Source organism: Streptomyces sp. NPDC001663, from assembly GCF_042893105.1.
GTDB lineage: Bacteria > Actinomycetota > Actinomycetes > Streptomycetales > Streptomycetaceae > Streptomyces.
This window is the reverse complement of sequence record NZ_JBIAUR010000020.1, coordinates 111,821-201,050: the sequence shown is the minus strand read 5'-3', so window position 1 is coordinate 201,050 and position 89,230 is coordinate 111,821. Positions and strand designations below refer to the sequence as shown.

Here is an 89,230-nt window from a genome sequence, read left to right as displayed (position 1 = left end):
AGCGCGTCGCTGTGCACCTTGCCGTGCTCGGCGGTGATCAGCTCGGCGATCGCGTCGCGGTTCGCCTCGAGCAGCGCCCGGAACTTGAACAGGATCGTGGTCCGCTTGGCGAGCGAAGAGGTGCCCCAGGTCGCGAAGGCGTCCTTGGCGGCGGCGACCGCGGCGTCCACCTCGTCGACCGAGGCGAACGCGACCTTCGTCGTCACGGCGCCGGTCGCCGGGTCGGTGACCGGGCCGTAGTTACCCGACGTGCCCTCGGCGGTCTTGCCGCCGATCCAGTGGTTGACGATCTTCGTCATGCCCAGTTACTCCTTCACAGATGGCGGCGTCGGGTCGAGACGTGCCGTTCGTACAGCTCACGGGCCTTCACCGCCGACGGTCGGGTCGCGGTCTCGGCCACGGGTACATCCCACCAGGCCTGCGCCGGCGGCGGGCCCGACACAGTGTCGGCCGTTTCGGTCTCGACGTAGACACATGTGGGTGTGTCGGCGGCGCGGGCCTCGGCGAGAGCGTCCCGCAGGTCGCTCACGGTCTTCGCGCGCAACACGCGCATGCCCAGGCTGGCGGCGTTCGCGGCGAGATCCACGGGCAGCGGCGCCCCCGTGTACGTGCCGTCGTCCGACTGGAAGCGGTAGGCCGTGCCGAACCGCTCGCCGCCCACCGACTCCGACAGACCGCCGATGGACGCGTACCCGTGGTTCTGCACGAGCAGCACCTTGATCGCGATGCCCTCCTGCACGGCGGTCACGATCTCCGTCGGCATCATCAGATACGTGCCGTCGCCGACCAGCGCCCAGACCGGCCGCTCGGGGGCGGCCATCTTCACGCCGATCGCGGCCGGGATCTCGTAGCCCATGCAGGAGTAGCCGTACTCCAGGTGGTACTGGTCCCGCGAGCGCGCCCGCCACATCTTGTGCAGGTCGCCCGGGAGGGAGCCGGCCGCGTTGATGATCACGTCCGACTCGTCCACCAGAGCGTCGAGCGCGCCCAGGACCTGCGGCTGCGTCGGCCGTACGTCCGGCTCGTCGGCCTCGTAGCAGGCGTCGACGCGCTGCTCCCAGCGCTCCTTGTCCTCGGTGTACTCGGTGACGTACGAAGCCCCGACCCGGAACGCGTGCGTGTCCAGCGCCGCCGTCAGCTCCTGCAGACCGCTGCGGGCGTCCGCGATCAGCGGCATCCCGGCGAGCTTGTGGCCGTCGAAGGACGCGATGTTGAGGTTGAGGAAGCGGACGCCCCGGCCGGTGAAGAGGGTGCCGGAAGCGGTGGTGAAGTCGGTGTACCGCGTGCCGACACCGATCACCAGGTCGGCGGTGCGGGCGAGTTCGTCGGCGGTCGCCGTGCCGGTGTGGCCCACTCCCCCGACGTCCTGGGGATGGTCGTACCGCAGAGAGCCCTTGCCGGCCTGGGTGGAGGCGACCGGTATCCCGGTGCTCTCCGCGAACTCGGCGAGGGCCTCCTCGGCCCGGCTGTGGTGGACGCCGCCGCCCGCGATCACCAGCGGCCTGCGTGCGTCCCGGATCGCCCTAACGGCCTCGGCGAGTTCGGTCGGGTCGGCACCCGGGCGTCGTACGACCCAGGTGCGCTCGGCGAAGAACTCGTCCGGCCAGTCGTGGGCCTCGGCCTGAACATCCTGCGGGAGAGCCAGAGTCACGGCGCCGGTCTCGACGGGGTCGGTGAGCACGCGCATGGCGTTCAGCGCCGACGGGACGAGTGCCTCGGGGCGCGTGATGCGGTCGAAGTACTTCGACACCGGGCGCAGGCTGTCGTTGACGGACACATCGCCGGCGTACGGGACTTCGAGCTGCTGGAGGACCGGGTCGGCGGGGCGGGTGGCGAACACGTCGCCGGGGAGGAGCAGGACCGGGAGGTGGTTGACCGTGGCCAGTGCGGCACCGGTGACGAGGTTGGTCGCGCCCGGGCCGATGGAGGTCGTCACGGCGTGCGTGGACAGCCGGTTGGACTGCCTCGCATAGCCGACCGCCGCGTGCACCATGGCCTGTTCATTACGACCTTGGTGGTACGGCATCTCGTCCGCGTACTCGATGAGCGCCTGGCCGACACCCGCCACGTTGCCGTGGCCGAAGATGCCCCAGGTCGCGCCGATCAGTCGCTGCCGTACGCCGTCGCGCTCCGTGTACTGGGCGGCGAGGAAGCGTACGAGGGCCTGCGCGACCGTGAGCCTCGTCGTCGAGGTCATCGACATCCCTCCTTCATCGATGGACACGGGTACGCAACGGCTGCCACCGGCGTTCACGCGTGGGGACCTCCGGCGCGGGGCCGTAGCGGGCGGGGAGTCTTCGCTCGCACTTCGCTCCTGCCAGGGCGAAGCGGCTTCCCGCGCCGGAGGCGATCTGGACCCGGGCGTCCCGGGATGCATGTGCGAAGTCGGTGGCCGACGCGAACACGCTTTCCCTGCCCAGGAGTTGGAACTCGGCTGTGGTGGTTTCGGTGCCTGTTTGCACGGTACATCCGCCCCTCACAGCAGTCCTACCGCGGTGTCCACGGCGGCGGCCACATCGCCGTCCGCCGGGTACAGCAGCGAACGGCCGACCACCAGGCCGCGCACGGTGGGGAGTTGGAGGGCGCCGCGCCACTTCTCGTACGCGCCGTCCTGGTCGTCGCCGACCTCGCCGCCGAGGAGGACCGCCGGGAGCGTGGAGGTCTCCATGACCTCGGCCATGTCGTCGGGGTTCTCGGTGACCGGCAGCTTCAGCCAGGTGTAGGCCGACGTGCCGCCCAGTCCGGAGGCGATGGCTATGGACTTGGTGACGGCCTCGGCGGACAGGTCGTTCTTCAGCCTGCCCTCTTCGGTACGGCGGCTGATGAACGGCTCGACGAAGAGCGGGAGCCTGCGGGCCGCCATGTCGTCGATGGCGCGGGCGGTGGACTCCAGTGTGGTGAGGGAGCCCGGGTCGTCGTAGTCGATGCGCAGCAGCAGCTTGCCCGCGTCGAAGCCGAGACGCTCGATGTCCTCGGCGCGGTGGCCGGTGAAGCGGTCGTCGAGTTCGAAGCTGGCGCCCTGCAGACCGCCGCGGTTCATGGACCCCATGACGACCTTGCCGTCGAGGGCGCCGAGCAGCAGCAGGTCGTCGAGGATGTCGGCGGTGGCGAGGACGCCGTCGACGCCGGGGCGGGACAGGGCCAGGCAGAGGCGTTCGAGCAGGTCGGCGCGGTTGGCCATGGCGAACTTGCGGTCGCCGACACCGAGGGCGCCGCGGGCCGGGTGGTCGGCGGCGACGATCATCAGCCGGCCGGAGTCGTTCAGCAGCGGCCTGCGGGTGCGACGGGCGGCCGCCTCCGCTATCGCCTCGGGGCGGTGGGCGCGCAGGCGGACGAGTTCGGAGACGTCGACGGTCGGGGACACCGGTGGAGCCTCGTTTCTCGGAACCACGGTCATGCCCAGGCAGCCCGTGTCGTCCGTCTCGTCCGTGCCCTTGCGGCGCCTGCGCGTGCTCACAGCACCGCTCCGGCCTTGAGGGCGGCCTCGATCTCGTCGATGGTCGGCATCGCGGAGGAGCACTCCAGACGGGAGGCGACGATCGCACCGGCCGCATTGCCGTGCCGCATGATCGTCTCCAGGTCCCAGCCCTCCAGCAGACCGTTGCAGAGGGAGCCGCCGAAGGCGTCGCCTGCTCCGAGGCCGTTCAGGACGTTCACCGGGAGCGGGGGGACCTCGGCGGAATCGCCCTTGCTGCTGACGGCGAGGACGCCCTTGGGGCCCTGCTTGACGACGGCGATCTCGACACCGGCGTCCAGCAACGCCTGCGCGGCGGCCTGCGGTTCGCGCACCCCGGTGGCGACCTCCACCTCGTCGAGGTTGCCGACCGCGACGGTGGTGTGGCGCAGGGCCTCCTTGTAGAAGGGGCGGGCCGCCTCCGGATCGCTCCAGAACATGGGGCGCCAGTCGAGGTCGAAGACCGTCGCACCGGACTTGGCGCGGTGGGCGAGGGCCGCCAGCGTCGCCGTACGGCTGGGCTCCTCGCTCAGGCCGGTGCCGGTGACCCAGAAGACCCGGGCGTCCCGGATGGCGTCGAGGTCGAGCTCGTGGGCGTCTATCTCCAGGTCGGGGGCCTTGGGCTGCCGGTAGAAGTACAGCGGGAAGTCGTCCGGCGGGAAGACCTCGCAGAACGTGACCGGGGTGGGCAGGCCCGGGACCGGGGTGACCCAGCGGTCGTCCACGCCGAAGCCCCGCAGGGCCTCGTGGAGGTAGGCGCCGAAGGGGTCGTCGCCGGTGCGCGTGATCACGGCCGTGCGGCGTCCGAGGCGGGCCGCGGCGACCGCGACGTTCGTCGCCGAGCCGCCGAGGAACTTGCCGAAGGACGTCACCTGCGGCAGCGGGACGCCGGTCTGGAGCGGATACAGGTCCACTCCGATCCGCCCCATGGTGATCAGGTCGTACGCCATCGGCATCCCTTCGTCACGGCTCTCCCCGCGTTTGTAGTCCCGGGTGCTCGGCCCTGTCAATGTTTTGTCCAGACATTCGGACGAGACCTTGACAGCGCTTGCTGCTCGCGCTGAAGCTGACCGCCATGACGTCGTTGTCTCCTCAGTCCTCACTCTCCCGCATCCGGATCGGGTCGGCTCCCGACTCGTGGGGTGTGTGGTTCCCCGACGATCCGCAGCAGGTCCCCTGGCAGCGGTTCCTCGACGAGGTCGCGCAGTCCGGCTACGAGTGGATCGAGCTGGGTCCTTACGGGTATCTGCCGACCGATCCGGCGGTGCTCACCGAGGAGGTGGACCGGCGGGGGCTGAAGGTGTCCGCGGGGACCGTCTTCACGGGGCTGCATCACGGTGAGGCCGTCTGGGAGAAGACCTGGGCGCACGTCGCCGACAACGCGGTGCTTGCGCAGGCCATGGGCGCCCGGCACCTGGTCGTTATTCCGTCGTTCTGGCGGGACGACAAGACCGGCGAGGTGCTGGAGCCGGACACGCTGACGCCGGAGCAGTGGCGGAATCTGACCTCGCTGACCGAGCGGCTGGGGCGGGAGGTGCGGGAGCGGTACGGGCTGCAGATCGTGGTCCACCCGCACGCCGACACCCACATCGACAGCGAGGAGAACGTCGTACGGTTCCTCGACGGGACCGACTCCGATCTGGTGTCGCTGTGTCTGGACACGGGGCACTACGCGTACTGCGGTGGGGACAGCGTCAAGCTCATCGAGACGTACGGGGAGCGGATCGGGTACCTGCATCTCAAGCAGGTGGATCCGGAGATCCTGGCGGACGTGCGGGCGAACCAGGTGCCGTTCGGGCCGGCTGTCGCGCGCGGTGTGATGTGCGAGCCGCCGGCGGGTGTGCCTGCGCTCGGCCCCGTCCTGGAGGCCGCGGGGAAGTTGGACGTGGATCTGTTCGCGATTGTCGAGCAGGACATGTATCCGTGCGCGCCGGACAAGCCGTTGCCCATTGCTCAGCGGACCCGGGCGTTTTTGAGGTCTTGCGGGGCGTAGCAGCGCCTGCTGGGACGTTGCAGCATGGGTGGATGACAAGTGCCGTGCATGTCCGGTCGGGGCAGGGGCCCTTGGGGTCGTGGGAGACCGTTCTTGCTCGGCCCCATCCTCGGCTGCGGCCCGGGGTGATCAGTTATCGCGGGATACGGCTCAACCTCGACCGGCCTCGGCGCCGGCTCGAGGCGCCCATCGGGGCCGCGACCCTGCTCCTCGGGTTTGAGCAGCCCGTACGTGTCTCCCGTGCCGGTCGGGATCCGGTCACCCTCGTGTCCGTGTACGCCGGGCCGACGACCACGCCGGCCGTCGGGGAGCACAGTGGGCGGTTGTCGGGGATCGAGGTGTTGATGGCGCCGTGGGCGTCGTTCACTCTCTTCGGGACTCCGCTGTACGAACTCATCGACCACACCGTCGATCCCGACGATCTTCCGCACGCCCTGGCCACGCGGCGGGTGGGCGACCGTAGGAACACCGTTCGCGAACTCTCCGCCGCGCTGGCCTCGTTGCCCACCTGGGAGGAGCGGTTCGGGTTTCTCGACGACGTGTTGGTGCGCTGGTCGGCCGCCGGGACGCCGAGTTCGGCGCGGGTCGTACGGGCCTGGTCGGAGCTGGTGCGGACGTGGGGTGCGGTGCCGGTGCGGTCGCTCGCCGATGAAGTGGGTTGGAGCGTACGGCACCTGGAGAACCGCTTCCGGGAGCAGATCGGGCTCGGCCCGAAGGTCGCGGCGCGGGTGCTGCGGCTGCAGCGGGCCCGGCGGCTGCTCGCGGAGGGCCGCGGCCAGGCGGAGACCGCCGCGATCTGCGGGTTCTACGACCAGGCCCATCTGAGCGGCGAGTTCAGGGCGATGACGGGGTGCACTCCGCGGGAGTTCACGATGGCCCGCGTCATTCCGCCGGTGTCACAGCCGGGTGTGCCGACCGCCGACCGGATGACCGGGGAGGCGACGAGCCTCTTGCTCACGTCCGCACGAAGTGCGGTTTTTTCCAAGACCGGCAGGGTCCACTGAATGCACGCTAATCGTCCGGCCGGTTGATCCCGGGGGGAGATCTCCGACCGCGCCCGCCATGGGGGAAGCGGGGGAGCCGGTGGGCCGGGCCCGGCGCAGCGGGTCCGGCCCACCTCGCCGGCGCCCGTGTGCCAGAACCGCTTCGGTGATGTCAACGCGCCGCGCCTGCGGGTCGCCCACGCCATTGCAGCACTCCTGTCACAAACGCCCCCTGTGTGTCACACATGTAGCGCGTTCGCGGGTGTTGCGTCACACCCGGCTCACAGGCCCTGTCCTGCCCTCGCTCCCCTCGTTTCACGAGGCACAGGCTTTGTGATCGCCAGCGCAGCGCCCGGCTCCCCCGACGGCCGCCTCCGGCCGCCCCCGCGGTGCGCGCAGGGAGGTGCAACCCATGACCGACCGACGCCTCTGGTCGTACAAGGAGATCGCTGCGCACATCAAGGTGCAGCCGGACACCGTGCGGTCCTATCGCAAGCACGGGCTGCTGCCCGCGCCCGACCACGTCGAGGGCGGCAAACCCTATTGGTACGCCGACACGGTCCGGGCCTGGGTGGCTTCCAGACCCGGCAATCGCGGTCGTAGAGACGACTGATCTCCTGCGTCCGACCTCCTGAAAAACCACCTGTGCCCCACCTGCCCCGTGGGGCACAGTCGTCCGATGAGCAACTTTTCCGTGAAACCCCTCCTCACCGGCGAGAAGACCGTCCTACGGCCGTTCACCGAGACGGACGCCGACGCCATGTGGGAGATCATCGAGGACCCCGAGGTCCGCCGCTTCACCGGCGATCCCTCCACCGAGCTCACCCCGGAGCGGCTGCGCACCTGGTACGGCTCCCGGGCCGATCAGCCCGACCGCCTCGACCTGGCCGTCACCGACCGCGCCACCGGCGAACTCGTCGGCGAAGTCGTCCTGTACGAGTGGGATCCGGATGCCCGCAGCTGTACCTTCCGCACCCTGATGGGCCCGCGCGGCCGGAACCGCGGGCTCGGCACCGAGGCCACCCGGCTCATCGTCGGCCACGGCTTCGAACAACTCGGCCTCCACCGGATCCAGTTGGAGGCCTACGGCCACAACCATCGCGCCCTACGCGTCTACGAGAAGGTCGGGTTCGTGGTGGAAGGGGTCCGCAGAGAGGTCGAGTCGAGGGACGGCGAGTGGGCGGACGAGGTGATCATGGCCATCCTCGACCATGAGTGGGCCGCCCTCAGCTCCACGGCTCGATGACCGTCACCCCCGCCCCCGGGGCCGTCCCCATCGCAGCCAGCGCGGTGGGTGCCGCGTCCAGGGTGATCGTGGACGTGACGAGCAGGTCGGGGCGCAGTACCCCCGCCCGCACCAGCTCCAGCACCGGCGGGTAGGTGTGCGCGGCCATACCGTGGCTGCCGAGGAGTTCGAGCTCCAGGGCGATCGCGCGGGCCATCGGGACGGGGGTCGTACCGGTGGGTGAGGGGAGCAGGCCCACCTGGACGTGCCGGCCGCGGCGGCGCAGGCCGTTCACGGAGGCGGCGCAGGTGACGGGCGAACCGAGGGCGTCGAGGGACAGATGGGCGCCGCCGCGGGTCAGGTCGAGGACCGCCGCCGCCGTGTCCGGCGTCCGCGCCGCGTCCACGCACTCCACCGCGCCGAACTTCCGCGCCAGGTCCAGGGCCTGGGGCGACACGTCGACGGCCACCACTCTCGCCCCCGACGCCGCCGCGATCATCACCGCGGACAGGCCCACCCCGCCGCACCCGTGCACCGCGACCCACTCCCCCGCCGCCACCCGGCCCTGCTGCACCACCGCGCGGTACGCCGTCGCGAACCGGCAGCCGAGGGAGGCGGCCGTGGCGTAGGACAGGTCGTCCGGGACCGCGACCAGGTTCACGTCGGCATGGTCCAGCGCCACGTACTGCGCGAACGAGCCCCAGTGCGTGAAGCCGGGCTGCGTCTGCCGCTCGCACACCTGCTGGTCACCGGCCGCGCATGCTCCGCAGGTTCCGCAGGCGCACACGAAGGGCACGGTGACGCGGTCGCCGGGGCGCCAGGCGGTCACTCCGTCGCCGACCGCCTCCACGACACCGGCCAGCTCGTGGCCCGGTACGTGGGGCAGGGTGATGTCGGGGTCGTGCCCCTGCCAACCGTGCCAGTCGCTGCGGCACAGGCCGGTGGCTTCGACGCGGACCACCACTCCGTGGCGGGCCGGTCGGGGGTCGGGGAGCTCACGTACCTCAGCGGGTTCGCTGTACTGCTCGAAGACCACCGCTCGCATCTGTGCTCCCATCGCCGTTTTCGTCTGCGGGTACATCGTGGCTGGTCGCGCCCCGCGGCGGAGCCGCAAATCGATTCAGCCCCGCGCCCCTGAAGGGGCGCTGCCCCTCCCCCGCCGCCGCGACTCGCGCCGCCCAGCCCCTCGACCTCCTTGGATGGGTACCCCCTAGGGGTATAGTGAGAGAAGTGGAGGGCCCCAGTGGGCCCCCGCAGCCCCACACGCCTCGACGAGGAGAACCACATGACCGCCCAGACCGGCACCCCGGGTACCGTCACCGCCGTCTACAAGGTGAGCGGCATGAGCTGCGGACACTGCGAGGGCTCCGTCTCCGGCGAGATCTCCGAGATCCCCGGTGTCAGCTCGGTCAAGGCGGTCGCCGCGACCGGCGAGGTCACCGTCGTCTCCGACGTCCCGCTCGACGAGGCCGCGGTGCGCGCCGCGGTGGACGAGGCGGGCTTCGAGCTCGTCGCCCAGGACTGACCGGTACCCGGGTGCCCGCCATGACCAGCACATCCACCCAGATTCCGATAGCCGACCCGGACACGTCGGACGTCGAGCTGCTCATCGGCGGGATGACCTGCGCCTCCTGCGCGGCCCGCGTCGAGAAGAAGCTCAACCGCATGGACGGCGTGACCGCCACGGTGAACTACGCGACGGGGAAGGCGAAGGTCGCCTACCCCGCCGGCATCCAGGTCGCCGACCTGATCACCACCGTGGTGAAGACGGGGTACACCGCCGAGCAGCCCCCGCCGCCGCAGCCCGTCGAGGACGAGACGCCGGCCGCCGAGGAGGATCCCGAACTCGCCGCCCCCCGCGAGCGGTTCACCGTCTCCGCCCTGCTCGCTCTCCCCGTAGTACTGCTGTCGATGGTCCCGGCCCTGCAGTTCGACAACTGGCAGTGGCTCGCGCTCACCCTCGCCGCGCCGGCGGTCGTCTGGGGCGGACTGCCCTTCCACAAGGCCGCCTGGACGAACGCCCGGCACGGCGCGGCCACCATGGACACGCTGGTGTCGGTCGGCACGCTGGCCGCGTTCGGCTGGTCGCTGTGGGCGCTGTTCTTCGGCGACGCGGGCATGCCGGGCATGCACGACGAGTTCCGGTTCACCGTCTCCCGTACGGACGGCGCGTCGACGATCTACCTCGAAGTGGCCGCCGGTGTCGTCGCGCTCATCCTGCTGGGCCGCTATCTGGAGGCCCGCTCCAAGCGGCGCGCGGGAGCGGCGCTCAGGGCGCTGATGGAGCTGGGCGCGAAGGACGTGTCCGTGCTGCGGGACGGCCGTGAGGTCCGTGTACCCGTGTCCCGACTGGCCGTGGGGGATCGTTTCGTCGTACGACCCGGGGAGAAGGTCGCGACCGACGGCACCGTCGTCGAAGGCGCGTCGGCGGTGGACGCCTCGATGCTGACCGGCGAGTCGGTGCCGGTGGACGTGAGCGCCGGCGATGCGGTCACCGGGGCCACGGTCAACGCCGGCGGGCGGCTGGTCGTGGAGGCCACCCGGATCGGCGCCGACACCCAGCTCGCGCGGATGGCGAAGCTGGTGGAGGACGCGCAGAACGGCAAGGCACAGGTGCAGCGGCTGGCCGACCGGATCTCGGCGGTCTTCGTACCGGCCGTCATCGCGATCGCGCTCGGCACGTTCGGGGCGTGGCTCGGCGTCACGGGCGACACCAGCGCCGCGTTCACCGCGGCCGTCGCGGTCCTGATCATCGCCTGCCCGTGCGCGCTGGGGCTGGCCACGCCGACCGCGCTGATGGTCGGCACGGGACGCGGCGCGCAGCTCGGCATCCTCATCAAGGGCCCCGAGGTCCTCGAATCCACGCGCCGCGTCGACACCGTCGTACTCGACAAGACCGGAACGGTCACCACCGGACGCATGGCCCTCCAGGAGGTGTACGTCGCCGACGGCGCCGACGAGGAGGAGGTGCTGCGGCTCGCGGGCGCGGTCGAGCACGCCTCCGAGCACCCCGTCGCCCGGGCGGTAGCCGTGGGGGCCGAGGAGCGGGTCGGACGGCTCCCGGAGGTCGAGGGCTTCGAGAACGTGCCCGGGCGGGGCGTACGCGGGCGGGTGGAGGGCCGCGAAGTGGCCGTCGGGCGGCTCGCCGAGCACGCCGCCGAGCTGCCGCCGGAGCTGGCCCGCGCCAAGGAGGAGGCCGAGCGGGGCGGTCGTACGGCCGTCGTGGTCGGCTGGGACGGGGTGGCACGCGGTGTCGTCACCGTCGCCGACGCGGTCAAGGAGACCAGCGCTCAGGCCGTGCGCGAACTGCGCGCACTGGGGCTCACGCCCGTACTGCTGACCGGGGACAACCGGGCGGTGGCCGAGGCGGTGGCGCACTCCGTCGGCATCGAGCAGGTGATCGCGGAGGTCCTGCCCGAGGACAAGGTCGACGCCGTACGGCGGCTGCAGGGCGAGGGCCGGAGCGTCGCGATGGTCGGCGACGGGGTCAACGACGCGGCTGCGCTGGCCGCGGCCGACCTGGGACTGGCGATGGGGACCGGCACCGACGCGGCGATCGAGGCGAGCGATCTGACACTGGTGCGCGGGGATCTGCGGGTGGCCGCGGACGCGATCCGGCTGTCCCGGCGGACGCTGTCGACCATCAAGGGCAACCTCGTGTGGGCCTTCGGGTACAACGTGGCCGCGCTGCCGCTGGCCGCCGCCGGACTGCTGAACCCGATGATCGCCGGGGCGGCGATGGCCTTCTCGTCCGTCTTCGTGGTCACGAACAGCCTTCGGCTGCGGACATTCCGCTGAACTGCGGCGAAGTTACCGGCGGTTAGGCGAAGTAGAGGTGAAAGCACCTCTGGAGTCCGGCGCCAGCCTCACATAAGCTCTTCACAAGGCTCGCGCATCATCCTTACGCTTGAGCCTCGATCGACGTATCGGGGCTCTTGCGCATCTAACGGACATATGCAAGAGACGCAGATCACAGTGATGTGAACGTAACCATCGAAGGGGTTCGAAGGTCTAAGTTGACGATGTCAGGCAGCGTCTTGGGGGGCGTCACCTGGCATCTGAGGATGTCTTGGGGGACTTCCTCAGAGTTGCGTTGCCGGGGCACGTACTTCGGGAAGCTTTGAGCGGCCCTCTCGAGCGTGCGTTGTCCCGGCAGACCGCACACAGGAGTAGTACGGCGACTTTTGCTCCTTCTGCTCAAACGGCAGTACAACAGCAACACCGAAAGACAGCGATTCAGGCGCTGCTCTCTCAAACGCCCGGCCGGATCCCGTGGGGGGAATCCGCACCGGGACATGGGAAGGCGCCCTGGACGTCGGCCCGTGGGGGGACCGGCGCCAGGGCGCCTTCTGTTTGTGCTCCACGGCCCACTGCGGGGCCTTACGGCCGCAGCGTCGCTACGGCCGTACGTCCACGACGCTCAGCGCTCTTCGACCGGCACGAAGTCGCGCTCGACCACGCCCGTGTAGATCTGGCGGGGGCGGCCGATGCGGGAGCCGGGCTCCTTGATCATCTCGTGCCACTGGGCGATCCAGCCCGGGAGGCGGCCGAGGGCGAACAGGACCGTGAACATCTCGGTCGGGAAGCCCATGGCGCGGTAGATCAGGCCGGTGTAGAAGTCGACGTTCGGGTAGAGGTTGCGCGAGACGAAGTAGTCGTCGGAGAGCGCGTGCTCCTCCAGCTTGAGCGCGATGTCCAGCAGCTCGTCGGACTTGCCGAGGGCCGAGAGGACGTCGTGCGCCGCCGCCTTGATGATCTTGGCGCGCGGGTCGAAGGACTTGTACACCCGGTGGCCGAAGCCCATCAGGCGGACGCCGTCCTCCTTGTTCTTCACCTTGCTGATGAAGGAGTCGACGTCGCCGCCGTTGGCCTGGATGCCCTCGAGCATCTCCAGGACGGACTGGTTGGCACCGCCGTGCAGCGGGCCCCAGAGCGCGTTGATGCCGGCCGAGATCGACGCGAACATGTTCGCCTGCGACGAGCCCACCAGGCGGACCGTCGACGTCGAACAGTTCTGCTCGTGGTCGGCGTGCAGGATGAGGAGCTTGTCCAGGGCCGAGACGACGACCGGGTCGAGGTCGTACTCCTGCGCCGGGACCGAGAAGGTCATGCGGAGGAAGTTCTCGACGTAGCCGAGGTCGTTGCGCGGGTAGACGAACGGGTGACCGATCGACTTCTTGTACGCGTACGCCGCGATCGTCGGAAGCTTGGCGAGCAGACGGATCGTCGAGAGGTTGCGCTGCTTCTCGTCGAAGGGGTTGTGGCTGTCCTGGTAGAACGTGGACAGCGCGGAGACGACCGACGACAGCATGGCCATCGGGTGGGCGTCGCGCGGGAAGCCCTTGTAGAAGTTCTTGACGTCCTCGTGCAGCAGGGTGTGCTGCGTGATGTCGTTCTTGAACACGGAGAGCTCGTCGACGGTCGGAAGCTCGCCGTTGATCAGCAGGTAGGCGACCTCCAGGAACGTCGAGCGCTCGGCGAGCTGCTCGATCGGGTAGCCGCGGTACCGGAGGATCCCCGCCTCGCCGTCGAGGTAGGTGACGGCGGATTTATAGGCGGCGGTGTTGCCGTAACCGCTGTCCAGGGTCACCAGCCCGGTCTGGGCGCGGAGCTTCCCGATGTCGAAGCCCTTGTCGCCGACGGTGCTGTCGATCACCGGGTAGGTGTACTCGCCGTCGCCGTACCGCAGTACTACAGAGTTGTCGCTCACGTCTTCCCTCACCGACGTAGTGCCTCATCTTCGAGGTTGCCCTGACTGTCTCTACCTTCCCCCAATTGGCTCAGGAGAGTGCACTCGGGGCCGACCATCGGGTCTATCGGCGGCACTGAGTGCCGCCAACTTGCTCATCCTGCCCCCTTGATTCCCCATCCGGAAGTGCTCTGTGACCTTCGCGACTCATTTGATCGATCATTTTTTGTGATCCCTGCCTCAACCCTCCGCCTCACGCCTCCAGGGGGCGCGGTGAGAGTCGGAAGTCGAGTGCAGTGCAACGCCGTCCGGCCGACACCGTGCGCACCGCCTGGCCGATCGCCTTGCGCGAACCGACGAGGACGACCAGCTTCTTGGCGCGGGTGACCGCCGTGTAGAGCAGGTTCCGCTGGAGCATCATCCAGGCGCCGGTGGTGACCGGGATGACCACTGCCGGATATTCACTCCCCTGGGAGCGGTGAATGGTCACCGCGTAGGCGTGCGCCAGCTCGTCGAGTTCGTCGAATTCGTAGGGCACCTCCTCGTCCTCATCGGTCAGCACCGTGAGGCGCTGGTCGACCGGGTCGAGTGAGGTGACAACGCCCACGGTGCCGTTGAAGACACCGTTCTTTCCCTTCTCGTAATTGTTGCGAATCTGCGTGACCTTGTCGCCGACGCGGAAGACCCGGCCGCCGAACCGCTTCTCCGGCAGGTCCGGGCGGCCGGGCGTGATGGCCTGCTGGAGCAGGCCGTTGAGGTTGCCGGCGCCGGCGGGGCCCCTGTGCATGGGCGCGAGCACCTGGACGTCCCGGCGTGGATCGAGGCCGAATTTGGCCGGAATACGACGGGCGGCCACGTCCACGGTGAGCCGGCCCGCCTCCTCGGTGTCGTCCTCGACGAAGAGGAAGAAGTCCTTCATGCCGTCGGTGACCGGGTGCTGCCCGGCGTTGATCCGGTGCGCGTTGGTGACCACCCCCGACTGCTGGGCCTGGCGGAACACGCGCGTGAGGCGCACGGCGGGGATCGGGCTGCCGTCGGCGAGCAGGTCACGCAGCACCTCACCCGCGCCCACGCTGGGCAACTGGTCGACATCCCCCACGAACAACAGATGCGCCCCCGGCGGGACCGCCTTCACCAGCTTGTTGGCGAGCAGCAGATCCAGCATGGAGGCCTCGTCCACGACCACCAGGTCCGCGTCCAGCGGGCGGTCCTTGTCGTACGCCGCGTCGCCGCCGGGCTTCAGCTCCAGCAGACGGTGGACGGTGGAGGCCTCGGCGCCGGTGAGCTCGGCGAGGCGCTTGGCGGCGCGACCGGTGGGGGCGGCCAGCACGACCCTGGCCTTCTTGGCGCGGGCCAGCTCCACGATCGACCGGACCGTGAAGGACTTGCCGCAGCCGGGGCCGCCGGTCAGGACAGCCACCTTCTTGGTCAGCGCCAGCTTGACGGCGGCCTCCTGCTCCGGCGCGAGGTCGGCACCCGTGCGGTCCTTCAGCCAGGCCAGCGCCTTGTCCCAGGCCACGTCGCGGAAGCCGGGCATGCGGTCCTCGTCGGTGCGCAGGAGGCGCAACAGCTGGGCGGCGAGGGAGAGTTCGGCGCGGTGGAAGGGGACCAGGTAGACGGCGGTGACAGGTGCGCCGCCCTCCGGGCCGGGCACCTTCTCCCGTACGACACCGGGGTCCTCGCCGTCCTCGGGAGGTGCGGCCAGCTCGGCGAGGCACTCGATGACGAGCCCGGTGTCGACCTGCAGCAGCTTCACCGCGTCCGCGATCAGCCGCTCCTCGGGGAGGTAGCAGTTGCCCTGGTCGGTGGCCTGCGACAGGGCGTACTGCAGGCCGGCCTTCACGCGCTCCGGGCTGTCGTGCGGGATGCCGACGGACTGGGCGATCTTGTCGGCGGTGAGGAAGCCGATGCCCCAGACGTCGGACGCGAGGCGGTACGGCTGGTTCTTGACGACGGAGATCGAGGCGTCGCCGTACTTCTTGTAGATGCGCACGGCGATGGACGTGGACACCTCCACCGTCTGGAGGAAGAGCATGACCTCCTTGATCGCCTTCTGCTCCTCCCAAGCGTCGGCGATCTTCTTCGTGCGCTTCGGGCCGAGGCCGGGGACCTCGATGAGGCGCTTCGGCTCCTCCTCGATGATCTGGAGGGTGTCCAGGCCGAAGTGCTGGGTGATGCGGTCGGCGAAGACGGGTCCGATGCCCTTGACGAGGCCCGAGCCGAGGTAGCGCCGGATGCCCTGGACGGTGGCCGGGAGCAGTGTCGTGTAGTTCTCGACGGTGAACTGCTTGCCGTACTGCGGATGCGAGCCCCAACGGCCCTCCATCCGCAGGGACTCCCCCACCTGGGCGCCGAGCAGCGCGCCGACGACCGTGAGGAGATCGCCGGCTCCTCTGCCGGTGTCGACACGGGCGACCGTGTAGCCGTTTTCCTCGTTGGCGTACGTGATCCGCTCCAGGACGCCTTCGAGGACGGCCAGTCGCCGCTCCCCCGACTGCGCAGAGTTCCCCGCCTGATTGGACATGATCCGACGGTACCGGCCGGGACTGACAGCACCGGTGGGGCCGCGAACACCCGCCTTGCTAGCCTCATTGCGGGCCCGACGCCTGCCTGACGGCCGGGCCCGGCACCCAGAAGCCCCGCCCCTCCGCGGTGGCCTCCGCGGACCTTCAGGGACGAGGCTCCTGGTTCGGTGTTCGCGGGCCCTGGCTGACTCGTCAGCTGGGGCCCGCGTCCGTCAGGACCAGAGCTTCCACACCAGGGCGACCAGAACGATCACATCGCAGGCCGCCGAGACCCTCTCCGAGGAGAGGTGTGGTCGCACTCGCTCCTTCCACCGATCTCGTAACCAGTCCATCAGTTTCAAGATCGGCTCCCTCCAGCCGTAAGGCCGTCGATGCGGGATGGCGTCCCGCGCCGCTGAGGTCACGTTCGCTCCCTCACGTGTTGGGTACGAACTTGCTTCTACCATCCCCCACTTGGCGAAATAGAGTGCACTCGGGGTCGACCACCGGGCCCTGTGGCGGCACTGAGTGCCGCCAATGCCGCCTCCATCACGATCCGGTTTCGGGATGTGGTTGAGGGGTTGATTAACCGCCGTGTAATCGATTCCAATCCTTGCGACGTATCGATGTAATCGATTCCAGAAGCTGCCACAAGGAGGTGGAGCGGCGATGGCGAGCATCAAGGACGTCGCTGCCGAGGCGGGGGTCTCCGTCGCCACGGTCTCGCGTGTCCTGAACGACCATCCGTCGGTCAGTGCCGACGCACGCGCACGCGTGCTGGCCGCCGTCGAGGCGCTGGGCTACCGCCCGAACGCCGTCGCCCGTTCCCTGCGGACCGACCAGACCCACACCCTCGGCCTGGTCATCAGCGACGTGATGAACCCCTACTTCACCGAACTGGCCCGCTCCGTCGAGGAGGAGGCCCGCGCGCTCGGCTACAGCGTCATCATCGGCAACGCCGACGAGCGGCCCGACCTGCAGGACCACCACGTACGGAACCTGCTGGACCGTCGTATCGACGGGCTGCTGGTCTCCCCCACGGACGGCGGCTCCCCGCTGATGCTGGACGCCGTGCGGGCCGGGACGCCCATGGTGTTCGTCGACCGGTGGATCCCGGGTGTCGACGTGCCGGTGGTGCGGGCGGACGGAGAGGCCGCCGTACGGGATCTCGTCGCGCATCTGCACGGGCTGGGGCACCGGCGGCTCGCGATCATCGCGGGGCCGGCGGCCACCACGACCGGGCGGGAGCGTGTCGAGACCTTCCGGGAGGCGCTCGCCGCGTACGGCCTCGAACTCCCCGACGCCTACATAGGACAGGGCGACTTCCAGGCCGAGAGCGGACGGCGGGTCACCGAGGGGTTCCTCGACCTGCCCGAGCCGCCCGAGGTCGTCTTCGCCGCCGACAACCTGATGGCGCTCGGCGCGCTGGACGCGGTACGCGCGCGTGGACTGCGCGTTCCGGACGACATCGCGCTGGCCGCGTTCGACGACATCCCGTGGTTCGTGCACACCGATCCGCCGATCACCGCGATCGCCCAGCCCACGGGCGAGCTGGGCCGGGCCGCCGTACGGGCCCTGGTCGACCGCATCGAGGGCCGGCCCCCCAAGTCCGTCACCCTCCCCGCCCGGCTCGTCGTACGCCGCTCGTGCGGTGAGAACCCCGAACAGAACAGGAGCCTGTCGTGAGCAACGCGGACGAGTTGCTGCGCATCGAGGGCATACGGAAGACCTTCCCCGGCGTGGTCGCGCTCGACGGCGTCGACTTCGACCTGCGCCGGGGCGAGGTCCATGTGCTGCTCGGTGAGAACGGCGCGGGCAAGAGCACCCTCATCAAGATGCTCTCCGGCGCCTACACCCCCGACGCCGGGCGGATCCTGGTGGGCGGCGAGGAGGTGCGCATCCATGGTGCGCAGGACTCCGAGCGCCTCGGGATCGCCACCATCTACCAGGAGTTCAACCTCGTACCCGACCTCACGGTCGCCGAGAACATCTTCCTGGGGCGGCAGCCGCGCCGCTTCGGGATGATCGACCGGAAGACGATGGAGGCCGACGCCGAGGTCCTGCTTAAGCGCGTCGGCGTCAACGTGTCGCCACGCGCGCGCGTGCGTGAACTCGGTATCGCGCGGCTGCAGATGGTCGAGATCGCCAAGGCGCTGAGCCTGAACGCGCGCGTGCTGATCATGGATGAGCCGACCGCCGTGCTCACCTCGGAGGAGGTGGAGAAGCTCTTCGCGATCGTGCGTTCGCTGCGCGAGGACGGCGTCGGGATCGTCTTCATCACGCATCACCTGGAGGAGATCGCCGCCCTGGGAGACCGGGTCACCGTGATCCGCGACGGCAAGAGCGTCGGACAGGTGCCCGCTTCCACGCCCGAGGACGAGCTCGTACGGCTCATGGTGGGGCGGTCGATCGAGCAGCAGTACCCGCGTGAACAGCCCGAGAAGGGCGCCGCGTTGCTCACCGTCGAGGGGCTGACCCGCGACGGTCTCTTCCACGACGTGAGCTTCGAGGTGCATGCCGGCGAGGTCGTCGGGATCGCGGGGCTGGTCGGTGCCGGGCGTACGGAGGTCGTGCGGGCCGTGTTCGGGGCCGATCCGTACGACAAGGGGGCCGTGAAGGTCTCCGGGGCGTCTCTGAAAGGGCACGACGTGGGCGCCGCGATGGCGGCCGGCATCGGGCTGATCCCCGAGGACCGCAAGGGTCAGGGTCTGGTCCTGGACGCGTCCGTCGAGGAGAACCTGGGTCTGGTGACGCTGCGTTCGGCCACGCGCGCGGGGGTCGTCGACCTCAAGGGACAGCGGGAGGCCGCCGCCCGGATCGCCGAGCAGCTCGGCGTGCGGATGGCCGGACTCGGCCAGCACGTACGGACGTTGTCCGGCGGCAACCAGCAGAAGGTCGTCATCGGCAAGTGGCTGCTCGCCGAGACCAAGGTGCTGATCCTCGACGAGCCGACGCGCGGAATCGACGTCGGCGCCAAGGTCGAGATCTACCAGCTGATCAACGAACTCACGGCCGCCGGGGCCGCCGTGCTGATGATCTCCAGCGATCTGCCCGAGGTGCTCGGGATGAGCGACCGGGTGCTGGTGATGGCCCAGGGCCGGATCGCGGGCGAACTCTCCGCCGACGAGGCCACCCAGGACGCCGTCATGTCCCTCGCCGTGAGCACCCCTACTACCGAACTGGAGGCCACCCGTGGCCGCTGACACGCTCAAGAGCACGACGGGCGCGAGTGGCGCCTCGGGGCTTCGCCGCCTCCTGCTCGACAACGGTGCGCTGACCGCGCTGATCGTCCTCGTCATCGCGATGTCGGCGCTGTCCGGCGACTTCATGACGACGGACAACCTCCTCAACGTCGGCGTCCAGGCGGCCGTGACCGCCATCCTCGCCTTCGGTGTGACCTTCGTGATCGTCTCGGCGGGCATCGACCTGTCGGTCGGCTCGGTGGCCGCCCTGTCGGCCACCGTCCTTGCCTGGAGCGCCACTTCGCAGGGCATGCCGGTCGTCCTGGCGGTCGTGCTCGCCATTGCGACCGGCATAGTGTGCGGCCTGGTCAACGGCTTCCTGATCTCGTACGGGAAACTGCCGCCGTTCATCGCCACGCTCGCCATGCTGTCGGTGGCCCGCGGTCTGTCCCTGGTGATCTCGCAGGGCTCCCCCATCGCCTTCCCCGGCTCGGTCTCGCATCTCGGCGACACCCTCGGCGGCTGGCTGCCGGTGCCGGTGCTCGTGATGGTCGGCATGGGTCTGATCACGGCGTTCGTGCTCGGCCGGACGTACATCGGCCGCTCGATGTACGCGATCGGCGGCAACGAGGAAGCGGCCCGGCTGTCGGGTCTGCGGGTGAAGAAGCAGAAGCTCGCGATCTACGCGTTCTCCGGCCTGTTCGCCGCCGCCGCGGGCATCGTGCTCGCCGCCCGGCTGTCCTCCGCGCAGCCGCAGGCCGCGCAGGGCTACGAACTCGACGCGATCGCCGCGGTCGTCATCGGCGGTGCCTCGCTCGCCGGTGGTACGGGCAAGGCCTCCGGCACACTGATCGGCGCGCTGATCCTGGCGGTGCTGCGCAACGGGCTCAACCTCCTGTCGGTGTCCGCCTTCTGGCAGCAGGTCGTCATCGGTGTCGTGATCGCGCTGGCGGTGCTCCTGGACACCGTCCGCCGCAAGGCCGGGGCAACTCCGGTGACCACCGGTAGCGGCGGCAACAAGGGCCGGCAGGCGGCGACGTACGTCCTCGCGGCCGTGGTCGCGGCGGCGCTCGTCGGCGCCATGTCCTTCCTGCACACGGGCACGTCCGCGGCCAAGAGCGAGAAGATCGGCCTGTCGCTGTCGACCCTCAACAACCCGTTCTTCGTGCAGATCCGCGCCGGTGCCCAGGCCGAGGCGAAGAAGCTGGGCGTGGACCTGACCGTCACCGACGCCCAGAACGACGCCTCCCAGCAGGCCAACCAGTTGCAGAACTTCACCAGCGAGGGTCTCGGCACGATCATCGTCAACCCGGTGGACTCCGACGCGGTGACTCCGGCGGCGAAGGCCGTGAACAAGTCCGGCATCCCGCTCGTCGCCGTCGACCGCGCGGTCAACAACGCCGACACGGCCGCGCTCGTCGCCTCCGACAACATCACCGGCGGCAGGCTCGCCGCCAAGGCGCTCGCCGAGAAGCTGGGCGGCACCGGCAGGATCGTGATCCTGCAGGGCCAGGCCGGGACCTCCGCCGCCCGTGAGCGCGGGGCTGGTTTCGCCGAGGGGCTGAAGGCCTACCCGGGTATCAAGGTCATCGCCCAGCAGCCCGCCGACTGGGACCGCACCAAGGGCCTGGACGTGATGACCAACCTGCTCCAGGCACACCCCGACGTGAACGGCGTCTTCGCCCAGAACGACGAGATGGCCCTCGGCGCGATCAAGGCGCTCGGCTCCAAGGCCGGCACGTCCGTGACGGTCCTCGGTTTCGACGGAACCGCCGACGGCCTGAAGGCCGTCGAGTCGGGCAAGCTGTACGCCTCGGTCGCCCAACAACCCAGCCTGCTGGGCAGGATCGCGGTGGACAACGCACTCAGGGCGATCCAGGGCAAGAAGGTCGAATCGGCGGTGAAGGTGCCGGTGAAGGTGATCACGAAGGACAACGTGGCCGGCTTCACGGGCTGAGGTACCAAGGAGGCGGCCGAGCGGCCCATCGGGCCCCGGCCGCCCCGATTCCTCCGTATCTTGTTCACATCGCGCTCACAAAGGGAGTCAATTGATGTACGACGGGGAGTCCTTCTGATGTTCGACTACGACCTACTGGTCGTGGGTTCGGCCAACGCCGACCTGGTCATCGGCGTCGAGCGGCGGCCGGGCGCCGGCGAGACCGTGCTCGGCTCCGATCTCGCCGTCCACCCGGGCGGCAAGGGCGCGAACCAGGCGGTCGCCGCCGCCCGCCTCGGGGCCGCTACGGCCCTGCTGGCCCGGGTCGGCGACGACGCGTACGGCAGGCTGCTGCTCGACTCGCAGCGGGCGGCCGGGGTCGACACGGTGGGTGTGCTGGTGGGCGGGGCGCCGACGGGCGTCGCGCTCATCACCGTCGACCCGTCCGGGGACAACAGCATCGTGGTGTCGCCGGGTGCGAACGGGAAGCTGGTGCCGGGGGACATCAAGGCCGCCGCATGCCTCTTCCAGGCCTCGCGCGTGGTCTCGACGCAGCTGGAGATCCCGCTGGAGACGGTCGTGGAGGTCGTACGCAGTCTGACCCCGGACAGCCGCTTCGTGCTGAACCCGTCGCCGCCGCGGCCGTTGCCGGCCGAGGTGCTGGCGGCCTGCGACCCGCTGATCGTCAACGAGCACGAGGCGAAGGTCGTGCTGGGCGACGCGTGCGTGTCCGACCGGCCGGAGGACTGGGCCCGGCTGCTGCTCGCCAAGGGCCCGCGCTCGGTCGTGGTCACCCTCGGGGCGGAGGGCGCGCTGGTGGCCTCCTCGGGCGGGGTCGCGCGGGTGCCTTCGGTGAAGGTGGACGCGGTGGACACGACGGGTGCGGGCGACGCGTTCACGGCGGCGCTGGCGTTCCGGCTGGGGAGCGGGGCATCTCTGGCCGAGGCCGCGGCGTATGCGGCCCGCGTCGGTGCGGCCGCCGTCACCAAGGAGGGCGCGCAGGTGTCCTTCCCGACCGCCGAGGAGGTCGACGCACTGTGAAGAAGGCGGGAATCCTGAACCGCCATCTCTCCGGCGCGCTGGCCGAGTTGGGCCACGGGGACGGGGTGCTGGTGTGCGACGCGGGCATGCCGATACCGGAGGGTCCGCGCGTGGTGGACCTGGCGTTCCGCGCCGGGGTGCCGTCCTTCGCGGAGGTGCTGGACGGGCTGCTGGCCGAGCTGGTGGTGGAGGGGGCGACTGCGGCGACGGAGGTCCGCGACGCCAATCCGCCGGCATCGACGCTGCTGGACGACCACTTCCCCAAGCTGGAGCTGGTCTCCCACGAGCGGCTGAAGGAGCTGTCGGCGGGGGCGCGGCTGGTGGTGCGGACGGGGGAGGCACGGCCGTACGCGAATGTGCTGCTGAGGTGCGGCGTCTTCTTCTAGACGCGGACGCTTCCGGACACGGACGCCTCTGGACGCGGGCACTTCCGGATGTGGCCACTTCGGACAAATTCGAGAGGGCCCGATCCGTCGACCGGGCCCCCTCGGGTTTTCCCCTCCAACATCAGAACCCCCGCGATCCCCCCAGATCCCCCTCCAAGAGTCCTGATGCCAAGTACGACCCGCGAGGTGGGGGAAGGGTTGCACGGGTTCTTCAGAATTTTTTCGCCCGCGGAGCACCACCGCGGCGATCTCGGTGAACAAGGCATATATCCGAGCCCTGATCGGCACAATGCAAGAGTGTCGGACTTCAGTGAACTCCAGCTCACCGACGGGACGTTGGTGCGATTCCAGCTCGCTCCCGGCGATGCCCCGGCGCCCTCGGGCGAGCCGGTCGCGGATCTGCCCGAAGGTATGGGGCACACCGTTCCGGTGTCCCGCGGCGGGCAGGCGGCCGCTTCCTTCGCCATGGACACGTTGCGCAGCACGCTGCGGCCCCTCGGGCCGTTCCTCCAGGAGGTGCACGACTCCGTGGTGACGTCGCAACGACCGCCGCAGGAGATCAACGTCACCTTCGGGGTGCAGGTGGGACACGATCTCAAGCTCGGCATCGTCGGGGGCAACGGCCAGGCGCATCTGACCGTGTCGGCCACCTGGCAGCCCGCACCCGCCGCGGACTGATGCATGGGGTGGTTTCTCAAGGCCGGACGGTCGGACTCGGCGGACCCGCGGCACACTGTGGTCTCCGTGCTGCAGGCCGCCGACGGCACCAGCGTGGGGGCCGGCGTGCTGCTGGCCCCGGACCAGTTGCTGACATGCGCCCACGTCGTGAACGACGCGCTGGGCAGGCAGCTGTTCGACCCTCGGCCTCCGGTCGACGACAAGGTGCGCATCGCCCTGCACGGCCCGGCCACCACCACCCGGTACGACACCCGGGTCGCCTACTGGGTGGCGCCGCGCCGCAGGGACGGGTCGGCCGGCGTGCGGGAACGGGAGGACCGCGAGTGGCTGGGCGACCTGGCCGTGCTGCGGCTGGAGACGATGCCCGGACGGGTCGTGGCACCTCCGCGCTGGCTGCCGATGGAGCCCGGCCAGTTCCTGCGCGCCTGGCACAGCACAGGAATGAGCAGCTCCTTCGCCGACGTACGGGTGAAGACCTGCGACGAGGTGATCGGATACGTCGACGGTGAGGCCACGGGGATGGCCATCGGACCCTCCTACAGCGGCGGTCCGCTGTGGTCGGTCGATGCCAACGCGGTGGTCGGCATCGTGGCCGCGGCTGTCATGCCGCCCGCCGACCCGGTCACCGGGCGGCCGCTGCCGCACCACTCTCAGAACGTCGCCCGCCGCAGCTGGAGCATCCCGTGGCAGCGCATCGAGGCCGAACTGCGGGCCGTGGGCGCGGGCGAGCTGTTCGAGACACCGGAGCCCGACCCGGACGATCCGGCACTGCCCCTCCTGATCGACCTTCTGGAACGGGGCTTCCCCTCTCCCTCGCTGCTGGGCGACAACGCACGCGCCGTCGCCGAGCTGTGCGGATACGGCCATCAGCGTGACGTGACCGCGCCCACCCCGGAGGAGTTCGCGGGCCTGCTCGTCACCGAACCGCGGGCGCTGCCGGTCCTGATCGGAGTGCTGCGCCGGCACGACCCGGCCGTCATCCCGGACCTCGTCGCGGCCGGACGGCTGTCCCGGGTGCCCAAACTGCTGTCGCCTCGTGAGCACCGCAGGCTGACCCGAATACTGGACGGCCTGCCCGAATCGCTGCGAGCCCGGTTGCCCGAGGTGGTGCGGGCGGCGCTGCCGCTGGCCGCCGCCTTTGCGGGCGGCGACACCGTGGCCGGTCTGCTCGACCATCTGGAGGACCTGCCCGGCGACAGCCGTACCGACGCGGACGGGTTGCGGGTGCCGGGGCTGCTGCGGGCGGTCGAGTACCTCGCCGCGCTGTGCCCGGACGGGCCCCAGGGCGAGCTGCGGCTGTGGGCCAACGCCGTCGTGGACCGGCTGGGCATTCCCGCTACCTCGCTCGCGGAACGCCGTACGGACGCCGAGGAGTGGGCGCGGGCACGGCGCGAACGGACCGCCTCGGCACGAGTGCTGGCGCAGCTGGAGCGGGTCGACGCGGACCACTACCGGCTGCGCCTGTGGTGCGACGAGGGCGCGGGACCGCGGCAGACGTCCACGGACGGCGCGACCGCGCGCACCGCCGAGCAGGTCGCGGGCGAACTGCTGCAGATCCTCCAGTCCCTGCAGCTGTCCGCCCCCGATCGCGTGCGCCCGGTGCTGGAGGTGCACGTCGAACGCGACGGACTGAACCTGCCCGTCGACGAGTGGCTCGGATCCAGCGCCGACGACCCCTGCGGTCTGCCCGGCGTGCTGGGCGCCGAGTATCCGGTGGTCGTCACCTGCCCGGAACTCCTGCACCGTCACGAGCGTTTCCATCCCGACTGGCGCCACCGCTGGAGACTTCTCGACACGGACCTGTCCCTGACGTTCGACCACCCCGCCCAGGGCAGGACCGAGGTCTACGGCGCCCTGTTGGGAGACAAGAACGCCGTCCGCGTCTCCGTGGACGTACCCCCGCGCTCGCGTGAAGTGATCGTGCAGACCTGTCTGATGATGGGGGTGCCCGTGGTGGTCTGGGACCGGGGGTGGCAGGAGCCTTCACACGCGGTGCAACGCCTGTCCCTCGTGCCCGTGCGTGAACTGCCGGAGGGCGTACGGGCCTATCGCGCCAAGAGCATGGGCCGTCCCGAGGAGTACTCCGGCCGACCTGTCGTGGCCTGGTCGGACGCGGACCGCGCAGTGCCCCGGCTGCATCTGGCGGAACCGTAGGAGAAGACATGAGCGGTGTGCGGGTACAGGCCGTGGGTACGTCTCGGAGGTGCGCATGACCACGCCGGAGAACGGCAGTTGGCGAATATTCCGCGGGGACGGTGTACCGCGGTCGGTGACCATGCCGGCCGCACCGCCCTGGCGCCGCTTCCGGACACCGGGCATGACGCCCGCGCCGTTGCCGTATCTGATCGCGCCGGAACACGCGGACATCGTCAACGCCGCGCTGCACCTGCGCCGGCCGCTGCTGGTGACGGGCCCCGCGGGCACCGGCAAGTCGTCGCTGGCGCGTGCCGTCGCCCATGAGCTCAGCCTCGGGGAGGTGCTGCGCTGGCCGGTCAACAGCCGTTCCAGCGTGCAGGAGGCGCTCTACCGGTACGACGCCATCGGCAGGCTCCGGGAGACCACCCTGAGCCGGGACCGGGGCGAGGACGAGCCGTCCATCGGCACATTCGTCCGGCTCGGACCGCTGGGCACTGCCCTCGCGCCGTACGACACACCGCGGGCCCTGCTGGTCGACGAGATGGACAAGGGCGACGTGGACCTGCCCAACGACCTGCTGACAGTGTTCGAGGAAGGAGTCTTCGAGATCGCCGAACTGGCGCGGCTGCCCGAGGAGATGGCGGACGTCGAGGTGCTCACCGCCGACCACCGGGACACGGTGACCGTGCACCGGGGGCAGGTGCAGTGCACGGAGTTCCCCGTGGTCGTCATCACCAGCAACGGCGAACGCGACTTCCCACCCGCCTTCCTGCGCCGCTGCATCCGCCTGGACCTGCCGATGCCCGACGAGGACCGGCTGCGCGCCATCGTCGCGGCCCACCTCGGCCCCGAGATCATCCCCGAGGTCGACGACCTCCTGCAGGCCTTCCTGCGCCGCCGCGCCCCCGGCGAACTCGCCACCGACCAACTCCTCAACGCCGTCTTCCTCCGCTCCGGCGGCATAGACCTCGACGCGGACGGCCTGCTGGACGCCGTACTGCACCAGCTGACGGGCACGGTGTGAGCGGTGCGGACGGGGGAGGACACGGACCCGGGTGATCCGCTCGGGACTGTGCTGAAGGTGCTCAAGGGCGCGCTGAACGGGGGTGATCTCGATCCCCACGAGGTGCTGGACATGTTGTGGCTGGCCAGTCGGCTGCCGGAGGGCGCGGACGACCTGCCGCTGCGGCGCCGCACCTTACGTCGTACGTCACCCGAGGCGCCGGCGACCGAACCGCGGCAACCGGTCGTGGACGACGAGGTGGAGACCGACGAGCCGAACGCCCGGTCCTCCGGCACCGACCTGCCCGGCCTGACCACCTCCGAACTGCACGCCGCCCCGCTGCCACCGCCCCTGCCCGACCTGCCGCAGCACCTGCCACCGGTGGACCCCGGGAAGCCCGCCCTCCCCCTGCTGGTCCCGGAGGAGAAGGCGCTGCGCGACGAGCTGGTGATCGGGCGCGCCCTGCGTCCCTTGAAGCGCAAGCGGCCCAGCCCCCGGCTGCGCGAGCTCGACGAGGCGGCCACGGCGGCCCAACTGGCAGAGACCCGGCTCCCCGACGTCGTCATGCGTCCCACCAGGGAACGCTGGCTGAACCTCGTCGTGGTCGTCGACGACGGCGTGTCCATGCTGCTGTGGCACCGGCTCACCAGCGAACTGCTGACCACCCTGCATCGGCTCGGCGCCTTCCGCTCGATCCAGGTCCGCGGGATCGAGACCCGCAGCACCGGGGCCCCGGTGCTGCGCGGCCACGCTTTCGACCCGCACAGCACCGCCCTGTCCCCCTCGACACTGCTCGATCCCTCCGGCCAGACCCTGATCCTGGTCGTCAGCGACGGCATGGGCGCCGGTTGGCGCACCGGCACCGTCCACGACGTCCTGCTGCAGTGGGCAGCCAGCGGCCCGGTGGCCGTACTGCACACCCTTCCGCCCGCCCTGTGGGACGGCTCCGGCATCCAGGCCGGCCACTGGCAGGCCACCACCCGCCATCCGGGCGGCGCCAACACCTCCTGGGTGATCACCGACCCCGTACTGCCCAGGGCCCTGGCCGCCTTCACCGGCGTGCCGGTACCGGTCCTCGAACCGACCGCCGCCTCGCTGCGCGCCTGGGCGGAGCTACTGACCTCGCCGGGCACGACAGTCGAACTCCCCCTGCTGGCCCGCCCCCGGCACCACGCGCTGGTCGCCCCACCCCGCCAGACGGGCAGCCTGCAGCACTTCCGAGACGCGGCGTCCCCGGAGGCGTACCGCCTCGCCGCGCACCTGGCCGCGGTGTCACCGGTCTCCGTTCCGGTGATGCGCCTGGTGCAGTCGGCAGTGCCCTGGGAGGCCCGCACCACGCACCTGGCTGAGGTCTTCCTCGGCGGACTCGTCCACCCTCACCCGGCTCCGGTGCCCGGCCCGCTGCCGGCCAAGCACCGCGTCTTCGACTTCACCGAGGAGTGCAAGACCGCGCTTCTGGATGCCGTGCCTAGCGGCGAACTGCTACGCACCAGCCGCCGTATCGGCCGCCGGCTGGAACAACTGGCCGGACGCTCCCCGGACTTCCCCGCCTGGCTCGCCCACCCGGAGGGCGCGGACACCCTCCCGGCCGCGTTCCCGTCCTTCACCGCCCTCGAACGGCGGCTGATGGCCCGGTTCGGTGTGAGCGTCCCCGGCCCGGCCGCCACCCCGCCGCGCCGGATCGTCCGGCCCCCGGTGTGGAACCCACTCGGCCCCCAGGACCCCACCCATCTCGGTCCGTACGCGCTGCGCGGCCGGCGCACCGGCGGCCGCACCCTCGTCTACCTCGGCCTGGACGAGCGGGGACAGGAGCTGGCGGTCCGCACGGTACGCCCCGAACTCCCCCCCTCCGCAGCGCAGTTGCTGGCCACTGAAGGGGAGGCACTGCGCCGGATGAACGGCCGCTATGCCCCCGCCCTGCTCGCCACCGGCCTGAACGACACGCCCCCGTGGATCGCCGTCCGGCTGTTCCCGTCGGCCGGCGGCTCGAACGCCCAGCCACCGCGCCTGAGCGACCTGCTCGCCTACTCGGGCCCCGAACAGGTCGGCGCCTTCGATCTGATCAGCAGCCTTCAACTGGGCTGGCACCTGGCCAGTGCGGTGAGCATCTGCCATCTGAACGGCCTGGTGCCCGCCGACCTGTCGCCGGACGCCGTGGTGGTCCTGGAGCGTACGGTGCTGCTCACCGGTCTCTCGGACTGCGCCATCGCCGGTGAGTTCCACGGCACAGGTGCCCCGCCCACCCGCGAGGACAACATCCGGGCGCTGGGCGACCTGCTCCGGCTGGTCAGCAGCCGCCCGCGCACACCGCTGCCCGGACTGCCGCAGGGCATGCACCTGTGGTCGGGCGACACCTGGCAGCCGCTGCGGGACCTCGTGCTCCGGTGTCTCGACCCGGATCCGGCGGCGCGGCCGGCCGCGACTGAGGTGGCGGACAGGCTGGGGCAGTACGTGGCCATCGCCCAGGCGATGCAGGGCGGGCGAACGTCGGCCACCGAGGATCCGGCCGTCGAACGCCGGGCGGCCGAGGGACCGCCTCTGTGGCCCAGTTCTGCTCCGCCCGCGCGCCGGGTGCGCGTGGGAGCGAGGCCTCCAGCCGGTCCTGGCATGGAGGTCGCAGTCTCCCGACGGCCCTCCTTCGGCCTGCTGAGCAGGCGTTCCCTCGCCCCCCAACTGGCCGCCGTCCAGCGCCCGCTCACCCACAGCAGGCGCATCACCGTGGTCGGCGCCCAACCGAACTCCGGCCGGGTCACCACCACCGTGGTGCTCGGCGCGTTCTTCGTGGCCCTGCGCGGGCACGCGACACTGGCCCTCGACGGGGCCCCGGCCACCGGCGACCTGCATGTCCACCTGCCGCCGAAGGCATCGGCATCACCGCGCATGCTCACGCGCTTGCCGTTGGACGCCCCCTACGAGGAGATCAGCCGTCACACGCACCATCTCTTTTCGGGCCTGGAGGTGCTCGCCCACCGCGCCCTGCTCGCCACTCCGAGCCCCGGCTACGCCGACGAATACCGGCATGTCATGGCGCTGGCGACCCGCCACTACCCCGTGGTGTTGACCGACTGGGCCGCGGCCCGTCTCGACGCATCGGCGGACGTGGTGCTGGAACAGACGGACCAGCTGATCGTGTGCTGCGCCACCCGCCACGAGGAGGGCCAGGCCGTGGAGGCGGTCCTCGACAACCTCCGGGGCCGGGGGTGGGGGCGTCTCGCCGACCAGGCCGTGGTCGCCGCGAGCCTCGGCGGCAACCAGTCCCCGGCCTCGGCAGTCCGCTTCAGCAGGCTCGAGCGGTACACCGACCTCGTCTTCATTCCCTACGACCCGCGCCTGGCCGACCACAGGACCGTCGACCTGCCCGAACTCCGACCCCGTACCGCCCGTGCGTTTCTGGACCTCGCGGCCCTCACCATGACCGACCTGGAGGACGACTGAGCCGCCGACGGCGCGGTCAGACCCGTACGGCATCCCCCTCTCGCACCCATCCGCCCCGCACCACCTGCGCATACACCCCCGCACACGGCTCCGCCGCGCGTCCGGGCAGCGCGGGAACCCGGTTGTGACGGGCGAGGACTCGGAGGGCGTCCGGGTCGCGGGGGAGGAACCCGTGGACGAGGGTGGGGACGGCGCAGCGGGGGGTCGAGGCGATCACTTGGAGGACGAGGTGGTCGCCGATGTGCAGTTCTTCGCCCAACCAGTGATGCTCCACGAAACCGGGCGGGTTGTCGCCCGTGTCGATGACGAGGTTGGGGCGGTAGCGCTGCGCCTCCGCCGTGCCCCGGGGACTCAGTTCGGCGATCCTCGCCAGCGTCGACGTCGTGATCAGGTGGACCGGCGCGAAGTCGAAGAACGTGCCGGGCGGGGACGCCGAGCCGAACCGGACGACGTCCGCGTCCACTTCGGCCTCCTGGCCCGCCGCCAGGACCTGCTCCGGACGGGAGCGGTCCAGCGTGCCGTCGGACGGAGGTACGTCGCTCAGGGTGACCGGGCGGCCGAGCAGCGCCGAGAGGGCGTCGTCGATGCCGGGGTCGGTGCTGTGGAGGAGTTCGCCGGCCGGTGTCGTGATGGCCGTGCCGGCCTCCGTCAGGGCTGCCGTGCAGGTCGGCAACGCCCGCCACAGGCGCGGGGTCTTGGCGCTGGCCACCTTGCCGGTCTCGCGGTCCAGCAGGGCGAAGCGACGGTCGCCGGTGAGTCCGCGGGCGGTGATCTCCGCGGTCTTCAGCCGCTCACCGAGCATCGACTTGACCGGGTGCCGGTACAGGGCGGCGACCGTGGCCCGTGTCATTTCGGCCCGGCTCCGGGAGTCGGCGACCCAGCCGACTCCACGGCCTCCGCCGCCACCCGGCGCAGTGCCCGATTCGTGGCCCAGCCGTCGAACGTCGACAGGTGGGCGACGGCGCGGGCCGTCCAGTCGGCGTCGCCGAGCCGGTGCACCTCGCCGTCGGCGACCAGCTGCGACATCACCGCCCGCAGGGTCAGGATGTCCTTCGTCCGGTACCAGCGGGGGTGACGGTCGAAGAACAGCAGGTGGTCCTCGTACGGATGGCGCAACGTCATGTGCAGATAGCCGCCACCGCGTCCCCTGAAGGGGCCGGGCATGCCGCCGAGAACGCCCATCTGGCTGTAGGTCTCGCTCCGGTTCGGGTAGCGGCCACCCAGGGTGATGCCGAAGCCCAGCATGATCCTGCCCCAGGGGATCACCTCCACCCCGGAGTCCCGCGCGATCGCGTGCAGGCCGTCCGGGCGGAACTCAACGCACGCGCGGCCCGGTCGCCCGCAGTCCCCCAACACCCAGCGGCCGTCGACGAGTTCCAGCGGCCCCAGCGAACTCTCCCCGTGATTCACGGCTCCAGTGGATCACGTGTTCCCCACGCGCGGACATGGATTCGCCCCGCACGAACAGTGCGCCGATGCGGGGCGAATCCCTCAGAGTGTCCCTGACCGCTTGACGGTCACGTGTGCTCCACGAAGCGTCGTGCCGTCTCCGCCAGCACCTCGCGGCCGTCCCGGGCCCACAGGCCGTCGTTGAACAGTTCGACCTCGATGGGGCCGGTGTAGCCGGCGGCCTCCACGTAGCCCTTCCACTCCCGCATGTCGATCGCGCCGTCGCCGATCTGCCCGCGGCCGTTGAGCACGCCCTCCGGCAACGGCGTGGTCCAGTCGGCGAGTTGGAAGGTGTGGATACGGCCGCCCGCGCCCGCCCGGGCGATCTGCGCGGGCGCGTTGTCGTCCCACCAGATGTGGTACGTGTCGACGGTGACCCCGACCTGGTGGGCCGGGAAGCGTTCCGCGAGGTCCAGGGCCTGGGTGAGCGTCGAGACCACGCAGCGGTCGGAGGCGTACATCGGGTGGAGCGGCTCGATGGCCAGGCGGACGCCGTGCTGCTCCGCGTACGGGCCCAACTCGCCCAGGGCGTCCGCGATCCGCTCGCGGGCGCCGTGCAGGTCCTTGGAGCCGACGGGCAGACCGCCGGAGACCAGGACCAGGGTGTCGGTGCCGAGCGTCGCCGCCTCGTCGATCGCGCGCCGGTTGTCGTCCAGGGCCTTGGCACGCTCCCCCGGGTCGATCGCCGTGAAGAAGCCGCCGCGGCACAGCGTCGTGACCGTCAGGCCCGCGTCGCGGATCAGCTTGGCGGTCGCGTCGAGGCCGTAGGACTGGACGGGCTCGCGCCAGAGGCCGACGTTGCCGATGCCCAACTCCCGGCAGGCGTCGACCAGTTCCGGCATCGACAACTGCTTCACCGTCATCTGGTTGATGGAGAAGCGGGAGAGATCTCCGAGAGCACTCACTGGGCCACCCCGTACAGCGACAACAGGTTCTTCATCCGCTCCTCCGCCAGCTTCGGGTCCGGGAACAGGCCCAGGCCGTCGGCGAGTTCGTAGGCGCGGGCGAAGTGCGGGAGGGAGCGGGCCGACTGGAGGCCGCCGACCATCGTGAAGTGCGACTGGTGGCCCGCGAGCCAGGCGAGGAAGACGACGCCCGTCTTGTAGAAGCGGGTCGGGGCCTGGAACAGGTGGCGGGACAACTCGACGGTGGGGTCGAGGAGTTCACGGAAGCCGGCCACGTTCCCCGTGTCCAGCACCCGTACCGCCTCAGCCGCCAGCGGGCCCAGCGGGTCGAAGATGCCGAGCAGGGCGTGGCTGAAGCCCTTCTCGTCACCGGCGATCAGCTCGGGGTAGTTGAAGTCGTCGCCCGTGTAGCAGCGGACGCCCTGCGGGAGCCGGCGGCGGATGTCGATCTCGCGCTGGGCGTCCAGGAGCGAGACCTTGATGCCCTCCACCTTGTCGGGGTGGGCTGCGATGACGTCCAGGAAGGTGTCGGTGGCCGCGTCGAGGTCGGACGACCCCCAGTAGCCCTCCAGCGCCGGGTCGAACATCGGGCCGAGCCAGTGCAGGACCACCGGCTCGGACGCCTGGCGGAGGAGGTGGCCGTAGACCTCCAGGTAGTCCTCGGGGCCGGAAGCGGCTGCCGCGAGGGCTCGGGAGGCCATCAGGATCGCCTGCGCACCGGACTCCTCCACGAGGGCGAGCTGCTCCTCGTAGGCCGCCCGGACCTCCACGAGAGACCCGGCGGTGATCTGGTCGGTGCCGACCCCGCAGGCGATACGGCCGCCGACCGACTTGGCCTCGGCGGCGCTGCGGCGGATCAGCTCGGCCGCGCCCGCCCAGTCCAGGCCCATGCCGCGCTGGGCGGTGTCCATGGCCTCCGCGACACCGAGTCCGTGGGACCACAGGTGGCGGCGGAAGGCGAGGGTGGCGTCCCAGTCGACGGCGGCGGGCGCGTCGGGCGACACGTCCGCGTACGGATCGGCCACGACGTGCGCCGCCGAGAAGACCGTACGAGAGGTGAAGGGCGCGCCGGGAGTCAGGGCAAGAGGCTCGGGGCGGGGGTCGTACGCCCTCAGTCCGCCCTTGAAGTCCGGGAGTTGGATGGTCACAGCGCGATCTCCGGTACGTCGATGCGGACGCCCTCCGCCGAGGACTTCAGGCCCAGCTCGGCGAGCTGGACGCCGCGGGCGCCGGCGAGGAGGTCCCAGTGGTAGGGGGCGTCGGCGTAGACGTGCTTGAGGAAGAGCTCCCACTGGGCCTTGAAGCCGTTGTCGAACTCGTCGTTGTCCGGGACCTCCTGCCACTGGTCGCGGAAGGAGTAGGTGGCCGGGATGTCGGGGTTCCAGACCGGCTTGGGGGTCAGGGAGCGGTGCTGGACTCGGCAGTTGCGCAGACCGGCGACGGCCGATCCCTCGGTGCCGTCGACCTGGAACTCCACCAGCTCGTCGCGGTTGACGCGGACGGTCCAGCTGGAGTTGATCTGGGCGATCGCGCCGCCGTCGAGCTCGAAGATGCCGTAGGCGGCGTCGTCGGCGGTGGCGTCGTAGGGCTTGTCGTTCTCGTCCCAGCGCTGCGGGATGTGGGTGGTGGCGATGGCCTGGACGGACTTCACGCGGCCGAACAGCTCGTGCAGGACGTACTCCCAGTGCGGGAACATGTCGACGACGATGCCGCCGCCGTCCTCCGAGCGGTAGTTCCAGGAGGGGCGCTGGGCGGTCTGCCAGTCGCCCTCGAAGACCCAGTAGCCGAACTCGCCGCGGATCGAGAGGATGCGGCCGAAGAAGCCGCCGTCGATGAGGCGCTTGAGCTTGAGCAGGCCCGGGAGGAAGAGCTTGTCCTGGACCACGCCGTGCTTGATGCCGGCGTCGTTCGCCAGGCGGGCGAGCTCCAGGGCGCCTTCCAGGCCGGTGGCGGTCGGCTTCTCGGTGTAGATGTGCTTGCCCGCCGCGATCGCCTTCTTGATCGCCTCCTCGCGGGCCGAGGTCACCTGGGCGTCGAAGTAGATCTCGACGGTCGGGTCGGCGAGGACCGCGTCGACGTCGGTCGAGATGTTCTCCGGGTCCAGACCGTGCTGCTCGGCGAGCGCGCGCAGGGCGTGCTCGCGGCGGCCGACCAGGATCGGCTCCGGCCACAACACGGTGCCGTCACCGAGGTCGAGGCCGCCCTGTTCGCGGATGGCGAGGATGGAGCGGACCAGGTGCTGGCGGTAGCCCATGCGTCCGGTCACGCCGTTCATGGCGATACGCACCGTCTTGCGTGTCACGTCATTCCCTTCGCTGGCGTCGTACACAGCGTCGTACGCGGGTGGTGTGCGCCGCGTCGGCCCTACCTCATGAGCGTCACAGCAAGCGCTTTCTATACAAGGAGAAGCTAGCCTCTGACCAGTGGTCCGGACAAGACCGTGACCGCTTCGAGTTGTTCGAGGGGACGAACAGCAGGGGGTTGTGGCCGTAAGGTCTGCTCGATGTCTGCTCAGCAAGTCCGCTTCGCACGCTCGGAACCGTGGTGGTGGGGCGGCCTGTCTAGGTGGGCGGGCGTACGACGAGGTACGACGATGATGCGCGACCGGAGGACGACGAGATGACGGTGACCCTGGCGGACGTGGCGGCCCGCGCGCAGGTCTCGCCCGCGACGGTGTCGCGCGTGCTGAACGGGAACTATCCCGTGGCCGCCTCCACCCGTGAGCGGGTGCTGAAGGCGGTCGACGAGCTGGACTACGTACTGAACGGGCCGGCGAGCGCGCTGGCCGCGGCCACGTCGGACCTGGTCGGGATTCTGGTGAACGACATCGCCGACCCGTTCTTCGGGATCATGGCGAGTGCGATCCAGTCGGAGATCGGCGGGCCCGGGGGCCGGGCGGGCGGCGAGCGGCTGGCGGTGGTCTGCAACACGGGGGGTTCGCCGGAGCGCGAACTGACGTATCTGACCCTGCTGCAGCGGCAGCGGGCGGCGGCCGTGGTGCTGACCGGTGGGGCCATGGAGAACGAGCCGCATGCGGCGGCGGTCGCGGCGAAGTTGCGGAAGCTGGCGGATGCGGGGACGAGGGTAGTGCTCTGCGGGCGGCCGCCGGCGGCGGACACCGGGGCGATCGCGCTGACCTTCGACAACCGCGGGGGCGGGCAGCGGCTGACCGAGCACCTGATCGGGCTGGGTCACCGGCGGCTTGGCTACATCGCGGGGCCGGAGGAGCGGACGACGACGCGGCACCGGCTGGAGGGGCACCGGGCGGCGCTGGCGGCGGCGGGGATCTCCGAGGATCCGCGGTGGACCGTGTACGGGCGCTACGACCGGACGTCGGGCTATGAGGCGACGCTGGAGCTGCTGCGGCGCGACCCGTCGCTCACGGCGGTGGTCGCGGCGAACGACTCCGTCGCGCTGGGGGCGTGTGCCGCGCTGCGGGAGTCGGGGCTGCGGATTCCGGAGGACGTCTCGGTCGCCGGGTTCGACGATCTGCCGTTCAGTGTGGACGCGGTGCCTGCGCTGACGACTGTGCGGTTGCCGTTGGCGGAGGCGGGGGCCCGGGCCGGGCGGATCGCGATGGGGCGGGAGGAGCCGCCGCCGGGTGGGATTGCGACGGTTCGTGGGGAGTTGATGGTGCGGGGGTCCTCCGGGGTTCCGCGGTCTTGAGGGTGCCGTTGCCCGGGGCGGCACCCGGCGTTGTCGTGGCCGTCGGCTGGGGGTTTGCAGCCCCCAGACCGGCTGAAATGCAGTGACCGGTGGCCTTCAGGACGCCAGGTCAGTCCTTCACCGCCCGGAACCCGAACAGCTCCGGCACCTCGCCCCGCCCCGCCTCCGCCGTCCGTACGAGGCGCAGGCCCGCTCCCGTCGCCGCGTTCAGCAGGTCGGCCAGCGGGACGTGCCAGGCGCCGACCCGGGCTCGCACGCCTGCGGGGCTCCAGCCGTCGAAGCGGCGGGAGCGGTCGGCGTAGCCGGTGTCCAGCACGACCCTCGTTTCGTCGCTCCGGTCGGCGAAGGCGCCCACGAAGCAGGGGTGCACCCCGAGGTGCACGAACCGTCCGCCGGGCTTCAGCACGCGCGCGATCTCGCGCAGTACGGCGGCGTAGTCCGGCACGTCCGTGCTGGCCAGCACGCACACCGCGGCCCGTACGGAGCCGTCGGCCACGGGAAGCGCCGTGGCGTCGGCGGCCGCCACCGGCAAGCGCCTTGCCGCATGGCGCAGTTGGCCGAGTGAGAGGTCGAGGCCCACCGGGTTCCAGCCCAGTCGGGTCAGCCAGGATGCGTGGGCGCCGGTGCCGCAGCAGACGTCCAGGCAGGTTCCGGTGCCGGGGCCGAGCAGGTCGCCCAGGGTGGCGTGGACCTGCTGGACGTAGTCGCCGACGCCCTCGGCCGACATATGCGCGTCGTACCAGTCCGCGTGGTCGTCGTACGCCGCGATCGTGCTTCCCGTTGTGTTCCCCGTGCTCCCCGATGGCTCCATGGACGTGAGGTTAGGGAGGGAGCGCAGTGCTGTGCGACGGCTTTCGCTGACGGCTGCACGGCCCGGGATCCGGGCCTACGCTCGACCCACCGATGATTTCCGCGCTGCGCCCCGGTCTTCATTGCCGTAATCGCCGTGATCATCCGAGCGAACGACAGGAGAGAGTTCCATGCGCATCGTCATCAGCGAGTTCATCAGCCTCGACGGGGTCGTGCAGGCACCCGGCGGCCCCGAGGAGGACACCGACGGCGGCTTCGCGCACGGCGGCTGGTCGCATCCGTACTTCGACCCGGAGGTGGTCGGCAGTGCCTTCGCCGCCGGCCTGGAGAGGGCCGAGGCGCTGCTGTACGGGCGGCGGACCTATCTGACCATGGCGGGCGCCTGGCCCGAGCGGGCCGGGGATCCGTTCGCCGACCGGCTCAACGCGCTGAAGAAGTACGTCGTGACCGACACCCTGAGCGACGACGAGCTGACCTGGAACAACACCGAGCGGATCGCGGGGAGCGAGGCCGTCGAGCGGATTCGTGCGCTGCGCGCCGCCCCCGGCGGCGACCTGGCGATGATGGGCAGCCCCACCCTCGTCCGGACGCTGATCAAGGAGGGGCTGGTCGACGAACTGCAGCTCATCCAGATGCCGGTCATCCTCGGCGGCGGCAAGTCGATCTTCCCGGAGGACGGGGCCAAGCGGCCGTTCGAGCTGGTCTCGACGGCGCAGGGCAAGACGGGTGTGCAGGTGAGCGTCTACCGGCCCGCAACCGAGGGATAGCCGAGGGGTAGTCGCGCGGGTGCGTGGTGTCCTAGGCTCGGACCGACGGTATCTCTGACTGAGTCAACTATCGGGACAATCATCGAGTCAGCCATCGGGGGTCGACGATCATGACCGTCCAGGACATCCGCACCTTCAACCGCTTCTACACGAACGTCATCGGCGCCCTCGACTACAGCCGCCAGCTGTACGCCCCGTACACCCTCACCGAGTCCCGCGTCATCTACGAGCTCGCACACTCCCCGCGTACGGACGCGGCCGATCTGCGGGCCGAACTCTCCCTGGACGCCGGGTACTTGAGCCGGATCCTCAACAAGTTCGAGGACGCCGGGCTGATCGAGCGGGCACCGTCCGCGACCGATCCCCGGCGTCGGCACATCACCCTCACCACGCGCGGCCGCGAGACCGCCGACCTGCTCGCCGAGCGCGCGAACGAGTCCGTCGGTGCGCTGCTGTCCACCGTCCCGTCCGCCGACCGGTCGCGCCTGGCGGAGGCGATGCTCGCCGTCCGCGAGATCCTCTCCGACGGCCGCCCGCCGCGCCGCGAGGACGTCGTGCTGCGCGAGCCGGCCCCCGGTGACCTCGGCTGGATCGTCCAGCGCAACGCCGCCCTGTACGCCTCCGAGTTCGGCTGGAACACCGACTACGAGGGACTGGTGGCCCGTATCGTCGCCGACTTCGCGGAGGACCACGACCCGCATCTGGAGCGGGTGTGGATCGCCGAGCTCGACGGTCGGCCGGTGGGGTGCGTGATGTGCGTACGGGACGAGGCCCCGGCCACCGCCCGGCTGCGGCTGCTGCTCGTCGAGCCGGACGCGCGCGGACTCGGTGTCGGCGACCGGCTCGTCACCGCGGTCATCGACTTCGCGCGCGGCGTCGGCTACCGCGAACTCGTCCTGTGGACCAACGACGTCCTCGCCGCCGCCCGCCGCATCTACCAGCGCCACGGCTTCGTCCTCGTCGCCGAGAAACCGCACCGCTCCTTCGGAAAGGACCTGAACGGCCAGGACTGGCGGCTGGACCTGCACAGCACACAAGAGTGACAGTAGGGACCATGAGACTGGCCTTCTCCACCCTCGGCGTCCCCGGTCTGCCCATCCCGGACGTGGTCCGGCTGGCGGCCACCCACGGCTACCACGGCGTCGAGCTGCGCGCACACCCCGAGGAGCCGGTCCACCCCGGCATCGACCTCGCCGAACGGGCCGACGTGGCCTCCGAGTTCAAGGCGGGAGGCATCGAGATCCTGGGCCTCGCCGGGTACACGCGCGTGGCGGCACCCGGCGACGACGGCCCGGTCATCGACGAGGTCAAGAGCCTCCTCGACCTCGCCCGCGACCTGGGCGCCCCGTACGTCCGGGTCTTCCCCGGCGGCGGCCACGAGCAGAGCCGCGAGCGCGCCGACGCGACGGCCGCCCGGCGCCTCGGCACGGCTGCGGAGTACGCCGCCGACCTCGGCGTACGCATCCTGCTGGAGACCCACGACTCGCACCGCACCGGGGCCGACGCGATCCGTGTGCTCGGTCTGGTCGGCCACCGCCAGGTCGGCGCCCTCTGGGACGTCATGCACACCTGGCTGGGCGGCGAGCAGCCCTCGGAGTCGTACGCCGCGCTCTCGCCGTTCCTCGGCTACGTCCAGGTCAAGGACATCGCCTCCGCCGACGACACGACCCCGCTGCCGCTCGGCGCCGGGGTGCTGCCGCTCACCGACTGCGTGGAGGTCCTCTCCCGGCACGGCTGGGACGGCTGGCTGTGCTGGGAGTACGAGAAGCGGTGGTACGAGGAGGCGGCACCGCTGCCGGGCCTGCTGGCGGCGGGGCGGGAGCATCTGGGGCGGCTGCTCAACGAGTGCGCCTAGCCGAACCGGCGGTAATTGGGTCGCCGGGTGCGCGGGCCGCCGTATAGCGTCCCCGTCATGCCTGCGCAGCCCGCTCCGTACTCCGTCATGCCCTCATGAGCCTCGACCTCGGCCGGGCGCTCGTCGACGTGCGACCGCTGCGCACCTCCCCGCTCTTCCGGCGGCTGCTGATCGGGCGGACCGTGTCCGTGCTCGGCTCGTTCATGACCATGGTGACCGTCATGTACCAGGTCTGGGACATGACGCACAGCACGGTCTGGACCGGTGCGGTGGGTCTGGCGGGTGCGCTGCCGACCGTCGTCGTGGGACTCTTCGCCGGTGCGTGGGTGGACCGTGGGGACCGGCGCCGTATCTACCTGTTCAACACCGTTGCCCAGGCGGTCTGTTCGCTGCTGCTCGCGGTGCAGGGGTTCACCGGTCATGTGCCGGTGGCCGTCGTGCTGGCGCTGGTGGCCGCGCAGTACGGCTTCGGTGCGGTGGGCGGTCCGGCAGCGGGGGTGTTCGTGCCGCGGCTGCTGCCGAAGGAGCAGGTGCCGGCCGGGCTGGCGCTGAACATGATGTCGTTCACGACGATGATGCTCGTCGGCCCGGCCCTGGGCGGTCTGCTGATCGGCTGGGCGGGCATCGGTTTCTGCTACCTGGTGGACGCCCTGAGCTTCGCGCTCGGTTTCTACGGCGCCTTCGGGCTGCCCGCGCTGCCGCCGGAGGGCGAGCCGTCGCGGGCCGGACTGCACGGCGTGCTGGACGGGTTGCGCTTCCTGTACGGGCACCGGGTGGTGCGCGGCGCCCTGATCACCGACCTGGCGGCCACCGTCCTGTCGATGCCGGTCAGTCTGTTCCCGCTGGTGAACGCGGAGCGTTTCGGCGGAAATCCGCGCACGCTCGGCCTGTTCCTGTCCGCGATCTCCGTCGGCGGCATCGTGTCGTCGGTGTTCTCCGGGGCGGTCACCCGGCTGGGCCGCCCCGGTCTGGTGATGCTGTGCGGCGCCGGGACGTGGGGCGTCGCGCTGGCCGCGTTCGGCCTGATGAGCAGCCCCTGGACGGGACTTGCCTGTCTGGTCGTCGCCGGTGCCGCCGACAACGCCTCGGTGGTCGCGCGCAGCACGATCGTGCAGACGTGTACCCCGGACTCCCTGCTGGGCCGGGTGACGTCGGCCGAGCAGATCGTCGGCCAGGCCGGGCCCAACATCGGCAATCTCCGCGGCGGCCTGGTCGCCGGCTGGACCTCGGGCGCGACGGCCCTGGTCACCGGAGGTCTGCTCTGCCTGCTGGCGGTGCTGTCGGTGGGCGCGAGCACTCCGGAGCTGCGGGCCGGAAAGGCGGCTACGCCGGAGCCGGACGCACCGTGAGCTTCGCCGTCTCGTCCAGGCACCAGTCCAGTACGGCGGGCCAGGAGCCGTAACCGGCGTCGAGGTCGAGGTGGGCGGCGCCGGGGAGGAGGTCGGTGGGGATGCGCAGGGGGTCGCCGAAGACCTCCCGCGCGCCCTCCGGGCAGTACGGGTCGTCGTCGCCGGCGACCAGACGGGTGGGGGCGGGGAACGTGAAGTCGAGGGCGGGCGGGGCGAATTCGGCGACTTCCGGATGCCGTACGAGGACGGAGGCGGACGGCGGCGCGACGAGCAGCACCCGGTCCACGTCCCCTTCCTTCACGAGCCCGCGCGAGACGGCGTGCAGCCAGAGCAGGGCGGAGGCGCTGTGGGCGAGGACGACACGCTCGCCCTCGCCGCCGTGCAGACCGTCCAGGTGCCGGGTCAGCTCGGACAGCCAGACCTCGAGGCTCGGGTCGTCGGGGTCGGGGAGCTGGGGGTAGGTGACGTGATGGCCGAGCTCGCTCAGGCGGTCGGCGAGCCAGTGCTGCCAGTGGGCCTCGGGGCGGTGGTTCTGCCAGCCGTGGAGGATGAGGAAGTGCGAGGTCATGGGTCCGATGGTTTCCGAACAGCGGGGCTTGGGTCCAGTTAATCTTTCGCGGTGGAACAGGTAAGCGAGACCTTCACGGTCGGCGGGAGCTTCACGGTCGATCTGCGCCGGCTGACCGTCCTGCGCGAGCTGCAGCGCCGGGGCAGCCTGGCGAGGACGGCCGAGGCCCTGCATCTGACCCCCTCCGCCGTCTCCCAGCAGCTCGCGGCCCTGGCCCGCGAGGTGGGCGTACCGCTGACGGAGCGGGAGGGCAGGGGCGTACGGCTCACCGGACAGGCGCGTGTACTGCTGGCGCACGCCGACCTGATCGCGGCCCAACTGGAGCGCGCGCGGGCCGACTTGGCGGCGTACGGGGCGGGCGGGCGCGGTTCGGTGACGGTCGGCTGCTTCTCCAGCGGCGTCCTGGGCCTGCTGCCGGGGGTGATGCGGGCCCTGGCCGAGCGCCTCCCGCACCTCAGGGTGGACGTCGTGGAGGCGGAACCGCCGGACCTGTTCACCGCGCTCGACGCGGGCCAGGTCGACGTGGCGGTGGCGGTGGACTTCGCGAAGGCGCCGCCGCACACGGACGACCGGTACAGCAGGGTGGATCTGTTCGCCGACGTCCTGGACCTGGTCGTACCGGCCGACCACCGCCTGGCCGGACAGGGGCGGGTGGAACTACGGGAGTTGGCCCGTGACGCGTGGATCGTGGGGGCGGCGGACAGCTGCTGCGGCGCGGTGGCGCGCTCGGTGTGCGCGGCGGCCGGTTTCACCCCGGACATCCGCCACGCGGTGAACGACTGGGCCGCGCTGGCGGCCCTCGTCGAGGCGGGCCAGGGCGTGGCGCTGATCCCACGGCTGGTGCGGCCGCTGTACGAGCATCGCCGGGTTGCGCTGCTGCCGACCGAGGGGCAGCCGGCGTCGCGGAACGTGTTCGCGGCGGTGCGGGCGGGGGCGGAGAGGGATGCGGTGCTGGCGGCAGTGGTGGATCAACTGCGGGTCGGCGCAGACAGGTTGACCGCCGACGTCAACCGACGCGACGGCCTCTCGCCCCCGGACACCGAGGCACCTACACCCGCGCCACGAACCCCGCCACCCGCGCCTCCAACCGCTCCCGGCACTCCGGCCACTCCCCCGCCGTGACCGAGAAGATCGCCGAGTCGCGCAGCTGCCCCTCCTCGCCCGGGGCCCAGGAGCGCGACCAGTTTCTCAGTACGCCCTCGAAGCGTGCCCCCACGCTCTGGATCGCCGCGCGTGAACGGCTGTTGCGGGCGTCCGTCTTGAGGTCGACCCTCGCCACATCCCACACCTCGAAGGCGTGCCGGAACAGCAGGAGCTTGGCCTCGGCGTTCACGCCCGTGCCCTGTGCCGAGGCGCCGAGCCAGGTGAAACCGACCTCCACGGCGTCGAGTCGGTCCTCGTCGCGCCAGCACCGCGGCTCCCAGTACGACGTCGCGCCCACCGCCCGCCCGGTCGCGACCGACACCTGGGCGTACGGAGCCAGCCGTCCCGTCGCCGCGCGGGCCAGCTGCGCGTCGACGTAGGCGCCGATCTCGGCGGCTCTGGGCACCCAGGTGAACTCGTACGTCCCCCGGTTCTCCTCGACCGCCACCGCCAGGTCGGCCGCGTGCCGGTGCTCCAGCGGCTCCAGGCGCACCAACTCGCCCTCCAGCACCGGTCCTTCGAGCACGTATCCCATGCAGAACTCCCCCTCAGAACAGGTCGATGATCTCGGTCAGTGCGGTGATCGACGCAACCCCGGGCGGCTCGACCGCCCCGTCCCGGCACAGCGCCCGCCCCACGTAGCCGAGTTCGATCGCGGCCGCCACCAACTCCGGGTCGTCGTCCACGAACACGCACTCCTGCGCCCGCAGTTCCAGCGCATCGCTCGCATGCCGGTACATGCGCGGATCGGGCTTGCGGCAGCCGAGGACCGCCGAGATCGCATACGCCTCGAAGTAGCCGCCGAGGCCGAGTTCGGCGTGCGCCTCCGGCAGCCCGGGCCACGCGTCCGACACCACCGCCATCCGCACGCCCCGGCGCCTCAGTTCCTCCAGGGTCTCCACCACGTCCGGGAAGACTTCGAGAACCGAGGTCGCCGGGACCTCCCGGCCCAGGTCGGCCAGCAACGCGGGCGTCGGCTGCAGGCCCAGGTGGCGCAGGAGGACCCGGTGATAGTCGTCGTAGTCCGGCGTCGTCTCCGACGTGGCGAAGAAGGCCTCCCCCGCCGCAATCGCGCCCGCGAACCGCTCCGGCGTGATCGTCGGGTCGTACCCGAGGACCGTCTCCTCGAAGTCGGCCCGCGGATTCCAGCGCCCGCCGATCGGGCGGATCAGTACGCCGCCGGAGTCGAAGAGAACGGCTCGCAGCTCACCGGTCATCCCCCAGCCCGCTCCTCAGCTCCGCGAACGCCTCATGAAAGCCCGGGAAAGTCTTCCGTACGCACCCCGGGTCGTCGAACGAAATTCCCGGCACCCGAAGGCCGGCGACCGCGAAGGACATCACGATGCGGTGGTCGCCGTACGACTTGATCTCCGTGCCCCGCGGGACAGGCGCGCCCGGCCGGATCTCGATCCGGTCCGGGCCCGTCGACACCTCGACGCCCAGCCGCCGCAGGTTCTCCGCGCAGGCCTCCAGGCGGTCGCACTCCTTCACGCGCGTGTTCGCCACGTCCTCGATCCGCACCGGCCCGGACGCGAACGGCGCGATCGCCGCCAGCGTCGGCATGGTGTCCGAGATGTCCCGCATGTTGACGGTCAGGCCGCGGAGTTCGCCCGTGCCCCGGACCGTCGTGGCGTCCGCGCCGACGGACACCTCCGCGCCCATCCGCCGCAGTACGTCGACGAAGCCCAGGTCTCCCTGCAAGGCCCCCGCGCCCAGCCCGGGCACCGTCACCTCGGCGCCCGGTGTCACCGCGGCCGCCGCGAAGAAGTAGCTCGACGTGGAAGCGTCCGGCTCGATCGCGTAGGTCGTGGCGCGGTAGCCACCCGGCGGCACCACGAACACGTCGCCGTCCCGCTCCACCTCCACCCCGAACGCCCGCATCATCGCGATCGTGATCTCCACATACGGCACGGACACGAGGTCGGTGACCCGGATCCGCAGACCCTTCCGCGTCAGCGGGCCCAGCAGCAGCAAGGCCGTCAGGTACTGCGAGGACTGTCCCGCGTCCAGGACCACCTCCCCGCCCTCGACGCCCGCCGCCCGCACCGTCAGCGGATGGTGGCCCTCGGCCCCCTCGTGCCGCAGGTCCACGCCCAGGTCGCGCAGGGCGCGGGACAGCGGCAGGAGGGGACGGCGGCGCATCTGGGGAGAGGCGTCGAAGCGGTACGTGCCGTGGCCCGCCGCCGCCAGCGTCGGCAGGAAGCGGGCCGTGGTCGCGCCGTCGCGGCAGTAGACGTCCGCCTCGGTCACCGCCGGGCCCTGCGGGCGGCCGTCCACCTGCCAGGCGTCGGGGGTGCGGCCGACGCGGTACCCGAGCCGCACCAGGCCCTCGGCGAAGCCCTCCGTGTCGTCCGAGCGGAGCGGCCGTACGAGGGTGGTGACACCGTCGGCCGCGGCCGCCAGGAAGAGGGCGCGGGCGGTGATGGACTTGGAACCGGGGATGGCTACTGCGGACATGTCCTCATGATCGGCCGAGCACGGGTTCGGGCGCTCCCTCGTCCACGGGATGGACCACTTCCGGTCGCCTCCGCGTCACCGAAGCCAGCCCCACCCCGCCCACCAGCAGCACCGCGGCGCACCACTTCAGCGGGCTCACCGACTCCCCGAGGAAGACCGCCGCCGACGACATCCCGAACACCGGGACCAGCAGCGAGAACGGCGCCACCGTCGACGCCGGGTGACGGCGCAGCAGCCAGCCCCACGCCCCGAAGCCGAAGACCGTGGTGACCCAGGCGACGTAGACGACCGTGCCGGCGCCCTGCCAGTCCAGGGCCCGCAGGGCGGCGTAGTCCCGGCTCGGGCCCTCCAGGAGCAGGGACAGGCCGAGCAGCGGCAGGACCGGGACGGTGCTCACCCACACCATGAAGTTCAGCGCGTCCGGCGGGGCCGCCTTGCGGGTCAGGACGTTCGAGACGCCCCAGCAGGCCGCCGCCGCGATCACCAGGGCGAAGGCGCCGAGCGGGCCGGACGTGCCCTCGTCGACGGCCGCGACGCCGATGCCCGAGAGGGCGACCAGCATGCCCAGCACCCGTATGCGGGAAGGCCGTTCGCCGAGCACCACGAAGGCCACGCCCGCCGTGAACACCGCCTGGATCTGCACGACCAACGACGACAGGCCCGCCGGCATCCCCGCGTCCATGCCGATGAACAGCAGGCCGAACTTGGCCACGCCGAGCACCAGCCCCACCGCCAGGATCCATTTCCACGCCACCTTCGGGCGGCCCACGAAGAAGACGGCGGGCAGTGCGGCCGCGAGGAAGCGGAGGGCGGAGAAGAGCAGGGGCGGGAAGTGGCCGAGGCCGATCTCGATGACCGTGAAGTTCACGCCCCATACGGCGGCCACGACGAGGGCAAGAGCAAGGTGTGCTGGTCGCATGCGTCGAGCATCATGTCCGGCGACCGTGCAGCACCAGCGATGATTGCTGCACTGTTGGATGAAGCGCTGCTAATGAATGGGACTCCGCATGCTCGACCTCCAACGCCTTCGCGCGCTGCACGCCGTCTCCGTCCACGGCACCGTCGGCGCCGCTGCCGCCGCGCTCGGGTACACCCCGTCCGCCGTGTCCCAGCAGATCGCCAAGCTGGAGCGGGAGACCAGGACCGTGCTGCTCGAGCGGGACGGACGCGGCGTGCGGCTCACCCCCGAGGCCCATCAACTCGTCGACACCGCCCAGGAGTTGCTGGCGATAGTCGAACGCGCGGAGACCGAGCTGGAGGAGCGGCGCGGGATGCCGGCGGGACGGCTGACGATCGCCGCGTTCGCCTCGGCCGCGCGCGGACTGATGCCGGCCGTGCTCACCGACCTGGCCGCCCGGCACCCCGCCCTCGACGCCCGGCTCAGCGAGATCGACCCGCACCTCTCCGTCGACCTGGTCACCAAGGGCGCCCTCGACCTGGCCGTGGTGCACGACTGGGACATCGCGCCGCTGCCGGTGCCACCGGGCGTCGAGCACGCGGTGATCGGCGACGACCGCAGCACGCTGCTCGTGCCGGTCGGCCATCCCTTGGCCGGGCGGGCCTCCGTACGGCGCGAGGAGCTGGGCGCGGAGCGCTGGGTGTGCCAGCCGCCGGGGCGGGTCTGCCACGACTGGCTGTTGCGGACGATGCGTGCCGCCGGGCACGAGCCGGAGATCGTGCACCAGGCCGACGAGAACCCGACCCTCGTCGCGCTGGTCGCCGGCGGCCTCGGTATCTGCCTCGTCCCGCGCCTGGGCCGCGGCCCACTGCCGGCCGGGGTCGTCGAGGTGCATCTGGACCCGACCCCCGTAAGGCGGCTGTACGCGCTGTGGCGCAAAGGAGCCGCTCGTCGTCCGGCGATCGCAGAGACCGTACGCACTCTGCAGGAGCAGTGGCCCGTGGTTACGGCTCACCCGTCCCGTTGACCCCACCAGCAACGACTTCCCGGATTCGCCGGGAACGCGGGAACCCACCCCTAATACGGTTCGTCCAACCCGCAAGCTGTCGGATGAGTCTCCGCTGTGCGGTGTCGGCCCTCGCTGCTGGCTGCGATCGCTGACCTACCCTCTCCGCCGTACTGCGGCCGGCAGCACAGCCGCCATCGGCGCGCCCCCCTCCAACAGCGCCGATGGCGGCCCCTCCCCAAGGCCCCTCCCCCGGCCCCGCCGTCAACGCCCTGCCGTGCGCGCTCCCTTGACTGGCAGAAACTTCCCGGATATTGCTTCCCTCACGGAAGTTTCCTTCAGCGGATCACCTCCGGAAGGAGCGCACGTGCCCTCCAGACGTACCGTCCTCGCCGCCGGTGCAGGCGTCACCGCGGCCCTGGCACTCGGCACCACCGCCTACGCGGACATCCCCGACGACAAGAAGCTCCGCTCGCTCATCTCCCGTATGACCTTGGAGGAGAAGGTCGGCCAGCTCTTCGTCATGCGGGTCTACGGCCACTCCGCGACCGCCCCGGACCAGGCCGACATCGACGCCAACCTCAAGGAGATCGGCGTCCGCACGGCCGCCGAGCTGATCGCCAAGTACCGCGTGGGCGGCATCATCTACTTCACCTGGGCGCACAACACCAAGGACCCGCACCAGATCGCGGACCTCTCCAACGGGATCCAGCGCGCCTCCCTCACCCAGCCCCGCGGTCTGCCCGTCCTGGTCACCACCGACCAGGAGCACGGCATCGTCTGCCGGGTCGGCAAACCGGCCACCCTCTTCCCGGGCGCCATGGCCATCGGCGCGGGCGGCTCCCGCAAGGACGCCCACACCCTCGGCCGGATCTCCGGCGCCGAGCTGCGCGCGATCGGCATCAACCAGGACTACTCCCCGGACGCCGACGTGAACGTCAACCCGGCCAACCCGGTCATCGGCGTACGGTCCTTCGGCGCCGACCCGGACGCGGTGGCCGGCCTGGTCGCCGCCGAGGTCGCCGGATACCAGCGGTCGCACGTCGCCGCAACGGCCAAGCACTTCCCGGGGCATGGGGACACGGCGGTCGACAGCCACTACGGCTTCCCGATCATCACCCACACCCGCGAGGTCTGGGAGAAGCTGGACGCCGTCCCCTTCCGGGCGGCGGTCAAGGCCGGCATCGACTCGATCATGACCGCGCACATCCAGTTCCCGGCCCTCGACGACTCCGGCGACCCGGCCACCCTCTCCCACCCGATCCTCACCGGCATCCTGCGCGGGGAGCTCGGCTACGACGGGGTGGTGGTGACCGACTCGCTGGGCATGGAGGGCGTACGCACGAAGTACGGCGACGACCGCGTCCCGGTCCTCGCCCTCAAGGCCGGTGTCGACCAGCTCCTCAACCCGCCCGACCTCGCGGTCGCCTGGAACGCCGTCCTCAAGGCCGTCCAGGGCGGGGAGCTCACCGAGTCCCGGCTCGACGAGTCGATCCTGCGCATCCTGCGGCTGAAGTCGAGGCTCCGGCTGTTCGACGACCCGTACGTCGGACAGGGCGACGTGGACCGTGTGGTCGGCATCAAGGAGCACCTCAGGACCGCCGACCGCATCGCCGAGCGGACGACGACGCTGCTGGTCAACAAGGGCGGCCTGCTGCCGCTGTCCCGCCGTACACACAAGAAGCTCCTCGTCGTCGGCGCCGATCCGGCCTCCCCGTCCGGCACGACGGGACCGCCGACGGGTGTCCTCGCGACGGCCCTCACCGAACTGGGCTTCACGGCCACCGCCCTGTCCACGGGCACGGCCCCGTCCGCCGCGACCATCGCGAAGGCGGTCGCGGCGGCGCAGGACGCTGACGCGGTGGTCGTCGGCACCTACAACGTCACGGCGGGCAGCTCGCAGAAGATGCTCGTCGAACAGCTGGTGGCCACCGGGAGGCCGGTCGTCGCGATCGCGATCCGCAACCCGTACGACGTGGCCCAACTCCCCTCCGCCCCGGCTCACTTGGCGTCCTACTCCTGGACCGACGTCGAGCTGCGCGCGGCCGCGCGGGTGATCGCCGGGAAGGCGGCGCCGCGCGGGAAACTGCCGGTGCCGGTGCAGCGGGCGGACGATCCGGCGCAGGTGCTGTACCCCATCGGGTACGGGCTGTCGTACTAGGGGCGATCGGGCGTAGGGCGTAGGCCGGGTACGTCACGCACCCGGCGTACGACCCCCAACGGACGCAAAGCCTCCCGCGCGTCTGGCGTGCGCCCGCTGCGGCGGGTCACGCTGATGCGGGGGTAGCCGGGGGGGTTGCGATGCGCGAGAGATGTTCCGTGGGGATGGTCTGCGCACTGCTGGTACTGGTCGCTGCCCTGCTGACCGGTTGCCAGGCCCTGTCGCCGTCCGGTTCGGGCGGGGACGAGCCGAGCAGGGCGCCCGAGGGAAGTGGCAGGGCGACCTCGACACAGCCGTCCGGATACGGGGCGGTGTTCCTCGCGGTCGACGAGTGCAGTTCGTTCGGTACGACGAGCTTCACCGAGGTGCCGTGCACCAGTGAACGCGCGGCGGCGCGGGTTATCGCCCGTTACGACGGCAAGGTGGGCGACGGTCCGCTGTGCCCGTCGACCACCGACTTCGTGCTGCACATCAGCCGGCAGAGCGCCTCGTCCGACGAGGACGGCGACGGCTCGGTGCCGCAGGGCTACGCCTGCATGCGCAACCTGGAGCCGCCGCATCCCGGCGACCCGGGCGGCGGGGGCGGTCCGCGCACCATCGTCGGCGACTGCGTCTACGGCTCCGGCAGCGGGCAGGTCCGCGAGACCGCGTGCGACGGCAGTGGCAGGAACAGGCCGCAGTACAAGGTGGTCAAGGCGGTGGCGAAGCGGGCGGCGTGCCCGGCGGACACCGCGCTGTACGTGCGGCTGGAGGGCGGGAGGAAGGTGGGCTGCGCCCGGCCGGTGTGAGCAACGGCCGGGCGCAGCAAGGGAGTTCCCCGGGGGTTACGGGCGCAGAGCCGGCTCGCGCTCCACGTCCCGTACGTCCAGCTTCTTGTCGAACTTGGCCAGCGGCTTCGCCTGGGCCGCGGTGGCGGCCGGGACGCCGGCCCACTCCAGGATCCGGGCGGTGGCCAGCGCCTTCTGGTCCGCGACCAGGCCGGCCACGTTCGCGCCGTGGTTCAGACCCGGTGCCGTGAAGACGTAGGAGTCCTTCGAGCCCTTGCCGACACGGAAGCGCTCCGCGCCCCACGGGTCGTTCTGGCCGTAGACGAAGAGCATGTGGTGGGCGTTGTGCCGCACCCAGGTGTCGACGTCGCGCATCGCCCACGGCTGGAACTTCATCGGGATCGAGCGCGGCACGAAGTTCCGCGGCGGCTGGTAGCCGTAGCGGACGTACTTCTTCTCGATGTACGGGAAGTGGATGGTGGGGGCGCCGAGTTGGGTGCCCGCCTGGTAGTAGTACGGCGTGTAGGGCTCGAGCCCCTGGTCCGTGTAGAACGAGAAGCCGGAGATCGTGTCGACGGAGTTCCAGATGTCGTCGTCGGTGGCGGTCGCCGCGTTCGCCGGGATCGAGTCGCAGTCGGAGAGCAGGCTGTACTGCCAGAAGCCCCAGACGTAGTCGAGGACGACGGCCTCGTACGCACGGTCCAGGCTGCCGATGGTGTTGAAGGTGTAGCCGTTGTCGGCCGCGTACGCCGTGTACTTCTTCTCCAGCGGCTCCCGGCGCACCAGCGCCTCGCGCTGCACGGCGTTCAGCCGGTCACGGCACTCCTTGGTGCCGACCTGCGTGAAGAAGCGGTCGTAGGCGGAGTCCTCGTCATTGACCACGTCGTTCGGGGCGACGTACGCGACGACCCCGTCCATGTCCTTGGGATAGAAGCGCTCGTAGTAGGTGGCGGTCATGCCGCCCTTCGAACCGCCCGTGGAAATCCAGTTCTTGGTGTAGATGGACTTGAGCGCCTTGAAGATACGGTGCTGGTCGCTGGCCGCCTGCCAGATGTCCAGCTTGGACCACTCGGCCGGGTCGGGCCGGGACGGCGTGAAGAAGCGGTACTCCATGGAGACCTGGTTGCCGTCCACGATCTGCGTGGGCTCGCGGCGGCTGGGGTTCGTGGAGACGTTGTAGCCGCCGGTGTAGAAGACCGTCGGGCGGCTGACGTCCTTGTGCAGCACGGTGATGCGCTGCTGGAAGGTGCCCTTGGACGGGTGGCGGTGGTCGATCGGCTGGGTGTAGTTGAGGACGAAGAAGCGGTAGCCGGTGTAGGGCTTCTCCTCGATCAGGCTCATCCCCGGTATGGCGAGCAGCTGATCCTTGATGTCGGTCGTGGCGTTGGTGCCGGTGGCCTCCGGCTGGGCGGCGGTGGCCGCCCCCGCCGTGCTCAGCGTGCCTATGAGCACGGCGAGCGCCAGCAGCCATCTGAGCGCCTTGCGCATGCACCCTCCCCTGTGAGTCAGATGTGCGTGCGGAAGCTATCGGAGCAACTCCCTTACGCACCAGGGGAGGTAAAGAAATCGTTGGGTTGCCGGCGGGTTCAGTACCGCTTCCAGCCACCGGAGTCGTACGACCCGCCGCCCACCGAGCCCTTGAGCCACACCTTGCGGTGCCCGACGTACGCGCGCACCGGGCCGGCGTACTTCGTGTACATCCCCTTGTCCTCGACGGGCTTGAAGCCGCGCACCCGCAGGCTGACCGTCATCCGGCGCTCGGCGCCGGGGTTCTTGGGAACGGTGACGGCACAGAGGTAGGCACCGCTCTTGTAGAGCTTCAGGGCGCCGGTGGAGAAGGTGAACGTCTTGATCTTGCGCCCCGCGCAGGGCGCCGAGGCGGCCTGGGCGTCCCCCGGCGCGGCGAGTGCGAGCAGTCCGGATGCGGTGAGCACAGCCATACCGAGCGCGAACCGCCGCCGTATCGCACCAGTGTCCACTGTCGTCCCTCCCGTACTGCCATCGAAGAGCGTACGGGTGTACGGACGCACGACGTATGTCTGATGGTTGCACGACCGTCAGCGAGGCACTCCGACCGGCTCCTCGGCGTCCGGCTCCCCGATGAAGGTCCCGCCACAGCTCGGCGTACCGCCCGTCCAGGGCGAGCAGTTCGTCGCGCGTGCCGTCCTCCACCACACGCCCGTGAGCTGACTCCGTCCGGCGCCGCAGGCCACGATGCCCCCCGAACCGCGGCAACAGCCGGTCAGGCCGCCAAAGGCGCGTCCTCCCCCACGAACGTCCGCCACAGCTCGGCGTAATAACCGCCCAGCCGGAGCAGCTCGTCGTGCGTGCCGTCCTCCACCACACGCCCGTGGGCTGAATCCCCCGATGCCGCCCTCGCACCGCTCGGCCCTGGCGGGCCTCCCGGGCGTCGAGACGACTGGCCGGACTCCGTCCGGCGCCCGACGTGGACGCAGGCCACGATGCCCCCCGAACCGCGGCGACAGCCGGTCAGGCCGCCAAAGGCGCGTCCTCCCCCACGAACGTCCGCCACAGCTCGGCGTAATAACCGCCGAGCCGGAGCAGCTCGTCGTGCGTGCCGTCCTCCACCACACGCCCGTGATCCATGACCACGACCCGGTCCGCGCGGGCGGCCGTGGTCAGGCGGTGGGCGACCACCAGGGTCGTGCGGCGGCCTGCCAGGCGGTCCGTGGCCTGGTTGACCTGGGCCTCCGTGGCCAGGTCGAGGGCGGCCGTGGCCTCGTCGAGGAGGAGGATGTCGGGGTCGACGAGTTCCGCGCGGGCCAGGGCGATCAACTGCCGCTGCCCGGCGGAGAGGTTGCGGCCGCGCTCGGCGACCTCGTGGAGGTAGCCGCCGTCGAGCGTGGCGATCATCTCGTGCGCGCCGACCGCGCGAGCCGCCGCCTCGACCTCGGCGTCGGTGGCGTCCGGGCGGCCGTAGGCGATGGCGTCGCGGACGGTGCCCTGGAAGAGGTACGCCTCCTGCGGGACGACGCCGAGACGGTGCCGGTACGAGGTGATGTCGAGGGCGCGCAGGTCCTGGCCGTCGACGGTGACGCGACCGCCCGTGGGGTCGTAGAAGCGCGCCACCAGCTTCACGAGGGTCGACTTGCCGGCGCCGGTCTCGCCGACGAAGGCCACCGTCTGGCCCGCCGGAATGCTCAACTCGACGCCGCCGAGCGCCTCTTCGTCGTCCCCGTACGCGAAGTGCACGTCCTCGAAGGCGACTTCGCCGCGGAGGGACAGGACGTCGAGGGGTTCGTCGGCGGCCTTGGTGGAGGTCGGCTCCTGGAGGAGTTCCTGGATGCGGCCGAGGGAGACGGTGGCCTGCTGGTAGCCGTCGAAGACCTGGGAGAGCTGCTGGACGGGCGCGAAGAACAGGTCGATGTAGAGGAGGTACGCGACCAGGGCGCCGGTGGTCAGCGTGGCGTCGTCCACCCGTCCCGCCCCCGCGATCAGCACGGCGGCGGCCGCGACGGACGACAGCAGCTGCACGAACGGGAAGTAGATCGAGATCAGCCACTGCCCCCGGATACGGGCCTGACGGTAGCTGTTGCTGCGCTCCGCGAACCGCCGGCCACCATCGCCCTCGCGCCGGAAGGCCTGCACGATCCGCAGCCCGGAGACGGACTCCTGGAGATCGGCGTTCACCACCGACACACGCTCACGGGCGAGTTCGTACGCCTTCACGCTCGCCCGGCGGAAGAAGAACGTGGCGACGATCAGCGGCGGCAGGGTCGCGAACACGACCAGCGCCAACTGCACGTCGATCACCAGCAGGGCGCCCATGATGCCGAAGAAGGTGACGACGGAGACGAAGGCCGTGACCAGCCCGGTCTGGAGGAAGGTGGACAGCGCGTCGACGTCCGTCGTCATCCGCGTCATGATCCGGCCGGTCAACTCCCGCTCGTAGTAGTCGAGCCCGAGCCGCTGGAGCTGGGCGAAGATCTTCAGGCGGAGCGAGTACAGGACCCGCTCCCCCGTGCGCCCGGTCATCCGGGTCTCGCCGATCTGCGCCACCCACTGCACGGCCACCGCGAGCAGCCCGAGCAGCGAGGCCGTCCAGACCGCGCCGACCGCCATCGCGGTGACGCCCTGGTCGATGCCGTGCCGGATCAGCACGGGCAGCAGCAGGCTCATGCCGGCGTCCACGGCGACGAGGGCGAGGCTGACGAGGAGGGGCAGCCCGAAGCCTCGCAGCAGCCGCTTCAGCCCGTACGACTCCTCGGGCTGCACCGCGCGGCCCTCGTCGATGTCCGGGGTGTCGGTCGCCGGAGGCAACGCGTCCACCTGGGCGAGGAGCTCGGGGGTGGCCGGTGCCCCGGCCAGCGCGGTGTCCTTCGGCTCGCGGTCGCCGGTCCACAGACGTGGTGTCACACCGCGCTCGGCGTCGAACTCGGCGTCCAGCTCGTCCCGTACGGAGGTGTCCTCCTGCGGGCACTCGGGCTGGGTGTGGCCGGGTGAGACGCCGCCGAGCTCGTCGGGGTCGGTGAGGAGGCGGCGGTAGAGGGCGGACCGTTCCTGCAGTTCCTCGTGGGTGCCGAGGTCGGCGAGGCGGCCGGCGTCGAGGACCGCGATGCGGTCGGCGAGGTTGAGGGTGGAGCGGCGGTGCGCGATGAGCAGCGTGGTGCGGCCCTGCATGACCTGCTTCAGGGCCTCGTGGATCTCGTGCTCGACGCGGGCGTCCACGGCGGAGGTGGCGTCGTCGAGGACGAGGAGGCGCGGGTCGGTGAGGATCGCGCGGGCGAGGGCGACGCGCTGGCGCTGGCCGCCGGAGAGGGTGAGGCCGTGCTCGCCGACCTTGGTGTCGTAGCCGTCCGGGAGCTCTGCGATGAAACGGTCCGCCTGGGCGGCACGGGCGGCGGTCAGGATCTGTTCCTCGGTCGCGTCGGGGCGGCCGTAGGCGATGTTGTTGCGGACCGAGTCCGAGAAGAGGAAGGAGTCCTCGGGGACCAGGCCGATCGCGGACCGCAGCGAGTCGAGGGTGAGCTCGCGGACGTCGTGGCCGCCGATGAGGACGGCGCCGTGGGTGACGTCGTAGAAGCGCGGCAGGAGGAGGGAGACCGTGGACTTGCCGGAGCCGGAGGAGCCGACGACGGCGAGGGTCTCGCCGGGGCGGATCTCGAAGCTGAGCCCGTCGAGGACCGGCCGCTCGTGGTCGTAGCCGAAGGACACGTCGTCGAATTCGACGGTGGCGGGCGCGTCGGCCGGGAGCTGCTTCGTCCCGTCCGTCATCGACGGCTCGGTGTCGATGAGCTCGAGGACGCGCTCGGTGCCCGCCCGGGCCTGCTGCCCGACCGTGAGGACCATGGCGAGCATGCGGACCGGGCCGACCAGCTGGGCGAGGTAGGTGGAGAAGGCGACGAAGGTGCCGAGGGTGATGTGCCCGCGGACGGCGAGCCAGCCGCCGAGCGCCAGCATGGCGACCTGGCCGAGGGCGGGGACGGCCTGGAGGGCCGGGGTGTACTTGGAGTTGAACCGGATGGTGCGCAGGCGCCCCGCGAAGAGCCGCCGCCCGACCTCCCTGAGCTTGCCGGTCTCCTGGTCCTCCTGCCCGAAGCCCTTCACCACGCGTACGCCGCTGACGGCGCCGTCGACCACGCCCGCGACGGCGGCGGCCTGGGCCTGGGCGTACCAGGTGGCGGGGTGCAGCTTGGAGCGGCTGCGCTTGGCGATGAGGACGAGGGCGGGGGCCACGGCGAGGGCGGCCAGGGTCAGCGGCAGCGACAGCCAGGCCATGATCACGAGGGAGATCAGGAAGAGCAGAACGTTCCCGATGGTCATCGGGAGCATGAACAGCAGGCCCTGGATCAGCTGGAGGTCGCTGGTGGCGCGGCCGACGACCTGGCCGGTGGACAGCTCGTCCTGGCGGCGGCCGTCGAGCCGGGTGATCGTCTCGAACATCTCGGTCCGCAGGTCGTGCTGGACGTCGAGGGCGAGACGGCCGCCGTAGTAGCGGCGTACGTAGGTGAGCGCGTAGACGAGGACGGCGGCACCGAGCAGGGCACCGGCCCAGGGAGCCATGTCCCGGCTGTGATCACCGATCACATCGTCGATGATCACCTTCGTGACCAGCGGCACCAGCGCCATCACGGCCATACCGCCCAGGGATGACCCGAGGGCGAGCACGACGTCCTTCGGATATCGCCAGGCGTATCCGGCCAGCCGCCGTGCCCATCCCCGTTGCCCGCTCACGCCGGTGCCCTCCGTCTGTCAGAAGCCCTGATCTACCGGAAGGCACCAACACAGAACGAAGCGGATTTCATCCCGCCGCAACAAAACCGGGGCGGGGCTCAGATCCGTACCCGCAGGTAGTAGAAGCGGGTCGTCTGTGCCGCGTTCTGGTTGTCGTCGCTGACCAGGAGCACCTTCAGGCGGCCCTTGGAGTACCCGGTGATCGCCATTCCCTCGATGTTGTCGAGGAGGGGGTTCGGCTGGGGCTGCTTGGCGGTCGCTCCCAGTGACGGGCAGTTCACGATGTCCGTGAGGAGGGTTTTCCTGATCAGCCGTACGCCGTCCTGGCCCGTGAGGTTCTCGATGCCGCTGGTGTCCGTCGCGTGGCGCGGGTCGGCCAGGTAGAGGCGGACCGTGTTGCCGACGCCGGAGGTGAAGCCGCGCTCCAGGACGAGCAGGCGGCCGTCGGGGGTCGCCTGCACCTCCGGGACACCGAGCCCGGAGTCGAGCGGGTACGCGTACTGGGCGGCGAGGCGGAAGTGGTCGCCCTTGGTCCGGGTCCAGGTCTGGAAGCGGACGATGGTCGTGGAGTCGCCGGAGATCGCGTTCTCCATCGACGCCAGCAGGGTGTGACCGCCGGGCAGAAGGGTCAGGCCCTCGAAGGTCTGGTTGGACGTGGCGCGTCCGGCGGGGGCGACCAGGAGCGAGGACGGGACCGGGAGGCGGTCCAGGATCCTGCCGTCCACGCTGTAGCGGCGGATCGACGGCTCGGTCTCCGAGGTGATGAGGCGGGTCCCGTCGCGGTCGATGACCAGACCCTCGCTGTCCAGCGCGGCGCCCTTCTCGTCGGCGAGCCGGACGACGGACTTCGGCTGCAGGGTCTTCGCGTCCAGGCCGAAGAGGGACGAGCGGTCCTCCAGGGCGGCGATGGAGCCGTCCCGGTCCACGGCGAGCGCGGAGAAGTTGCCGACGAAGGTCCCGTCGTACGTCGTCTTGTCGAGCGCGTCGGAGAAGCGGTCGATGGAGACGGACGGGGAACAGGCGTTGGCCGCCCCGGAGTCGGGGGTGGCCGCGGCGGGCCCGGCGGCGGTGAGGCTGGTGGCCGCCGCCAGGGCCGCGGTGGCGGTCGCTATTACGGTTCTCAGGCGCATGGGCGTCACCGTAGGACGGGACGGTGACGCACGGGAGACCGACGCGTGAAGCGTCAACTCGCGGCGAGATCCTTGTGAATGACCTTTGCGACGCCCTGAATGGTCGTGATGCCGTAGTTCATGGTGCTGTTGCCCCAGGTGAGCACCGTGATCATGTAGTCATGGCCGCCGCCGTTGAAGGTGCCGACGCTGTGCACCCGCCAGCCGTGCGTGGAGCGCTGCAGCCAGCCGTTCTTGACGTGCCAGGAGACCCCGGACGGGACACCGTACGGCGTGCCCCAGCGCTGGGAGGAGATGACCTGGCCCATCAACTTCAGGATGTACGCACGGGAGTTGTCGCTCAGCACCGAGTTCTTGGCGGTGATCAGCTTGAGCAGCTTCTGCTCGTCGGTGACGTTGATCTGGGTCAGGCCCCAGTAGCCGTTCGCGCCGGGGACGGTCTTCGTCATGCCGGCGGCGCTCAGGAAACCCTTGATCTTCGTCAGGCCCAGCTGCTTCCAGAGCTTGCTGGTCGCGGTGTTGTCCGACTTGGTGATCATGGCCTTGGCGAGCGAGGCCTCGGTGTCGGTCAGGTAGCGGTTGTGCTTCTTCGCGTCCCACAGGAGCGTGGCGAGCACGGTGACCTTCACGACGCTCGCCGAGTCGTACGAGGACGAGGCCCGCAGCGAGCAGGTGGTGTTCGTGGAGCGGTCGTAGAGGCCGACCGCGATGGTGCCCTTGCGGTTCACGAGGGCGGCGGTGATGTCCTTCTGGAGCTTGGTGGCCAGGGCGGCCTTGGACGACGTACAGCTGACCGTCGGTGTCGTGGCGGCCGCGGCGGGCGCGGCGGCGGCCACGGCGGGTATGAGCACGCCGAGTCCGACGGCTCCTGTGACGAGCGCTCTGGCACGTCTGGTCGATATTCCGGAATTCCCGTGAGTCATGCCCCTGTTGACTCACAGGTTCGACCGAAAGGTTGTACGCCACTCCGGACCCGTTGGGCAAAGGCTGTACAAGGCGTTACCGCACCCTTTGCCAATTCACAGGCAGGAGCCAGGTTCGCCACAGCGCGCACTCACTCCCCGTTTGCACGATGCGCTCGTGACATCTGCCACCGATCCACTCCCCCACACCCAGACCGTGTCCGCCGACTGGCCGCCGCCGGCTCCCCCCGCGGCGCCCCCGGACAAGGCACCGCGCTGGTCGCTGCCCGCCCTGATCGCGATCCTGGTCCTGGCGGCGGTCCTGTACGGCTGGAACCTGTCCGGCAACAGCCTCAACAGCTTCTACAGCGCGGCCGTCTACAGCGGCACGAAGAGCTGGAAGGCGTGGTTCTTCGGCTCGCTGGACGCCGGGAACTTCATCACCGTCGACAAGCCGCCGTTCGCGCTCATGATCATGGGCCTGTCCTGCCGGGTCTTCGGCTTCGGCACCTGGCAGATGATGCTGCCCGAGATCGGGGCCGCGCTCGGCACCATCTGGATCCTGCACTCCTCCGTGAAGCGGTACTTCGGGCATGTGGCGGCCGCCGTCGCGGCGCTGGTCCTCGCGCTGACGCCGATCACGGTCGCCATCAACCGCGACAACAACCCCGACACGATCCTGGTGCTGCTGATGGTCGCCGGTGCGGCCCTCGCGCTCCGGTCCGTGCGCAACGACAAGCTGCTGCCGCTGATCGGCTCCGCTGTCTGCTTCGGGCTCGCCTTCAACACCAAGATGCTGCAGGGGTACATCGCCCTGCCGGCCGTGTTCGCCGTGTACGTGTACGCGTCGAAGCTGGGCTGGAAGAAGAAGGTCGTCAACCTGGCCCTGGCGGCCGTGGCGTTGGCGGTCTCCAGCTTCTGGTGGGCGACGGCGGTGTCCCTGGTCCCTGCCGACGACCGGCCGTACATCGGCGGTTCGACGGACGGGTCGGCCTGGAACCTGATCATGGGCTACAACGGCCTGGGCCGGGTCCTCGGCGGCGAGGGCAACGGCGGAGGCGGCGGTGGCGGGGGCGGCACCTTCGCCGGTACGGCGGGCATCGGCCGTATGTTCAACGACATCCTCGGCGGCCAGATCTCCTGGCTGATCCCGTTCGCGTTCGTCGCGCTCGTCGCCGGCCTGGTGCTGTGCGGCCGCGCCCCGCGCACCGACGCCACGCGCGCCGCTCTCGTGCTGTGGGGCGGCTGGCTGGTGCTGCACTACCTGACCTTCGCGATGGCCGAGGGCACGATGCACCCGTACTACACGACCGCGCTCGCCCCCGGCATCGCGGCGCTGACCGGTGCGGGCGGCGTCATGATGTGGCGCGCCTTCCGCAGCGGTGACGCGCGCTGGTCGTGGGTGCTGCCGGCGGGTCTGGCCGTCACCGGCATCTGGGCGATCGTGCTGCTGCGGCGGGCGACCGGCTGGAACACCTGGCTGTGGCCGGTCGTCGGCGTGGTGATGGTCGCGGCGATCGTGGGCCTGTTCGTCTTCCGGTCCGCGGGCTCCGGTACGCGACTGAGGCTTCTCGGCGCGTCCGTAGTCGCGGCGATCGTGGCGGCCCTCGCCGGTCCCACGGCGTACGCGGCCTCGCCGGCCTTCTCCTCCTCCGGCGGCGGCATGATGGGCGGCACCAATCCGACCGCGGGCCCGTCCACCGGCGGCGGCATGGGCGGTCCCGGTGGCGGCCGGGGCGGCATGGGCGGCGGCAACGGCGGTCCCGGTGGGCAGATGCCCGGCGGTACGCAGCAGGGCGGCCAGGCGAACGGGGAGCTGCCGGGCGGCGGGCAGGGCCAGATGACGCCGGGCGGCGGCAACGGTGAGCTTCCGCAGGGCGGTGGCGCGCCGAGCGGTGCGCCCAGCGGCCAACAGGGCGGCGCGAACGGGGAGTTCCCCGGTGGCGGCGCTTCGTCCGGCGGCGAGATGGGCGGCACGGCTCCGGATGGCAACGGCGGCGGTCGCGGCGGCTTCGGTGGCGGTGGCATGGGCGGCGGTGGCGGCATGGGCGGTGCCGACAGCCAGCTCATCTCCTACCTGGAGAAGCACCAGGACGGCGCCAAGTGGCTGATCGCGGTGTCCAACTCGCAGAGCGCCGGCCAGCTGATCCTCAGCAGCGGCAAGCCCGTCATCTCCATGTGGGGCTTCACCAGCTCCGACAAGGCGATGACCCTCGCCAAGCTCAAGGAACTGGTGAAGAAGGGCGAGTTGCACTACATCCAGCTCGGCGGCGGCATGGGCGGCGGGATGGGTGGGGGCAACAGCCTCAACTCGGAGATCACCGCCTGGGTGCAGAAGCACGGTACGGCGGTGAAGGAGAGCGCGTACAACAAGAACGCGACGTCGGAGTCGAACTCCTCGAACTCCTCGGGGTCGTCGGGGTCGTCGAGCACCTCGACGATCTACCGCCTGGACGCGTCGGACGTCAGCTGACGCACACCGGCACCGAGCGGCCCCCGACCACGTGGTCGGGGGCCGCTTTTAACATCCCGTTAACTGACATGACCTCATGTCCATGTCACCCTCCCTGTTGCCGCCTTCATTCAACCCGCGTAGATGGGACCCCCACATGCCGGCGACACGTATACGCCGTTGGAAGTCCGTGGCCCTGGCCACCTCCGCCGTCCTGGTCGGCCTCACCGCCCCGGCGCTGACCGCGGCTCCGGCCGCCGCCACGACGACCGACTACGACTCGACGTACTACAAGAACGCGATCGGCAAGACGGGCTCGAGCCTGAAGTCGTCCCTCCACACGATCATCAGCAGCCAGACCAAGATCTCGTACTCCGCGGTCTGGAACGCGCTGAAGGTCACCGACCAGGACCCGAACAACAGCAGCAACGTGATCCTGCTGTACAGCGGTGTCTCGCGCAGCAAGTCCCTCAACGGCGGCGACACCGGCGACTGGAACCGCGAGCACGTGTGGGCCAAGTCCCACGGCGACTTCGGCGAGGTGACCGGTCCCGGCACCGACCTGCACCACCTGCGTCCCGCCGACGTGACGGTCAACAGCATCCGCGGCAACAAGGACTTCGACAACGGCGGCAGCACCGTCAGCAGCGGGGGCGGCAGCCTCACCGACTCCGACTCCTTCGAGCCGCGCGACGCGGACAAGGGCGACGTGGCCCGCATGATCCTCTACATGGCCGTGCGCTACGAGGGCGACGACGGCTTCGCCGACCTGGAGCCCAACGAGAAGGTCAACAACGGCAGCAACCCGTACATCGGCAAGCTCTCGGTCCTCAAGGAGTGGAACGACGAGGACCCGCCGAGCGCCTTCGAGGAAAACCGCAACGACGTCATCTACAACACGTACCAGCACAACCGGAACCCGTTCATCGACCACCCGGAGTGGGTGGACGCGATCTGGTAGACCGAGTCCGCTGAGCCGCGTACCGCTCGCCTGCGGCATGCCACCAGGCGGGCGGTACCGGGTCGCGCACGGCGGAGGTCGGCTGGTCGGGATGCAGACCGAGCTGCCACAGGGCGGCAGCCCTCACCCGGACGGAGAACCACCCCCGCCAACGCCCGGTGTCCGCATCCGGGCCGCAGGCGAGTCCGAAGCACAGGTCGTCCTGCTCGAACGGCATCCAGTCGATGCCGCGCTCCCGCAGCCAACCGAGCAGCTCCCGCGTCGGGTTCCGGCGCCCTGGCAGGTTCTCGACACTCAGTACCTGCACCCACTCGGCCTGTTCCGCCCGCTCCGTCGCCCTCAGTCGATCCACGAGGCGGGCAAACCGGTCGGAATCGCTGGGCCGGGTCACTGAATCACCTTCTCTCAGCCGGTGTTTCGGGCGTCTGACGTGCCCCCGGCCGGGTCAGGAGGAGAGATCCCGCTGCTCCCTGATCCTGCGCAGGCGTTCCGCGAGAGGTACCTGTCCCGGGGGCCTCAGGATGAACTTGCGCTTCCGCTCGTCGAAGGCGTCCAGGTAGCAGGACACGCGGTCGCCCACCTGGTAGTTGTCGTCATCCTCGATGTAGAGGACGTCGATGAGGCCCACGTACGACAGCCCCAGGTCCACGATGACGCCCCAGCGGAAGACCGCCACTGCCTCGCCTTCGACGAGGTGGCCCATGAGACGCAGGTCGGCCTCGTTCACTTCGGCGTCGGTCATTCGCCCAGCGTCCTCCCGCGTCTCGAACCGGGGGCCGGCCGGTTGCTCCGGCACCCCGGCTCCGGACTCCTCAGGCTCTCAGCCCTCGTCGTCCTCCATATACCAACCGCGCTCGACCATGCGCCGGTTCAGTTGCTCCACCTGCTGAGCAGACGGTTTCCGGATGGACAGGGCCGCTGCCGCCTGGTTGCGCACCACGTGCCGGTCGAGGCCGAAAGCCGCCTCCACCACCACGCCGAGGTTCCGCTCGGACAACAGGGCGGAGAGGATCACGAGCAACGGCCCGTAGTCCGCGTCGTCCTGTCGGATGCCGGAGGGGAACACCAGCCGGAGCCGGTCGACGACTTCCGCGAGATACGGCGGGAGCTCCATCAGTCCCCCCGGCCTATGTCCGCCAGTCCCACTCCGGTTCGCCCTCCATACGGCGCACGAACTCGGAGAACTCGATGAGTTCTCCGTAGTTCGTGTCCACCACTCCCGTCCGGTCGCGGATGAGCATGCCGAGAAGGACTTTCGCCGCCTCGGCGTTCTCGTACTCCACGAGGACCGCGTACGGATCCGACGCCACTCGTGCGACCTCCTCGAGTTCCTCCGGCTCGAAGTCCTCGATCACGCGCCCGGACAGCGCGAAACCGTAGGTGTTCCCACCGAGTTCGAGAAGGTCGAAGAACGGATCCGGTCGTTCCACCAGGCCCAGTGCCCGGATGTCCGACAGGAACCGCTCGCGTTCGGAACCGGGCACCAGCAGGACGAGGGTGGGGCGGCTCAAGGTGGGATCCCTTCGAGGCGTCGGATGGTGGACACAGCCCTCGTGGGGCCGAGGCCCTCCCTCATTCCTGGAAGGGCCTCGGTCTTCATCGGCACTACTCGAGGCGCACGATGTCCTCGGGCAGCGCGTAGCGGTAGCCGCCGGTCAGCACGTCGTGCTCGAAGACGAGGACGTATTCCCGGTCCTCGTCCAGCCCGCATCGGTCGCACGGCTCCTGGTAACCGATGACCTCCACCAGCTCCTGGCCCGGGGTTCCCTTGTCGTTGCCTCCCCACCTCATGCGCTCACCGATGCCGTAGGTGTCCAACTCGGCGTTGCCGAAGTGGAACTGAAGCGTCATGGCCCCCTCGTTGCCGCACTGGGGACACGGATGCAGCCGCGGCACGACGGCCAGGTTGTACAGACCCACTAGTACCTCTCGTTCGGATAGCCGAGACGCTCGATCTTCTTGTAGAACTGCTGGTCGTTGGTCATCAGTGGTATCCCGTCCTGCATGGCCGAGTCGAGAACCTCCGCGTCACCCGGTTTGACCTTCATCGGATTCTTCTTGGTTCCGAAGGAAGCCACCGTGTCCTGGATGTTCTTCACGCCTTCCGAGGTGTGAGCCGGTCCGATACGGCCGCCCCGCTCGCCCAGCCACTGCATCACCTCGGCGTGCGGGATCGACTTGATCTCGGAAAGGGCCATCGGCGAGATCACCGGAGCCCGGCCGGCGAGTGCCGCATCGACGCCGGCCTTCTGACCCTGCTTCAGCGCACTGATCACGACGTTGGTGTCCACGGCCACCTCCGCCTTCTTGATCTTCTTCGTGCCCGCGCCGGTGTCCGCCTTGGTGGCGTCACCCGAGTCGGACTTCTTCTCCGCGCCGTCACCCTTCTTGCCCCCGGACTCCCCCTTCTTGGCGCCGGGAGCGTCCTTGGCCTTGGCCGGGGGCGCGGGCTCCGGCTTCGGCTTGGGCTTCGGGGTGGCCGGCGGTGTGACGTTGTCGACGGTCTTGGTGGCGTCCTTGACCTTGTCCGCGGCCTTCACGGTGTCAGTGGCGGTGTCGACCGCGTCGACCGCCTTGTTGACGTACTTCGCGCCCTTGGCCGCGCTCGCGCCATAGCCCACGATCGGAATCGCGGAGGCGTAGGACAGACCCGCGTCGATGTAGTTGCCCTCGGCCGTGTACCACAGGCCGTTGAGCAGGTCGGCGGGCTCTCCGAAGCCGGGCACCAGGCCCGCGACGTCCAGCACGCCGTGGCCGATCGGGCTGATCCACGACTCGCCCCACCACAGACCGGTCGGGTCGGGGAAGGACAACGGGTTGTTACGGCCGTAGGCGTAGGCGTTCAGATGCTGCGGATCGGAGATATCGAGGAGCGGGTCCACCGACACGAAGCGGCCACCCACCGGGTCGTACTCACGGGCGCCGAGATGGATCAGGCCCGTCGTCGCATCCGCGGTGCCACCGACGAACGCCTTGTCGCCCGGCCATGCACCCGCAGCCGGCTTGGTACCGCGCACCTCCCCGAAGGGCAGCGTGCGTCGCTGGGTCATTGCCGAGTCGGAGGCTCTGACGGCCAGTTCGGCGGTGCCGTTCTGACCGCCGATCAGCCAGGTGACACCCGCCGCCGTACGCACCGCGACACGCTGGCCGCCATGGGAGTAGTAGCGGGTCCCCGCGAGTGCGTTCTTCGCGGTGTCGAGCCGGATCTCCTGAGCGCCGAGGTAGAGGGTGACGGCGCCCTTCTCCCTGCGGAGGAGCCGGTCGCCGTTCGCGTCGTAGACGAATGACGTCCGGTCGGCTTCGGCGAGCGCGCCGTTGACGTACGGCGTGACTGCCGTGAGGCGGTCCTCGTCGTCCCAGTCGAGCTTCTGGTCGATACCGGGCGAGAACGCCGTCGCCTGTTTGGTGCGACGCGTGGTGTTTCCCACCTCGTCGTACTCGTAGGACTGGGTGGCCTTGTCCTGAGAACCGGAGGCAACCGTCTCGGCGGACTTCAGGGCATGGGAGTGTGTCCCGCCCGTGCCGCCCGGGGTGTACGACGTGGTCTGCGTGACGGCGGCCGCGCCCGTGGTGCCCGTCGCATGACGGGTCTCACCAGTCCGGTTGCCCGCATCGTCGTAGTCGTAGGAGTGCCAGTACGGTGCCGGACCGCCGACCGTCGCCTCCCCGGCGCTCGCGGCGCAGGTGGTCGCAGTCTGCGTCCACGCCTCGGTCATCCGGCGCAGGTAGTCGTACGTGAAACACTGGACGTCCGCCGTCTTTCCTTCCGGCGTGTCCGCGATCTTCTTGATGTTGCCAGCAGCGTCGTACCCGTAGGCGATGTCCGAGTCCGGGGTCTTGACGACCTCCCGGTCGATGCGAGCACGCTCCAGGCGCCGTGTGCCCTCTTCGTAGGTGTTGGTCAGCCAGGTGTACTTGTCGGAGCTGGCGGTTCCGAGAGTGAGCTGGAGGACTTCGCCGTAGTTGGAGTAGCGGGTCTCGCGGGCATAGTCGGTTGTATCGCCGAGGGTGAAGGACGGCAGGCCGGTGGCTGAGTAGCCGGTGGTGACGGTCTCCGCGGGCAGGTCACCGGCGGCCGGCAGGTCGACGTCGGCGATCGAGCCGTCCGGCTTGTAGGAGCCGGTGGTGGTGTAGGTACCGGCCAGCTTTCCCTCGGCTGCAGGAATGGTCACCGACGTCTTGGTCGGCCGCCCTGCCGCGTCGTATGCGTCGACCGACGAGGTGTAGCCGTTGCCGCCCACCCACTTGGTGGCGGAGGCCAGTCGCCCCTTGCCGTTGGGGACGGTGGCGCTGTCGTACTCCCAGGTCGTCAGCTTGGTGTCCCCGCTGTAGAGCGAGCGCTGGCGGCCGAGCTTGTCGTAGTTGTAGGAGAGGGTGATACCCCGGTCGTTCCCGACCGTCTTGAGCTGGTCGAGGTCGTTGTACGTCAGGTGGGAGGTGCCGGAGTCCGGGTCCACGGCCAGGGTCTGGCGACCGCGCACGTCGTACTCGTACGACCAGACGTTGCCCGCCTCGTCCTTCACCTCCGTCATGCGGCCGGCCCGGTCGTACGCGTAGCGCGTGGCGTCCGCGTCACCGCTGGGTGAGTCCGCTTTGAACTGCAGGAACCTGGTGGTCTGTCCCTGGGCGTTGGTGTACGTCGCGGTCGCTGTGTCGCCGGCCGGCGGATCGACCGTGGTGTGGTCGCCGTGGTAGGTGACCTTCGTGCGTGACTTCTCGGCACCGGCCACCCTGAGGATCGCGTCCGTGGGCCGCCCCGCCCCGTCATACACCGTCTCCGTCTCCCGAGGCGTCCCCTCAGAAGCATCCGCCACACCCACGAAGGTCGTACCGACCGCGGCCGAGTTGTAGAACGGCCCGATCTCCTTGACGGCGAGGCCGCGGGAGTCGTACTCGGTGGTGGTGACGACGCGGCCTGAGTTGGCGGCCGGGGTCTGGGTCTGGCGTTGGCGCAGCAGGCCGTCGCTCAGCTGGTGGCTGGTGGCCACCGAGCCGTTCGGGAGGAGGGACTTGGTGGTGGTGACGACCGGCCCGTTGTTGCGGACCAGGTAGCCGTACTCCAGGCTCGGCGTGTCCGAGGCCTTCGCGCGGCCCGGGAGCCAGACCTTCAGCAGGCGGCCGAGGGCGTCGTACTCCAGGTCGGTGCGCTGCTTGTTGGCGTCGACGGTGGCGGTGACCAGGCCCCAGCGGGGGTCCACCGTGGAGGTGGTGGAATTGCCCGCCGGGTCCGTGACCTTCATGCCCGTCACCGGGCCGCCGGTCGTCGGCGAGTACGTCGTCCTCGTCGCGTTGCCCTGCTGGTCGGCGGACTCGGTCACCCGGCCGTGGGTGTCGTACTTCGCGGTCGAGGTGGTGACGTACTGGGGTGTGCCGTCCGCCGCGTAGCCCTTGACCTTCTCGCTGCGGACCACGTCGCCCTTGGTGGGTGTGGTGCCGTAGGTGTCGGGGTCGTCGTACCAGGTGCGGACGTCGGAGATCGCCTCGCCCTTGTAACTCGGCGCCCCTTCATCGCAGTTGACCGGCACGACCGTCACGCGCTTCAGCAGCGTCAGCAGGTTCGCGCCCGTGTTGCGGTTGTACGTGTTCGTGGTGCAGGTGTCGTCGTCCGGGTCGGACAGGTCGCCCGAGTCCGAGGAGCGCTCCAGCATGCCGTGCGAGTCGTAGAAGTGCTCGATCGCGGCCCGGCGGACCTTGCCGTCGTCCAGGGCGGTGCGGGTCTTCGTCGACTTGACCGCCGCGTACGTCGCCTCGTCCGCACCCTCCGTCGCCGTCGCGGCCGACTTCCAGGGGGTGCTGACCGTCCCGGAGATCTCCGCGCCGCCCTCGAAGGTGCGCTGCTCCAGCTGGAAGCCCTGGTGGCGGGCGTCGTCGCGGACCTTGGTGCCGTCCGAGGCGGTGACCGTCACGTCCTTGGTGCCGCCGGACTCCTTCTCGCGGTCGCCGTCCACGCCCTGGAGGAAGGTGGTCTCCGTGCGCAGCTGCCTGCTGTCCGCGTCACCCGTGCGCACGGTCACCTTGCGGAAGCCGCGCCACTGGTTCCAGGTCTTCTTCTTCGTCTTGACGAGCTCGCTGTCGTCGAAGGCCCAGGCCGCGCCCGAATAGTCGTACGACGTCACCTTGTTGGGGCCGGTGATCGTGACCTCGTCCTCGATCACCGTGTCGACGACGAACTTGTGGAACCAGTCCTCCTTCTCCCCGACCGTCCCCTCCTTCGACCAGAAGGACGGCATGCAGCGCTTGGTGTTGGTCTCCGGGGTGGGGAGGCTCGACGGAGTGCACTCGGTCGGCTTGTAGTTGACCGAGATCGTGCCGCCCGTCTCCGACTGGATCGCGCGGATGCGCCACTTGTACATGGGCAGGCGGTCGTCGGCGCCCGTGTCCACGCGGTTGGCGTCCTGGCGCTCGTAGAAGGTGACCTTCGGGAGCTTGCCCGCACCGTCCTTGCCGGAGTGCGTGACCGACTCCAGCCACATGGCCGGGGAGTGGGTGGTGTCGGCGCTCTGGTACTTGTGCGCCAGGTCCCACACGTCGACGTCCGTGTACGTCTTGCCGTCGGAGCCCAGGACCTGGGTGGTGACCTTCGACAGGCGCTTGCGGCTGAAGAAGGTCGGGGACCACTGGTCCTTGCACTCGGTGTCCGAGGTGCAGATCTGCTCGAACGGCACGTCCGGCCAGCGGGTGGCGGTGGACTCCTTCAGGTCGCCGGGCTCGCAGTCGGCGGCCGCGCCGGTGCAGCGCTCGGCGGTGGTGAAGACGACCTGCGAGGGGGCGGCGGTGGAGTTCTCCTTGCCCTCCTGCTCGCCGTACTCGACCCGCTTGAGGTAGCCGCCGCGGTCGTAGGAGACCACCTTGTCGCCGCGGACGGTGTCGTACTTGTTGGTCTCGGTGCCGTAGTAGTACGTCATCGAGTTGCCGTGCACGTCGACGACGTAGTCGAGGTTCCAGCGCCAGGTCTGCTGGCAGCGGGACTCCTTGAAGGTGTCCTTGTGGCAGGGCTCGTCCTTGTCGTCGCCGAAGACCGGGACCTCCCAGGAGGAGCCGGTGTTCTCGGTGTCGGCGGCCTCGGACTCCCGCTTGCCCTTGCCGAAGTAGTAGCGGGTGCCGTCGGTGGTGGTGACGACCCAGTACTCCTTGTTGTCGTCCGAGTTGAAGCCGCCGGTCTTCCGCTCGATCGTCGTGCCGTCGTCCTGCTTCAGACGCCACTCGTTCGCCGACTTCTTGACCAACTCCCCTGCCCGGCCACCGAAGTTCATGGTGGCGTTGTCGGAGTGCCAGCACAGGTCGTACTTCTGCGAACCGGCCTCGTCGTGGCCGTCGTCCGTGCAGGAGCGGTACGCGCGCTCGATGTAGCCGGCGCTGAGGTCGAAGCCCTCGCCGGCCCAGGAGGTCTGGTTGTTGCTGGAGGCCGTACGGCCGTCCGTGGACGCCGAGTTGTAGGCCAGGCCCAGCTGCGGCGACGGGCCGGCGATCGCGGGCGGCACCCGCAACGGATACTGCCAGGTGAACGCGCCGGTCTGGGCCGCCACTTGCCACGACGCCGACGGGGCGAGGGAGGTGGCGGTGTAGGAGCCGGAGCCGCCGGAGGGGGCCGCGGAGACGGCGAGCAGCGGGGCCTTGGCACCGACGGCCGCGGGCACGTCCGCGGTGAGCCTCTGCGCCCGGACGTCGTTGTCCGTGGCGAGCGGGGTGACCGTCTGGCAGGCGGCCGCCTTCGGCGTGGTCAGCGCGCAGGCGGGCAGCTGGACCAGCCGCAGGCGCTGCGCCCAGTCGCCGCCGTAGGCCTGGGCGAAGGAGGCGTAGTCGACCTGAAGGGAGACCTTGCCGGACGCGGTCGACTTGGTGTTACGGCCGTCCGCGCGCGTGACCTTCAGGAGGAGGCCGTCGATGCCGGCCTTGCGGGCGGCTGCGTGACCGAGGAGGTCGACCTTGGCGCGGGACGGCGAAGTGTCCTTGGCCGAGCGGGACTTGGGGGCGGCGAGGCGGACGGGCAGGCCGCCCGCGCGGATGCCGCTGCGCGCTCCGGTGCCGTCCAGGTCGACGGTGGCGCTGCCCGGCTTCGGCCAGGTTGCCTTCAGGACGCGTGAACTGCCGTATCCCGCAAGGTGCTTCAACGGGGTGGCCTGGCCGCCCTCCTCCACCACGGGGGTGGAGGGCACGTCCTGGGTCTTGGGTCGGCGCTGCTCGCGGGCGTCGTCGTCGCCGAGTGCGGGGGCCGCCTGGAGCAGGGTCAGGGTCAGGGCCGCGGACACCGCCGCGGCCAGATGTTTCGCCCACTTATGGGCGTGATGTCTCCGTGTCGAGCGCATGCGCGCTCCCCTCCCGTGTGATGTGGGGTGCCCGGGCGCCGGAGGATTTCCGGCGCCCGGACGAAGCGGCTGTGGTCAGGAGCCCCTAGTCGTTCGCCAGCCGGTAGATCTCCGTACCGGAGAGCAGGCCGGGTACGAGGCGTACGTCGTCGATGTCGCCGGCGAAGAAGTCGCGCCATGTGCCGTCGTACTGGGCGCGGCCGATGTTCAGGCCCTTGGCGGCGTTCCAGACGCCGGTGACGGGCGCGCTGCCCTGCTCCTCGCCGTCGACGTAGAGCGTGAACTTCCGGGCCGCCGGGTCGTACGTGCCCGCCAGGTGGGTCCACTTGCCGACGGTCGCCGGCCGCTCGCTGGTCGCCATGGCGCGGACGATGTCGGAGCCGTCCTTGTCGGCGATGTGGCGGCCGAAGATCCAGCGCTTGTAGGCGGTCGAGTAGTAGAGGTTGAGGCCGTTGCCGTTGGTGCCGGCCTGGCTGATCACCGAGATGTTGTCGGCGAGCGAGGTCGGCCGCACCCACGCCGACACCGTGAACGCCTGCCCGGTGTGGACGGCGGACGCGGCCGTGGCGTAGTCGCTCGTGCCGTTGAAGCGCAGGGCCTTGTCGGTGGCCTCGGTGGCGTAGTGGTTGCCCGCGACCCAGTCGGCGCCCTTGACCGTCAGGTCGCGGTCGTGGCCGGAGGTGTCGGGGGCGGTGGTGCCGGTGGTCTGGTCGAGGCCGTAGACGGCGGCGGCGCAGGTGTCGGCGAGGGCGTCGGGGCAGGCGCGGTCGGCGGTGAAGATGTACTTCTCCAGCGGGCCGCGGTTGCCGGCCTGGTCGACGCTGCGGACGTAGAGCACGTTCGGGCCGAAGGTCGAGGTCGGCACCTCGATGGTGGCGTCACCGCCCAGGCTCGCCGGGGTGGCCTTGCGGCCGGGGGTGTCGCTGCCGAGGTCCCACTCGTAGAACTCGACGTCGTTCTTGAAGACCGGGTCGGAGTTGCCGTTCGCGGAGACAGTGAAGTGCCGCTTCGCGCCCACCGGGAGGTCGGCCTCGCCGTCCGCCGGTTTCACCAGCGGCTTGGTGTCGGGCGCCTTCACGTCCACCACGAACTCGCACCAGTCGGACCAGTCCGAGAAGCCGGAGTCCTTCAGCTTGCCGGTGGAGCCGTCGTAGAGCTGGGCGTGCCACTTGTAGCCGTGGCCGTGGGCGAGTTCCTTGATGGGGATGTTCTTCTCGAAGACGCCCTCGTTCTGCGGACCGTCCTTGCCCTCGTAGACCATGGGCCGGCCGTCGACCTGGTCCCAGACCCGGAAGGTGGCGGTGAGGTTCTGGCCGGTGCCGTCGCTGTAGGAGTCGGCGTCGGTGCCGTTGACCGCCATGGTCGGGGTGTCGTCACGGATCCACGGGCGCTTGGTGTTGTCCGTGGTGCAGGTCTTCTCCTCCGGGTTGGTCAGCCGCTCGCTGTACGGCTTGCCCGGGGTGGTGTTGTACGTGACGACGAGCTTGGCGTTGTCGCCGCGGAACCGCTTCCAGGAGTTGGCGTCGTCCTCGTCGGCGGCCCGCAGCGAGAAGGCGATCGGGTCCTCGGCCCTGGCCTTCTTGCGGACGGTGGCGGTGAGGTTCTCGTTGCTCTCGTCGGCGTTGTCCTGGAAGTCGACCCAGCTGGCCGGGGCGTCGGGGCTGCAGCTGTCGCCGCGGCCGTAGGCCACCGTGCGGTCGACCATCAGGTCGCCGTCCTTGGGCTTGTTGTTCCAGTTGGTGGCGGAGTCGACACCGCCCTCGCTCACCGCGTGCAGGTTGACGGTGCTCTTCTGGCAGGAGAAGGAGAAGGTCTCGTAGACCTCGAAGACCGCCTTGGAGATGGTGCGGTTCTTCCAGCCGCCGGTGGAGAACTGGAAGTACATCCGGTTGGTGTACGGCGACGAGCTGCACACGTAGTACGTGCCGCCGATCGACTTGTACGAGCAGTGGCCGACGCCCTCGTCCTTCTTGAACTTGTGGAACTCCGTGCCCGGGTGGGCGCTGGAGACGTACAGCCACTCGCTCTTGGACATGCCGGCCTCCGGGTCGAGGTAGACCGGGAAGTCGGTGTCGACGGCGGTCAGCACGGTGCGGTCGGGCTCGACGGTGACGGCGGACGCGGAGACGTCCAGGCCCATGTCGGCGACCTTGGCCGCGGCGTCGGGTGCGGCCTCCGCGGGGGCGCCGGAGCCGGTGGCCGGCACGGCGTCGGCCGGGACCTCCTCGGCGGTGGTGGCGGAGTCCCACATCTTGGGCGCCTGGCCGCCGAAGAGCCGCTCGCCGGAGGCGTCCACGGCCAGCAGTCCGCCGGTCGGCCCGGTGGTCAGGTCGAGGCCCTCGGACCGTACGGGCAGGCTCAGTTGGGCCAGGTCCGGGTTGCGGGCGGCCTCGGGTGTCTTCACCTTCAGGACGTACGAGTATCCGGTGACCGAGGCGCTCGCCAGCAGGTCGACCCCGGGCAGCACCTCGCGGTACTCGGCGGTGTCGCCGTCCAGGACGGGCTCGGGCAGCGGCTTCGGCCAGCGCAGGGTGAAGGACTTGCCGTCCTCGCCCAGGGTGATCAGGTCGGACGAGCCGCCCCCGGCGAAGGCCAGGTCGACGACCGCGGCCTTCGGGCCGACGGTGCCGTCGGGCCGCCGTTCGAGCGTGGCGTCGGCCTTGTCCCAGCTGCCGTCGGGGCGTTGCACCCGCTGCGGCTGGACGCTGGTCTCGCTGGTGAAACTGCCGTCCGGGTTGGCGTAGACGAGTTCGTCCTCGGTACGGCGCTGAACGATCTCCACCGGTTCCCCGGTGTCGGCGGCCAGCGCGAACGCGGCCGCTTCGGTCGAGGCCGGCGCGCTGTCCGCGGCGCCGGCCGGACTGGTGACGGCGGGCAGTGCACCCAGGACGACGGCGCCGCCGAGCAGCACGCCGAGCGTCCGGGCAGCACGAAGCCGCCGGAACCAAGGGTTGGTCATGCCCTTGTCTCCCCCCGAGCTCTCCCCAGAGCCCGCTATGAAATTGATGTGGCCATGCTGTAAAGCAGTGGCAGGGGGAAACCTATGGGACTTTCTTTACCGATTCAAGAGAGTTACTGATGGGTCGGCGCGAACATCCGCAGTACGGCGGGGAGTACGACGACCGACGGGCCCGGCGTCGCGAGGGCCTTCGCGAGGTCCGCCTCCAGCGTCTCCGGCGCCGTCCGCATGCCCGGCACCCCGAACGACTCCGCCAGCGCCACGTAGTCCGGCCGGGTCAGCTCCGTCGCCGTGGCCTGGCCGAACGCGTCGTTCATGTACTCGCGCAGGATGCCGTAGCCGCCGTCGTCGACGATGAGCCAGGTGACGTTCAGGTCGTACTGGCGGGCCGTCGCCAACTCGGCGATGGAGTACAGCGCTCCGCCGTCGCCCGACACCGCCAGCACCGGGGTCGAAGGGTCGGCGGCCGCCGCGCCCAGGGCCGCCGGGAAGCCGTAGCCGAGGCCGCCGGCACCTTGGGCGGAGTGCATGGTGTTGGTGCCCCGGGGGTCGAATGCGGACCAGGCCCAGTAGGCGAGGATCGTCATGTCCCAGAAGGACGGGGAGTCGGCCGGCAGGGCTCGGCGGACCGATGCCAACACGTCCTGTTCCAGGGTGAGTTCCTGGGAGGCGATGCGCTCGGTGACCTTCGTGAGCACCTCGCGCACCCGCTCCGGGGCAGCCCGGTCGGTGCGCTCCTCCACCGTCTCCAGCAGCGCTTGCAGCGCGAGCCGCGCGTCCGCGTGGATGCCCAGCGCCGGGTGGTTGGACTCCAGCTTGCCGAGGTCGGCCTCGATCTGGACGACCCGGCCCCGGGGCTTGAACGTGTGGTAGTTCGAGGAGAGTTCGCCCAGGCCCGAGCCCACCACCAGCAGTACGTCCGCGTCCTCCAGGAAGTCCGTGGTGTGCCGGTCCTCCAGCCAGGACTGGAGGGACAGTCTGTGGTTCCAGGGGAAGGCGCCCTTGCCGCCGAACGTCGTCACCACGGGGGCGTCCAGCCGCTCGGCCAGCTGACGCAGCTTCCCCGAGGCGTCCGCCCGTACCACTCCCCCGCCCGCGATGATCGCCGGGCGCTCGGCGCCCGACAGCAAGTCGGCCGCCACCGCCGTCAGTTCGGGGCGCGGCGGCAGGTCCTCCGGTGTCGCGTCGACGCCGGTCACCACCGGGAGGATCGTCTCCGCGAGCAGTACGTCCTGCGGGATCTCCACCCACACCGGGCCGTGCGGAGCCGTCAGCGCCGACTTCCAGGCCTCCGCGAGCGCGGACGGGATCTGGGACTGGGTGCGGACGGTGTGGACCGACTTGACCACACCCCTGAACGAGGCCGCCTGGTCGGGGAGTTCGTGCAGATAGCCGTGGCGGCCGCCGCCCAGCCCCGGCGTCGGGACCTGGCTGCTGATCGCCACCACGGGCGCGGAGGCGGCGCGCGCCTCCTGCAGTGCGGCGAGCGAGGTGAGCGCGCCCGGGCCGGTCGAGAGCAGCAGCGGGGCGGCCTCTCCGGTCATCCGGCCGTAGGCGTCCGCCGCGAACCCCGCGTTGTTCTCCACCCGCAGGCCGATGTACCGCAGCGAGGAGCGACGCAGCGCGTCGAACATGCCGAGCGCGTGCTGGCCGGGCAGACCGAAGACCGTCGTCGCGCCGAGCCCGGCCAGCGTCTCCACGACCAGGTCCCCGCCGACCCGGCCGGGAGGAGGGTTCAGAGCGGCGGAAATCTGCGCCTGAGTCGGGCGGAGTTCCAGGTCGTGGTCGTGGGTCACTTCGAACGAGCCTCGGCAATCTGGCGGGTCATGATCGTGGTCAGTTCGTACGCCGTGTGGGACGCGGCCACCGACGTGATCTCCGCGTGATCGTACGCGGGCGCCACCTCGACGACGTCGGCCGAAACGAGGTTGCAGGACGCCAGGCCGCGCAGGATCTCCAGGAGCTCGCGCGAGGTCATGCCGCCCGCCTCCGGCGTACCCGTGCCGGGCGCGTGCGCCGGGTCCAGGCAGTCGATGTCGATGGAGATGTAGAGCGGGCGGTCGCCGATGCGCTGGCGCAGCTGGTCGGCCACCTCGTCGGCGCCGCGGCGGTAGATGTCCGCCGATGTGACGATGCCGAAGCCCATCTTCTCGTCGTCGGTGAGGTCCTGCTTGCCGTAGAGCGGGCCACGGGTGCCGACGTGGGACAGGGCCGACGTGTCGAGGATGCCCTCCTCCACCGCCCGCCGGAACGGCGTCCCGTGCGTGTACTCCGCGCCGAAGTACGTGTCCCAGGTGTCGAGGTGCGCGTCGAAGTGCAGCAGCGCCACCGGGCCGTGCTTCTTCGCGACGGACCTGAGCAGCGGCAGCGCGATGGTGTGGTCGCCGCCCAGGGTCATCAACCGCGCGCCCGTGCCGAGCAGTTCGTCCGCCGCGGCCTCGACGGTCTCCACGGCCTCGTTGATGTTGAACGGGTTCACGGCGATGTCCCCGCCGTCCGCCACCTGCGCCAGCGCGAAGGGGGACGCGTCCTGCGCCGGGTTGTACGGCCGCAGCAGCCGGGACGCCTCGCGGATCGCGTTGCCGCCGAAGCGGGCGCCCGGCCGGTACGAGACGCCCGAGTCGAACGGCACGCCCACGACGGCGACGTCGGCGCGTCCGACCTCGTCGAGACGGGGCAGCCGGGCGAAGGTCGCGGGTCCGGCGTACCGCGGGATGCGGGAGGAGTCGACAGGGCCGCGGGGCGTCTCGTTGCTGCTCATGGGGTAATGCCTTCTTTCCTACGCTTCATCGCGTACGGAGCGAATATGGAGCGAACCTAGGGCGAGTATGGGGAGAGTATGAGTCGATAAGTACTACTTCTTGTACGACTCTACTGGGGCGCCGGGACGGGTTCCGACGCGAGTTCGGGGCTCCGTCCGGCGAGCCGCTCGCGCCAGGCGGCGAGTACGGCCGCGTCGGTCGGCTTCGTCGCGAGGGACACGGCGACGTAGGCGGCGAGGGAGGCGAGCAGGCCGTAGTAGACGGGCTCGTTGGCGAGGATGCCGTAGCCCGCCATCAGGCCGATGACCGCGAGGCCGCCGACGATCACCGAGGCGAGCGCGCCCTGCACGGTGCCGCGCTTCCACAGCAGCCCGCCGAGAATGGGCACGAGGAGCCCGCCGACCAGCAGGTTGTACGCCACCGTCAGCGCCTCTACGACGTTGTTGAGCGCGATCGCCGTGCCGATCACCGCGAGGCCCATGACGAGGATGAAGGCGCGGTTGCCCTTGACCTCGTCGTGCTCGTCCTCGGACCCGCGCACGGCTCCCCGCAGCCGCGACCAGATGTCGTTGTTGGCGACGGTCGCGCAGGCGATCAGCGCGCCGGACGACGTCGACATCACGGCGGCCAGGGCGGCGGCCAGCACCAACCCCCTTACGCCGACCGGCAGTTCGTCCTTGACGATGGTCGCGAAGGCGTCGTCCGGGCTGCCGAGCTTGGGGTACAGCACCCTGGCCGCCGTACCGATGACGGCACCGGCGAGGGCGTAGGCGAGACAGTAGGTGCCCGCGACCGTGCCGCCCCACTTGGCCGTCTTGTCGCTGCGGGCGGTGAACACGCGCTGCCAGATGTCCTGCCCGATGAGCATGCCGAACGTGTAGATCAGGACATAGGTGAAGATCGTCTCGCCGCCGATGCCCAGCGGGTCGAAGTACTCAGTCGGCAGCTTGGCCTTCATCTCGGAGAAACCGCCCGCCTTGACGACCGCGATGGGCAGCAGGAGCAGCAGCACGCCGATCGTCTTCACCACGAACTGCACCATGTCGGTGAGGGTGATGGACCACATGCCGCCGAGCGTCGAGTACGCGACGACGATCGAGCCGCCGAGGATGATCGCGACGGTGCGGTTCATGTCGAAGAGGACGTCGAAGATGGTGGCGTACGCGATGGTCGAGGTGACCGCGAGCATCAGCGTGTACGCCCACATGACCACGCCCGAGATGACGCCGGCCCGGCCGCCGTAGCGCAGGTCCAGCATCTCGGAGACGGTGTAGACCTTGAGGCGGGCGATGCGCGCGGAGAAGAAGACGGACAGGGCGAGCAGGCCGAGGCCGATGGTGAAGACCATCCAGGCGCCGGAGAGGCCGTACTGGTAGCCGAGGCCGACGCCACCGATGGTGGACGCGCCGCCGAGAACGATCGCGGCCATGGTGCCGGAGTACATGGCGGGCCCGAGGCGGCGCCCAGCGACCAGGAACTCGCTCTTCGACCTGGCACGGCGCATGCCCCACCAGCCCATGGCCAGCATGCCGACGAGATAGACGACGATCACTGTGTAGTCGACGGCCATGAGGGCCTCCTTCGCGCAGTCGCTGCCGGGCCGATCCGGTTCGACAGTAGGTGGCCGGAAAGCGACTGCGAAGTGTACGTTTCATCCATTCGAGCCGCTTCGGATGGAGGGAACGCACACCATGCCGGATCCCGCTGTTCCCCCCACTCCACCGGTGCCTCTGGCGGCGCTCCTGGCCCGTGAGGACCTCGCCCTGCAGCAGATCGCGGGCCCCTCCGATCCGGACATCGTCATCCACTGGGCACACACCTCGGAGATGGCCGACCCGTACCCGTATCTGCTGGGCGGCGAGCTGCTGCTGACCGCGGGTGTGCACATTCCGGAGGCGGCGGGTTCGGGCACCTACTTCGACGACTACGTGTCGCGGATCGTCGCGGCGGGCGGCGCGGCCCTCGGCTTCGGTCTGGCGCCCGTGCACGACACGGTGCCGCGCGCCCTGGTGGCGGCTTGCGACGCGCACGAACTGCCGCTGATCGAGGTCCCGCCGCAGACCACCTTCTCCGGTGTGGCCCGCGCGGTCTGGCAGCTGATGGCCCAGGCCCGTCTCGCCGAACTCCGCCGCGTCACGGAGGCCCAGCAGAGCCTGGCCTCCGCCGCTTCCCGCCCGGATCCGGTGCCCTCGGTGCTGCGGCAGCTGGGGCAGCGGGTCGCGGGCCGGGCCGCGCTGTACGGGCCGGAAGGGGTGGAGATCGCGTCCGCGGGACGCGCGGTGACGGCCCACGTCAGCGAGGCGCTGGCCGAGCTCGCGGAGGTCGTACGCCCCTCGGGTCCCGGGACGCCCACCTCCGCCACCGACACCGCCGCCGGCACCCATCTCGCCGCCTACGCCCTCGGCACCGGAAAGGGCTTCGTCCTGGGCGTCGCCGCCCCGCGGCGCGAACCGGGCGACCACACCATCGCCTCCGTCGCCGCCGTGCTGCTGTCCCTGCTCACCGGCGAGCACCAGAGCGGCAGCGGTGCGGCGCGGTCGTCGGCGCTCGTACGGCTGCTGCTGGGGGCGCCGCCCGCGGACGTCGCCGCCCTCCTCGGCGCCGAGCGGTGGCTCGTGGTGCATGCACGCCCGGACACACAGGACCCTGGCCCGATGGCCGCCTCCGCGCTGGGCGCCGCCCTCGGGTCGCCGCTGGTCGACCTGGCGGACGATGTCGTACGGGTCCTGGTGCCCGCCGATCGTGAACCGGCCGCACAGCCCGGCTGGACGCTGGGCGTCAGCGCCGCCGTGGCCCCGTCCGGCTGGCCGTCCGCCGACACGCAGGCGGCGCGTGCGCTGGCCCGCGCCCGCGCCACCCGCTCCGCCCTGGTCCGGCACGGCGAACGGGCCGGGCTCGCCGACCTGCTGTCCGCGGACGAGGCCGCCGCGCACGCCCGCACGCTCCTCGCCCCGATCGCCGACACCCCGGCCCTCACCGAGACGCTGCGCACCTGGCTGTCCCTGCACGGCAGTTGGGACCGCACGGCGGTGGCGATGTCCGTCCACCGCAACACCGTCCGCGGGCGCATCGCCCGTTGCGCGACACTCCTCGACACGGACCTCGACGACCCGGACGTACGCATGGAGCTGTGGTTCGCGCTGCGACAGCCCTAGGTGCACGGCAATAGGTACGGCGTACCAGAACTCTGAGTACGTGACCCGCGTCCCAGCGTGCGGGACGCCAGGGACTCGCGCAGTCCGCTGCCCCACAATGGGATTCATGCCGATACCCGGGACCCCCAGCCGCGCCGAGCTCGTCGACCACCTTGTACGGACCCGTATCGCGGGCGATGTCGCGACGCCCCGCGAGAACAATCTCAGCCACTACCGTCAGCTCGCGAACGGCGTCCGCAACTTCTGGCTGGGCCTGGAGCTCGGCGACCGCTGGACCGACGAGCAGGACGTGCTCGCGGTGATGGCCGAGCGGGTGGGCGTGAACGACGACCCCGAGTACCGGTACGGCCAGGACACCATCGACCCCGACCTGACCGTCGACGGCCTGGAGCGCATGGCCGCGCGGCTGCGCAAGGCGGCCGAGGGGCAGCAGCGGGTGCTGCTCGCGACCGGCCACCCGGGCGGCCTGCTCGACGTGCACCGCGCCACGGCCGCCGCGCTGCGCGCCGCCGGCTGCGAGATCGTCGTCATCCCGGAGGGGCTGCAGACCGACGAGGGCTACGTCTGGCAGCTCGCGGACGTGGCGGTGCTGGAGCACGGCGCCACCCTGTGGCACACGCACTCCGGAGAGCCGATGAAGGCCATCCTCACCGCCCTGGAGCAGGAGGGCCGCCCGCTGCCCGACCTGGTCGTCGCCGACCACGGCTGGGCGGGCTACGCAGGGCAGCACGGCATCGACTCCGTGGGCTACGCCGACTGCAACGACCCGGCGCTCTTCCTCGCCGAGTCGGAGGGCACCGTCCAGGTCGTGGTCCCGCTGGACGACCATGTGGTCAGCCCGCGGCACTACGACCCGATGACGGCGTATCTGCTGGCGGAGGCCGGGCTCTCCTAGATACCCGCGATCGATGCGGGGGCGCGCTCGGCGCGGGCGAGCCCCCGTACGACGTCCACGACGCCGTGGCGGCGCACCGCGAGGCGGGCCAGCAGTTCGACGACCGGCGCGCTCACGTGTTCCGGGAACTGCGGGGTCGGCAGGCCCACGCTGAACGCCAAGTCGTCGGCGTGGACGACGAGTTCCATGAGGCGGGTGAGCAGGAAGTCGTCGAGTTCGAGGGACCAGTCGCCCCAGGAGGGCATCCGGATCGGCCGCCGTGGGGGTGCGGCCGTCAGTTCCGGCCGCAGCCTGCCGACGGTGTCCCGCACGCGCGCGAGGAGCGCCTCGTGACCCTCCGCGCCGGTGGCCTCACCGCCCTTGCGGATACGGATGTTGACGGCTCCGTCGACACCGGCGTCCAGCCAGGTCACCCGCTCCAGGTAGTACTCCCGCAGGGACACCACCGGCTGCCCGGGCTCCGGCTCCCGGAGCAGCTCCGGCAGCGCGAGTTCCTGCCAGGCGGTGTGCCCCGCGAGGCCGCCGACGCTGAAGTCCCGCAGTGCGCTGGGCTTTTCCCAGGCGGCGGCGACGGCCGGCTCCGCGATCAGCTCGGCGACTATCCCGGACGCGTCCAGGAACGCCTCCCGGATCCGCCCGCCCCGCCAGTTCCACGACTCTCCAGTCACAGTCATGGGCCCATCCCAGCGCTGCGGCGGGTCCGGATCAACCGAGTTTGCGCCGCGGGGCGCGGACCACGCCTTCCTGGATGACCGAGATGGCCAGCTGGCCGTCCTGCGTGTAGATACGGGCCTGTCCGAGCCCGCGGCCACCGTGTGCCGACGGCGACTCCTGGTCGTAGAGGAGCCATTCGTCGGCGCGGAACGGGCGGTGGAACCACATCGCGTGGTCCAGCGAGGCGCCGACGACATCGCCGACCGCCCAGCCGCCGCGGCCGTGCGCGAGGAGGATCGAGTCGAGCAGGGTCATGTCGGAGACGTACGTGGCGAGGACGACGTGCAGCAGCGGGTCGTCCGCAAGCTTGCCGTTGGTGCGGAACCACACCTGGGAGTGCGGCTCGCGCGGCTCGCCGAACTTGCCGTACGGCGGTTCGTCGACGTAGCGCAGGTCGATCGACTCGCGCGCCTCCAGGAACCTCTCGACGACCTCGGGGGCGAGGTGGTCGTAGCCGCGCAGCCGCTCCTCGGAGGTGGGCAGCGTGGCGGGGTCGGGCGCGGACGGCATGGGCGCCTGGTGCTCGAAGCCCTCCTCGAACCGCTGGAAGGAGGCGGAGAGGGCGAAGATCGGCTGCCCGTGCTGGACAGCGATGACGCGGCGCGCGGTGAAGGAGCGGCCGTCGTTCATGCGCTCGACGGTGTAGACGATGGGCGCGCCCGGGTCACCGGTGCGCAGGAAGTACGCGTGGAGGGAGTGGGCGTGCCGGTCCTCGGGGACGGTACGCCCGGCGGCGACGAGCGCCTGGGCCGCGACCTGTCCGCCGAAGACGCGTGGGACGACGGCGGACCGGGACTGGCCGCGGAAGATGTTCTCCTCGATCTGCTCGAGGTCGAGCAGATCGAGGAGACCCTGTAGTGCCTGGCTCATGGGAGACAGTTGTACCCGCCAGTCATTTCCTGGGGTTTCGTGGGCCTTACAGGCCCATGTCCTTGGCGATGATCGTCTTCATGATCTCGCTGGTGCCGCCGTAGATGCGGTTGACGCGGTTGTCCGCGTACAGGCGGGCGATCGGGTACTCGTTCATGAAGCCGTAGCCGCCGTGCAGCTGGAGGCAGCGGTCGATCACGCGGTGCGCGACCTCGGTGCAGAACAGCTTGGCGGAGGCGGCCTCGGCCGGGGTGAGCTCACCGGCGTCGAGGGCCTCGAGCGCGCGGTCGGCGACGGCCTCGGCGGCGTCCACCTCGGCCTGGCAGGCGGCCAGCTCGAACTTGGTGTTCTGGAAGGACGCGACGGGCTTGCCGAAGACGGTGCGCTCCTGGACGTACTCCTTGGCGAACCGGACCGCGGCCTTGGCCTGGGCGTAGGCACCGAAGGCGATGCCCCAGCGCTCGGAGGCGAGGTTGTGGCCGAGGTAGTAGAAGCCCTTGTTCTCCTCGCCGAGCAGGTCCTCGACCGGGACCTTCACGTCGACGAACGCCAGCTCGGCGGTGTCGGAGGTCTTCAGACCCAGCTTGTCGAGCTTGCGGCCTATGGAGTAGCCCTCGGACTTGGTGTCCACGGCGAAGAGGGAGATGCCGTGGCGGCGGTCCTCGGCGGTGGGCGCGGCGGTGCGGGCACAGACGATCACGCGGTCGGCGTGCACGCCACCGGTGATGAAGGTCTTGGCGCCGTTGAGGACGTAGTGCGTGCCGTCCTCGCTCAGCTTGGCGGTGGTCTTCATGCCCGCGAGGTCGGAGCCGGTGCCCGGCTCGGTCATCGCGAGGGCCCACATCTCCTCGGCGGAGACGAACTTCGGCAGGAACCGCTTCTTCTGCTCGTCGGTGGCGAGCATCTTGATGTACGGCAGGCCGAGCAGCACGTGCACACCGGAGCCGCCGAACTGGACACCGGCGCGCGCGGTCTCCTCGTACATCACGGCCTCGAACTTGTACGAGTCGATGCCGGCGCCGCCGAACTCCTCGTCCACGCGGATGCCGAAGATGCCGAGCTCGGCGAGCTTGTAGTAGAAGTCGCGCGGCGCCTGGCCGGCTGCGAACCACTCGTCATAGACCGGGACGACCTCGGCCTCGATGAAGGCGCGCAGGGTCTCCCGGAACGCCTCGTGGTCCTCGTTGAACACCGTACGGCGCACCGCCGCCACCTCCACCTGACTCAAGGGGTCCATGTCTAAGCGCTTGCTCAGAACATTAAGGTACCGGCGGGTAGGGAGAGGCGTCCAGAGGTGATCCCGTAACGCTCGTCACTCCGCCCCGGCCGCCTCGAAGGCCCCCCGCGCCATCCTGTGCAGCAGCTCCGCCGTCGCCCCGCGCCCCGGCAGCGAGCCCGGCCGCCCGAGGTGCGGGGTCGAGTTCAGGAGCCCGAAGACAGAGTGCACGGCGGAGCGGGCCGCGGGTTCCGCGAGCCCCGGGTAGACCTCGCGGAGCACGCCCACCCACAGCTCCACGTACTGGCGCTGGAGCTGGCGGACCAGCTTGCGGTCGCTGTCGCGGAGGCGGTCCAGCTCCCGGTCGTGCAGGGTGATCAGGGGACGGTCGTCGAGCGCGAAGTCGATGTGCCCTTCGATGAGCGAGTCGAGGACCACCTCGGGCGCGGTGCCGTCCGCCTCCTGCTGGCGCCGCTTGGCACCGGTGAGCAGCTGGCCGCTGATGCCCACCAGCAGCTCGGCGAGCATCGCGTCCTTGCCCGCGAAGTGACGGTAGAGACCCGGGCCGCTGATGCCGACCGCGGCACCTATCTCGTCGACTCCGACCCCGTGGAAACCGCGCTCGGCGAACAGCCGCGCGGCCTCCTTGAGGATCTGCTCGCGGCGGGTGGGGGCGTCGGTTCTGGTGGCCATGGAAGCAATTCTAGACAGGGAGGTTAGCGGTCGTTAACCTGGAGGAAATGGTTAACGCTCATTAACAGTCGACCACTGGGTGAGGGGACCGCACGATGCAAGAGGCACCGGAGCTGACGAGCGCGGCAGATCCCGCGTCGGAGGCCTGGCGGGCCAATGAGCAGGCCCATCTCGCACTCGCCGAGGAGCTGCGCGGCAAGCTCGCCGCGGCCCGGCTCGGCGGTGGCGAGAAGGCGCGGGCCAGGCACACCGCGCGCGGGAAGCTGCTGCCGAGGGACCGGGTGGACACCCTGCTCGACCCGGGCTCGCCCTTCCTGGAGCTGGCGCCCCTCGCCGCCGACGGGATGTACGACGCGGCGGCCCCGGCGGCCGGCGTGATCGCCGGGATCGGGCGGGTGAGCGGCCGCGAGTGCGTGATCGTCGCCAATGACGCCACCGTCAAGGGCGGGACGTACTACCCGATGACGGTGAAGAAGCATCTCCGGGCGCAGGAGGTGGCCCTGGAGAACCGCCTGCCGTGCGTGTATCTGGTCGACTCCGGCGGGGCCTTCCTGCCCATGCAGGACGAGGTCTTCCCGGACCGGGAGCACTTCGGGCGGATCTTCTACAACCAGGCGCGGATGTCCGGGGCGGGCATCCCGCAGATCGCCGCGGTCCTCGGGTCGTGCACGGCCGGTGGGGCATACGTCCCGGCCATGAGCGACGAGGCGGTCATCGTCCGGAACCAGGGGACGATCTTCCTCGGTGGACCTCCGCTGGTGAAGGCGGCCACCGGTGAGGTCGTGACGGCCGAGGAGCTCGGCGGTGGCGAGGTGCACTCCAGGGTCTCCGGTGTGACGGACCACCTCGCGGAGGACGACGCGCACGCGCTGCGGATCGTGCGGAACATCGTCTCCACGCTGCCCGCGCGCGGGGCGCTGCCCTGGCAGGTGCAGCCCGCCGTGGAGCCCAAGGTGGATCCGTACGGGCTCTACGGCGCCGTACCGGTCGACCCCCGCACCCCCTATGACGTACGTGAAGTCATCGCGCGCGTGGTCGACGGCTCGCGTTTCGCGGAGTTCAAGGCCGAGTTCGGGCAGACCCTGGTCACCGGCTTCGCGCGGATCCACGGGCACCCGGTCGGGATCGTCGCCAACAACGGCATCCTGTTCTCCGAGTCGGCCCAGAAGGGCGCCCACTTCATCGAGCTGTGCGACCAGCGCGGGATCCCGCTCGTCTTCCTGCAGAACATCTCCGGCTTCATGGTCGGTCGGGACTACGAGGCGGGCGGCATCGCCAAGCACGGCGCCAAGATGGTGACGGCCGTGGCCTGCACACGCGTGCCGAAGCTGACGGTGGTGGTCGGCGGGTCGTACGGCGCGGGCAACTACTCGATGTGCGGCCGGGCCTACTCGCCCCGGTTCCTGTGGATGTGGCCGGGCGCCAAGATCTCCGTCATGGGCGGCGAGCAGGCGGCCTCGGTCCTCGCGACCGTCAAGCGGGACCAGTTGGAGGCCCGGGGCGAGGACTGGCCGACGGAGGACGAGGAGGCGTTCAAGGCCCCGATCCGGCAGCAGTACGAGCGCCAGGGCAACGCCTACTACGCCACCGCCCGCCTCTGGGACGACGGTGTGATCGACCCGCTGGAGACCCGCCAGGTGCTGGGTCTCGCACTGACCGCCTGTGCCAACGCGCCGCTGGGTGAGCCCCAGTTCGGCGTCTTCCGGATGTGAGGAGGGGACCCATGTTCGACACAGTGCTCGTGGCCAACCGGGGCGAGATCGCCGTCCGCGTGATCCGTACGCTCCGCTCGCTGGGCGTGCGCTCGGTGGCCGTCTTCTCCGACGCGGACGCCGACGCACGGCACGTCCGGGAGGCCGACACGGCGGTACGGATCGGTCCGGCACCGGCGGCCGAGAGCTATCTGTCCGTGGAGCGCCTGCTGGAGGCGGCAACGCGTACGGGCGCCCAGGCCGTGCACCCCGGATACGGCTTCCTCGCGGAGAACGCGACCTTCGCGCGCGCGTGCGCCGAGGCCGGACTGGTCTTCATCGGGCCGCCCGCCGAGGCCATCTCCCTGATGGGCGACAAGATCCGGGCCAAGGAGACGGTGGAGGCGGCCGGGGTGCCGGTCGTGCCCGGTGGGCGAGACCCCGAACTGGCGCAGGCGGCCCGTGAGTTGGGTGCGCCCGTTCTGCTCAAGCCGTCGGCCGGCGGCGGGGGCAAGGGCATGCGGCTGGTACGGGACCTGGCCGTGCTGGACGAGGAGATCGCCGCCGCCCGCCGCGAGGCCCGTGCCTCCTTCGGCGACGACACGCTCCTCGTCGAGCGATGGGTGGATCGCCCCCGGCACATCGAGATCCAGGTGCTGGCGGACGGCCACGGGAACGTGGTGCACCTGGGCGAGCGCGAGTGCTCGCTGCAGCGCCGGCACCAGAAGATCATCGAGGAGGCGCCCAGTGTGCTCCTCGACGAGGCCACGCGCGCGGCGATGGGCGAGGCTGCCGTGCAGGCGGCACGCTCGTGCGGCTACCGGGGCGCGGGCACGGTGGAGTTCATCGTGCCGGGCGGCGATCCGTCGTCGTACTACTTCATGGAGATGAACACCCGGCTCCAGGTGGAGCACCCGGTCACCGAGCTCATCACCGGCCTCGACCTGGTGGAATGGCAGCTGCGGGTGGCGGCGGGTGAGCAACTGCCGTTCAAGCAGGGCGACATCACGCTGACCGGGCATGCGGTCGAGGCGCGCGTCTGTGCAGAGGACCCCGCGCGCGGGTTCCTCCCCTCCGGCGGCACCGTCCTGAAGCTGAGCGAGCCCCAGGGCGACGGCGTCCGCACCGACTCCGGGCTCAGCGAGGGCACGGAGGTCGGCTCGCTGTACGACCCGATGCTGTCCAAGGTGATCGCGTACGGGCCGGACCGGGAGACGGCACTGCGGAAGCTGCGGGCCGCCCTCGCGGAGACGGTGACGCTGGGCGTGCAGACCAATGCCGGGTTCCTGCGGCGACTGCTGGCCCATCCGGCGGTCGTGGCGGGCGAGTTGGACACGGGGCTGGTGGAGCGGGAGGTCGACTCGCTGGTGTCGGCCGACGTCCCGGAGGAGGTGTACGAGGCGGCGGCGGCCGTACGGCTGGAGGCGCTACGGCCCCGGGGCGAGGGCTGGACCGATCCCTTCTCGGTGCCGAGCGGCTGGCGGCTGGGCGGCGCGCCCAAGTCCGTCGGCTTCCCGCTGAAAGTGCCGGGACTCGACCCCGTCACGCATGAAATGCGCGGCAGCCACGCCGTCACCGACGACACCGTCTCCGTCACCCTCGACGGCGTCCGCCACACCTTCCACCGGGCCGCAGACTGGATCGGCCGCGACGGCGACGCCTGGCACGTGCGCGACCACGACCCGGTCGCCGCGTCCCTCACGCGCGCGGGGCATGCGGGCGCCGACTCGCTCACCGCGCCGATGCCCGGCACGGTCACGGTGGTGAAGGTCGCCGTAGGGGACCAAGTCACCGCGGGACAGAGCCTGTTGGTGGTCGAGGCGATGAAGATGGAGCACGTCATCTCCGCGCCGCACGCCGGCACGATCGCCGAGCTGGACGTCACCCCGGGCACGACGGTCGCCATGGACCAGGTGCTCGCGGTCATCACCCCGGTGGAGAACTCGGCGGAGGAGGAGAAATGACGCTCCCCATGGCCGTACCGTCCCAGGGCCTGCCCGCGCGGGTGCGCATCCACGAGGTCGGCGCCCGTGACGGCCTGCAGAACGAGAAGTCGACGGTGCCGACGGAGGTGAAGGCGGAGTTCGTGCGCCGCCTGGCCGACGCGGGGCTGACGACGATCGAGGCGACGAGCTTCGTGCACCCGAAGTGGGTGCCCCAACTCGCCGACGCGGAGCAGCTGTTCCCGCAGATCTCCGACCTCCCGGTCGCCCTCCCGGTACTCGTCCCGAACGAACGCGGCCTCGAGCGGGCGCTCGCGCTCGGAGCCACCCGCGTCGCCGTCTTCGCGAGCGCCACCGAGTCCTTCGCGAAGGCCAACCTCAACCGCACGGTGGACGAGGCGCTGGCGATGTTCGAGCCGGTGGTGGACCGCGCCAGGTCCCAGCAGGTCCATGTCCGGGGCTATCTCTCCATGTGCTTCGGCGATCCCTGGGAGGGAGCGGTACCCCTCCGCCAGGTCGTCCGCGTCTGCAAGGCACTGATGGACATGGGCTGCGACGAGCTGAGCCTCGGCGACACCATCGGCGTCGCGACCCCGGGACACGTGCTCGAACTGCTCTCCCTGCTCAACGAGGAGGGCGTACGGACCGACGTCATCGGGGTCCACTTCCACGACACCTACGGCCAGGCCCTCGCCAACACTCTGGCCGCGCTCCAGCACGGCGTCACCACCGTCGACGCCTCCGCGGGCGGCCTCGGCGGCTGCCCGTTCGCCAAGTCCGCCACCGGCAACCTCGCCACCGAAGACCTCGTGTGGATGCTTCAGGGTCTCGGCATCGACACCGGAGTCGACCTCGGCCGCCTCGTCGCCACGAGCGTGTGGATGGCCGACCAACTGGGCCGACCCAGCCCGTCCCGCACCGTCCGAGCCCTCTCCCACCAGGAGCAGTGATCACAGCCATGGACTACCGACTCTCCCCCGAGCTGGAGGAACTCCGGCGCACCGTCGAGGAGTTCGCGCACGACGTCGTGGCGCCCAAGATCGGCGAATTCTACGAGCACCACGAGTTCCCGTACGAGATCGTCCGCGAGATGGGCCGCATGGGCCTGTTCGGGCTGCCGTTCCCGGAGGAGTACGGCGGCATGGGCGGCGACTATCTGGCGCTGGGCGTGGCCCTGGAGGAACTGGCCCGCGTGGACTCGTCGGTGGCCATCACGCTCGAGGCGGGAGTCTCCCTGGGCGCGATGCCGATCCACCTCTTCGGCACGGACGCCCAGAAGCAGGAGTGGCTCCCCCGCCTCTGCACGGGCGAGATCCTCGGCGCCTTCGGCCTGACCGAGCCGGACGGCGGCAGCGACGCCGGAGCCACCCGTACGACGGCACGGCTGGACGAGGCGACGGACGAGTGGGTGATCAACGGCACGAAGTGCTTCATCACCAACTCGGGCACGGACATCACGGGGTTGGTGACGGTCACGGCGGTCACCGGCCGCAAGCCCGACGGCAGGCCGCTCATCTCCTCGATCATCGTCCCGTCCGGCACCCCGGGGTTCACGGTCGCGGCGCCGTACTCGAAGGTCGGCTGGAACGCCTCGGACACGCGTGAGCTGTCCTTCTCCGACGTCCGGGTCCCGGCGGCGAACCTCCTGGGCGAACAGGGCCGCGGCTACGCCCAGTTCCTGCGCATCCTCGACGAGGGCCGCATCGCGATCGCGGCGCTGGCCACGGGCCTGGCGCAGGGCTGTGTGGACGAGTCGGTGAAGTACGCGAAGGAGCGGCACGCCTTCGGCCGGCCGATCGGTGCCAACCAGGCCATCCAGTTCAAGATCGCCGACATGGAGATGAAGGCCTACACGGCCCGTCTGGCCTGGCGGGACGCGGCCGCCCGGCTGGTGTCGGGCGCTCCCTTCAAGAAGGAGGCGGCCCTGGCCAAGCTGCATTCCTCCACGATCGCCGTCGACAACGCCCGCGACGCCACCCAGATCCACGGCGGCTACGGCTTCATGAACGAGTACCCGGTGGCCCGCATGTGGCGCGACTCCAAGATCCTGGAGATCGGCGAGGGCACGAGCGAGGTCCAACGGATGCTGATCGCACGGGAGTTGGGCCTGGTGGGCTGACGCAGAGGCCGTAGAGACGCAGCTCGCACGCTGCCGCACAGGCTTGCCACAGGTTCGGGCCCGGAGCGCCCCGCCCCCTGGACAAGGAGTGAGGTTAGGCTAACCTACATTCGAACTTGTCCGGCGGGCGCTCCGCCCCGTTCGAAAGCGGCCATACCCATGCCCAATGCCCGTGCCACCCACCTCACCCGCCGCGGCATCCTCGCCGCGGGCGGCGCCCTCGGCCTCGGGGCCGCGCTCGCGGCCTGCGGTGACGACGACGCGAAAAGCGCGGGCTCGGGCAGCGACGAGACGGCTGCCGCCAAGTCCGGCCCCTGGTCCTTCAAGGACGACCGCGGCGAGACCGCGAAGGCCGACAAGACCCCCTCGAACATCGTCGCGTTCGTCGGCGTCGCCGCGGCGCTCTACGACTACGGCGTCCAGGCCAAGGGCGTCTTCGGTCCGACCAGGACCAAGGACGGCAAGGCCGACGTCCAGGCCGGCGACATGGACATCAGCAAGGTCACCATCCTCGGCAACGAGTGGGGCCAGTTCAACATCGAGAAGTACGCGGCCCTCACGCCCGACGCACTGATCTCCACGATGTTCGACGACGCCGGCACGCTCTGGTACGTCCCGGAGGAGTCGAAGAAGAAGATCCTCGCCGTCGGTGCCCCGAGCGTCGGGATCTCCGTCTACGACCGCCAGCTCACCGAGCCGCTGCAGCGCATGCTGGCGCTCGCCAAGTCCCTTGGGGCGGACACCACTTCGAGCAAGGTGACCGAGGCGAAGAAGGCCTTCGAGGACGCCGCGGCCCGGCTGCGCGCGGCCACCAAGGCCAA

The 89,230-nt window shown here is 70.5% G+C and carries 71 protein-coding genes and 1 pseudogene (1 of these 72 only partly in view); 34 read left to right on the top strand and 38 right to left on the bottom strand.

All coding sequences use genetic code 11. From position 1 onward, the window contains the following. The 5 genes and pseudogenes from ACFY1L_RS46155 to iolC form a co-directional block, all read right to left on the bottom strand. On the bottom strand, positions 1–299 hold a 299-nt coding region (locus ACFY1L_RS46155; RefSeq protein ID WP_388839562.1), incomplete at its 3' end, for an aldehyde dehydrogenase family protein. Positions 300–313: 14 nt separating this feature from the next. Continuing rightward, a complete protein-coding gene (gene iolD, locus ACFY1L_RS46150) occupies positions 314–2,197 on the bottom strand; it encodes a 3D-(3,5/4)-trihydroxycyclohexane-1,2-dione acylhydrolase (decyclizing) (RefSeq protein WP_388839559.1) in 1,884 nt (627 codons plus the stop codon). A gap of 49 nt (positions 2,198–2,246) precedes the next feature. Next, positions 2,247–2,594, bottom strand: a pseudogene (locus tag ACFY1L_RS46145) (5-deoxy-glucuronate isomerase); the annotation flags it as partial. Further along, complete coding sequence (locus tag ACFY1L_RS46140; RefSeq protein WP_388839587.1) at positions 2,477–3,397, bottom strand: deoxyribose-phosphate aldolase; 921 nt, start codon at positions 3,395–3,397, stop codon at positions 2,477–2,479. The pseudogene ACFY1L_RS46145 and the gene ACFY1L_RS46140, both read right to left, overlap by 118 nt. Positions 3,398–3,453: 56 nt before the next feature. Beyond that, on the bottom strand, positions 3,454–4,404 hold the full coding sequence (gene iolC / locus ACFY1L_RS46135; protein ID WP_388839556.1) for a 5-dehydro-2-deoxygluconokinase: 951 nt from the start codon (positions 4,402–4,404) through the stop codon (positions 3,454–3,456). Positions 4,405–4,529: 125 nt separating this feature from the next. Between iolC and ACFY1L_RS46130 the strand changes: the two genes are divergently transcribed. From ACFY1L_RS46130 to ACFY1L_RS46115, 4 genes are all read left to right on the top strand, one after another. Continuing rightward, the gene (locus ACFY1L_RS46130; protein WP_388839552.1) at positions 4,530–5,447 is read left to right on the top strand and encodes a sugar phosphate isomerase/epimerase family protein; all 918 of its coding nucleotides are present in this window, start codon (positions 4,530–4,532) and stop codon (positions 5,445–5,447) included. Positions 5,448–5,572: 125 nt separating this feature from the next. Then, entirely contained in the window at positions 5,573–6,451 is an 879-nt protein-coding gene (locus tag ACFY1L_RS46125) for a helix-turn-helix domain-containing protein (RefSeq protein ID WP_388839549.1), read from the top strand. A 391-nt stretch (positions 6,452–6,842) separates the two neighbouring features. Beyond that, on the top strand, positions 6,843–7,043 hold the full coding sequence (locus ACFY1L_RS46120) for a MerR family transcriptional regulator (RefSeq protein ID WP_356132995.1): 201 nt from the start codon (positions 6,843–6,845) through the stop codon (positions 7,041–7,043). 66 nt (positions 7,044–7,109) lie between these two features. After that, positions 7,110–7,676, top strand: coding sequence for a GNAT family N-acetyltransferase (locus tag ACFY1L_RS46115; RefSeq protein ID WP_388839545.1), 567 nt, complete (start codon positions 7,110–7,112; stop codon positions 7,674–7,676). On the opposite strand, the gene ACFY1L_RS46110 is transcribed toward ACFY1L_RS46115, so the two are convergent. Beyond that, positions 7,657–8,700, bottom strand: a complete 1,044-nt coding sequence (locus ACFY1L_RS46110) for a zinc-dependent alcohol dehydrogenase family protein (protein ID WP_388839584.1) — start codon at positions 8,698–8,700, stop codon at positions 7,657–7,659. The two genes, ACFY1L_RS46115 and ACFY1L_RS46110, sit on opposite strands and share 20 nt — an antisense overlap. Before the next feature lie 240 nt (positions 8,701–8,940). Here ACFY1L_RS46110 and ACFY1L_RS46105 point away from each other — a divergent pair, with 240 nt between their 5' ends. Together ACFY1L_RS46105 and ACFY1L_RS46100 are read left to right on the top strand one after the other, a co-directional pair. Continuing rightward, positions 8,941–9,180, top strand: a complete 240-nt coding sequence (locus ACFY1L_RS46105; protein WP_388839542.1) for a heavy-metal-associated domain-containing protein — start codon at positions 8,941–8,943, stop codon at positions 9,178–9,180. A gap of 20 nt (positions 9,181–9,200) precedes the next feature. Continuing rightward, positions 9,201–11,453, top strand: a complete 2,253-nt coding sequence (locus ACFY1L_RS46100; RefSeq protein ID WP_388839539.1) for a heavy metal translocating P-type ATPase — start codon at positions 9,201–9,203, stop codon at positions 11,451–11,453. Positions 11,454–12,075: 622 nt separating this feature from the next. Here ACFY1L_RS46100 and ACFY1L_RS46095 read toward each other — a convergent pair. Both ACFY1L_RS46095 and ACFY1L_RS46090 read right to left on the bottom strand, forming a co-directional pair. Then, the gene (locus ACFY1L_RS46095; protein WP_388839537.1) at positions 12,076–13,365 is read right to left on the bottom strand and encodes a citrate synthase; all 1,290 of its coding nucleotides are present in this window, start codon (positions 13,363–13,365) and stop codon (positions 12,076–12,078) included. Positions 13,366–13,597: 232 nt separating this feature from the next. Beyond that, a complete protein-coding gene (locus ACFY1L_RS46090; RefSeq protein ID WP_388839534.1) occupies positions 13,598–15,868 on the bottom strand; it encodes an ATP-dependent RecD-like DNA helicase in 2,271 nt (756 codons plus the stop codon). 649 nt (positions 15,869–16,517) lie between these two features. On the opposite strand from ACFY1L_RS46090, the gene ACFY1L_RS46085 reads away from it, so the two are divergent. The 9 genes from ACFY1L_RS46085 to ACFY1L_RS46045 all read left to right on the top strand — a co-directional run bounded on the left by ACFY1L_RS46085 (position 16,518) and on the right by ACFY1L_RS46045 (position 29,645). After that, complete coding sequence (locus tag ACFY1L_RS46085) at positions 16,518–17,534, top strand: LacI family DNA-binding transcriptional regulator (protein WP_388839531.1); 1,017 nt, start codon at positions 16,518–16,520, stop codon at positions 17,532–17,534. Further along, entirely contained in the window at positions 17,531–19,051 is a 1,521-nt protein-coding gene (locus ACFY1L_RS46080; RefSeq protein ID WP_388839528.1) for a sugar ABC transporter ATP-binding protein, read from the top strand. Before ACFY1L_RS46085 ends, ACFY1L_RS46080 begins: the two co-directional genes overlap by 4 nt. Next, positions 19,041–20,987 (top strand): substrate-binding domain-containing protein, encoded by a 1,947-nt coding sequence (locus tag ACFY1L_RS46075; RefSeq protein ID WP_388839525.1) that lies wholly within the window; start codon positions 19,041–19,043, stop codon positions 20,985–20,987. Before ACFY1L_RS46080 ends, ACFY1L_RS46075 begins: the two co-directional genes overlap by 11 nt. Before the next feature lie 117 nt (positions 20,988–21,104). Then, positions 21,105–22,007, top strand: coding sequence for a ribokinase (locus ACFY1L_RS46070; RefSeq protein ID WP_388839522.1), 903 nt, complete (start codon positions 21,105–21,107; stop codon positions 22,005–22,007). Then, the gene (gene rbsD / locus ACFY1L_RS46065) at positions 22,004–22,393 is read left to right on the top strand and encodes a D-ribose pyranase (protein ID WP_388839519.1); all 390 of its coding nucleotides are present in this window, start codon (positions 22,004–22,006) and stop codon (positions 22,391–22,393) included. Before ACFY1L_RS46070 ends, rbsD begins: the two co-directional genes overlap by 4 nt. Before the next feature lie 297 nt (positions 22,394–22,690). Further along, on the top strand, positions 22,691–23,071 hold the full coding sequence (locus tag ACFY1L_RS46060) for a CU044_2847 family protein (protein WP_388839516.1): 381 nt from the start codon (positions 22,691–22,693) through the stop codon (positions 23,069–23,071). Between the two features lie 3 nt (positions 23,072–23,074). Next, the gene (locus ACFY1L_RS46055) at positions 23,075–25,225 is read left to right on the top strand and encodes a trypsin-like peptidase domain-containing protein (RefSeq protein WP_388839513.1); all 2,151 of its coding nucleotides are present in this window, start codon (positions 23,075–23,077) and stop codon (positions 25,223–25,225) included. Between the two features lie 55 nt (positions 25,226–25,280). Beyond that, a complete protein-coding gene (locus ACFY1L_RS46050) occupies positions 25,281–26,231 on the top strand; it encodes an AAA family ATPase (RefSeq protein WP_388839510.1) in 951 nt (316 codons plus the stop codon). Between the two features lie 3 nt (positions 26,232–26,234). After that, positions 26,235–29,645: an SAV_2336 N-terminal domain-related protein gene (locus tag ACFY1L_RS46045; protein ID WP_388839507.1), complete on the top strand. Its 3,411-nt coding sequence runs from the start codon at positions 26,235–26,237 to the stop codon at positions 29,643–29,645. 16 nt (positions 29,646–29,661) lie between these two features. On the opposite strand, the gene ACFY1L_RS46040 is transcribed toward ACFY1L_RS46045, so the two are convergent. The 5 genes from ACFY1L_RS46040 to ACFY1L_RS46020 form a co-directional block, all read right to left on the bottom strand. Then, the gene (locus ACFY1L_RS46040; RefSeq protein WP_388839504.1) at positions 29,662–30,495 is read right to left on the bottom strand and encodes an MOSC domain-containing protein; all 834 of its coding nucleotides are present in this window, start codon (positions 30,493–30,495) and stop codon (positions 29,662–29,664) included. Beyond that, complete coding sequence (locus ACFY1L_RS46035; protein ID WP_388839501.1) at positions 30,492–31,055, bottom strand: hypothetical protein; 564 nt, start codon at positions 31,053–31,055, stop codon at positions 30,492–30,494. Before ACFY1L_RS46035 ends, ACFY1L_RS46040 begins: the two co-directional genes overlap by 4 nt. 107 nt (positions 31,056–31,162) lie before the next feature. Then, positions 31,163–31,957, bottom strand: coding sequence for a sugar phosphate isomerase/epimerase family protein (locus tag ACFY1L_RS46030; protein WP_388839581.1), 795 nt, complete (start codon positions 31,955–31,957; stop codon positions 31,163–31,165). Between the two features lie 38 nt (positions 31,958–31,995). Next, entirely contained in the window at positions 31,996–33,147 is a 1,152-nt protein-coding gene (locus ACFY1L_RS46025; RefSeq protein WP_388839499.1) for a dihydrodipicolinate synthase family protein, read from the bottom strand. Further along, positions 33,144–34,301 (bottom strand): Gfo/Idh/MocA family protein, encoded by a 1,158-nt coding sequence (locus ACFY1L_RS46020; RefSeq protein WP_388839496.1) that lies wholly within the window; start codon positions 34,299–34,301, stop codon positions 33,144–33,146. Before ACFY1L_RS46020 ends, ACFY1L_RS46025 begins: the two co-directional genes overlap by 4 nt. 317 nt (positions 34,302–34,618) lie before the next feature. Between ACFY1L_RS46020 and ACFY1L_RS46015 the strand changes: the two genes are divergently transcribed. Continuing rightward, positions 34,619–35,665 carry a LacI family DNA-binding transcriptional regulator gene (locus ACFY1L_RS46015; RefSeq protein WP_388839493.1) on the top strand — a complete coding sequence of 349 codons (1,047 nt, stop codon included), beginning with the start codon at positions 34,619–34,621 and terminating at the stop codon, positions 35,663–35,665. A gap of 109 nt (positions 35,666–35,774) precedes the next feature. On the opposite strand, the gene ACFY1L_RS46010 is transcribed toward ACFY1L_RS46015, so the two are convergent. Beyond that, positions 35,775–36,476: a class I SAM-dependent methyltransferase gene (locus ACFY1L_RS46010; RefSeq protein WP_388839490.1), complete on the bottom strand. Its 702-nt coding sequence runs from the start codon at positions 36,474–36,476 to the stop codon at positions 35,775–35,777. Positions 36,477–36,645: 169 nt separating this feature from the next. On the opposite strand from ACFY1L_RS46010, the gene ACFY1L_RS46005 reads away from it, so the two are divergent. From ACFY1L_RS46005 to ACFY1L_RS45990, 4 genes are all read left to right on the top strand, one after another. Continuing rightward, a complete protein-coding gene (locus ACFY1L_RS46005) occupies positions 36,646–37,242 on the top strand; it encodes a dihydrofolate reductase family protein (RefSeq protein WP_388839487.1) in 597 nt (198 codons plus the stop codon). 110 nt (positions 37,243–37,352) lie between these two features. Continuing rightward, on the top strand, positions 37,353–38,285 hold the full coding sequence (locus ACFY1L_RS46000; protein WP_388839484.1) for a GNAT family N-acetyltransferase: 933 nt from the start codon (positions 37,353–37,355) through the stop codon (positions 38,283–38,285). 11 nt (positions 38,286–38,296) lie between these two features. Further along, positions 38,297–39,097 carry a sugar phosphate isomerase/epimerase family protein gene (locus ACFY1L_RS45995; protein WP_388839481.1) on the top strand — a complete coding sequence of 267 codons (801 nt, stop codon included), beginning with the start codon at positions 38,297–38,299 and terminating at the stop codon, positions 39,095–39,097. Between the two features lie 95 nt (positions 39,098–39,192). Further along, on the top strand, positions 39,193–40,446 hold the full coding sequence (locus ACFY1L_RS45990) for an MFS transporter (RefSeq protein WP_388839478.1): 1,254 nt from the start codon (positions 39,193–39,195) through the stop codon (positions 40,444–40,446). Here the strand turns inward: ACFY1L_RS45990 and ACFY1L_RS45985 are convergent. Continuing rightward, positions 40,421–41,014: an RBBP9/YdeN family alpha/beta hydrolase gene (locus tag ACFY1L_RS45985; protein ID WP_388839475.1), complete on the bottom strand. Its 594-nt coding sequence runs from the start codon at positions 41,012–41,014 to the stop codon at positions 40,421–40,423. The genes ACFY1L_RS45990 and ACFY1L_RS45985 overlap by 26 nt on opposite strands. A gap of 51 nt (positions 41,015–41,065) precedes the next feature. Here ACFY1L_RS45985 and ACFY1L_RS45980 point away from each other — a divergent pair, with 51 nt between their 5' ends. Then, positions 41,066–42,136 carry a LysR family transcriptional regulator gene (locus ACFY1L_RS45980; protein ID WP_388839472.1) on the top strand — a complete coding sequence of 357 codons (1,071 nt, stop codon included), beginning with the start codon at positions 41,066–41,068 and terminating at the stop codon, positions 42,134–42,136. Here the strand turns inward: ACFY1L_RS45980 and ACFY1L_RS45975 are convergent. From ACFY1L_RS45975 to ACFY1L_RS45960, 4 genes are read right to left on the bottom strand one after another with little or no spacing between them, the layout of a single operon-like run. Further along, positions 42,063–42,692, bottom strand: a complete 630-nt coding sequence (locus ACFY1L_RS45975; protein WP_388839469.1) for a GNAT family N-acetyltransferase — start codon at positions 42,690–42,692, stop codon at positions 42,063–42,065. The genes ACFY1L_RS45980 and ACFY1L_RS45975 overlap by 74 nt on opposite strands. A 13-nt stretch (positions 42,693–42,705) precedes the next feature. Further along, complete coding sequence (locus tag ACFY1L_RS45970) at positions 42,706–43,374, bottom strand: HAD family hydrolase (RefSeq protein ID WP_388839466.1); 669 nt, start codon at positions 43,372–43,374, stop codon at positions 42,706–42,708. Then, positions 43,364–44,614 (bottom strand): 3-phosphoshikimate 1-carboxyvinyltransferase, encoded by a 1,251-nt coding sequence (gene aroA / locus ACFY1L_RS45965; protein ID WP_388839463.1) that lies wholly within the window; start codon positions 44,612–44,614, stop codon positions 43,364–43,366. The genes ACFY1L_RS45970 and aroA overlap by 11 nt, the downstream gene beginning before the upstream one ends. 4 nt (positions 44,615–44,618) lie before the next feature. Continuing rightward, the gene (locus tag ACFY1L_RS45960) at positions 44,619–45,533 is read right to left on the bottom strand and encodes an EamA family transporter (protein WP_388839460.1); all 915 of its coding nucleotides are present in this window, start codon (positions 45,531–45,533) and stop codon (positions 44,619–44,621) included. An 88-nt stretch (positions 45,534–45,621) separates the two neighbouring features. Here ACFY1L_RS45960 and ACFY1L_RS45955 point away from each other — a divergent pair, with 88 nt between their 5' ends. The 3 genes from ACFY1L_RS45955 (at position 45,622) to ACFY1L_RS45945 (ending at position 49,467) form a co-directional block, all read left to right on the top strand. After that, positions 45,622–46,539, top strand: coding sequence for a LysR family transcriptional regulator (locus ACFY1L_RS45955; RefSeq protein ID WP_388839578.1), 918 nt, complete (start codon positions 45,622–45,624; stop codon positions 46,537–46,539). Positions 46,540–46,885: 346 nt separating this feature from the next. Further along, positions 46,886–48,679: a glycoside hydrolase family 3 protein gene (locus ACFY1L_RS45950; protein ID WP_388839457.1), complete on the top strand. Its 1,794-nt coding sequence runs from the start codon at positions 46,886–46,888 to the stop codon at positions 48,677–48,679. A gap of 140 nt (positions 48,680–48,819) precedes the next feature. Next, the gene (locus tag ACFY1L_RS45945) at positions 48,820–49,467 is read left to right on the top strand and encodes a hypothetical protein (RefSeq protein ID WP_388839454.1); all 648 of its coding nucleotides are present in this window, start codon (positions 48,820–48,822) and stop codon (positions 49,465–49,467) included. 36 nt (positions 49,468–49,503) lie between these two features. Here ACFY1L_RS45945 and ACFY1L_RS45940 read toward each other — a convergent pair whose 3' ends face one another. Together ACFY1L_RS45940 and ACFY1L_RS45935 are read right to left on the bottom strand one after the other, a co-directional pair. Beyond that, complete coding sequence (locus ACFY1L_RS45940; RefSeq protein WP_388839451.1) at positions 49,504–50,934, bottom strand: S28 family serine protease; 1,431 nt, start codon at positions 50,932–50,934, stop codon at positions 49,504–49,506. Between the two features lie 98 nt (positions 50,935–51,032). Then, a complete protein-coding gene (locus ACFY1L_RS45935; RefSeq protein WP_388839448.1) occupies positions 51,033–51,425 on the bottom strand; it encodes a hypothetical protein in 393 nt (130 codons plus the stop codon). A gap of 67 nt (positions 51,426–51,492) precedes the next feature. Between ACFY1L_RS45935 and ACFY1L_RS45930 the strand changes: the two genes are divergently transcribed. Next, positions 51,493–51,636 (top strand): hypothetical protein, encoded by a 144-nt coding sequence (locus tag ACFY1L_RS45930; RefSeq protein WP_388839445.1) that lies wholly within the window; start codon positions 51,493–51,495, stop codon positions 51,634–51,636. A 300-nt stretch (positions 51,637–51,936) separates the two neighbouring features. Here the strand turns inward: ACFY1L_RS45930 and ACFY1L_RS45925 are convergent, their stop codons facing one another. From ACFY1L_RS45925 to ACFY1L_RS45915, 3 genes are all read right to left on the bottom strand, one after another. After that, on the bottom strand, positions 51,937–55,641 hold the full coding sequence (locus tag ACFY1L_RS45925; protein WP_388839442.1) for an ABC transporter ATP-binding protein: 3,705 nt from the start codon (positions 55,639–55,641) through the stop codon (positions 51,937–51,939). 98 nt (positions 55,642–55,739) lie between these two features. Continuing rightward, positions 55,740–56,771 (bottom strand): esterase-like activity of phytase family protein, encoded by a 1,032-nt coding sequence (locus ACFY1L_RS45920; RefSeq protein WP_388839439.1) that lies wholly within the window; start codon positions 56,769–56,771, stop codon positions 55,740–55,742. 53 nt (positions 56,772–56,824) lie between these two features. After that, positions 56,825–57,694 carry a serine hydrolase gene (locus ACFY1L_RS45915; RefSeq protein WP_388839437.1) on the bottom strand — a complete coding sequence of 290 codons (870 nt, stop codon included), beginning with the start codon at positions 57,692–57,694 and terminating at the stop codon, positions 56,825–56,827. A 157-nt stretch (positions 57,695–57,851) separates the two neighbouring features. Here ACFY1L_RS45915 and ACFY1L_RS45910 point away from each other — a divergent pair, with 157 nt between their 5' ends. Both ACFY1L_RS45910 and ACFY1L_RS45905 read left to right on the top strand, forming a co-directional pair. Then, the gene (locus ACFY1L_RS45910; RefSeq protein ID WP_388839434.1) at positions 57,852–60,146 is read left to right on the top strand and encodes a glycosyltransferase family 39 protein; all 2,295 of its coding nucleotides are present in this window, start codon (positions 57,852–57,854) and stop codon (positions 60,144–60,146) included. Positions 60,147–60,282: 136 nt separating this feature from the next. Next, positions 60,283–61,086 (top strand): endonuclease I family protein, encoded by an 804-nt coding sequence (locus tag ACFY1L_RS45905; RefSeq protein WP_388839432.1) that lies wholly within the window; start codon positions 60,283–60,285, stop codon positions 61,084–61,086. Here the strand turns inward: ACFY1L_RS45905 and ACFY1L_RS45900 are convergent. From ACFY1L_RS45900 to ACFY1L_RS45855, 10 genes are all read right to left on the bottom strand, one after another. After that, on the bottom strand, positions 61,049–61,438 hold the full coding sequence (locus ACFY1L_RS45900; protein ID WP_388839430.1) for a hypothetical protein: 390 nt from the start codon (positions 61,436–61,438) through the stop codon (positions 61,049–61,051). The two genes, ACFY1L_RS45905 and ACFY1L_RS45900, sit on opposite strands and share 38 nt — an antisense overlap. A 93-nt stretch (positions 61,439–61,531) precedes the next feature. Further along, positions 61,532–61,828, bottom strand: coding sequence for a hypothetical protein (locus ACFY1L_RS45895; protein WP_388839427.1), 297 nt, complete (start codon positions 61,826–61,828; stop codon positions 61,532–61,534). Positions 61,829–61,906: 78 nt separating this feature from the next. Beyond that, positions 61,907–62,200 carry a hypothetical protein gene (locus ACFY1L_RS45890; RefSeq protein WP_388839425.1) on the bottom strand — a complete coding sequence of 98 codons (294 nt, stop codon included), beginning with the start codon at positions 62,198–62,200 and terminating at the stop codon, positions 61,907–61,909. A gap of 13 nt (positions 62,201–62,213) precedes the next feature. Beyond that, a complete protein-coding gene (locus ACFY1L_RS45885) occupies positions 62,214–62,597 on the bottom strand; it encodes a hypothetical protein (protein ID WP_388839422.1) in 384 nt (127 codons plus the stop codon). 94 nt (positions 62,598–62,691) lie between these two features. Continuing rightward, a complete protein-coding gene (locus tag ACFY1L_RS45880; RefSeq protein ID WP_388839419.1) occupies positions 62,692–62,937 on the bottom strand; it encodes a hypothetical protein in 246 nt (81 codons plus the stop codon). Between the two features lie 68 nt (positions 62,938–63,005). Next, positions 63,006–69,392, bottom strand: coding sequence for an RHS repeat-associated core domain-containing protein (locus ACFY1L_RS45875; protein ID WP_388839416.1), 6,387 nt, complete (start codon positions 69,390–69,392; stop codon positions 63,006–63,008). A gap of 85 nt (positions 69,393–69,477) precedes the next feature. Continuing rightward, positions 69,478–72,351, bottom strand: coding sequence for a LamG-like jellyroll fold domain-containing protein (locus ACFY1L_RS45870; RefSeq protein ID WP_388839413.1), 2,874 nt, complete (start codon positions 72,349–72,351; stop codon positions 69,478–69,480). Positions 72,352–72,464: 113 nt separating this feature from the next. Then, positions 72,465–74,147, bottom strand: coding sequence for a thiamine pyrophosphate-binding protein (locus ACFY1L_RS45865; RefSeq protein WP_388839410.1), 1,683 nt, complete (start codon positions 74,145–74,147; stop codon positions 72,465–72,467). Then, complete coding sequence (gene speB / locus ACFY1L_RS45860) at positions 74,144–75,112, bottom strand: agmatinase (RefSeq protein ID WP_361257359.1); 969 nt, start codon at positions 75,110–75,112, stop codon at positions 74,144–74,146. Before speB ends, ACFY1L_RS45865 begins: the two co-directional genes overlap by 4 nt. A 110-nt stretch (positions 75,113–75,222) precedes the next feature. After that, on the bottom strand, positions 75,223–76,683 hold the full coding sequence (locus ACFY1L_RS45855) for a sodium:solute symporter (RefSeq protein ID WP_388839407.1): 1,461 nt from the start codon (positions 76,681–76,683) through the stop codon (positions 75,223–75,225). 121 nt (positions 76,684–76,804) lie between these two features. Between ACFY1L_RS45855 and ACFY1L_RS45850 the strand changes: the two genes are divergently transcribed. Both ACFY1L_RS45850 and ACFY1L_RS45845 read left to right on the top strand, forming a co-directional pair. Further along, on the top strand, positions 76,805–78,268 hold the full coding sequence (locus tag ACFY1L_RS45850; protein ID WP_388839404.1) for a PucR family transcriptional regulator ligand-binding domain-containing protein: 1,464 nt from the start codon (positions 76,805–76,807) through the stop codon (positions 78,266–78,268). Between the two features lie 106 nt (positions 78,269–78,374). Further along, entirely contained in the window at positions 78,375–79,163 is a 789-nt protein-coding gene (locus tag ACFY1L_RS45845; RefSeq protein ID WP_388839401.1) for a phosphatase, read from the top strand. Here ACFY1L_RS45845 and ACFY1L_RS45840 read toward each other — a convergent pair. The 4 genes from ACFY1L_RS45840 to ACFY1L_RS45825 form a co-directional block, all read right to left on the bottom strand. After that, complete coding sequence (locus ACFY1L_RS45840; RefSeq protein WP_388839398.1) at positions 79,160–79,837, bottom strand: maleylpyruvate isomerase N-terminal domain-containing protein; 678 nt, start codon at positions 79,835–79,837, stop codon at positions 79,160–79,162. The two genes, ACFY1L_RS45845 and ACFY1L_RS45840, sit on opposite strands and share 4 nt — an antisense overlap. A gap of 31 nt (positions 79,838–79,868) precedes the next feature. Then, complete coding sequence (locus ACFY1L_RS45835) at positions 79,869–80,747, bottom strand: acyl-CoA thioesterase (RefSeq protein ID WP_388839396.1); 879 nt, start codon at positions 80,745–80,747, stop codon at positions 79,869–79,871. A gap of 46 nt (positions 80,748–80,793) precedes the next feature. Next, a complete protein-coding gene (locus tag ACFY1L_RS45830; protein ID WP_361258163.1) occupies positions 80,794–81,951 on the bottom strand; it encodes an acyl-CoA dehydrogenase family protein in 1,158 nt (385 codons plus the stop codon). A gap of 108 nt (positions 81,952–82,059) precedes the next feature. Beyond that, positions 82,060–82,656: a TetR/AcrR family transcriptional regulator gene (locus ACFY1L_RS45825; protein WP_388839393.1), complete on the bottom strand. Its 597-nt coding sequence runs from the start codon at positions 82,654–82,656 to the stop codon at positions 82,060–82,062. Positions 82,657–82,751: 95 nt separating this feature from the next. Between ACFY1L_RS45825 and ACFY1L_RS45820 the strand changes: the two genes are divergently transcribed. From ACFY1L_RS45820 to ACFY1L_RS45800, 5 genes are all read left to right on the top strand, one after another. Beyond that, positions 82,752–84,368 (top strand): carboxyl transferase domain-containing protein, encoded by a 1,617-nt coding sequence (locus tag ACFY1L_RS45820; RefSeq protein ID WP_388839390.1) that lies wholly within the window; start codon positions 82,752–82,754, stop codon positions 84,366–84,368. Between the two features lie 11 nt (positions 84,369–84,379). Further along, the gene (locus tag ACFY1L_RS45815; protein ID WP_388839387.1) at positions 84,380–86,311 is read left to right on the top strand and encodes an acetyl/propionyl/methylcrotonyl-CoA carboxylase subunit alpha; all 1,932 of its coding nucleotides are present in this window, start codon (positions 84,380–84,382) and stop codon (positions 86,309–86,311) included. Further along, on the top strand, positions 86,308–87,240 hold the full coding sequence (locus ACFY1L_RS45810) for a hydroxymethylglutaryl-CoA lyase (RefSeq protein WP_388839384.1): 933 nt from the start codon (positions 86,308–86,310) through the stop codon (positions 87,238–87,240). Before ACFY1L_RS45815 ends, ACFY1L_RS45810 begins: the two co-directional genes overlap by 4 nt. Before the next feature lie 8 nt (positions 87,241–87,248). Beyond that, a complete protein-coding gene (locus ACFY1L_RS45805; RefSeq protein ID WP_388839381.1) occupies positions 87,249–88,409 on the top strand; it encodes an acyl-CoA dehydrogenase family protein in 1,161 nt (386 codons plus the stop codon). A 159-nt stretch (positions 88,410–88,568) separates the two neighbouring features. Next, positions 88,569–89,230, top strand: partial view of an ABC transporter substrate-binding protein gene (locus ACFY1L_RS45800; RefSeq protein ID WP_388839379.1) — the 5' portion only. The gene runs 391 nt beyond the window's last position; only the first 662 of its 1,053 coding nucleotides appear in the window; it begins with the start codon at positions 88,569–88,571; the stop codon falls past the right edge of the window.

Coding starts and splice junctions, on each gene's coding strand:
- iolD (WP_388839559.1), bottom strand. CDS start 2,197: ATGACCTCGACGACGAGGCTCACGGTCGCGCAGGCCCTCGTACGCTTC.
- ACFY1L_RS46140 (WP_388839587.1), bottom strand. CDS start 3,397: ATGACCGTGGTTCCGAGAAACGAGGCTCCACCGGTGTCCCCGACCGTC.
- iolC (WP_388839556.1), bottom strand. CDS start 4,404: ATGGCGTACGACCTGATCACCATGGGGCGGATCGGAGTGGACCTGTAT.
- ACFY1L_RS46130 (WP_388839552.1), top strand. CDS start 4,530: ATGACGTCGTTGTCTCCTCAGTCCTCACTCTCCCGCATCCGGATCGGG.
- ACFY1L_RS46120 (WP_356132995.1), top strand. CDS start 6,843: ATGACCGACCGACGCCTCTGGTCGTACAAGGAGATCGCTGCGCACATC.
- ACFY1L_RS46115 (WP_388839545.1), top strand. CDS start 7,110: ATGAGCAACTTTTCCGTGAAACCCCTCCTCACCGGCGAGAAGACCGTC.
- ACFY1L_RS46110 (WP_388839584.1), bottom strand. CDS start 8,700: ATGCGAGCGGTGGTCTTCGAGCAGTACAGCGAACCCGCTGAGGTACGT.
- ACFY1L_RS46105 (WP_388839542.1), top strand. CDS start 8,941: ATGACCGCCCAGACCGGCACCCCGGGTACCGTCACCGCCGTCTACAAG.
- ACFY1L_RS46100 (WP_388839539.1), top strand. CDS start 9,201: ATGACCAGCACATCCACCCAGATTCCGATAGCCGACCCGGACACGTCG.
- ACFY1L_RS46090 (WP_388839534.1), bottom strand. CDS start 15,868: ATGTCCAATCAGGCGGGGAACTCTGCGCAGTCGGGGGAGCGGCGACTG.
- ACFY1L_RS46085 (WP_388839531.1), top strand. CDS start 16,518: ATGGCGAGCATCAAGGACGTCGCTGCCGAGGCGGGGGTCTCCGTCGCC.
- ACFY1L_RS46070 (WP_388839522.1), top strand. CDS start 21,105: ATGTTCGACTACGACCTACTGGTCGTGGGTTCGGCCAACGCCGACCTG.
- ACFY1L_RS46055 (WP_388839513.1), top strand. CDS start 23,075: ATGGGGTGGTTTCTCAAGGCCGGACGGTCGGACTCGGCGGACCCGCGG.
- ACFY1L_RS46050 (WP_388839510.1), top strand. CDS start 25,281: ATGACCACGCCGGAGAACGGCAGTTGGCGAATATTCCGCGGGGACGGT.
- ACFY1L_RS46040 (WP_388839504.1), bottom strand. CDS start 30,495: ATGACACGGGCCACGGTCGCCGCCCTGTACCGGCACCCGGTCAAGTCG.
- ACFY1L_RS46030 (WP_388839581.1), bottom strand. CDS start 31,957: ATGACGGTGAAGCAGTTGTCGATGCCGGAACTGGTCGACGCCTGCCGG.
- ACFY1L_RS46015 (WP_388839493.1), top strand. CDS start 34,619: ATGACGGTGACCCTGGCGGACGTGGCGGCCCGCGCGCAGGTCTCGCCC.
- ACFY1L_RS46010 (WP_388839490.1), bottom strand. CDS start 36,476: ATGGAGCCATCGGGGAGCACGGGGAACACAACGGGAAGCACGATCGCG.
- ACFY1L_RS46005 (WP_388839487.1), top strand. CDS start 36,646: ATGCGCATCGTCATCAGCGAGTTCATCAGCCTCGACGGGGTCGTGCAG.
- ACFY1L_RS46000 (WP_388839484.1), top strand. CDS start 37,353: ATGACCGTCCAGGACATCCGCACCTTCAACCGCTTCTACACGAACGTC.
- ACFY1L_RS45995 (WP_388839481.1), top strand. CDS start 38,297: ATGAGACTGGCCTTCTCCACCCTCGGCGTCCCCGGTCTGCCCATCCCG.
- ACFY1L_RS45990 (WP_388839478.1), top strand. CDS start 39,193: ATGAGCCTCGACCTCGGCCGGGCGCTCGTCGACGTGCGACCGCTGCGC.
- ACFY1L_RS45985 (WP_388839475.1), bottom strand. CDS start 41,014: ATGACCTCGCACTTCCTCATCCTCCACGGCTGGCAGAACCACCGCCCC.
- ACFY1L_RS45975 (WP_388839469.1), bottom strand. CDS start 42,692: ATGGGATACGTGCTCGAAGGACCGGTGCTGGAGGGCGAGTTGGTGCGC.
- ACFY1L_RS45970 (WP_388839466.1), bottom strand. CDS start 43,374: ATGACCGGTGAGCTGCGAGCCGTTCTCTTCGACTCCGGCGGCGTACTG.
- aroA (WP_388839463.1), bottom strand. CDS start 44,614: ATGTCCGCAGTAGCCATCCCCGGTTCCAAGTCCATCACCGCCCGCGCC.
- ACFY1L_RS45960 (WP_388839460.1), bottom strand. CDS start 45,533: ATGCGACCAGCACACCTTGCTCTTGCCCTCGTCGTGGCCGCCGTATGG.
- ACFY1L_RS45955 (WP_388839578.1), top strand. CDS start 45,622: ATGCTCGACCTCCAACGCCTTCGCGCGCTGCACGCCGTCTCCGTCCAC.
- ACFY1L_RS45945 (WP_388839454.1), top strand. CDS start 48,820: ATGCGCGAGAGATGTTCCGTGGGGATGGTCTGCGCACTGCTGGTACTG.
- ACFY1L_RS45940 (WP_388839451.1), bottom strand. CDS start 50,934: ATGCGCAAGGCGCTCAGATGGCTGCTGGCGCTCGCCGTGCTCATAGGC.
- ACFY1L_RS45920 (WP_388839439.1), bottom strand. CDS start 56,771: ATGCGCCTGAGAACCGTAATAGCGACCGCCACCGCGGCCCTGGCGGCG.
- ACFY1L_RS45915 (WP_388839437.1), bottom strand. CDS start 57,694: ATGACTCACGGGAATTCCGGAATATCGACCAGACGTGCCAGAGCGCTC.
- ACFY1L_RS45905 (WP_388839432.1), top strand. CDS start 60,283: ATGCCGGCGACACGTATACGCCGTTGGAAGTCCGTGGCCCTGGCCACC.
- ACFY1L_RS45895 (WP_388839427.1), bottom strand. CDS start 61,828: ATGACCGACGCCGAAGTGAACGAGGCCGACCTGCGTCTCATGGGCCAC.
- ACFY1L_RS45890 (WP_388839425.1), bottom strand. CDS start 62,200: ATGGAGCTCCCGCCGTATCTCGCGGAAGTCGTCGACCGGCTCCGGCTG.
- ACFY1L_RS45880 (WP_388839419.1), bottom strand. CDS start 62,937: ATGACGCTTCAGTTCCACTTCGGCAACGCCGAGTTGGACACCTACGGC.
- ACFY1L_RS45875 (WP_388839416.1), bottom strand. CDS start 69,392: ATGCGCTCGACACGGAGACATCACGCCCATAAGTGGGCGAAACATCTG.
- ACFY1L_RS45870 (WP_388839413.1), bottom strand. CDS start 72,351: ATGACCAACCCTTGGTTCCGGCGGCTTCGTGCTGCCCGGACGCTCGGC.
- speB (WP_361257359.1), bottom strand. CDS start 75,112: ATGAGCAGCAACGAGACGCCCCGCGGCCCTGTCGACTCCTCCCGCATC.
- ACFY1L_RS45855 (WP_388839407.1), bottom strand. CDS start 76,683: ATGGCCGTCGACTACACAGTGATCGTCGTCTATCTCGTCGGCATGCTG.
- ACFY1L_RS45850 (WP_388839404.1), top strand. CDS start 76,805: ATGCCGGATCCCGCTGTTCCCCCCACTCCACCGGTGCCTCTGGCGGCG.
- ACFY1L_RS45845 (WP_388839401.1), top strand. CDS start 78,375: ATGCCGATACCCGGGACCCCCAGCCGCGCCGAGCTCGTCGACCACCTT.
- ACFY1L_RS45840 (WP_388839398.1), bottom strand. CDS start 79,837: ATGACTGTGACTGGAGAGTCGTGGAACTGGCGGGGCGGGCGGATCCGG.
- ACFY1L_RS45835 (WP_388839396.1), bottom strand. CDS start 80,747: ATGAGCCAGGCACTACAGGGTCTCCTCGATCTGCTCGACCTCGAGCAG.
- ACFY1L_RS45825 (WP_388839393.1), bottom strand. CDS start 82,656: ATGGCCACCAGAACCGACGCCCCCACCCGCCGCGAGCAGATCCTCAAG.
- ACFY1L_RS45820 (WP_388839390.1), top strand. CDS start 82,752: ATGCAAGAGGCACCGGAGCTGACGAGCGCGGCAGATCCCGCGTCGGAG.
- ACFY1L_RS45815 (WP_388839387.1), top strand. CDS start 84,380: ATGTTCGACACAGTGCTCGTGGCCAACCGGGGCGAGATCGCCGTCCGC.
- ACFY1L_RS45810 (WP_388839384.1), top strand. CDS start 86,308: ATGACGCTCCCCATGGCCGTACCGTCCCAGGGCCTGCCCGCGCGGGTG.
- ACFY1L_RS45805 (WP_388839381.1), top strand. CDS start 87,249: ATGGACTACCGACTCTCCCCCGAGCTGGAGGAACTCCGGCGCACCGTC.